We start from the raw sequence: 115,343 nt of genomic DNA on the forward strand, positions 1-115,343 counted from the left end.
ATTTTGCAAATAAATGTGGCATGCAAATAATAGGCCCAAACTCACCCGGCATTATAAGTGCAGATGAATGCAAACTTGGAATTATGCCTGGAAATATTTTCAAAAAATCAAATTTAAATATAGGTTTAATCTCAAAGTCAGGAACATTAACCTACGAGGGTGCAAAGCAAATTTTAGACGAGGGATATGGCATCTCAACAGCTATTGGCATAGGTGGAGATAGGGTTATAGGACTTGGATTTAGTGAACTTTTAGAGATGTTTGAGAAAGATGATGATACAAAAGCAATTGTTTTAATAGGTGAAATTGGAGGTATTTTAGAAATAGAAGCTGCAAAAACTATAAAGGATAAAATTTCAAAACCAGTTGTTGCCTTTATAGCTGGTGCTACAGCTCCAAAAGGTAAAAGAATGGGTCATGCAGGTGCTATAGTAAGTGATTATAACTCAACTGCAAAAGGAAAAATGCAGTCTTTAGAAAAAGTTGGTGTTCATGTAGTGCAAAGCCCTGCTCATATTGGCAGAAAATTAAAAGAAGTATTAGGCTAAAAAGGAAAAAATATGGAAAATTTAAAAGCTGTTTGGGTTGATGAGAGTAGATGCAAAGCTTGCAATATCTGTGTAAGCTATTGTCCAAGTGGGACTTTGGCTATGAGGTATGAACCAAAGGCTATTCAAGGTATGATGATAGAAGTGTTAAATGACAAAACCTGTATTGGTTGCAGGGATTGTGAAACACATTGTCCTGATTTTGCTATTTTTGTGGCTGATAAAGGTTTTAAATTTGCAAAACTTACACCAGAAGCAAAGGCACTTTCACAAGCTATTAAAGAAAATAATTTTATGAAAATAAAGGATGAATTATGAGTGTGGAAGTTATCTCAACTGGTAATGCTCTAGTGGCAAAAGCTGCAATTGATTGTGGCTGTAAATTCTTTGGTGGATATCCAATAACTCCATCTAGTGAGATAGCTCATGAAATGAGTGTAAGACTTCCAGAAGTTGGTGGAACTTTTATTCAAATGGAAGATGAAATTTCTGGTATTTCAGTTGCGCTTGGAGCTTCTATGAGTGGAGCAAAAGCAATGACAGCAAGCAGCGGTCCTGGGATTTCTTTAAAATCAGAACAAATTGGTCTTGCATTTATAGCTGAAATTCCACTAGTTATTGTAAATGTTATGAGAGGAGGTCCATCAACTGGTCTTCCGACTCGAGTTTCTCAAGGTGATATTTTACAAGCTAAAAGTCCAACACATGGAGATTATCAAAGTATAACTTTAATACCAGGAAGCTTAGAAGAAGTCTATACTTTTACAATAAAAGCTTTTAATTTAGCTTCTAAATTTATGACACCTGTTTTTTTACTTCTTGATGAAACACTTGGTCACATGCAAGCAAAGGCTATTTTGCCAGATATTAAAGATATAAAAATATATAAAAGGGATGAGTTTAAAGGTGAAAAAAACAACTATTTGCCATATAAAGCAGATATTGATAGACCTGCCGTTTTAAATCCTTTCTTTAAAGGTTATCGTTATCACATCACAGGACTTCATCACGGAAATACAGGATTTCCAACTGAAAATGGCGAGATAGTTGATTATAACATTAAAAGACTTTTTAATAAGATAAATTTACATAAAGATGAAATTTGCGAATTTGAAGAGTTTAACTTAGAAAATGCTGAAATTTGTATAATAGCCTATGGAAGTGTAAATTTAGCAGTTAAAAGTGCCATTGAAATTTTAAATAAAGAATGTATTAAGGTTGGGTTGTTTAGACCTTTAACCTTATGGCCAAGTAGTAAGAAAAAAATAAAAGAAATTTGTGATAAATTTAAAAATATCTTAGTAGTTGAGTTAAATTTAGGACAATATTTTGGAGAAATTCAAAAATGTGGTTTAAGAGATGATTTACATACACTTTTTAAAGCAAATGGAAGACCAATAAGTCCAAATGAAATTATTAAAAAAGTAAAAGAAATCAAAGGAGTGAAATAATGGCATTTAATTATGATAAATACTTACGAATCGATAAACTTCCAACTCTTTGGTGTTGGGGATGTGGTGATGGTGTGATTTTAAAGGCTATTATCAGAGCTATTGATGCTATGGGTTGGGATTTAGATGATGTTTGTGTAGTAAGTGGCATAGGATGCAGTGGGAGAATGAGTTCATATATAAATTGTAACACTGTTCATACAACGCATGGTAGAGCATTAGCTTATGCAACAGGTATAAAACTAGCTAATCCAACTAAAAATGTTATTGTTGTAACAGGAGATGGAGATGGTCTTGCAATTGGTGGAAACCATACAATTCACGCCGCAAGAAGAAATATAGGTATTAAACATATTTTAATAAATAATTTCATTTATGGTCTTACAAATTCTCAAACATCCCCAACAACACCAAAGGGCTTTTGGACGGTTACTGCACAAAGAGGAAATATAGATCCAAGTTTTAATGCAACTGATTTATTAATCGGAGCAGGGGCGACATTTGTAGCAAGACAGACGATAATAAACGCAGATGCGTTAGTAAAACTTTTAGTAAAAGGCTTTAGTCATGACGGATATGCTTTTTTTGATATTTTTTCAAATTGTCATATAAATTTAGGTAGAAAAAATAAAATGGCACAAGCTACTGATATGATAAAGTGGATTGAAAACATAACAGTAAATAAAATAAAATATGATAAATTAAGCGATGAAGAAAAAGCAGGACTTTTTCCACTTGGAGTTTTGCACGAAGATAACTCTCATCTTGAATACACAAAAGCCTATGCTAAGGTTATAGAGGCAGCGCAAAATAAAACTAAAATCGACTTTAAGGAGATAGTATGACAACAAAACTTAGATTCGTGGGAGTTGGTGGACAAGGAGTTATACTAGCAGGTGAGATTTTAGCAGCTGCAAAGATAAAAGCAGGTGGTTTTGGCGTAAAGGCATCAACCTATACTTCTCAAGTTAGGGGTGGTCCTACAAAGGTTGATATTATATTAAGTGATGATGAGATTTTATATCCATATGCTGATGATATAGATTTTATGATAGCAACAGCACAAGTTAGTTTTAATAGTTTTAAAAATGATGTAAAAGAAGGTGGAGTTATTGTAGTTGAGCCAAATTTGGTAAGTCCAAGCAGTGAAGATAGAAAAAAATGGCAAATTTATGAAATTCCTATTATTTCAATTGCAAAAGATGATGTTGGAAATGTAATAACTCAAAGTGTTGTAGCTCTTGGGATTGCGGTTGGTTTTACAAAAGTTATGGATAAAGAACTCGTTAGAAATGAAATGTTAAGAAGCGTGCCTGAAAAAGTAAAAGAAGCAAACATAAAAGCTTATGATTTGGGACTAAAAGCGGCCAATGAGCTATTAAAAATTAAATAATATTTGATTTAAGTGCTTTAAATTTTAACACTATAGCTCAAAACTTCAATATAAAATGTTGTTTATGTAGGAGAGTTTAGAGATAAATACAACAACCAAACATTTAATTTAGGACTAAATTAAATGTTTTAAAATATTTTAATGGAAGATTTATCTTCCCTTAAAAACAATATTCATAACTTCTTTAACCAATATCTTTAAAAGTTTCTAATTTATCACTTAATATATTTTTCTTATAAATAATACTAAATATATATAGTTAAATTTATGAAATTTTATACAAATTCATATATAATATGCAAAATTTAAAGATTTTATTTAAGAAAGATATAAGTTTTTTCTTATAATAAAGATGAATTTATGTTTAAAAATAAAATTTAATTTTATTATTTAAGGTAAAATCTTTTAAATTATTGTAAAATTGTAAAGATTTAAAAACCGAACATATTTTAAGAAAAAGGAGATGTGATGGTAAAGGATAAGTTATTAGAAAAAATAACTTTAAGGCTTAATGAAGTTGAAAAATTGCCTAAAATAAAGGAAGGCTCTATCATACAGACTCTTGAAGAAAATGGTCTTTCAAGAAGAGATTTTATGAAATGGGCTGGAGCTATGACAGCAACTCTTGGTCTTAGTAGTGCTTTTATACCTGCAGTTTCTAAGGCAGCTGAGTTAGCAGATAGACTTCCTGTTATTTGGTTACACATGGCTGAATGTACAGGTTGTAGTGAAAGTTTATTAAGAACAGCAACACCAAGTATTGATAGTTTAATATTTGATTATATTTCACTTGAATATCATGAGACTATAATGTCAGCAAGTGGTTGGCAAGCTGAAGAAAATTTGGAGCAAGCCATAGAAAAGTACAAGGGTCAATATATTTTAATGGTTGAGGGTGGAATTCCTGCTGGAACAAGTGAGTATTTTTTAACAGTTGGACCACACGGAACAACTGGTGCAGAACATTGTAGGATAGCTTCTAAAAATGCTGCAGCTATTTTTGCGATTGGAACCTGTTCAAGCTTTGGTGGTATTCAAGCAGCTTATCCTAATCCAACAAACTCTCAAGCTCTTAGTAAGATAGTCAATCAGCCAGTTATAAATATACCTGGATGTCCTCCAAGTGAAAAAAATATAGTTGGAAATGTATTGAATTATATACTATTTGGAACACTTCCTGCACTTGATTCATATAATAGACCAAAATGGGCATATAGACTTAGAATTCATGATCTTTGCGAAAGAAGGGGAAGATTTGATGCTGGTGAGTTTGTAGAGCACTTTGGTGATCAAGGCGCAAAAGATGGATACTGCCTATACAAAGTAGGTTGTAAAGGACCATACACATTTAACAACTGTTCACAAGAGAGATTTAACTCTCATACTTCTTGGCCAATACAGGCAGGACACGGTTGTATAGGTTGTTCAGAACCTGATTTTTGGGATACAATGGGACCACTTGAAGAGCCTTTAGCAGATAGATTATATAAAAGTGTTTTTGGTGGACTTGGAGCAGATGCAACAGCTGATAAAATAGGAATAGGTGTTTTAGCAGTTGCAGGAATCGCTATTGCAGCTCACGCAGCAGTTGGTTCATTTAAGAAAAATAAAGGAGAGTAATAATGAGCGAAAGAATAGTAGTAGATCCAATTACTAGAATAGAAGGACATTTAAGAGTCGAAGTTGTTGTTGATGAAAATAATGTGGTAACTGACGCATATTCAGGCTCAACTCTTTGGAGGGGTCTTGAAACTATAGTAAAAGGAAGAGATCCAAGAGATGCAGGACTTTTTATGCAACGAATTTGTGGAGTTTGTACTTACTCTCATTATAAGGCAGGAATTATAGCAGTTGAAGATGCACTTGGCATAAAACCACCACTAAATGCGGTTTTAACAAGAAGTCTAATGACTAACGCTTTGTTTTTTCATGATCATTGTGTGCATTTTTATCAACTACATGCACTTGATTGGGTTGATGTAGTAAGTGCATTAAGTGCTGATGTGTTTAAAGCTAGCGAAGAAGCTTTTAAATACTGTGAAACTCCTTATGCTTGTGGAGCAGATCATTTAAAAAGTGTTCAAGATAGAGTTAAGAAATTTGTAGATAAAGGAAATTTAGGACCATTTGCAAATGCATATTATGGACATCCTACTTACAAATTTACACCTGAGCAAAATTTAATTGCATTAAGCCACTATTTAGAATGTTTAAGAATTCAAAGAACTGCAGCTGAATTAATGGCAATATTTGGTGCTAAAAATCCACATCCACAAAGTTTAGTAGTAGGCGGAATCACTTCTGTTATGGATATTTTAAGTCCTTCAAGATTAGGTGAATATTTAACCAAATTTAATGAAGTTGCTGATTTTGTAAATAGAGCATATTATTCAGATATTGTTATGGCTGCAAGAGCTTATGGTAATGAACCAAGCGTTATAAATGATGTTGGAACACCAAATTTATGGTCTCATGAAGAGCTTCCTTATAGTAAAAATGAATTTTTATTTGATAGTGGAATTATTTTAAATGGTGATTTATCAAAAGTTTATGAGCTTGATGAAAGCAAAATAACAGAAGAAGCAACTCATGCTTGGTATAAAAACGATGCCCCTCTTCATCCTTATGAAGGTGCTCAAGATCCAAATTATACAGGATTTAAAACTGAAAAAACAATGAATGCTCAAGGTGAGATGGTTGATACAAAAGTATTTGATATAAAAGGTAAATATAGCTGGATTAAAGCTCCAAGATACGATGGAAAACCTATTCAAGTAGGACCTATAGCAAGTATTTGTGTTAGTTATGCAAAAGGGAATAAATTTGTAGTTCCTATCGTTGATCAATTCTTAAAAGATGCAGGACTTCCATTGGAAGCAGTTTTATCAACTCTTGGAAGAACAGCTTGTCGTATGCTTGAAGCTAAAGTCATTGCAACTCATGGACTTAAAGCATTTAATAATTTAGTTGAAAATATTAAATCAGGCGACACAGAAACTTGTGCTAAATACAAAATTGACAATAAAAAAGAATATAAAGGTCGCTATATAGGAAATGCTCCAAGAGGAGCGTTAAGCCATTGGTGTAGAATTGAAAAAGGTGTTATTAAAAACTGGCAAGCGGTTGTTCCATCAACTTGGAATGCATCTCCAAAAGATAAAGATGGTAAAATGGGATCTTATGAAGCTTGCTTAATTGGTCTTAAAATAGCTGATCTAAAACAACCTCTTGAAATTATAAGAAAAATACACTCATACGATCCATGTATTGCGTGTGCAGTTCATGTGATGGATACTAAGGGAAATGAGCTTGGTGCTTATAAGGTAAATCCTAATATTTAAAGGAGAAATAGTATGAAAAAAGAAAATAAAAGAGTGGCTGAGTATGAATTTAGCATAGGATATCGTTTAAGTCACTGGGTTAGATTTTTTGCTATTATGCTTTTAATAATTAGCGGATATTATATATCTTTTGTGTTTCAAAGCCCAATGGTTAGTGATGAACCTGTGCTATTTTTGCAGGCAAAATGGAGATTTGTTCATATAGTTGCTGGATTTGTAATGATAGCTGCTGTTATTTATAAATCTTATATTTTTATATTTGATAAGATGAGCCACATAGAAAGAGTAAGTATAAAAGACTTTTTAAGCCCTAAGGTTTGGTTTGAGCAGATTAAATATTATCTTTATTTAACAGATGAGCATCCACACTTAAAAGGAGTTTATAATCCTTTGCAATTTATTGCTTATATTATGTTTTATGCGGTAGCTTTTATCCTAATACTTACAGGACTTATTTTATATATGCATGTTTATCATCATGGTTTTGGTGGAGCAATTTTCGATATTTTAAGACCTGTTGAAGTATGGATGGGTGGACTTGCAAATGTAAGAGCAATTCATCACATATGCATGAATGTCTTGATAATCTTTATAGTTGCTCATATTTATATGGCTGTATTTAACGCTGTTAAGGGTAGAAATGGCGGAATGGACGCTGTAATAAGCGGCTATAAATTTCCAGAAGAAAATCACTAAAATGAAAATTTTAGTTTTAGGAATAGGAAATGTATTGTACTCCGATGAAGGTATCGGAGTACATTTTGTAAAATTACTTGAAAAAAACTATCAATTTATCTCAAATGAACATGAGATAAATTTTATGGATGGTGGAACATTAGCAAATTTTTTGATGTTTATAATGGCAAAATATGACCATATTTTTTTAGTTGATTGTATTGAGGCTGATGATGGCAAAGTAGGCGATGTCTATTTTTTTAGCTATGATGATATGCCAAAAATGATAAAGTGGAGTGGCTCAGCTCATGAAGTTGAAATGCTTCAAACTTTGCAAATGATGGAATTAGCAGGCGATTTACCATCAACTAAAATCTTAGGTGTTATTCCAAAAAGAGTTGAACCTTTAGCTTTTACTATAAGTGATGAACTTAAAAACTCAGTTAAAGTTATGGAAAAAACTTCTTTAAATTACTTTAAAAGTTTAGGTTTTGAAGTAAAAAAAATCAATGATTTAACCATTCAAGATATAGCAAATGAGTTTGATGAGATAGGAAAAAATAAAATATGATAATAGCTTTTAAATTTAACTATACAAATAAAAATAATTTTTTAGCTTATTTTTTAGAATTTTATGCTAAAAAAAGTTCTTTAAGTTATTCAATCACAAAAGAGGGCGATATTTTAACCCTATTTGTAAAAGGAGAAGAAAAAGATCTTTTAAAATTTAGCGATGAAAGTATGATTTTAATACCAAATTCTATTTTTTTACAAAAAAGCGAAGTTGAAGTAGTAGATGAATTGCCAAATACAAACATTGAGATTCCAAATTTAAGCTTTTCAAATTTAACTCCAAGTATTGTAAAAAACTATGTAAATCACACCGAAAATTTAAAAAATGAATATAATATCTTTAGTGAAATTTCTATTTTAAAAGATAATGAATTTATCAAAATAGACGAAAAAAACTATAAAGAACTTTTAGAATTTTGTTTTTTAAACTTGCTACATAATAAAACACTACTGTTAAAAGATGGAAATAACAATGAATTATATTTTGAAAGCGGTGTAAATTTTAAAGCAAATTATCTAATGCCAACAAGCTTTAAAAGTATAAGTTCACTTTTTATAGCAGATGAAAAAAGCTTAATCGCATTATCAAGCTATGAAAAACCACTTATAAATTTAAAGATAAATGCAGTTTTTAGAAAAAATCACGAAAATGCTCCTGCTTTCTTTGATATAAAAGCCGCAAGTGATTTTTTTATATTTGCTCTTTTAGATAGACTATATGAAGAAAATATTAATTTTGTAAGCGTTAAAAGTCAAATTTTAATTAAAGCATCTGTTTTAGATAATGAAATTTTAGTTACTAATAATAATCTTTTTTTAAGTAGCAATGAAAAACTAATCTTGGAAAAAAACAGATACTCTAATTTATCAAAATTTGGACTTATTTGTGATGAATACAACTCTTTTAATGATAAAAATTTAAATATCTATTTAACTAAATTTGGGATGGATGATACAACCCTTTACCAAAACAATAATTCGATAAATTTTTTAAAATTTAGTGAATTTAAAAGCTATGATGAGATAAAAGAGGCTATAACAAAAGATGAAATAGGAAAAAAACTTTTTGAAAATTTCACTAAAAAATATAATTTTCCAAATGGTGAAATCAACAACTCACAAAGTTTTTATGCTATTTTTGACATCTCTTCAAAAATTTTATTTGGTAAAGATGCATCATATCTAATAACAAATGCAAAAGATTTTATTGGAAAAAAAGGTCCGAGTATTGACTACCTTATATCAAATTCTAAATTTGATACTATAAAACTTATAAAAAGTGCAATGAGTTTTAAACTTGCTGGAGTAAGTGATAAAATTCTATCTTTTGGTATAGTTCAAAGTTTGGCTTATTTTCTAAGTGATTTTAGTGATGATTTAGAATTTGACAATGCTTTTTTAACTGGTGATTTATTTGAAGAAAGATTGATTTCAAATTTAATTTTAAATGTTTTTAGTAAAAATAAAAGTGTAAAATTTAGTAAATATTTTGGAGTTTAAATGTGCTATAAATTTAGCATTTTTGGCTTAGTTCAAGGTGTTGGTTTTAGACCTTTTGTTTATTCTTTAGCTTTAAAGCATAAGCTTTTTGGCGAAGTTTATAACGATAGCCAAGGTGTTAAAATTTTTTTATCAGGCAATGAAAATAGCATTTTAGATTTTGAACATGAGTTAAAAACAAATCTTCCACCACTTGCTAGGATAGACAAGATAATAAAAACTAAAATTTCAGGAATTTTTTACAATGATTTTAAGATAACATCTTCAAAAAATACTTCTAAATTTAGTCCAATTTTGCCTGATTTTGCAATTTGCAATGACTGTAAAAGTGAATTTTATGATAAAAATAGCAGATTTTTTCATTATCCTTTTATAAACTGCACAAATTGTGGACCAAGACAATCTATCATAAAAAAACTTCCTTATGATAGAGCAAATACAACAATGAGCAAATTTAAAATGTGTCAAACTTGCCAAAACGAGTATGAAAATCCACTAAATCGTCGTTTTCACGCTCAACCAATTGGCTGCGAGAAATGCGGTATAAGCTTAATCTTAAAAGATAATCAAGCCAAAATTTTAGATAAAAATGATTTTGAAAACTTAGCTAAAAAAGTAGCAAATTTGCTAGAAAATGGAGCTATTTTTGCTATAAAAGGTCTTGGCGGATTTCACTTAGTTTGTGACGCATTTAACAAAAACTCCATACAAAAACTAAGAGAGTTAAAACATCGTCCTAAAAAACCGTTTGCTATAATGTGCAAAGATTTAAAAATGGCTTTAGAAATAGCTGAAATTTCGCAAAAAGAAGCAGAAATTTTAGAAAGTGAAATAAAACCAATTGTTATTTTAAAACTTAAAAACTCATCAAAAATTCCATCAAATTTAGCTCCAAATTTGGATAAAATCGGTATTTTTTTAGCCCCAACTGGACTAAATTTACTTATTTTTGAATATTTTAAAAACCCAATTATCGCAACTAGTGCAAATTTAAGTGGCGAACCTATAATTTCAAATGAAAATAACCTTTATAAAAAACTTGGAAATGTTTTTGATTACGCACTTGATAATGATAGAGAAATTTTAAATCCAAGCGATGATAGTATAGTACAAATTATAGATGAAAAAGCTTTTTATCTTCGCACAAGTAGGGGTATAAATCCAAAGATTTTTCTAACAAATTTCAAAGTCAAAGGCACATTTTTAGCCATCGGAAGCGAACTAAAAAACCAATTTGTTATATATAAAAACTCTCAAATTTTTATATCTGCATATATTGGAGATCTTAAAAATGTTGCAACATTTGAACGTTTTAAAAAAATGCTTGATCTTTTTATAAAAAGTTATGATTTAAAATTTGATGCAGTTATAGCTGATAAACATCCAAGCTTTTTACACACAAAATATTTTAAAGAAAAAGGTTATAAAATTTATAATATCCAGCATCATTATGCGCATTTGATTTCTAATTTATATGAAAATTTCAGTGATGATTTAACAAAATCAAATAAAAATTCAGATAAACAATATTTGGGATTTTGTTTTGATGGCACAGGATATGGGGATAACGCTAAAATTTGGGGTGGTGAAGTTTTTATTTTTAATGGATATAAATATAGTAGAAAATACCATTTTGATGAGTTTTTACTCCTTGGTGGTGATAAAAGCATAAAAGAAATTTATCGCTTAGCTTATGCAATTTTTAAAAAATATGATATTGATACAAAATTATTAAATATTGAGCCAAAATTAGAAAAAAAGTTAAATTTAATTTACACAAAAGAGATAAACTCATATTATACTTCATCACTTGGCAGAGTTTTTGATGCATTTTATTCGCTTATTTTTGGAGTAAGCAAGATAAGCTATGATGCACAAGCTGGCATGATAATGGAGAAATTTTATGATAAGAGTTGTAAAGAAAGTTATAAATTTGAAATTGAAAATGAAAAAATAATATTTAAAGATGCTTTTTTAAATGCTTTAAAAGAAAGCGATAAAAAAGTTTCTATAAGTAAGTTTATAAATGGCTTAGTGGATTTGATTATTAAAATTTCAATAAAAGAAAAACTTGATGTAATATTAAGTGGTGGAGTTTTTCAAAATAAAATTTTAGTTGAAATTTTAATAGCCAAATTTAAAGAAAATGGGATAAAATACTATTTTAATCAAACTTATCCTACAAATGATAGTGGAATTGCCTTAGGGCAGATGATTTGGTTTTTACTAAATAAAGGAGAAAACTATGTGTAAAGATTGCGGTTGTGAAAGTCACAAACATAACGAAGATACAAAATCAACTGTTGAAGTTGTATCTAAAATTTTATCTAAGAATGACAAAGAAGCAGACCATAACAGAGCTCACCTTGATGAAAAAGGGATATTTTGCATAAATTTAATGAGTAGTCCAGGAGCTGGAAAAACAACACTTTTAGAAAATACAATTAAAAAAAGCAAATTTAAAATAGGTGTTGTTGAAGGAGATTTAGAAACTAACCGTGATGCCGATAGAATCATAAAAGCAGGTGCATCAGCATATCAAATCACAACAGGGCAGGGTTGTCACCTAGATGCAGTTATGGTACATGAAGGACTTCATCACTTGCCACTTGAAAATTTAAATCTAGTTTTTGTAGAAAATGTAGGAAATTTAGTTTGTCCTGCAAGCTATGATGTTGGATCTCACATAAATGTAGTACTTTTAAGCTCACCAGAGGGAAGTGATAAAGTTGAAAAATATCCTGTTATGTTTAGAGCTGCAGATTTAGTTATCATAACAAAATCAAGTGTTAAAAAATATTTTAACTTTGATACAAAAGAGGTCATCAACTCAGTTAGAAAGCTTAATCCAAAAGCTGATATTATTGAACTTGACAGTGTTACTGGTGAGGGCTTTGAAAAATGGCTTGATTATCTGAAATTTAAAATGGAGTTTAGATAATGTGTCTTAGCATACCATCAAAAGTTTTAGAAGTAGATGAAAACAACTTTGCTACAGTTGAAACTTTAGGCGTTAAAAGAGGTGTTAGTTTAGATCTTATTGGCGAGCCTGTAAAACCAGGCGAATATGTTTTAATCCATGTTGGCTTTGCAATGGAAAAAATAGATACAAAAGCAGCTCTTGAAAGTTTGGAGTTTTATAAAAAAATTGCAAAAGAGATGGAAGATGGGACAATTGATCAAAGTGATGGTGATATGGGACTATCAAATATGAAAATAGAGTAAAAAATGGATTTAATAAACGACTTTAGAGATAAAACTCATATTTTAAATTTATCAAAACTAATAATTGAAAATTCAAAAAAACCACTTAATATAATGGAAATTTGTGGTGGGCACACACACTCTATAATGAAATTTGGTATTGATAAATTAGTCGGAGAAAATATAAAATTTATCCACGGCCCTGGATGTCCAGTTTGTGTTATGCCTCGTCATAGTATTGATGAGGCCATAAAGCTTGCCTCTATGAAAGATACCATTTTTACAACATTGGCTGATATGTTAAGAGTGCCAGGAAGTTATACAACTCTTGCCAAACAAAGGGCCAAAGGTCATGATATAAGAGCTTTATATTCTCCACTTGATGTGATAAATATAGCATTAAAAAATCCAGATAAAAATGTGATATTTTTTGCTATTGGTTTTGAAACAACTACACCAATGAGTGCAGTTGTCATAGAAAAAGCAATAAATTTAAATCTTAAAAATCTTTTTTTTCATATAAATCATGTTACCGTTCCAGCACCAGTTAAAGCTCTTTTAGATGATAAAAATGTAAAAATTGATGCATTTTTAGGACCAAGTCATGTAAGTGTTATAATTGGTTCAAAACCATACGAAGATATTGCAAAAACTTATAAAAAACCAATTGCCATAAGTGGATTTGAGCCACTTGATATAATGGATTCTATTTTAAATTTAGTTAAACAATTTAATGAAAATAAATTTGAAGTTTATAACGAATACAACCGAGTTGTTAAGCCAAACGGGAATGAAAAAGCTATAAATTTAATAAATAAATATTTCAAAAAAGTGGATTTTGAGTGGAGAGGACTTGGAGTTATACCAAAAAGTGGACTCGATCTAAAAGATGAGTTTGATTTTTTAAATGCAAGGAAAATTTTTGATTGCAGTGTTGAGAGCAAGTCTGAAAACAGAGCCTGTATTTGTGGTGAAATTTTAAGGGGGTTGAAAAATCCACCTGATTGTAAAGTATTTGGAAAGGTTTGCAATCCACAAAACCCACTTGGTTCTTGTATGGTTTCAAGCGAGGGAGCATGTGCGGCTTATTATAAATATAAAAGAGGGTAAAAAGTGGAAGAGCTAGAAAGAAAACAAATACTAAAAAAAGCCATTTTAAATTATAGGCTTTTTTTTGTTTTAGTTCCAGCTTTTTTATTTTTATTTTTTTTGATATTTGAAATTTTTAGTGAGTATTTTCCTGATATTAAAGAGAAATACCCAGAAGCAAATTTGCTTTTTTTAGCCTATTTTCCTTTGTTTTTTATAGCGTTGTTTTTTTTAAATAGGTATTTAAATTATTTAAAAAAACAAAATATAAAATTTGAAAATTATATAAAAGAAAAACTAGTTTCAAAATTTTTAAAAAACTATACTTATAACCCAGCAGATGGTTTCGGAAGTAATTTTATAAATAGTGTAGAAATTTATGCTCATTATGACTTTGCAACTCATGATTTAGTAAAAGGTTTTCATAAAGATACAAAATTTGAGTTTTGTATAGCAGAAACTTGTGAAAATTATACTAGCGTGGGTGGTGATTTTGGAAAGTTAATAAATGGCTTAAAAAAAATGAAGTATGAATTATCAAAATTTACAGGTGTTATTTTGGGTTTTGTGATAGATAAAAATTTTAAATCAAAAACAATAATTGTTGATAAATCCTACAACACAAAAATAAATGGAAAAAAAGAAATTTTTGATAATAGCACTTTTAATGACGAGTTTAGAATATTTAGCGACGATGCTGTAGAAGCTAGGTATTTGCTTAGTTTTTTGGATATGGAAAAAATAGTAAATTTTCAAAACACAATAGGAGCAGGGCAGGCAAGCTATGCTTTTATAAATGGGAAATTTTATATTTTTTTAAATAATTATCATTTTAGTTATAACCCATCTTTATTTTTTGAAGTAAATGAAAAAGATGCGATAAATTTCGCACAAAATATAAAAAAAGTGATAAGTTTTATAGATTATTTTAAATAGGAGTAAATTTTGAAAGAACAAATTCTTTTAAGTCACGGTGGTGGCGGTGAAGAGATGAATGCTTTGATAAATGATATAATTTTCAAAGCCTTTGATAATGAAATTTTAAAAAGTGCAAACGATGCGGCAATTTTAAAATTTAACTCTTTAAATTTAGCTTTTACAACTGATAGTTTTGTTGTAACACCACTATTTTTTAGTGGTGGAGATATCGGTAAAATAGCTATTTGTGGCACTGTAAATGATCTTGCTATGGTTGGAGCAAAACCACTTTATCTAAGTTGTAGCTTTATAATAGAAGAGGGTTTTAGCATAAAATACTTTAAGCAAATTTTAAACTCAATGAGCACAACCGCAAAAGAAGCAGGAGTTTTTATAGTTTGTGGTGATACAAAAGTAGTTCCAAAGGGTAAATGCGATGGTATTTTTATAAATACAAGTGGTGTTGGAGAGATTATAAAACCAATTAATACTGCAAATTTAAAAGCACCAGCTAAAATTTTAGTAAGCTCTGATATCGCTAGACACGGAAGTGTGATAATGCAAGCAAGAGATGAGCTTGGTTTTGAAAGTCAGCTTAAAAGTGATTGCAAACCGCTAAATTTAATAGTTGAAAAAATTCTAAACTCTGGAATTACACCACTTGCAATGAGAGATGCCACAAGAGGTGGAATAAGTGCAGTTTTAAACGAGTGGGCGAAATTTTGTAAAATTGGCATTAAGATAAAAGAATCGGCAATAAATATAAGCGATGAAGTTAAAGGAGTTTGTGAAATTTTAGGTTTTGAACCGTATGATTTAGCAAATGAGGGAACTTTTGTTTTGGCAGTTTGCGAAAAAGAGGCTCCAAAATGTTTAGAAATTTTACGCGAATTTGATAAAAATGCAAATATCATAGGAGAGGTTATAGAAAATGAAGAAAATAGGGTGATTTTAGAAACACTTTATGGAGTTGAGAGATTTTTAGAACCACCAAAAGGTGAGTTACTTCCTAGAATTTGTTAAATTTGAAATTTTTATTTATAAATTTGTAAAATATATAAGACTTTAAAAGGAAAAATATGCATGAGCTTTCAATAGTAATTGATTTAGTTGCACTTTGCGAAGAAAATTTAAGAAAAAATAATAAGAACAAAATAGAAGAAGTTCATCTTAAAATAGGGCGTTTAAGTGGTGTTGAACCACATCTTTTAAAAAGCGCTTATGAGGTTTATCAAAAAGACACAGTTTGCAAAGATGCAAAACTCATTATAAATTTACAAGATGTCGTTGTTAAGTGTAATAAATGCGGAAAAGAAAGCGTGCTTAATAAAAATGAGTTTTTATGCCCAAAATGTGGCTCAAATGACCTTGAAGTGCTTGATGGCGAAGATATGTATTTAATGCAGCTAGTTATGTCATAAATAGGACTTAATAGCTTTTTTACTTCTAGGATATTTTTTTAATACAATAATGATCTTATTTCCATCCTTATAATTTTTTTTTATTTATAAAATTTTACAACCATTAAATTTATTAATATGGCAGAGCCCTTATTATATTTTTCTTATATATTAGATTTCATATTAATATTCTTGCATTTTTCATCATTTTCTTATTTTAAAAACACTTTATCATGCTTTTGCATAAAAATCAATCTAAAAACCAAAATACACATTTTATTGCATTATTACTTATGGATAAGTTTTAAATTTTCAAAAAGTAAAGTAAGGAAATGACTATATATTGTTGTTTAGCAAGGTTTTATTTTGCCAGGGGATTTTAATTTATAAAAGTTTGAAAATTACAGTTTTCAATACAAAATATTAAAATTACTTTGTATTTATCTTTTTATCATAGTTTTTTTAGCTTTATATTTAGTATGTTTTTATGTATTTTTTAATTTTGTTTTTAATCCGTTTTAAAAACAAATTTATTTGCATAAGATTGTATTGTTTATTGTGTTTTTGGTTTTTAGAGCCTGCTGTAATTATAAAATTAAGTATGTAGAAAAAAAAATTAAATATTGGTAGCTAATTTTAAGTAAATTAATTCTACCAATATTTTTATTACTAAATTAAGCTAAAGAAGTTTTTTTAGAAATTAAATCAGTTATTTGATCTTTTATGGATTGGTAATTATAGCCGTCTTTAAATCCAGCATAAAATCCACCGCTTGCATTTATATGCCCTCCTCCACCGACTAAATCTTTAGCCATTTGACTTACATCCGCATTTCCATTTGCACGAAAGCTCAATGTTTTTTTAGAAGTAACATCTATAAAAAAGTCAATATCAGGATTTTGCACTAAAAAATCATTTCCTATGATTGAAGTATTGCCTATATTATATGTCAAGATGCCTTTTTTATCCAAATATGATATTTCAAATTTTTCTCTATCAGCACTAAGCTTTTCTACTATAAATTTAGATATCAAATTACTAAGTGTGTCATCATTTTGTTTTTTAAAATACTCTTTTTTTATTTTATGCAAAGCCTCATCAAGCGCAATATGACCGTTATCTTGATCGAAAAAAGTCTGTGATTTATCTAAAAGATAAAATATATACTCTCTACTATTTTCATCAAACATTATCTTATTTATCTCTTTTGCTCCACTTACTACACCCATGCAAACCTTACCCATTTCAAACCAATGATTGTCTTTTAGCCAGATATCAACAGCATTGACAACATTTACAAACTTAAAAAGCCTATCATCTTTACCATATAATTTACTAAAAAAATCATAAGTTATAAGAGTTGCACATCTTGAACTATCCATTAAATACCAAGGAAATTTTTTAGAGCACTCAAGTCCAGTTTGATGATGATCAAGTAAAAAAATAGTTGAATTTTTATCTTTTAATGCATTTTCAAATTTTTCGCACTGTTGTAGACTTAAATTTAAATCTGTAATTAAAACAATTGATTTTTCATAAATTTTTTCATTATTTTCATTAACTTTGGCACTGTTTTCTATTAAATTTAAAATCTCTTCAAATTTAGCCTCTATTTCTCTTCCATAGTTGGAATTAAAAAATAAAATATCCTTAAAATAATGTTTTGTAACTAACTGTGCTCCATATCCGTCTAAATCTGTGTGTGATAAATGGTAAATTTTCATATTTTCTCTTTTATTATGTCTTTTAAAAAAATTGTTTCTAAGAAGTCATCTACTTGGTTTTGAAGAGTATTAAAAGTATTCCAAATTTGGCAATTATCACTTTTTTCACACTCATCTTTCGATTTCGAACACTCAAAAACGCTTCCTGCATGCTTCTCGGTTTTGGAAATTATCTCTTTTAGATTAAAATCTTCCTTTGCTAGCATAAAACCACCGTTTGCACCTTTATATGAAACTAAAATTCCAGCTTTTGCTAAATTTTGCAGTATTTTAGCTAAAAAGCTTTTTGAAATATCAAGCTCCTTTGATATAGTATCTACATCTTGTGGGCTATCTTTTTTAGCTATAAATATAAGTGAAAGCAGTGCATACTCGCTGGCTTTTGTAAAAAGCATCCAAACTCCTTAAAAAAATATATTGCTATTTTAGTAAGTTTTAGCTATTAATAAGTTTAAATAAGCAAATTTTAATTATTTTTTATAAAATAAGCTTGATTTTATTTTTTTTAGGTATCATTAAAACTCATTTTAATTTAACCAGTCAGGAGGTCATTATGGCTTTGGATTCGGCAAAGAAATCAGAAATAGTTGCGAAATTCGCTAAAAAAGAGAACGATACAGGTTCAACAGAAGTTCAAATAGCACTTTTAACAGCTAGAATACAAGAACTTACTTCTCACTTACAAGATAATCCTAAGGATTTCTCATCAAGACTTGGTCTTTTGAAAATTGTAAGCAGAAGAAAAAAACTTATGAAATATCTAAAAGATAAAGATTACGATAGATATACAAAAATTGTATCTGAACTTGGTTTAAGAGATAGATAAATTTTATAGCCCTATTTTGGGCTATTTTTTAAATTTAGTATTTTTATAAAATCACTTTTTTATGAAATTCTTCAATAGGTAAAATTTTTAAAACAATTCTATATAATAGATAAAACAAAACAAACGTTAAAATTAAAATATAATCACTGTCTTTGTCTGTCTTTAACGCAGAAATTAAAATAAAATTTATTAGAAATATATAAAAAATCCAAAGATATTTTACATTAAACATAAAAATCTTTTCAAATTTATTTTTTATTTTATATTCTGTATGGCAACATTCGCACATGCTTTTATAAACCCCCAAAAATATCAGCAATTAAAGAACCACTAATATCAAACTTTCTTCCATCAACACCATTTTCTAAGTATGTTTTAAAAAGTTCATAGTTATCAAAATTATAGGCAATCTTTAGGAGATTAAACATATTTTCATTTTCTAAAAGTCTTAAATCAGCACCTTCTAAGATTAATTTTTTTGTTAATTCTATAGATAAATTTTCATCCTGATGTGATTTAAAGGCAATAACATAAGCTAATATTTCTTTTAATCCTTTTGTAGATAAATCTGCTTCTTTTCTTATCAATAAATTTATAATTTCCAAATTTAACCTATCTTTTTCCGTGGATAAAAGATATGGAATTGCCGCGATACCATTGCTATTTCCTAAATTTACAAGCTTTGGATTTTTATCAAGCATGGCTTTAACTTTATCGTAATCATCAGCCATTATAGCTTTGCATAATTCATCAACTTGTTTAGTTAAATTTTGGTCTTGTAAGGTAGTTTTATCATCTTTTATAGTATCTGCAAAGTTAAAACTTAATATTAAAGATATAAAAAATATTGCTTTAAAAATTTTTATTCCTTTTGTTTAAATTTTATTCTCATCTTTTTTATATATATTACAAGGCAAAAATCCAATAAACAATCTATAACCTATATAAAAAATTAAAATAGCAATTAACCAAATTTCTCCACCAAAACTAATTGGCGATATATAATCTATTACCGTAACAATCAAAAATATATGTATAGGCAATAAATATAATACACACAAACTCAAAAATATTGCAATAAAATAATTTATGCCATAGTTTGTATTGCATTTATTGCAAACAAACCCCCAGCTTCCAAAAATATACTCTTTTATAGAATTACATTTTTTATTTTATTTCCACAAACTTCACATTTTTTGTAAAGAAATCCCATTTGTTTTTTCCTTAGGCTGCAAATTTATAATTTTGTTTTTTAATTCTTAATCGCCATAAATGATGCAAAATTTCCCCATTTAAATATAGTTTCTATTACTTTAAATCCAGTATCTTTTAATAATTTTTTATTTTCATCTTCACTAAATGGTATAAGAACATTTTCTAAAGCTTGTCGTTTTTGAGCAATCTCATATTTTGAATAGCCATTTTTTTCTTTATATTCTTCATAAATTTCTATCATATTTTTAGATAGCTTTTTATCTTCATAAAGAAGCTTTTCACTAAGTATTAAAATTCCACCCTCTTCTAGTCCATCATATATTTTTTTTATAAAATTTACTCTTTTTAAAGGGCGAATAAATTGTAAAGTATAGTTTAAAATAACAGCATTGACACTATTAAACTCAAAAGTTAATGCATCTGCTTCTATAAATTCAACCTTACTTCCATACGCTTTTGCTTTATTTTTTGCAATTTCTTGCATAGCTTTTGAATTATCAACTCCACAAAGTCTAAATTTTGGATTTTTTTCAAATAGTTTAAAAAGCAAAGCACCAGTTGAGCAACCAAGATCAATTATAAAAGCTTGACTGTCTAAATATTTTACTAAAATTTGAGTTATTAAATTTGATGAAACATCATAAAATGGTACCGATCTACTTATCATATCATCAAACACACTTGCAACATTTTCATCAAATTCAAATTGTTTTAAAATTGGCTGTTTAAAAATTTCATCTTTCACAATTCATCCTTTTTTAAAATATCTTGTGCTTTTAATATATCTTTTGAAATTTGAAATTTTAACTCATTTAGGTTTTCAAATTTTTTGTTATCTCTTATAAAATCTTTAAATTTTATTGTGATTTTACAATTTATTCTATCTTCATTAAATGGCTCTATTATATGTGTTTCAACACTAAATTTATCATCTGTTGAAAGCCTATTTCCTATAAAAGTAACACTTTTAAAGTCTTTGTTATTTAGATTTGTAAAAGTTGCATAAACACCATTTTTTGGTAAAAAATAGTTGCTTGTATCTAAATTTAGAGTTGAAAAAAGCTCTTTTTTACCTAAACCTTGACCTTTTATCAAATCTCCTTTTATTTCATAAACTCTATCTAGTAGCAAATTTGCCATTTTTATATTAGCTTTTTTTAAAAATTCCCTTATTCTTTCACTATGAACTGAAATATTATTAATCTTTTTTTCATTAACTATAACAACTTCACCATCAAAAATATTTTTTAAAAAAATAGCATCCGCACTTCTGTTTTTTCCAAATTTAAAGTCATATCCAACAACTATTTTTTTTAAATTTACAAACTCATTTTTTAAAAGCTTTATAAACTCTTCTGGACTCAGATTTTTAATATCATTAATGTTTTTATAAAAAATAGGTAAATTTATAAAAGACTCTCTTTTTGGAGTTAGTTTTAATCCATCATTTTCAATGACTAAAATTCCACCATCATAGCAATGTGAAAAAAGAGTTTTGTGACCTAAGTGAATGCCATCAAAATGTCCAATAGCAAGAGATTTTATTTTTGATTTATCCATTTAATATCTTCAACATTATAGCCATCTTTTTTGGCATTTTCTAAATAAATTGCTTCAATTAATGCTGGAATTTGCTTAGTTCTTGATAATATATAAAGCTTTTTATGATCTTTTCCATAAATTAAAGCATATTTATAAGCATCTATTTTTACTATATAAAGTGGCTCATAAACAAGCCCAAATTTTGAAATTTCAATCATACTTTTATTATCATCTAAACCAAATCTTGCCTTATATTCATCTTTTACAACTTTGTCATCTTTTGCAGTAGAACTTTTTATAACCTTTATCTCATTATTATATACGCTGAAATTTATAGTTGAATTTGTTAAATTTGCATCATTCATAGAAGCTATTTCATACCAAGTTCCACTAAATTTATAGATATCAAAGTCCCCTTTTATAACTCTTTTTGGTGTAGTTAAATTTGTATTATTACAGCCACTTAGTAAAATTAAAGCTGTAAAGCATACTAATAAACCCCTATTTTTTAAAAAGGTAAAAATACTCTTCATTTCCATTTTTTCCTTTTAGTTTTGATTTTTCTTTTTTAAGCATTATAAGTCCTTGTTTTGCAGCATTTAGTTCAAATTTGTTCATAGCTTTTAAAATAGCTTTTTCATCTAAAACCCTGCCCTTTTTATCTCTTTTTGCCTCCACGCCAACTTCAAATTGTGGTTTAAATAAAATTATAGCAAACTCTGTAAAAAGCTTTGATAGTTTTTCAATTACTAAATTTAATGAAATAAAACTTATATCACAAGTTAAAATATCAAAAATTTCTTTATTTTCAAAGTTTTTTATATCTAAATTTTCATAAACAAAAACTCTTTCATCTTTTTTTAATTTTTCATCTAATTGGTTTGTTCCAACATCAACACCAACAACTTTTTTGACATCATTTTTAAGTAAAATCTGTATAAAACCTCCAGTAGAGCTGCCAACATCAATAACTGTTTTATTCTTTAAATCTAAATCAGTATCTTTTAGAAATTCTTTAAGCTTAAAAGCTGCACGAGAGACATAAATTTCACTCATTATTTCAACTTTTGCATTATCAATATCTAAGCTATTTTTTTCTAAAAGCTCACCATTTATTAAAATTTTTTTATCTTTTATAAATTCACTTGCTTTGTTTCTGCTTATATTTAAAGCATTTGCTACATACAAATCAGCTCTCATTTTTACTCTTTAAAACTCACTTTCTAAAAGCTTTAAAAACTCACTCTCATCTATAACTTTAACACCAAGTTTTAATGCGTTTTCTAATTTGCTTCCAGCTTCACTTCCGCAAAGCAAAAAATCAGTTTTTTTAGAAACAGAGTTTGTAACTTTTGCACCATTTTCTAAAAGTAAATCTTTAAAATAATCCCTGCTTTTACTTAAAGTTCCAGTTATGACAACAGTTTTATTGTTAAATACACTATTTTTAGTTTCAAAAACTGATGGTTTAGGGTTTATGATATTGGTTAAATTTATAATTTTTTCTATATTTGTTTCTATAAACTCAACCAAACTCTCAGCCATTGCTTCCCCAAAGCCATCAAGATTTAAAAAATCATCTTTTTTAGCATCAATCCACTTTAATCCAAAACTTTCATCCAGTTTTTTTGCTGCAACTTCGCCTATATGTTCAATCCCCAAAGAAGTTATAAAACGGTAAAGCGGAGAGTTTTTAGAACTATTAATAGCATTTAGTAAATTTGCAATTTTTTTATCTTTAAAGCCTTCTAGATTTTCTAAATCTTCTTTTTTTAGATTATAAATATCTGGAATTTTTGCTATTTTTCCCTCTTCAAAAAGTGTTTTTACGATAGCTTCACCAAGTCCGTCTATATTCATGCACTTTTTAGAAGCAAAATAAATAAGTGAGTTTATAACCCTTGCTTTACAATCAAGATTTTGACACTTTACAAACACACCCTCATCAAGTAGATGCGAACCACAAACTGGACAAGTTGTAGGGCGTGAAATTTCTGTCTGGCTTCCATCTCGCCTGTCTTTATAAACACTTGTTATTTTTGGTATTACATCGCCACTTCTTATAATATTTACAAAATCATTTTTCATAAGTCCTAGGCGTTTTATCTCGTCAAAATTATGAAGAGTTGCATTTTTTACAATAGCACCATCTATTTCAACTGGCTCTAAAACTCCAACTGGAGTTACCACCCCACTTCTTCCAACCTGCAAAGCAATATCTTTTAGTCTTGTTACTTTTTCAACTGCTTTAAATTTATAAGCCACCATAAATTTTGGAAATTTAACAGTATATCCAAGTTCTTGACATTTTGAAAGCAGATTTATTCTTATGACCATTCCATCCATTAAGATCTCTTTATCATCTCTTTTTGCGACTAAATCATCATAAGCTTTTGTAATTTCATTTTTAGTTTTACAAACTCTTATAAAACTATCTTGTAAAAAACCAAGTTTTCTAATGAAACTCATAATCTCAAAATGAGTTTTTAAACCTAGTTCATTATAGCCTGCATCCCAAGGGATAAATTTAAGTTTTCTTTTAGCAACAATACTGCTATCAAGTTGTCTTAGGCTTCCAGCTGCTGCATTTCTAGGATTTGCCAATGGAAGTTCACCGTTTTTTGAACGCTCTAAATTTAACTCGTCAAAATCACTTTTTGATATTACAACTTCACCTCTTATCTCTATTTTTCCTGTGTAGTCAATCTTTAATGGAATACTTTTTATAACTTTTGCATTTTGTGTTACATCTTCGCCAATTACTCCATCGCCTCTTGTTGCAGCACTTTTTAAAATGCCATTTTCATAGAGTAAATTTAGACTTGCTCCATCAAATTTTGGCTCACAATAAAACTCAAATCCGGATTTTTCACCTCTTTTTAGCCAAGATATTAGTTCATCATCGTTAAAAATATCTTCCATAGACCACATTTGATTAATGTGAGCTAGTTTTTCAAACCCATCGCTTATAGCTCCGCCTATTTTTTGTGTTGGAGAGTACTCTAAAATTTCACTTTTGTTTTGTGATTCATACTCTAAGACTTTATTATAAAGACTATCATACTCTTCATCACTTGCCAAAGGGGCATCTTCTGTGTAATATGCCCTAGCCCATAAATTAAGTAAATCAATTGCTTTTATATACTCATCTATTGTCATGTTATCACCAAAATATATTTTTTACCAAATAGATATTTTATTCATCGCTTCATGTAATTTAAACATTTGAGAATGTTCAAAAACATCATGTGTTCTTATTATGGTTGCACCATTTTCATAAGCCTTTAGGTGCAGATATAAACTTCCTGCAAGTCGCTCATCAACTTCGCTTTTAGAATAATAATTTATTACGCTTTTTCTACTTGCCCCTACAAAAAGTGGCAAATTAAAATGTAAAAAATGCTCTAAATGTTTGATTAAAAAAAGATTATCACTTGCACTTTTGCCAAAACCAATACCTGGATCAAGCACAATATCTTTAACACCATAACTATAAATTTCATCTAATTTAACTTTAAAAAATTCATCAATTTCATCTATCAAATCATCGTATTTAGGATCTTTTTGCATATTTGTAGGATCACCTTTCATGTGCATTAAAGAGTAAGTTGCGTTGTATTTTTTTGCCAATTTACAAAGACTTAAATCAGCACTTATATCATTTATAAAAGTAAAACCCTGATTTAGAGCATATTCAAGGCAGTATTCATCAAAACTATCAAGGCTAAATTTTGCTTTTTCATATAAATTCAGTTTATAAATTTCACTAATAATATCTTTTATTCTTCTAAATTCTTCATCTCTTCCACAATATTTACTTCCTGGTCTACTAGAAACTCCTCCTAAATCAATATAGCTTGCACCATCATTAATTTGTTTTTCGATTCTTTGTATTCCAGTTTTTGTATTTACTCTACTTGCTTTATTAAAACTATCTTCATTTATATTTACAACACCCATTATTTCGGGTTTTTTCGGTTTTATAAAATCTTTTCTTATAAATTTAGATAGATTTTTTAAACCAAAATCTTGCAAAGCTTCTTTTTTAGCCAAATTAGCAAGTTGCTTATCATTAGCTATTAAAAGTGCGTTCCCAGCGCCTTGCCCTAAAATCGCACTTCTTTGACAAACAAGCTCCGCGCCAATACTTAAAGCATCTTGCTTCAATATATTTGCAGCTGGTGCTTTTAAATCTTTTATATAAAAAAAGTTTAAATTTGCCTTTTTTTGCATTAACTTTTTACCAACTTTTTCAGGTTTTATACTCTTGCAAATTTCACTAAAATTTGTTTTATTGTTTATTTTAAATATTTTCAATTTCAACTCCTAAAAATTTATAATGTTTTCATATCTTTTTAGCATCACTTATCATAAGTAAAAGTGGTGTTAAAACAGCCCTTGCTTTGGTATTTAAATTTATCAAAATCATAAGTTTATTGATATGATTTAACTCATTTTGATTAAATTTAATGCCTTGCTCAAAACACTCTTTTACTATGGCATGAAGTAAATTTTTTAAACCAACTCTATCAAGAACGCCCTCTTTTTCAAGTTTAATTTGCTTGTTTAAAAAGTTATTTATATCATTTAAGCTTAAATTTCTCAAATTTAACCCAGTTTTTGGTAAAATTTCTTTAATAAAATGATTTTCTATAATAAGCCTTGATCTAATAGTCGGTAAAAATACATTTTTACTATTACTAATTAAAATAAACTCAATATTCTTAGGAGTATTTTCTAAAATTAAAAGAAGTGAATTTTGTGCTTCAGTTCTAAATTTATGTCCTATTAAAACTATAATTTTTTGCTCTTTTTCTGATATATAGGCTTCATCTTTTGCAGCGTTAGTATCCTCTAGTAAAATTTCACTTTTTTCAAATATTCTTAAATTATTTCTTCCAAATTTATTAATTAAATTTGATTTAATAAGCTCAAAATCTCTACAAATTATGATTTTATTCAAAGTACTATCTCATCAAATAAAGCTGCACTAATACTTGAGTTAAAAAGCTTAAAAAGTTGAATTAATTTAATGTCTAAATTTTCATCTTTACCATCAAGATAAAAAGCATTTTCACTATGCTCATCAATCAACCACATATAGCTATTTTCATTACTTTTTGCAATTTGCGAAAAAGATGTTCCGCCACGACCTATATAAAAAAATAGATATCCTTTTGGAAAAGCGAGACTAAGCATATCATCAAGTAGTTCAACACCCTCCTTTGTGTTTATTTCATCCAAATTTGCAAACATTGAACGAAGTGAAAAAAATGGCAAAATTGGTCTTTCATTATCGCTTTTATTAATATTTGTTAAAAAATATCTCTCAAACCAACTTCTTTGCTCGTCACAAAAAACTAAAAAAGCAACCCCATCAAGTAAAAATCTTATCCTTGATGCGGTTAATGGAGACCACTCTTCTCTTCTATCTTCCATCCACGCCGACATCAAGGCGTCTTTTCTAATTTTTGTTAAACTCCACTTATAAAGATCTTGCATTATTTATACAGCTCATAAGCTTCGTGAAGTATCCTAACGGCAAGTTCGCCATATTTTGCTTCAACAATTATTGAAATTCTTATCTCACTTGTTGAAATCATCTGTATATTTATACCATTTTTTGCTAAAGTCTCAAAAGCTAGAGCAGCAATTCCACTATGTGATTTCATACCAATTCCAACAACTGAAACTTTTACTATATTGCTATCACTTTCTACACTAAAACTATCATCTAGATTTGATAAAGCTTTTAATGTTTGATTAAGTTCATTTTCAGGAACAGTAAAACCTATGTTTGCAACACCATCTGTTCCTATATTTTGGATTATCATATCAACATTTGTCTCTTGAGTTGAAAGAATTTTAAAAATTTTTGCTGCAACGCCAGGTTTATCATCAACATTTCTAATTGTAACTCTTGCTTGGTTTCTATCAAGTGCAATTCCGCTTATTATAGCACCTTCCATCTTTTTTTCTCCTGTTATAAGTGTTCCATTGTTTTCATTAAAGCTACTTCTTGTAACTAAATTTATATTTAATTTTTTTGCTAACTCAACTGATCTATTTTGTAAAACTTTAGCACCTAAGCTTGCAAGCTCTAGCATCTCATCATATGTTATTTTATCTAGCTTTCTAGCTCTTGACTCAATTCTTGGATCTGTAGTATAAACACCGTCTACATCTGTATAAATTTCACATAAATCAGCTTTTATAGCTCCAGCTATTGCAACAGCTGAAAGATCGCTTCCCCCGCGACCAAGAGTTGTTACATCTCCGTTTTTATCAACTCCTTGAAAACCAGCTATAACAACTATTTTATCCTCTTTTAAAGCTTCATTTATAGAAGTTGGGTCAATTAGTTCAATTTTAGCTTTTGTATGAAAACTATCTGTTTTTAAACCCGCTTGTCTTCCACTAAAAGCTACCGCTTTATAGCCTAGCTCTTTAAGTGCAATAGCTAAAAGTGAACTCGTAACTCTTTCTCCAGCACTTAAAAGCATGTCAAGCTCTCTACTACTTGGATTTTTACTAAAATATTCAGCATAATCAATTAATTTATTTGTAACACCACTCATAGCTGAAACAACAACAACAAGGCTATTTCCCTCATCTTTTCTCTTAGCTATTCTCTTAGCTACTAAATCTATTCTTTCAAGTGTTCCAACGCTTGTACCACCATATTTTTGGACTATTAGCATTATATATAACCTTTATCTTTAAAATAGTTTAAAACCTCTAAATAAGACTCTCTTTTAAAAGATCTTACATTCTTATCGATTTCATCAAAACTCACAAAATTATAATCGTTAAATTCTGGAATTTCGGTGTTTAGTTTGATTTTAGCATTTTTTTTAAGTCTTACTAAGAAATATTTTTGAATTTGACCGCTATATGGTTTCATTTTTTCCAAAACATCTTCTGGAAAATCATAACTAAGCCATTTTGGATATTCTGCAATAATTTCCACTTTATCAGTTCCTATTTCTTCTTTTAACTCTCTAAAAAGTGCCATTTTAGGAGTTTCACCTTTGTCAATTCCACCTTGTGGAAACTGCCAAGCATCTTTTATATCAACTCTTTTTGCTAGAAAAAATTTCATTTCAAAAGGATATAAAGATGACATTATAATAGCTGCGACATTAGGTCTATAGTTTTTTTCCATTTACAATCCTAAAATTTTTTATAGATTTTAGCTAGTGTTTGTTTAGATTTATGTTAAATTTACTAAATTTACTAAATTTTTATATAATTTTTTTTAAAAAAAATTTAAAAAAGAGTAAATTTTGCACATTTATATACATATTCCATTTTGTGCTAAAAAGTGTCCTTATTGTGCTTTTGGTTCAAGTGATAAAGAATTTGATCTAGTAGATGAATATTTTAATGCTTTAAGTTTTGAGATAAAAAATACACCTTTAAGTAAAATTTCAACAATTTTTGTAGGTGGTGGAACACCAAGTGTTATAAAATCAAGCTATTATGCCAAAATTTTTAAGTTATTTGAGAAGTTCTTGGATGATGATAGTGAAATAACATTTGAAGCAAATCCAAACTCGGCCAATTTTAAATGGCTTAAAGACTTAAAAGACATTGGGGTAAATAGAATAAGCTTTGGAACGCAAAGCTTTAATGAAAAGAAGTTAATTTTTTTAGGAAGAAATCATACAAAATTTGATACTATAAAAGCTGTTGAAAACGCTAAACTAGCTGGATTTAAGAATATAAATGTAGATTTAATTTATGCAACTAAATTTGACTCTAAAAAACTACTTGAAGATGAAATTTTAAATTTAAAACAACTAGAACTTTCTCATATTAGCGCATATTCTCTTATTTTAGAAAAAAATACTAAATTTGAAGATAAAAAAAGCTATCAAAAAGATAGTGTAAACTTAGCAAAATTTTTATTTAAAAAACTTGAAGAGATTGGTTTTAATCAGTATGAAATTTCAAATTTTGGTATAGTTTGTAAACATAATCTTGTTTATTGGCAAGGAAAAAATTATATAGGTTTTGGTGCCTATAGTGTTGGGTTTAAAGACAATAAGAGATTTTATGCTTTAAAAGATACAAAATCATATATAAAAAATCCAAATTTTAGGGATATTGAGAGCTTAAACAATAATGATTTAAAACTTGAAAGACTGTTTTTAGGATTTAGATCAATTGTTGGGGTAAATGAAAATTTACTAAACAAAACTGAACTTAAAAAAGCTCAAATTTTAGTTGATGAAAATAAACTTTTCTTAAAAAATGGAATTTTTTACAATAAAAATTATTTATTAGCTGATGAAATAGCCCTTTTCATAAATGATAGTTTTACACTAAATTAAAGAAAAACTGATAAAATAACAAATTATTTTTTAAAAGGACTAAATTATGTTTGGAATGAGTTTTCCTGAAATTTTAGTCATTGCCATAATCGCTGTTTTAGCACTTGGTCCGCAAAAACTGCCAAAAGCAATGGTTGAAATCGCCAAATATCTAAAAATTATAAGAAAAACAATAAATGATGCAAAACAAAGTTTTGACCAAGAAGTAAGAATTGCAGAACTTAAAGAAGATGCAAAAAAATATAAAGAAAGTATCGCAAAAACAAAAGATGATATCAAAAAAAAGCTTACTTTTGAAGAGCTTGAAGAGCTTAAAAGTGGTATAAATGAAGTAAAAACAGGGGTTACAACAAGCTTATCTGATATTAAAAATGAAATAGACGAAGTTAAAAAAATGCCAGAAAATATATTTGAAAATAAAACTGAAAACTCAAATGATAATAACAGTGAAAATTTGACAAAAAACAATATAGAAGAAAAAAATAGCGATTTAAAAAAGGATGAAAATGTTTGAAGATTTAATCCCGCATTTAGTTGAACTTAGAAAAAGACTATTTATAGCAGCTATGAGCGTTGTAGTGGGCTTTGTAGTATGCTTTTTATTTTGGGAAAATATACTTGATTTTTTACTTGCTCCACTTGAGGGAGTTTTACCTCCTAGTAGCAATGTTATCTTTACTCATCCAGCAGAAGCTTTTTTTACAGCTATGAAAGTATCATTTTTTGCAGGGTTTTTACTCTCTTTGCCAGTTATTTTTTGGCAACTTTGGCTTTTTATAGCTCCAGGTCTTTATGATAATGAAAAAAAATATATACTTCCATTTGTTGCAAGTGCTACTATTATGTTTTTAATCGGTTCATCATTTTGTTATTTTATAGTACTTCCTACAGCATTTGATTTCTTAATAAACTTCGGTGGAGATACTTTTACTGCACTTCCAAGAGTTGGTGAGTATATAGGATTTTTTATAAAACTTATTTTAGCTTTTGGAATTAGTTTTGAACTTCCAATTATTACATTTTTTCTAGCTTTAATAGGGCTTATTACAGATAAAGATTTAGCAGGATTTTTTAGATATGCAATAGTTATAATATTTATTTTTGCTGCAGTTATGACACCACCTGATATATTTAGTCAATTTATGCTTGCAGTGCCTTTAATTTTACTTTATGGCGTTTCTATTTTTATAGCAAAAACAGTAAATCCACAAAAACCACTTTTTGAAGATGAAGAAAATGAATAAGCTTGATAATTTAAACTCATATGATTACTATTTACCAAATGAGCTGATAGCAACGGCTCCAATAATGCCAAAAGAAGAAGCAAAGCTTTTAGTATATGATAGAAAAAATAACTCTATATCGCATCATAAATTTGGTGATTTACCTGAAATTTTACCACAATGTGACATTATTTTTAATGATACAAAAGTTATAAAAGCAAGAATTTACGGTACAAAACAAAGTGGTGGAAAAATAGAGCTTTTAATTAATCGTCCTTTAAGTGATGGAAAATTTAATGTTTATATAAAAGGCAAGGTTAAACCTTTTGATAAGCTTTATTTTAATGAAAATTTAATTGCAAAAGTGCTTGAAATATTTGATGATGGAAGTAGAATAGTTGAGTTTTATAGTGGTGACAAGATTTTGAATTTGAGTGAAGTTTTTGAAATTTTAAATAAAATTGGTCATATCCCACTTCCGCCATATATAAAAAGAGATGATACCAAAGATGACGAAATTTGGTATCAAAGTGTTTTTGCAAAACACTCAGGAGCTGTTGCAGCCCCTACTGCATCGCTTCATTTTAGTGATGAAATGTTAGAAATTTTAAGAAAACAGCACGAAATTTACTATCTGACTTTACATGTTGGAGCTGGAACTTTTAAAGGTGTCGAATTTGAGGATATAAATAAACATATTATGCATTCAGAATATTTTAATATTCCAAATGATACAGCTGAAATTTTAAAAAGCAATCGCCCTATTTTAGGTGTCGGAACAACAGTAACAAGAGTTGTTGAAGATTACGCTAGAAATAATGTTTTAAATGGAGAATGTAAATTATTTTTAAATTATAAAAATCGCCCAATTAGACAAAACTATCTTTTGACAAATTTTCATTTACCAAAATCCACTTTAATTATGCTTGTAACTGCATTTATAGGATATGAAAAGACTATGGAAATTTATAAAGTTGCAGTAGATGAGAAATATAGATTTTACTCGTATGGTGATGCGATGTTGGTGATTTAAAATTTTATTAACAGTAAAAAAAGATAAAAAATCGACATTTATGTTTAACAAAGAAGACTTTTAAAAGCTAATTTTATACAAATATGAATTATTTACTAATAAAAATTGATAGATTTATTATAAAATATTAGCTTTTTAAAAATTTATTGAAATTTTTAATGCTTTTGTTAACTAATTATTACTTTTTTGTTTTTAAAAAATATTAACTTTCATAAGCTTATCTTATATTGTTTTAAAATCACTACAAAAATAGTTTAAATATAAAATAAACTTTAAGAAAATACTATATTAAATGTTGACTTTTAATATAGTTTTTGATACACTAACTCATCAAATAGGATATAAAATTTGTTTAGTAAATAAATATAAATCGTTACTTTGTTTTTGCAGTTAAGTGTAAAAAACTGTTAAAAGATAAGATTGCGACAACATTTATAAAGTGGCTAAAAAAATTTACTACGCAAAATTATTAAAATAGAATTTATTTATTGCATCAAGCAAAAAAGATATTACTAGAGTTTAAAAATTTTTAAAATGGTTATATGATAAAGCGTTATAATCAAATGGTTGTTTGTATATAAATAGTATAGGATATCTAATAAAATTACTAAAAAATATATACAAAATCAATAGCAACCTATCTCATAATTTAAGTAGTGAGGTTTCTTGTTAGTGATTTGTGAAAAAATCTATATAAAAAGGAGAAGAAAATGATAAAAAAATCTTTTCTAACAAGTTCTATTTTAGTTGCTCTACTTAGCACATCAGCTTTGGCTTGCACTACAATATTAGTAGGCGAAAAAGCCTCAAAAGATGGTTCAACTTTAGTTGCTAGAAGTGCAGATAGCAAAGCTATAAAAGCTCAAGTATTTCTAATACATCCAGAGACAAAAAATCAAACAGGATTTCATAGCTCAAAAGCACATGATGGAGCAAATGATTTTAAATATCCACTACCAGAAAATGGAATGAGATATACTACAATAGCTAACTCTCACACTAAATTACATGGTGCTGTTGGATATAATGATGCTGGTGTTGGATTGAGTGGAACAGAGACTATTTATGCAAAAGATGAGTTATTAAAAATAGACCCATATAATGAAGAAACAGGTATCACAGAAGATGATATTCCTGATGTAATCCTTCCTAGAATGAAAAGTGCAAAAGAAGGTGTTTTGCTTTTAGGAGAAATTGTTGAAACAATAGGAGCTGGAGAAGGCTTTGGCGTTGTATTTATTGATGAAAATGAAACTTGGTATTTTGAAACAGGTACAGGACATCATTGGATAGCAAATAAACTTCCAAAAGATAAATATTTTGCCACAGCAAATCAAGGTAGATTACAAGCTTATGAAGAGAACAATCCTAATTATCTAGCCTCAAAAGGATTAATTGATTTTGCTATAAAACATGGCACTTATGATCCTAAAAAAGATGGAAAATTCAACTTTACAAAAGCCTATACAAGAGATGATGAAAGAGATACAACATACAACTATCCTCGTGTTTGGTGGGTACAAAAAATGTTTAATCCTAGTATGAAGCAAAAAGTTGAAGACGGATCAAATTATAAAGTATTTTTAGAGCCAGAGAAAAAGCTTAGCGTTGAAGATTTAAAAGCTGCTATGAGATCTCACTATGATGGAACTAAATACGATCCTTATGTAAATCAAAACACTCAAGATGATATATATAGAACAGTAAGTGTATTTAGAACATACGAATCTCATATTATGCAAGTAAGACCTTGGTTGCCAACAGAGATTGGTAGAGTAACTTATGTTGCATTGGGTATGGCTGATTTGAGCGTTTATTTACCTTATTATTATGGGCTAGATGGCTTTATTGATGGATATGATAAAGGTTCATATGAAAGTGATGATGAAAGTATATATTGGGTATATAGAAAACTTCAAACACTAGTTATGACTGATTATAACAAGTACTCTCCTGTTGTAAAAGAAGCTTACAAAAAATTTGAAGCTGATTTAAATAAAAAACAAGCTAAATTTGAAAAAGAGTATGTAGAGCTTTATAAAAAAGATAAAGCAAAAGCAAACGAATTGTTAAACGAATTTAGCAAAAACACAATGACAGAAGCAAAAGAGCTTACACAAAAACTTACAAATGAAATTTTCACAATGCTAACAAAAGATACAGATGCTAAGTGGAAACAACTAAATAAAAATAAAAAAGATTAATCATTTTTAGGAGCTTTTATAGCTCCTAATTTTAATTGAGTTTATATACTATCTATAAAACCTACGGATTGCTATTGTTTTATCGCGGTTAAGTATATAAATTTTAATATATTTATCTAGAACAAATAATAATCTACTGATAGATTTCATCATAATTTATGATTTTTATGACTTTAGTTTATTTAATAAAAAGATTAAAAATTTTATATGGCTTATAGTTTTTTTCTCAAATTTAAAATATTATTAATACTTATTTTTAGTTCTTTTAAAGTATTTATTACCTATTTTTTAATAAAGTTTTTTTTGCAATATTTTTTTGTTGCTTATTTTTCCTTAAAATCATCTTCTAAAAGCCATTTTTTATTTTTAAATAACATTTTACTTGCTAAGAAAAAATATACAAAGAAAAAAGCTGACGGAAAAAAGAATACTACACCTATTATCATAGCTCCCATAATACTTTCAAACAAAAGAGCAATGAAGAAAAAACCACTTATAAAACAAACAATAAAAAGTAAAGAAGTAAATAAAATATGAAGAATACTAATTCTAGTTATATTGTTATCTAATGCTGTAAAGTTATTAAAGGCAAATATATCTAAGTATGAATTTTTCCCTTTACCTTTTTTAAGTCCTATTACTTTAACCTTATCGCCAATATTCAATGGATTTTCATTATATTTAAGAATAAGCTTTTTATCATTTATTTTAAATTTTACTTTATCATAATTACTTGTTGATATGTTTTTATTATTGCCATTAATTTCAGTGATATTGTATGTTTCTAAATCTGTTATAACCCCACTATATAAGTCAAATTTAAACATTTTTTATCCTTTACATAATTATTTTGTTGTATAGAATTATACAACACTTAAACTTAAAAATCATATTAACTTAAATTTGTATTAAATTTGCAACTATCAATTATCTTAAACTATCAAAATATCTTTGTAAAATCACCATTGCTGAAAGACTATCAAGCTTACCATCTTTTTTCTTATGATTTGCCACACCAAACTCCTCTGCTTCAACGCTTGAAAAGCTCTCATCAAAAAACACAATTTCACCATTAAAATCAAGCAAATTTACAAAATGATTAATTCGTCTTCTCATCTCATCTTCGCTACTTCCACCAAGCGGGATACCAACAACGAGCTTTTTTACACTCCATTCATCAAGTATATGTTTTACATCTTTTGCTGCTTGGTTTCTGTTTTTTCTTAAAATTGCATTTATGGGGACTATAACACCATTTTTATATCCAAGAGCAATGCCAATTCTTTTAAGTCCGACATCTATACAAGCAATCATTTTTAGCCCTTTTAAATACAATTGTTATTTTACAAGCACTTTTGTGCCTAAAATTTCAATCTTTCCATCAAACTCATATTCGTAAATTTTATCGCCAAATTTAGCGTAAATTTCATCAAAATTTGAGTTTGACTTTACAAAATTTATAAGCTCATCATCGCTATTTTTTGAAATCTCACCGCCAAATTTTGCAACAAATTTATCAATATCATCTATTAAATTTGCTTTATTTTTTGCTAAAAGTTCATTTGTTCCTCTACTTTCATTTATGCGGTGTGGAAAAACAAACACGGGAATTCCCATCTCATTTGCAAGTCTTGCACTTTGAAGTGAACCACTTCTTAAATCAGCTTGAGCAACTATCAAAGCCTCGCTAAGTCCCACAACTATGCGGTTTCTTTCTAAAAATTGATATCCTTTTGCTGGTGTATTTGGCTCATACTCGCTCAATGCAAGTGAGGAGTTATAAATTTGGTTTATTAAAGCTTCATTTGTTTTTGGATAAATTTGATTTAGACCGTTTCCAAAAACAGCTATTGTGTTTGGAAAAGCTCCTTTGTGAGCGGCCGCGTCGCATCCCAAGGCACATCCACTTACTACACAAAAATCAATATTTTTAAGTTTTGAAGAGAGGTTTAAAATTAAATTTTTAGTGTAAATTGTCATTTTTCTAGATCCAACAATTGCAATTTTTCGTTTTTTTAAAAGCGATAAATCTCCTTTATAAAAAAGCTTATTAGGTGGATTTTTTACTTTTTTTAGGCATTTTAGTTCATCCAATGAACCAATTAACAACTCATTAATACCTTTCATAAATATCCTTTAAATAGACAACTTCAACACCTTTTAAAATATCACCACTATTTTTTAAAACCTTTAAAGTCTGTTTTTTGGGATGACCTATGGCTATTGCAAAGCCTCTTTTTTTAGCTATTTGGACAGCTTTTTTAAGCTCATTTTCAATATCTTTTAAATTTTGAGTATTGTCTAAAAACACATCTCTAAAAATATATTTTTGATTTTTTGATTTTAGCACCTCTTCTACTTTTGAGTTAGATATAGTTTTTGAATCAATAAAAATAAAACCATATTTATCAAGCGCATTTAATAGCTTTATAACGGCCTTTTTATTTGAAGTAAATTTGCTTCCTGTGTGGTTGTTTATAAATTTTGCATTTGGAAAATCTTTTCTAATTTTATAAATTTCTTTTGAAATTTCTTCAAAACTATCATTTGTCTTTAAGGTTTTAATAGAATTTGAGTTGTAATTTAGTGCTTCAAGCGGCAAGTGAATCATATAAAATTCTAAATTTTTAGCTATTTTTGGCGTATTTGGAAAATCACTACTTGCCGGCATTAAAGATGGAGTTAATTTTAAATTAATCTTTTTTATCTCATTAATATGCTCGTATGATGCAACATCATCAATTATAATAACTAATTTTGGAGTTTTATCTCTAAATTCTCCAATTTGTGTATAATTATGCGTAAAATATTGTGTATTTTGGCTATTTTCTTTACTTGTTTTAATATTTTTAAAGCTTTCATCTGAGTTAATTTTTGAAATTTTAGTTAAACTATAGTCTAATTTTAAATCAGAGTTTATAGATATGTCTTCTTTATTTTTATTAATTGATGCAACTACCTCTTGGTAATTGTTTTTTTCTTTTAAATTTTCGCTTTTATTTTCTAAATTAGATCTGTTTTTTTGCAAATTTAATTTTTTTGCGTTATCGCTTTCTTTGATTTCCAAGTTTGCTAAATTTGTAAGTTCGCTTTTTTTATTAACGCTATCTTTAAAAACAAAATCAAGCCCTTTATATGTGAAAAAACCAGCACAAAAACACATTATTAAGAGTATAAAAAGTCCTAAGAAAGGGCGATTTGAATTATTTTTCGTTTTGGAAGATTTTTTATTACTTCCAAAACGTTTTTTACTACCTTGCCCTATTTTTTTATTGCTATTTTTTTTCAAATTTTAAACTATTTTTTAGTTTTTATCTTTATCGATAATTTTATTTTGAGATATCCAAGGCATCATATCTCTTAGCTCTTTACCTGTTTTTTCTATTAAAGAGTTTTTCATATTAAGCCTTTGAGCATTCATTTTAGTATATCCAGACTTTCTTTCTAAAATAAAGTCTTTTGCAAATGAGCCATCTTGGATATTTTTAAGTATTTCTTTCATAGCCTTTCTAGTATCATCGGTTACTACTTTTGGACCACTTACATAATCTCCATATTCAGCAGTATTTGATATAGAATATCTCATATCTGCAATCCCGCCTTGGTAAATTAAATCTATTATAAGTTTCATCTCATGCAAGCATTCAAAATACGCCATTTCAGGCTCATATCCAGCTTCAACTAATGTTTCAAAACCAGCTTGGATAAGTGATGTTACACCACCACATAAAACTGCTTGTTCGCCAAATAAATCAGTTTCGGTTTCATCTTTAAAAGTTGTCTCAATAATCGCAGTTCTACCTCCGCCTATTGCGCATGCATAACTAAGAGCTAGCTCTTTTGCTTGACCACTATCATCTTGAGAAACTGCTATCAAATCAGGAATTCCACCACCTTTTACAAACTCACTTCTTACAGTGTGACCAGGTGCTTTTGGAGCTATCATAACGCAATCAACGCCTTTTGGAGGAACTATTTGACCAAAATGTATATTAAAACCATGACCAAAAGCAATTGTATCGCCTTCATTTAAATTTGGTCTGATTTCTGAGTAAAAGATATCTGATTGAAGCTCATCAGGAGTTAAAATCATTATGAAATCAGCTTCTTTTGTAGCATCTGCAACACTCATAACCTTAAAGCCTTTTGCTTCTGCTTTTTTCCAGCTTCCGCCACCCTCTCTAAGACCAACGATAACTTGAACACCGCTATCTCTTAAGTTTTCTGCATGAGCGTGACCTTGACTTCCAAAGCCAATCATCGCAACTCTTTTGCTTCTAATCAAATTTAAATCACAATCTTTATCATAATAAACATTTATTGCCATATAACATTCCTTTAAAAAAATTTAGGGTATTATACTAAAAATGAACCTAAAAAGTTCTGAAGAGATAAAAATTTATTAAAAAGGCGTGATTTTGAAACTATTTTTAGAACAACTTTTAAAAGGAATTCCAAAAAATGAGTTAAACTCAAAGCAAACTGAGTTAATTAGAAATTTTAAAATGCTAAATGCTGTAAATTTATACAAAGATCACTACTTTTTAAATGATGGATTTATTTGTGGAAAGCTTGATATTTCGCTAAAAGGAACTGGTTTTATAAAAGTTTTTGATAAGAAATTTATAAAAGATATTTTAGTTGAAAATAAAGATATTCAAGGTGCAAAGCAAGGAGATATAGTTTTAGCAAAACTTAAAAAATCTAAAAAATCAAGACAAAAAGCTAAAATTTTAATGATGATAGAACCAGCCTTTGCAACAAGCGTGGTCTATACTAAAAAAATCGGCAAAGAAATTTTAGGTGTAAATATAAAAAGCGGGCTTACTTCAAAGCTAAAAGCAACTCAAAAATCCCTTAAAACTTTGCCTCTTGGAACACTTTTAAAGATAGATAATAAAACCGATGAAATTGTAGAGGTTTTGGGAAGTATAGATGATGTTTGGGTTGATGAAAAAATCTCACTTGCCCTATATGATAAAAACGATACTTTTTCAAGTACTTGCGAAAATGAAGCAAAAAGTTATGGTGATTTAGTGGATAAATCGATGTATCCAAATAGAGTTGATTTGACAAATTTAAACTTTTGTACGATTGATCCAATTGATGCAAAAGACTTTGATGATGCTGTTTATTTTGATAGTAAAAATAGAACTTTATATGTAGCAATAGCTGATGTAAGCGAGTATGTAGCATCCTACTCAGCCATTGATAAAGAGGCTAAATTTAGAGGATTTTCTATCTATTTTCCACATAAAAGTGTGCCAATGTTGCCAAGAAATTTAAGTGAAAATATCTGCTCTTTAAAACCAAATTTAGATCGTCTTTCATTTTGCTTTAAAATAACTTTGGATGAAAATTTTAGTGCTATAAAAGAAGAACTTTTTAAGGCTATAATTAACTCAAAAGTAAGATTTAACTACGATGAAGTTGATGAAATTTTAAAAACAAAAAAATATGAAAATAAAGATATCTTAAATATGCTTTTAAATTTGCATAAAACAACTTTAAATTTAAGAAAAATAAGGCTAAAAAAAGGGTTTGATTTTAACACAAAAGAACTTAGAATAACACTTGATGAAGATGGAAATTTAAAATCAACTAGATTTGAAACATCAACTCCAAGCCATGATTTAATAGAAGATTGCATGTTATTAGCAAATCAAGCTGCTGCCAAAAGAATAGAAAAAGGAATTTTTAGAAATCACGCAGCAATAGATAATAAAAAAATAGAATTTTTACTAATGGATTTAGCAAGCATTGGAATTGATGCAAAATTTGATAAAAACATAGTAAAGATGGTTTCAAATATACAAAATATAGCTGATGAGATGAAAATACGAGAAGAAGTTGATAAACTTATCATTAAAGCTCAAAAAAAAGCCGAATACGCCCCACTTCCAGAAGGGCATTTTGGTCTTGGTTTTGATGATTATACCCATTTTACAAGTCCAATTAGGCGTTATAGTGATCTTATTTTACACAGACTTTTAAAAGCTGATTTAGAAAATGATGAAAAATTAATTAATTATTTGCTTTTAAATATTGATGAAACCTGCATTAGCTTGAATAAACTTGAAAGAGAAGCCGATAAAGTTGCGTATGATTTTATAGATCGCAAATTTGCGAGATGGGCAGTAGAAAATATCGGGCAAAATTTTATTTGCTATGTAGATGAAAACACAAACATAACAACCGCAAGACTTGATGATAAGCTAAAAGGAGCTAGGATTTTTATCACAAATTATACTTGTGATGTCCTTACAAAAGTACTTGTTAAAATCACCGATGCTGATATAATATCTGCTAAAATTTATGGAAGAGTGGTAAAAAAACTAGATGTATAAAAGAGAATTTGATAGTTTAATAGCTTCAAAAAAAGCTCCAAATTTCTTTTTAATCAGAGGAAATGACGAGTTTTTAAATGCATTTTGCGCCAAACAGCTAATAAATTTATGGAATAGTGAAAATGTTTTAGAGCAGTACTTTGAAGAGTATAATTTTAACGAGGCCATGAGTTTTTTAGAGCCATCACTGTTTAGTGATAAAAATATTATATACATTAAAAATGACAAAACCACATCAACAAAAGAGATAAAAGAAATTATTGAAAAATGTAAAAAAGATGAAAATAACTATGTTTTATATGAGATTTACGAATGCGGTAACAGATTAAATAATGATTTTTTAAAAGCTTTTGGAACAAATTTTTTAAGAGTTTTTAAACCAAATTCCCAAAACGAAGCTTTACAAATTTTAACTCAAATTTCTCAAATTTTAAAACTTTTCCCAAACAGCATAGCGTTACTTGAAATTTACAAAATACACAATGAAAATTTAAGCCTTTGTGTAGCTGAACTTAAAAAATTTAAAAGTTTAAATTTAGAGCTAAATTTAGAAAACGTAAAAGAAAATGTTTTTGGTCTAAGTGAAGTTAGTTTTGAAGATCTTTTTGAAAAAATTATAAATTTAAAAGATTTTAGAGATGATTTTTTTATCTACACGCAAAGTGGATCTTACAATGAAAGTGAACTTATAGGCTATTTTTACTCATCAATTTTTAGGATTTTTAGCATACATACTTTTATAAAAATAAATGGAAAAATTGATTTTAAAGAAGTTTTAGGATATTTGCCACCAATGCAAATTCAAAACAACCTAAAAACCTTAGCACTTCAATTTAGCACTGAAAAATTTAAAGAAATGTTTATTTCCCTAAATAAGACAGAATATAGCCTAAAAACAAAGACAAATATTAATAAAACTTATCTTCTTTTATCTGGACTTTTGGAATTTCAAAGAATATTGTCTAAAAAATAATGAAACTTTAAGCAAATAATTAGTAAAATCGTAAGTTGCTTAGTGCAATCCTTGCTTGTAGCCTTTAAAAGTGTCTATAAGCTATAAAACCATAAGGAGAATTTATGAAACATTACGAGGTTTTATTCATCTTAAAGCCAACGCTTACAGAAGATGAGATAAAAGAAAGAGTTGATTTTGTTAAAGAAATCATTACAAAAAATGGTGGCGAAGTTGCTTCTGTTATCGAAATGGGTGCTAGAAAACTAGCTTATACAATCGATAAATACGAAAGAGGAGTTTATTTTGTTATATACTTCACAGCTCCAACATCACTAATCGAAGAACTTGTTAGAAATTTAAGATACAATGAAGATGTTATTAGATTTTTAACTGTTAAATATGAGAATAAAAAAGAAATTGCTGCATGGGAAAAATTAAGCAAAGGTATTAAATTTTCACCTGCAAAAACTCAAAGAAAACCAAGAAAACCAAGAGTTGAAGAAAATATAGAAGCCTCACAAAAAGAAGAGGAAGAAGTACAAGAGTAAAAGGATAGATTATGTTTAATAAAGTAATATTAGTAGGCAACCTTACAAGAGATATCGAATTAAGATATATAAACACAGGTTCAGCATTAGGTAGAACAGGCATAGCCGTAAATAGAAAATATACTGTAAATGGTGAAAAAAAAGAAGAAGTTTGCTTTATAGATATTACTTTTTGGGGGAAACTTGCTGAGATAGCAAACCAATATCTTAGGAAAGGTAGTCAAGTTTTAGTCGAGGGAAGACTTATGTTTGAAACTTGGCAAGATCAAAATGGTCAAAACAGAAGCAGACATAGCATAACGGTTGAAAATATGCAAATGCTTGGTGGAGGATCAAACCAAAATAGTTCTCACCAACAAAATAGTGGATATGGTCAAAATAACTATCAACAAAATAGTGGTGGTTATGGACAAAACAACTATCAGCAAAATTTCAAACCAAACAATAATCCTTACCAAAAACAACAATCACCTCAAAACAAAAATTTTCAACAAGATCAAAATAATTTTAATGATGATGGTTATGAAAATATACCAGATGTTAATATTGATGATATGGGGATGGATGGCGACGATGAGTTGCCGTTTTAAAATATAATTAATAAAGGAAAAAAATATGGCAGAAAAAAGAAAATATGCAAGAAAATATTGCAGATATACAGAAGCAAAAATTGAGTTTGTAGACTATAAAGATACACAACTTTTAAAATATTGTCTATCAGAAAGATTTAAAATTATGCCAAGAAGGCTAACAGGAACATCAAAAAGATATCAAGAAATGGTTGAAAAAGCTATAAAAAGAGCAAGACATGCAGCACTTATCCCTTATATAGTTGATAGAGAAAATGTTGCTGTAAATCCATTCGAAATTTTATAATTTCACTTAAATTTTCCGGTTTTGAGCCGGAAAATTTTATCTTTTATTCTATCTCATATTTATGTTTTTTTATTCTCTGTATTCTAAATTTAAATACTGGTGGATAAATAACTATATCTATCTTATATTTTATTATAGACCTATGTTTGGCAAATCAAGTATTTTTAAAATTTTATTGTATTTCACTACCACAATGATTACAATTCTTTCAATTTCTTTTATAGTTGTTTCTATGGAAGCAATTTTAATGTATAACCCAAAACCAATTGAAAAACTAAATAAAAAAACTGGAATAATACAAGATTATCATTTTAATCTAAAAAATAGTAGAGGCTATTTGTATCTTAAAACTTTTGATAATAATCTAATAAAATTTACTATTAGAACTGATGATAAAAAAATATATGAAAAACTTAAATCTAAAAAAATAATAGTTTATAGTAGCAATAACGTTTTTATCAATTATATTCAACAAATTGAAGATGAAAATAAAACTATTTATAAAAAATATGATTATGAAGCTGAACTAAATTCCATCGATGTAGATATAAAAATTATAAAAACAGCTATTTTTTTCATAATTATTTCAGTGATTTTAATATTTATCACAAATTTAAAAGGTCCAAAGCCAAAAAATTTTAAAAAATATTTGCATTAATAAAATAGCAAAATTAAGTATCTAAATTTCGCTATTTTAAATTTCTAAAATCACTCAGATATTTTAAACTCGGTTTCACTAATTGGACTTGTACTTGCGTCAATAAATCTTGTATAATTTTGTTGAAAAGCAACTTCCACAGTTCCTAAAGCACCGTTTCTATTTTTTCCTACTATTATCTCAGCTTTTTCCTCATTCACATTTTTTACAAATTTTGGCTCATAGTCTTCTATAGCTTTTCCACTATTTAACCAGTTTTCTTTTCTTTCATCTTCTTCTATTTGCGCATAGTGATCGCCCCTATAAACAAACAAAATAATATCGGCATCTTGCTCTATGGATCCACTTTCTCTCAAATCACTTAGCATTGGTCGTTTATTTGCCCTACTTTCTAAACCTCTATTAAGTTGTGAAAGTGCAATAACTGGTAGTTTAAGTTCCCTTGCAAGAAGTTTTAATCCTCTTGAAATTTCTGCAATTTGTAAATGTCTTTCAGTAAAACTACTACTACTCATCATTAAGCCGATATAGTCAATAACACACAAACTTATCTCTTCATGTTTTGATTTTAATTTTCTAAGTTGGGTTCGTATTTGGTGGATATTTACATATGAGTTATCGTAAACAAAAAGCTTTTTACTCATCATATAATCACACGCATCACCAAAACGACTAAGCTCATCATCATCCATTTTTCCAGTTAATATGTTTGATAAAGGAACTGAAGTTTTTGCACTTATCATTCTCATCATCAAATGACTTGCTGGCATTTCTAAAGAGAAAAATACAACTCCTTTATCAATATCAAGAGTATGCTGTATAACATTTAGTGCAAAAGCTGTTTTTCCCATACCAGGACGAGCAGCAATAATGATAAGCTCTCCTTCTTTAAAGCCTTTTGTATATTCATTTAGATACCTAAAGCCGGTATCAAGTCCGACAATTTCTTTGCCTTCGTTTTCTTTTTGCTTTTTTATTTCTTCTAAGAGCTCATTAACTATTTGTGTAGATTCTTTTATTTCAGCACCACTTGTATTTTCAACTAAAGCGTATAATTTAGAGCTTATCTCATCAACCATATCTTTTGAGTTGCTATCTTCGTTTACTTTTTGGGGTATTTTGTGAGCAATTTTAACCAATGCTCTTTTTATGCTTTTTTCTTTTAATTCTTTTGCATATTTTACTATATCAATAATGGAATTTGTTGCTAAAATTTCATTATAAATTTGTTCATTATATTTATTTTCAAGCCTTTTTTTAATAAACGCACTATCTATTGGCTCGTCATTATTAATACAATCTAAAATAGCTTTAAAAACATCCCCATGTTGTTTTTGATAAAAATCACCCTCATTTATTATTCCATAAATTTCACTAAGACCATCTTCGTTGTATAAAATAGAACTTAAAATCGCTCTTTCCATATCCAAATCATACAAATTTGAAGGTATTAAAGCTTCAATATTTTTATTCGCCACGTTTTTTTACCTCGTCTTCAACTTCTTCTAAAAATTTCTCAACTAGCCTATCCTCTTTTAGTTTTGCTACAACTTCACCTCTTCTCATAACTAAGCCCTGCCCTTTACCAAAAGCTATTGCCACATCAGCACCTTTTGCTTCACCAATAGCATTTACAACACATCCCATAACTGATATATTTAAAGGTGTTTTTATATGCTTTGTTTTTTCTTCTACTATTTTTACAGCTTTTACTAAATCACTTTGAAGCCTGCCACAAGTTGGGCAACTTATGATATTTACTCCACTTCTTTGAACACCTGAGTCTTGAAGTATGGCTTTTGCAACCTTAATCTCTTCTTCAAGCTCTCCTGTAATACTAACTCTTAAAGTATCGCCAATACCCTCAAGCAAAAGCCCTCCAAGTGCAATAGCGCTTTTTATAGTTGCATGAAAAGTAGTTCCTGCTTCTGTAACACCTAGATGAAACGGATAATCGCACTTATTTCTAAGCTTTCTATAAGCTTGCATTGTATTAAAAACATCACTACTTTTTAAAGAAATCGCAATATCTCTAAAATCAAAATCTTCTAAAAGCTTAAAGTTATGCTCAGCCGAAGCTATCATCCCCTCAACTGTTCTTCCATATTTTTTTTCAAACTCTTCTTCTAGGCTTCCTGAATTTACACCTATTCTAATTGGCAAATTCCTTTGTTTACACGCATCAACTACGGCTTTTATGCGTTCCTTACCTCCGATATTTCCAGGATTTATCCTTATAGCATCAACAAATGGCGCAACTCTTAAAGCGTGTTTATAGTTAAAGTGAATATCAGCAATGACTGGAAGCGGACTTTTTTCTTTAATTTCTTGTAAAGCAGTTGCATCTTCAACACTTAAAACAGCACATCTTACGATATCACATCCAGCAAAATAAAGTCTATTAATTTGCTCGAGTGTAGCTTTTACATTATGTGTTTTTGAAAATGTCATAGACTGAACGCTAATCTTAGCATCGCCTCCAACTGCTACATTTCCAACATATAATTTTTTAGTTTTATATCTTTTATAAAATTCACTATTTTCTAACATAAATTTCCTTATGAGTTTAAAAATGTATTTTACTATAAAAGTGTTTAAAGGTTTATTTATTAAAAATTTTTGAATTATTTTTTATGATAAAAAACTAAATTTACAAAAAATTATATAAAATTTTATATAATAATATAATTAAAAATTTTAAAGGTTAAGCGTGATAAAAAAAATTATAATTATGTTTTTTTGCTGTTTTTTAACCCAAATTTTTGCCAATGAAAAATGTGACAAAACAGATGATATTGTAAATTTAAATGAACTCTTTGGAAAAACTTGCTCTATAGAAAATTCAAACAAAAAAAGTATGGAAATAAGTAATAAAAAAGATGCAAATATCGCTAAAAAGAGCGAAAAACTCGCTCAAAATGAAGGAAATTTTAGTAAAACTGATAAAAGTGATTTATTGGATTAAAACCTTTTCCTATTTTAAATGATTTTTCTATCGCATCAAATACATAATTTTTAGCACAAATTACTGAATTTTTAAGATCTTTGCCGTTGGCTAAATTTGAAGCAATAGCACTTGATAGAGAACAACCTGAACCGTGAGTATCATCAGTTTTAATTCTTTTTGTATTAAGTGGCAAAATCTCTTTTCCATCATAAAAAACATCAAGTGATTTACCATCATAATCACCAAATTTTAAATAAACACTTTTGCTTCCAAAATCAAGCAATTTTTTAGCTGAATTTAGTGCATCTTCATAAGTTTTAATTTCGTTTTTAAGTATAACTTGTGCTTCAAATTTATTAGGTGTTATGATAGTTGCAAGTGGAAAAAGCTCTTTTACAATGTACTCTTTTGCCTCTCCTTCGAGCCAAATATCACCATTTTTACACGCCATAACAGGATCAAGCACAACAGGAGGTAGATTTTTTATCTCACGCAAAGTTTTAGCAACCTCTTTTATAATTTCCACACTTGGTACAACGCCTATTTTTATAGCACTAACTTCTATATCATCAAAAATTGCTTTTATGCCATCACTTATCATTTTTGGACTTATTAACTCCATTCCAAAAATACCTTTTGTGTTTTGTGCCGTTGTAGAAGTAGCAACTCCCATGGCATAAACTTCGTGAGCTATAAATACTTTTAAATCAGCTATTAATCCAGCTCCACCGCTTGGATCAATCCCTGCTATACTTAAAACATTTTTCATAAAATTTTCCTTTTTTATATAAAATTAGGCATAATTATATCAAGTTATTTAAAATTACTGACAATGTTTTATAGAATAAATTTTAAAAAATCATAAACTATAAAGAATGTTTATTATAGAATAATTATAGAATAAATTTATTATAAATTCATTTTTTAGCTTTTGATTAGCTTAATTGTAGTAGAATATAAGAAATCAAATAAAGGATTAAAAATTTTGAATAAATTTAAAAATTTAAATTTAATGCTTGCAACAAAAGATAAAGAACTCATTTTAAAAGCTAAAAACTCAATTAAACTATTTAAAAATCTATATATACAAGATTGTGAAAGTTTTATAAGTGCGTATTTAAACTCAAATGTAGCAATTGATTTAATAGTACTTGATTTAGATGATTGTGGTGATATTGACCTAAGTTCTATTATGTATATTCATCCAAATCAACAATTTATATTTTTAGCTTCAAAAAGACAAATTTATCTTAAATTTTTAGAAAATTTTAAAGGTGGAAAGTCAGCTGTTTTGTTTAAGCCAATTAAATTTAGTGCAATTTTAGATAACTTGCTTTTAATGTTAAAAAATAAAGACCAAAAAGAAGAAAATTTACTAAATTTAACTAATGAAATAAGCATAAATTTAAAAAAAGAAAAAATTTATCAAAACGGTGAAGAGATTTTTTTAACTCCGATGATGCATAAACTCATACTTTTACTTTGTGCAAATTTAAATAACTTAGTAACTTTTGAAATGATAGAAAGTTCAGTTTATGAAAGTGTGCCAAACTCTCGCATAGTTGTGCAAAATTTAGTTGGAAATTTAAAAAGAAAATTTAATCTTGATATAAAAAGCATATATGCAAAAGGGTATGTTTTAAAAAGTCTTGAGGAGCAATCATAGATAAAAGTTATTTTTTATCTATGATAAATTTTTGTTTTAGCTCATTTCCAAGCTCTATATTGCTATCTTTAACATCAACTTTTTCTATATTTTTATCTGTAAATTCTAAACTCACATTTCCAGCGCCAAAACTTTTTGCTAAAGTTTTTATCGTGTCAGTCGCAGAGCTATGAATTTTAACACCAAGATCATTAATTATTTGAACGGACATATTTTTAATCTCATCTTTTGCTTCGCCTATTAATTTGTTTTTTTCACTCTCATCAAAGCTTGGTCCAAATAAAGAATTTAGTGAATCAGGAAGTAAAAAAGGCATAAATTTAGAGTTTTTTTCATCATAAATTTTCATATCAGTTATTGAAAATTTATATTTGCAAGGTGGCATAATTACTTTAAAATCATTATTGCCTAAATTTTCTATCTTAAAATCTTTGCTTTTTAAATCATATATAAAATCTATCTCAAACTCAAAAATAACTGCAATTTGCTTTTTTGTCATTGTCCAGCCCAATACGCTATCCCAAAGCCCACTAAATGGGCTATTTTTCTTAGTAACTATCTCTTTTGAGTAAATTTTAAAAACATTAAGTTCGCCAACACTTTTAAGCTTTACAATCTCAGTAGAAATATCGACAGATGGCTTTTCATTAACTTTTTTTAGTTTTTTGTTTTGTTTAAAAAGTATAAAAATAACTATGCCTAAAACTAAAATTATTATCAAAGTTAAAAAATCCATCTTAAAATCCTTTTAAAAAATCTTTTTAAAAATATACCCATTTGAGTTTAATACTTCGCAAACTTCATCTTGATGAGCCTTGCCTTTTGTCTCAAGCGTGATAGTAATAACCGCATCACCATAATCAATCTGAGTTGAGAATCTATCATAATCAATCTTAACAATATTTGCATTTGCACTTTTTAAAGCTAAAGTAAGCCCCATCAAAGCACCAGGCTTATCAACAAGTGTAACACTGACTGCCATCTTTCTATGAGATTTTATAAGACCTTTTTCAATAATTATATTAAGCATTTGAACATCGATATTTCCACCACTTAAAATAATGCCAATTTTTGAATTTTTAGGATATTTGAATTTTGAACTCATTAACGCTGCAACTCCAACTGCTCCAGCGCCCTCAACAACTATTTTTTGGCTTTCAAGTAAAAATAAAATCGCATTTGCTATCTCTTCATCATCGACTTGAACAAACTCATCAACATTTTCTAAAATATGTTTTAAAGTAATAGGACTCGCATCTCTAACGCTTATGCCATCGGCAATTGTTTTTACGCTTTTTGAATTTACTACCTTTTTAGCTTTAAAGCTATTATACATAGCAGGAGCGCCCTTTGCACCAACTGCAATTATTTTAATATTTGGGTTAATTTGTTTTGCACAACTTGCAACTCCACTTATTAGCCCACCTCCACCAACAGGAGCTACTATATAGTCTAAATCAGGCACTGCATCAAGCATCTCAAGAGCAGTTGTACCTTGCCCTGCTTGAACAAAAATATTATCAAAAGGGTGCACAAAAGTTAAAGAGTGCTCTTTTGCATATTCATTTGCATATTCATACGCTTCATCAAAATTATCACCTTTTAAAATAACTTCCGCACCTAAAGCCCTTGTGCCACTTACTTTTAAAAGTGGTGTTGCTTCTGGCATAACGATAACTGCACGAATCCCAAACTCTCTTGCGCTAATTGCAACGCCTTGGGCGTGATTTCCAGCACTTGCAGCAATTACACCTTTTGCTTTTTCTTCTTGGCTTAAATTTGAAATCATATTATAAGCACCGCGAATTTTATAAGCACCTGTTTTTTGTAAATTTTCTTCTTTTAAAAAAACATTAGTGTTATAATTTTTGCTAAGCTTGTTAGAAACAGCAAATGGGGTTTCATCTACAAATCCCGATATTGTTCGTTTTGCTTGGATTATTTTATTTAAATCAACCATAAAATTCCTTGTTTTAGACTTTAAAAGTTTTATTATATCAAAATTTGCGTTTTGCAGTGTTAAAATATTTAGATATTACAATTATAAGATATAATTGTAAAAAAGGATAAACATTGATAAAAAAAATAAATATTCTAAACTGTGGTTCTTATAAAAATTACTATTGGCAAAATAACTTATGTGAATTTAAAAATATAAACATACTTTATGGATACAATGGCTCTGGCAAAACAACTCTTTCAAGGATTATGAGAAGTTTTGAGCTAAAAGAAATACATTACGACTATCAAGATATGAAATTTGAATTAGACTTAGACGAGAACAAACTTAATCAAAATGATATTAAAAATGAAAATTTAAATATACGAGTTTTTAACAAAGATTTTATAAATGACAATCTAAATTTTTTAATAAATGGGAAAAGCAATGGAAATATCAGATCTTTTTCTAGTACAATTTTAGGACAGGAAAATCAAAAAATTATCAAAGATATAGAAATATTTCAAAGCAAACTAAACGATATAGAAAATATAATCAAACAAGAAAAAGAGAATAAATCTAAAAGTGAGCAAGATTTAAATAAAATAGAAAAAGAAGTCAGTGATAAATTAACAAGCAAAGCAAAAGATATAAAAACAAAATTAAGGATATCGAATAGCTATAACAAAACAAATATTTCAAATGATATAAAGCAAATTAAAGAAAATTTTACATCTTACAGACTTTCAGACGAAGATATCAATAAATATAAAAATATCTTGAAAGATGAGGAAAAAGAGAATTTGGATTATAATTTAAAATTTGATAAAAACGAATTTGCTAATTTATACAAGTCTTCAAAAGAAATAATAGAAACTAACTTAATTCAAAAAATAGAAATAGAGAATAATCTTAGAAAATGGCTAGAAGAAGGGCTTAATCATCACAGCCATGAAAAAGAGGTTCAAAAATGTAAATTTTGCGACAATGAGCTTTCAAAAGATCGTATAAAATGGCTTTTAGAAAATTTGAAAGATGATAAAAAAGAAAATTTATCGAAAAATTTATCATACCATATTGAATTAATCTATAATTTCCAAGAAAAAATAAAACATATTAAATCTTATTTGGAAATAGATTTATTCAAGCTCTATTCTGATCTAAGAGATGATTTTAAAAATTGCACAACTACAATAACAAAAGAAATAGATGATTTGCTATCCGCAACAGACAAAATAAGCTCAAATTTAAAAGATAAATCGGAAAATTTATACAAAAATATAGAAATTTATAAATTTGTTGATAACTCAGAAGAAATAAATACTTTATTGCAAAATATAAAAGAATTATTTGATAAAAACAATAAAAAAACACAAAATTTAAAAAACGATAAAGAAGAAGCTAATAATCAACTAAAATTTAATATTATTGCTAATTTTTTAGAAGAAAGTGATTTTTTAAATAAAGAAAAAGAAAAAACCAATCTACAAGAAAACATATCACAAAAAGAAGAAGAAATAAAAGAAAAAGAAGTGCAAAAAGAAAAAATTAATGATGAAATAGATAAATTAAAATCATCAATTAGTAGCGAGGAAGCAGGAGCTGAAAAAATAAATGAGTATTTAAAATCATATTTTGGTTATGATATACTAAAATTTAAACCTGTAAAAAACAATAAATCAGAATTTCAAATTTATAGGAATGAAATTCCAGCAAGTAATCTTAGCGAAGGAGAATGCAGTCTTTTAGCATTTTGCTATTTCATAGCAAAACTAAATGACAATGACATTACTAACGAAAATACAATTATTTGGATAGATGATCCAATTTCTAGCTTGGACTCAAATCACATATTTTTTATATTTTCACTAATAAAAAATGAATTGTTTGATGATAAAAAATTAAAATACAATCAGCTTTTTATCTCAACTCATAATTTAGATTTTTTAAAATATTTAAAAACATTTGAAAAAGATAAAAAAGGAAATAAGCAATATTATTGTATAGAAAAATTAGAAAATAAAAGCACTATAAAAGAAATGCCAAAATTTATTAAATATTACACAACAGAATTTAACTATCTTTTTGAACAAATTTATAATTTTAAAAACATAGACGACATAACCGATGAAGAATTAAAAACATCTATAATTTATAATTTTGGAAATAATTTAAGAAAATTTTTAGAAGTTTTTTTATTTTTTAAATTTCCAACAAAAGAAGATTTAAACACAAAATTAGATAAATATTTTAATAAAATAGAAGCTACTTTAATCAATAGATATATGAATGAATATTCTCATTTGAAAGAAATTATAGAAAGATGTGTAAGACCAATAGATATACCAGAAGCTAAAAAAATTGCAGAATTTATTTTAAAAACAATGGAAAGTAAAGATAAAGAGCAATATGATGCCCTTTGTGAAAGTATAAATTAAAATATGAATTAATAATAAAAATATTATGAAAAAAGATATATATTATGCTCTTAACATTTTTGTTGCTATTTCTATCATCTCAATGGCGCTTTCTTTATAATCAATCATCATATTATAAATTTCATCTTCGCTTAAAACTGCCCTTTTTAGATCTGTTGGGATCTCCCCTTTTCTATCGGCTTCCAAGTCATCATTTCTTTGCTTACCGTAGTAATAGTCCATAAGCTTTTGATACTCTTTTAAAGACTTTTTTAATGTTTTTAAAAGCTTGTTTAATTTATCTAAAGTATCTATTTGAAACTCTAAATTTTTCTCAAAAACAGTTATGTGAGCGAATTTTTCTTCGTTTAAATTTTTCATTTTTTATCCTTTATATTTTAAATTTAACGCCCTGCTTACTTCATAGATGAAAAATTGCAAACTTCCTCCAAGTTTTGAAGTCATATCAAAACCAAGATTTGTTAATATTTCTCCTATCAATTCATTGAGCCATTTCATACCTAGAATTTGATCTTGAATAAAACTCCACATATCTAACCTCTATAAGATTCTTTATTTTCTAAAAACCAGCGTTTTGTATTATTAGCAATTTTTACTAAAAATAACATAACCGGTACTTCAGTAAGAACACCTACAGTGCAAGCTAATGCAACTGGTGAATGTATCCCAAATATTGCTATTGCAACAGCTACAGATAATTCAAAGAAATTTGAAGCTCCAATCATGCCTGCTGGTGCAGCTATTTTAAAAGGTAAATCTACTTTTTTGCTCAACGCATACGCTATAGTAAAAATTAGGAATGTTTGAAGGGTAAGTGGAATAGCTATCAATAAAATATGAAATGGGTTTTCTAAAATTATATTTGCTTGTGAGCTAAATATAATTATTAGGGTTAATAATAGTCCAACTGTTGTAGTTCCGTCAAATTTACTTGAAAATTGTTTTTCAAAATAATCCTTTCCTCTTTTATCAATTACTTTTTTCCTTGTGATGGCACCTCCTAATAATGGAATAGTCACAAATAAAAACACACTAATAAATAATGTGCTATATGGTACTACAACATTAGACACACCTAATAAAAACTTCACTATAGGTACAAAAGCAAGTAAAATAATTAAATCATTTGTGGCTACTTGAACCACAGTGTAAGCAGGGTCACCCTTTGTAAGAGTCGACCACACAAAAACCATAGCAGTACATGGCGCAGCCCCGAGCAAAACAGCTCCAGCTAAATAATCATTAGCCAAATCATTAGGAATGATATTTTTAAATATAATAAAGAAAAACAAATAAGCTATTCCAAACATAGTAAATGGTTTTATTAGCCAATTAACAGCCCATGTTACAAATAGACCTTTTGGATTTTCTCTAACTTTTTTAATACTTTGAAAATCTACTTTTATCATCATTGGATAAATCATAATCCAAATTAATATTGCTATCGGCACAGATATACCTGCAATTTGCATTTTACTTAAAGCAGATGGGATTATAGGTATATATTTTCCTATAAGTACACCCACAATCATGCAAAATAATACCCATAAGCTCAGGCATTTTTGAAATACATTAATTCCATTATTCTTATTTTTTACCATAGTTTTTCTATCTCTTTCTTTTAGTATAGATATATTTAAATATTTCTATGTATAATGCAGAAAAATTTACTTTTTCCAAGTGTGGCAAATACATTCATCTCCGCTATCAAATATTTCCTTTAAGCCAGATTGTATCTTCTTTAAAATCTTTTTATTGGCAATATAATATATGTTTTTTCCTTCTCTTCGACTAATAACTAGATTAGCATCTTCTAATCTTTTCATATCATTAGATAGTGTTGGTTGTGTTATATCAAATTTCTCTAATATCTCACAAGCACAAAGCTCATCGCAAGATAACATATCTATAATTTCTAATCGTTTTGGATCACTCAAAACTTTTAATTTTTTTGATATCTCTATATATTTATTTTTCATGTAAACCTCATTGATATTTTCACGTATAATTATACCAATCATATAGAAGATTGTCAATATGTTTTTTAATCTCTTAAAGTAATTTTTTTTACATACAGATACAGACAATTTATATCTATAAACTGGTTTTTATATATCAAAATTTGCCAATCTTAATCGTATATAACTTTACTTGCTAAATTTGAAATTATTTTATAGATAATTTCAAATTTATTTTGTATTCATATCAAATTTATTTTGTAAATTTAAAACTTTATTGTAGCAAAATTTAAACTTCAAAGCATATCTTGCTTTTATTTTAGGCTCTTAACATTTTTGTTGCTATTTCTATCATCTCAATGGCGCTCTCTCTATAGTCAATCATCATATTATAAATTTCATCTTCGCTTAAAACTGCTCTTTTTAGATCGGTTGGGATCTCGCCTTTTCTATCGGCCTCTAAGTCATCGTTTCTTTGCTTGCCGTAGTAATAGTCCATAAGCTTTTGATACTCTTTTAAAGACTTTTTTAATGTTTTTAAAAGCTTGTTTAATTTCTCTAAAGTATCTATTTGAAACTCTAAATTTTTCTCAAACACAGTTATGTGAGCGAATTTTTCTTCGTTTGAAATTTTCATTTTTTATCCTTTATATTTTAAATTTAACGCCCTGCTTACTTCGTTTCGCAGGGCGTTTTAATACATTTTTTAGTTAAACTTATCTTTTCATCTGCAAAATCCACAACATCTTTTATAACCAATTTCTCAATGGCTTTTATAAAATTTTGCATAAATTTATAATTTATTTCGCCGTTTTGGACTGGAAGTTGGATTTTTTCATTTTTTACCCTATTCCAAGTAGCCTTAAATTCATAACAATATTTTAACTTGATAGATTTTTCAATTGCACAAGCAAAATAAAATAATGTTTGTCTTGTATCTTTTCTTTTTGTTGCTTTTATTAAATATGCATCCCATAAAATTCCAGTTTTTTGTGGTTGTGGATAAACATCACCAGTAGCAACAGCACCATTTTGAACAATATCAATCGTCATTTCAACAAAAGGAAAAATGCTTTCTTTTCCATAAAACATAATCCCATTATTTCCGTGTTTTGCATTTACCAAAGGAAGTGAATATATTTCATCTTGAATTTGTGATGTATCACTGCTTTTATCAAATTTTGCTTTTTTAAGCCCAGCTTTTTTATATAAATCACCAATTTTAAACTCACCCAACTCTAAATTTTCAAAATCTTTTAGTGCCTGTTTTTCATCGGTTGTAAGATTATAGTCTTTTAAATTTGTTGTTATTAGATAAGCCTCAAGCTCGGCGATACGCTGAGCCTCAAGCTCGGCGATACGCTGAGCCTCAAGCTCGGCGATAAAGTCCTCCATAAATTTAAAATCAATATTTTCTAAATCGTCTCCTAAATTTTCATCTTTTATTGGGAGTTTGATTTTGTCGTCTTTAACCCTATTCCAACCAGATTTATTATTCCAATTGTATTTTCCAATTATTTTATTTATAGCACCAACTATAAACAAATAATGATTATTTGATATTTTATTTGGTTTGCATATAAAATCTATGGCATAGGCGTCTTGTAAAATTGTAAATTCTCCACTTTGAAAAAATGCAATTCCATCTCCATTTGCAGAAAGTGATATCACATTTTTTAAAATTGTAGCCTCACTCTTGGGAACATAACAATTTAAGCCTTGGTTTTGACTACCAGCAGTCAAAGCAGGTATGAAGCCTTTTTGAGGATTTTTTAGCAATTCTGAGGCTTTATAGTTTAATTTTTTAGTATTTAATTTTTCAAACAAATCCCCAACTCTGAATTCTCCCCACTTAACGGCGTTTAATTTATCATTAAGTGGGGAAGCTATTTTCCCAAGCAGTCCTTGTTTTTAAGCAAATTTGAAACTTCAAAAGCAAGATAGTCAGCCACTGTTTTTTTAAAGTCATCTAAACTTGGTCTTGTATCGATAGGCGCACTTTGATTCCAGTCATCGCCTTTGTTTGGATCGATATGTCCTTCGTAATACTCTTTTTCAGTGAAAATTTCAAGCTTTGTTTTGCCAAATCTTACCAAATTTACAAGCTCGGCGTAGCGACCTTTTGCGTTGTTGCTATCAACTAAATTTGTGCTTGATTTTTTGCGATTCGTCCTTGTGTAGCCGTCATCTGAAAAATCTATAAATTTAACAACTTCATCTTTGTGATGAGCTTCGCCAACTTTAAAAACATAAATGTAAGTTTGCACGCTTGATTTGCCGACAAAAAGATCTATTGGCATTTTGATACTTGCAAGAAGTGTGTTGTTTTTTAAAATTTCTTTGTTTTCATCTACTGCTTTTCCACTACCTGCTGAGCTTTGTATGATAATAGCTGCGTAGCCGCTTTTCATCATCGAAAGGGCTTTTTGCACAAAAATCATACCACAACCCTTAGCAGAATATGGCGGATTTAGCACAAAAGCAGTAGCAGGAAATTTTTCGTTTGTATTGCCAAAACCATAATCTCCACTGAAATTTAAAAGTGAGTCTTTATTTAAGATATTTGATGAGCCATCACCCATCATTATCATATTTAAAATCGCAAGCATATAGATACTTGAAAGCACTTCAAGACCTAAAAGTTGATTTGCTTTGATGCTAGCTTCTTTTTGTCTAAACTCATCTGGGCTTTTTAAGTGTTTTTTTGCGTCATTTATCATCTCATTCATAGCCGCTACCAAAAGCCCTGCACTTCCTGTGGCAAAGTCCCAAACATAAGAGTTGCGATCAACTCTTGCAAGTTTTACTAGAAGTTTTGCGATATATGAAGGCGTAAGAACTACATCGTTTAGCTTATCTTGTGTAAATCCAAGCCAAGAATACATTTCATTAAAAAGCTTTCCTGTAAAATCCGTAGTAAGTCCGATTTTGTAATAAATCCCTAAATCATCGACTATTTTTGTAAAAACTCTTTTAAGTTGGCTTTCGCCGTTGTGAGGTTTGTTTATATTTTCGGTAGTAAGCGTATTTGCAAGAGTTCGAATGATTAGATCTTTTTTATCTTTTGGGAGGTTTTTTGTGCTTAAAAAAGCATTGATTTTTCTAAGAATTATATCACCATCGGTATTACCTTGCTCAGTTGATGACTCTAGATCTTCTTTTTCAAGCGGACTAACTTTTCCTGCAACACCCAAAGTCGACATAATCGAAGCGGCAACTAGATAAACTCTATCATTTTCGCCTAAACCTTTTTCGTTTTGATAAATGTCATTATTTAGCTTTATAAGACTTGTGTTAATTTCAGCTTCTCTTTGACTTTTAAGCTTTTCAAGTTCGCTTTGGCTTAATGTAAGCTCTTTTATCTTTTCTATGAAGTTGTCAAAATTTTCTTTTTTGAGAAATGAAAAGTCACTAAACTCACCTACCTTTTGCCCTATTCCGAAATTTTCCTTTGAGACATAATAAACAGCTATTTCGTGCTTTAACTCATCAAATTCATCTTTGTAGCCAGTCATCCCGATAGCAATAATCTCACTATAACTTGTATAGTGCAAAATAGCATTTGCATAATGCACAGCTCCATTTAAAGCATAAGAGTTGATGTTTTTAAAATTTGGCTTATTTTTGGCAGTTTTATTTTCGACATTGCCGTAATTATCAAGCTTTATTAACTTATCTTTGTAGCCTTTATACTCTATCAAAATGGGATAAAATTTCATCTCCTTATCTTGTAAAAGAAGCTTTGCATCGGGTATATTTCCACCATCGCCACCATTTTTAGAGTAATACTCGTTTAAGGCTTTATCGATTTCATTATTTAGACTTTCTTGCTTGAGTTTATAATCAAGCTTATAACTTTTAAGCCAGCCATTTCCAAGATTTTCGATATTTGGCTCAACGGATTGATTTTTTCTTTTTACCATTTTTATCCTTTATAAAATTTTTAATTCTTTCAAATTCTTTTAAAAATTCTTGCATTATGCATTTATCTTCTATGAAATTTATGCCGTGATTTTGAGCTATGAATTTAGCTTTTTTATTTTTTATGCCAAGTTGAAGCCAAAGAGTTTTTATATTTTTATTAATTACTTCACTTATCAAAACTTCGGCGTATTCGCTTTTTCTAAACATTAGAACGATGTCTATTTTATCCCTAATTTCGCCTAAATTTCTGTAAACTTTCTCATCTAAAATTTCATCAAATTTTGGATAAATTGGATAAATTTTATAGCCATTTTCCTTCATAAATTTACTAACATAATGACTTGGTTTGCTTTCATCAGGGCTTAGTCCAACAACTGCAATGGTTTTAGAGTTAATTAAGATTTCTTTTATACTCATTATAAATTTACAACACTTATTTTATTTCCGTGATTTTTTATGATTTTTACTAAATCATCAGTTTTTAGCCAAATTGTCGCGGTGTTATCGTTTGGATGGACGCCGATGATGTGATTTTCAAGCATAAATTCGCTATCTAAAAAGCACTCAACTTTATTGTTTTTATCATTTAAAATTCCAAAAGGAGTAACTGAGCCAGGGGTCAAATTTAAAATTTCAAAAAGCTCGTCTGGTGTGGCAAAAGATAGCCTTTTAGTTTTAAATTTATCGCTAAATTCTTTTAAATTAACTCTTTTATCTCCTAAAACTGTTATTAAATAGTAATTTTGCTTTTTCCTGTCTTTTAAAAACAGATTTTTAGATTGTCTATTTGGATATTTTAAACTCTCATCGTCAAGTTCGCCCATACTAAAAACTGCTTTGTGATTATCGAGTTTAAATTTAACGCCGATATTTTTTAAAAATTTATAAATTTCATCCTTTTTCACTACTTTACCTTTTTAAGCATAACTCCGCATTCAATGTGCTTTGTGTGTGGAAACTGGTCAAATATAGCAAAATTTACAACTTTGTGAGTTTTGCAAAGCTCGTTTAAATTTTGTCTTAAAGTTAGAGGATTGCACGAAATATAAATGATATTTTCATAATTTTTTATAAAATTTATAACCTTCCCACTAAGTCCAGCTCGTGGTGGATCAACTAAAATATGACTAATCTCAAAAGCTTTTAAATCCACATCTTTAAGGCGGTTAAATTTAACGCCCTTAAATGCACTCATCAAATCATCGCTATCCATTCGCAAAAACTCAATGTTTAAAGCGCCGTTTAACTCGCAGTTTTTAAGGGCATTTTTTATAGCGTTTTTATTTATTTCATTTGCTAAAACTTGGCGAAAATTAAAGCTTAAAGGAATTGTAAAATTTCCATAACCACAATACATTTCTAATAAATCTTTAGGATTTTCAATCACATCTAAAGCCCAAGTTATCATCTTTTCATTGACATTTTTATTTGGCTGGATAAATGCAGAACTTTCAAAAGTATATTTAAACTCACGCCCATTTATAAACAAACTTTCGCTTAAATTTTCACTTCCAAAAACAAGCTTTTTGCCCCTACTTCTTGCTATCAAATTTACGCCTAAATTTTGACTTAAATTTGATAACTCATTTTGAATTTCTAAAATATTTCTATGATATAATAAAATCACTAAAATATCATTTTTAGTGGCGATAAATTCCACTCCAAAAACTTTAAATTTAAGCTTTTCACTATTTTTTAACTCATTTAAAAGTAAAGGCATCAAATTTGAAATTTTACCGTCAACTTTTTTGCACTCATTTATCTTTAAATGACGCTCATTTAAGCCATTCATCGTATAAAAAAGCTCATTTCCTTCGTGGTAAAGTCCAAACTCAGCTCTTATTCTATAACCAGTTTTAGGCGATGAAAAAAATTTAAATTCGCCACTATAAACATCCTTAAAAAGCTCAGTAATAAACTCTTTTTTATATGAAATCTGCTCATCATAAGGCAAGTTTAAGGTACAACTTCCACACTCACCTAAATGCTTGCAAAACCCCACTAATTAACTCTTTCGTGGAAAAATCCAGCCCAAGTTTGATTTGTCGTCATAACTTCAAGGCTATTTATATTCACATTTTTTGGTAAAATCGCACAACTATAAATAATCTCGGCGATATTATCAGCTGTTATAAACTGGGTATTTTCATATACTTTATCAGCTTTTTGTTTATCTCCTTTAAATCTAACAAGGCTAAATTCAGTTTTGCAAAGACCTGGCTCTATATTTGTAACTCTTATGCCACTTCCTCTTATATCATTTCTTAAATTCAAACTAAACTGCTTTATAAAAGCTTTTGTTCCGCCATAAACATTTGAGCCTTGATAGCTCCAATTTCCAGCAACTGAACCGATATTAAAAATATATCCACCTTTATTGATTAACGGTAAAACCGCCTTTGTGATGTATAGAACGCCCTTTATATTTGTATCAACCATAGTTTCTAAATCGTCCATTTTTGCATCACCAAATTTATCCTGCCCCAAAGCAAGTCCAGCGTTATTTACTAAAATTTCAATATTTCTAAACTCATCTGGCAAGTTATCAATAGCCTTAAAAATAGCTTCTTTATCTCTAACATCAGCACAAATTGTGTGGGCTTTAACGCCCATTTTTAAAATATCATCTTTTAGTTTTTTTAGTCTTTCTTCTCTTCTTCCAAGTAGTATTACATCATAGCCATTTTTTGCAAATTTCAAAGCCGTAGCCTTTCCAAAACCTGATGTTGCACCTGTGATAAATATAACTTTATTCATAATATCCTCCTAAAAAATCAGTTTGTTTAATCCCCAAACTCTCAAAATATCTTAAAACTTCTATGTCTTTATTTTGAGCTGCCCAATCAGCCACGTTGTAGCCTAAATCATCGATTTCATCAATGCTTGCACCACTTTGAACTAAAAATTTAACGATATTTAAATTTGAATATTTTGCAGCGTGCATTAAAACGCTTTTTGAAGTGTGATTTAAAGCACAAAGGCTAAATGGTAAAGTTCCACTTGAACTAAGTGCTGTTTTTTCATAGTTTGAGATGATTTTTGAATTTATGTTTGCTCCACTTTTAACTAAAAACTTAACTAAATTTTCATCATTTAACTCACAAGCATAAAAAAGTAAAGTTTTTCCAAAGCTGTTTTTATAGCCTATTTTAGCACCATTTTTAACCAAAATTTTAAAAATTTCCATATTTTTAAGAGCGTAAAAAAGGCTGTTTTCATGTCCAGTGTTTAAATTTGCGCCCCATTTTATTAAAGTTTGTATAAATTGTGTATCTTTATCCAATAAAATAGCAGTTTTTAAAGCATTAGTTAGTTCATTCCCCGATGGTTTGTAAGTATAAAGATAATTTATTAATAAATTTATATCAAATTTGCTATTTAATAAAGCTTTGTTTAATGCATCAATTTGGTAATTTTTATGACTTCCAACAGCTGCTTTTAGATACTCATTTGCCACGCGTGAGGCATAAAATATCGCACTTCCTTCATCGTAATTTTTTTTATAATAATCCACAAGCATCGGAACTGCAACTTGATAAAGCGAGTTAAAAAGATCAAATTTTTCTTTATTATCAAAACTTTGCAAAGCCCAAATTTGAAAATATTGTCTATTTTGATTTACTTCTAAATCGCTTGAGTTTGCATCTTTTAAAGTTGTTTTATAAATTTCAGGTGCGATTAAAGCTTTGTAGATATCAAACTGAAAATCTTGCCAAAAGCTAATAGCTTCTCTTCCATCACAATCTATATCAAGCCCTCTAATTTTGGCACTTACTTCTCTTAATGGTTCTAAAGATTTAGCCATATAAAAGCAATCTTCATCTTTTAAAAATTTATCTTTATTTGAAGAATTTAAAAAAAACTCACTAGGATTTTTTTCGATCTCTTCGCAAATGTTTGCACTCAAAAAAGCACAAAAAAAAGCTAAAACTAAAAATTTTTTCATAAAAACTCCAAATTTAAGATAAGTTATTTTACCTAAATTTAAATGAAATTTAGGTAAAAAGTCACTTTAAAGTTTAAAATTTTCTATTTCATTAAAATTTAGATATTTATAAATTTCATCTTTTTTATATTTGATTTTTTCAACTTTTTGTAAATACTCATCTTTTGTTGGAAGTCTTCCTAAAATAGCACAAACCGCGGCTAACTCAGCACTTCCAAGATAGACTTTTGCTCCCATTCCCATTCTGTTGTCAAAATTTCTTGTTGATGTTGAAAAGACAATCGCACCATCTTTTACCCTTGCTTGATTCCCCATGCAAAGGCTACATCCTGGAATTTCAGTCCTTGCCCCAGCTGCTGCGTAAAGTGAGTAGTAACCCTCTTCTTTTAGAGTTTTTTCATCCATTTTTGTTGGTGGCACAACCCAAAGTCTAGTTGGAATTTGCCCCTCACCTTTTAAAACCTCGCCCAAAGCTCTGTAATGACCGATATTTGTCATACAACTTCCTACAAAAACTTCATCTATATTGTGAGGTCTATTTTCATCACTTAAAATTTCACTTAGCGTTGCCACATCATCAGGGTCATTTGGACAAGCCAAAATCGGCTCATTTATCTCATCTAAATCAATTTCAATAATTTCAGAGTATTTTGCGTCCGCGTCCGCCCTTAAAAGAGTTGGATTTTCAAGCCATTTAAGCATTTTTTCTTTGCGTCTTAAAAGCGTAGATTTACTCTCATAATCAGCTTCAACCATCGCATCAATTAAGCTAATATTTGATTTTACGTATTCTACAACTGGTTTAACATTTAAATTTACAACGCAAGCTGCCGCACTTCTTTCAGCACTTGCATCACTTAATTCAAAAGCTTGTTCGACTTTTAAGTTTTCAAGTCCTTCTATTTCTATGATTTTACCAGCAAAAACATTTATCTTATTTTTCTTTGGAACGGTTAGTTTTCCTTTTTTAATGGCTGCATAAGGTATGGAATTTACTAAATCTCTTAAAGTAATTCCTGGCTTTAATTTTCCTTTAAATTTAACCAAAACTGACTCAGGGACATTTAAAGGCATTTTTCCAGTAACTGCTGCAAACGCAACAAGCCCACTTCCAGCTGGAAAGCTAATTCCAATTGGAAATCTCGTGTGTGAGTCAGCTCCTGTGCCAACACTATCTGGTAAAACCATTCTATTAAGCCATGAATGAATTACCCCATCACCTGGTTTTAGTGCTACTCCACCTCGACTACTCATAAATTTAGGCAAAGTTTTATGAGTTAGTGCATCACTTGGCTTTGGATAAGCAGCTGTATGACAAAAACTTTGAAGAACAAAATCAGCCCCAAAACCCAAACTCGCAAGTTCTTTTATCTCATCTTTTGTCATAGGTCCTGTAGTGTCTTGACTTCCAATTGTTAGAGTGGTTGGTTCTATATACATTCCAGGAACAACACTTTCTAAATTACAGGCTTTTGCTAATATTTTTTGAGCCAAAGTTTGACCAAATTTATTTGATTTTGGTTGAATGTGTTTTATAAAAATATCTTCTTTTGGCATATTTAAAAACTCACGTGATTTTTCACAAAGTCCTTTATAAATAATCAGTGGTATTCTTCCACCTGCTCTGACCTCATCAAAAATAGTATTTGGACTTAAGCTAAATTTAGCGACAACTTTTCCATCTTTTTTTATCTCTCCATCGTATGGATAAATTTCTATCTCATCACCTGTTTCTAAGCTAGTTACATCAGTCACTATTGGCATTGCACCACTGTCTTGGGCGGTATTATAAAAAATTGGAGCTATTGTTGAACCGATAATAATCCCACCTGTTTTTTTATTAGGCACGGCATTAATATCTTTTCCAATATGCCATTGAAGAGAGTTTATACCACTTTTTCTGCTACTTCCAGTTCCTACAACATCTCCAACATAGGCGATATCTTTACCAATTTTTTTTAATTCATTTATTTTTTCAATACTTCCAGGAAGTCTTCTTACAAGCATTGTATTTGCATGAAGCGGGATATCACTTCTTGTAAAAGCTTCACTTGCTGGACTTAAATCATCTGTATTTGTCTCACCAGGAACTTTAAAAACAATAGCTTCAATTTTTTTAGGAATTTCAGATTTTTTTAAAAACCATTTAGCATTTGCATAAGACTCAATTACGCTTTTAGCAAATACATTGCCATGCTTTGCTAAATCCACAATATCATTAAAATAATCATGTAAAAATATGATATTTTCTAATGCTTTAGCTGCGGCTTTTGCTATATTTTCATCACTAGATTTCAAGCATTTTATTAAAACAACAACATTATATCCACCAAGCATGGTCTCAAGTATATTAATTGCATCAAATTTGGTAATTCCATCAATTTTTAAATCATGATTTATAATTTCATTTAAAAATTCAGCTTTTATCTTAGCCGCTTCATCAACACCAGGATTTACTCTATTTTTTAAAATTTGTATTAATTTATCTTGATTTTTATCACCATTTTTTAAAGAATTAATTAAATCTTTTATCTCTTCTACATTTAAAGCAAGTGGCGGAACACCAAGAGCACTTCTTTCATCGGTATGTTTTTTATATTTGGTTAAAAAATCCATATTTATCCTTTTTAAAAATTAATTTTCCATATTTTTTTGTAATTGTAGCAAATTTAATGTAATATAGTCATAAATAAATTTTTGAGGATAAAAGTGCAAAAAGTATATTTTAAGGCCGGTTTTATAAATTTAGAAATTTATGGTGATGAAAATGGGATAAGTGAAATAAAATTTGTTGATTTTTATAAAAATTTGCCAACAAATAATGAGAATTTAAAACTTTGTATAGATGAGTTAAGCAGATATTTTAAAGGAGATCTTAAAAGTTTTAGCGTTAAGTTAAATATAACTGGAACCAAGTTTGAAAAAAATGTATATAACGCACTTTTAAAAATCCCTTATGGAGAGGTTAAAACATATAAAGAAATCGCTGAGTCTATAAATCATCCAAAAGCTTATCGCGCAGTTGGAAATGCAAACTCTAAAAATAAAATTCCTATCATAGTTCCTTGCCATAGAGTTGTATCAAATAGTGGAATTGGCGGATATACAGGCGGAATTAATATAAAAGAAAATCTTTTAAAAATAGAGAAATATTTATAAATTTTATATATTATAAGCATTTAAACAATTTTATTAAATTTACTTAATATTTACTATTTATGTTATATACTTCGTTTTAGATTTTTTTAAGAAAGGGTGTGTTATGAAAAAGATATTTTTTATTATTTTGTTTGGATTTTGTGCTTTGCTTGCTAGAAACTTAGATGAGATTAAAAAATCCAACGAAATTATAATAGGTGTTAGGACTGAATTACCACCATTTAGTCAAATAAAAGATGGTGAATTTACAGGTTTTGAGGTTGAGCTTGCAAAAGCTATAGGAAATAAAATTTTAAACAACAGTAAAGGTATAGTTAAAATAGTTGGGGTAGAAACAACAGATAGAATTCCAATGCTTAAGAATGATAAAATTGATATAATGGTCGCAAACTTTACAATGACAGATGAGAGAAAAAAAGCAGTTGATTTTTCACTGCCTTATTTACTTGATTTTATGGGAATTTTAGCTCCAAAAAATTCATCACTTAATAAACTTTCAAGCTTTGATGGTAAAAAACTATTAGTTATACCAGGTACTACTTCAGATGAATATCTAAAATATAATAAATCAAAAATTAAAGATGTTAAAATTGTAAAATGTGAGAATTTATATGATTGCTTGACAAAACTTAAAAATAATGAAGCTGATGGATACTTTCACACCGTCTTTGCCTTAGCAAACATAACCGTTATTGATAATGGTTTTGTTATTACAAATAAAGCCGTTGGTAAACCTGATTATATAGCTTGTGGCATAAAAAAAGGCAACTCATCTCTTTTAAATGCAGTAAATGACGCTATCGTAAAATTAAGTAAAGAGAATTTCTTTACAAAAGCTTATGATGAGACTTTTAAAATTCACTACAAAGGAACAATCGATAAAAAGTATTTCTTAGTAGATGATATTTATAAAGTTTTTGGCTAAATAAAAAAGCTTTGGTTTTTACCAAAGCTTTAATCTAAGAGAATTTAATACAACACTAACTGAGCTAAAACTCATAGCAAGTGCTGCGTAAGCTGGACTTAGCAAAAGTCCAAAACTAGCAAAAACTCCAGCTGCTAGTGGGATACATAATGCATTGTAAAAAAATGCCCAAAAAAGATTTTGTTTTATAATATTCATAGTTTTATCTGAAGTCTTAATAAGTTTTAAAATTCCATTTAAATCATTATTTATAATTAAAATATCACCAGAACTTTTAGCTATATCGCTTCCACTATTCATAGCAACACCACAATTTGCTTCTTTTAAAGAAAGTGCGTCATTTACACCATCTCCTATGAAAACAGTAACACCATTTTCTTTTTGTTTTTTAACGATTTCAAACTTTTGTTCTGGTAAAATTTGGCTAAATACTTCTTTTATTTTTAAATTTGAAGCTACAAAATCTGCTACTTTTTGGTTATCACCTGTTAGCATTATTGTATTAATTGATGCGTTATTTAGCTTATCTATTATCTCTTTTGAGTGAGATTTAACCCTATCATTTAAAGCAATGTAGCCTTTATATTTACCATCAACTGCAACTAATACTACCCCAAAACCTTTATCTAAGAAATATTCAAATTCTTTTTTTTCAAATTTAATGTCATTTTCTAAAAGCAAATTTTCATTTCCAATAATTAAATTATCAGTTTTTAAACCATTTCCAACTAAATTTTCAAATTTACCATTAAATTTATCAAATTTAATATCATTTTCTTTTGCGTATTTAATTATTGCTTTTGCTATTAAATGCTCGTTTAAAACCTCTAATGAAGCTACTTTGCTAAAAATTTCATCGCTTAAATTTGTTTTATAGACTTCTATTTTTCCAGAGGTTAAAGTTCCTGTTTTATCAAAAATAACATTTTTTGTATCTTTTAAAATTTCTAAAACTTCTGGATTTTTAACCAAAACACCTTTTTTTGCTAAATTTGAAATAGAACAAACTATAGCTATTGGAGTAGCAAGCCCTAAAGCACATGGACATGAGATAACTAAAACAGAAATTGCACAAACTACTGCATATCCTAAATTTCCAAGTAAAAACCAAACTAAAAAAGTAACTAATGATATTAAAATAACAATAGGAACAAAAATATTTGCTATTCTATCAGCAAACCTTGAAATAGGCATTTTCTTTGCACTTGCTTCACTTAATAGTTTTGTCATTCGAAAAAGCAAGGTTTCGTGATTTTGTGTAGTTATTTTAATGCTTATTACACCATTTGTATTTAAAGACCCAGCATTTACGCTATCACCTACTTTTTTATAAATTGGCAAACTCTCCCCTGTTAAAATAGATGTATCAATCTCTGCACCGCCATCTACTATAACCCCATCTCTTGGAATTGTCATTCCATTTTTTACTAGTACCACATCGCCTATATTTAAAGTTGTAGCTAAGACTTCATCAGTTGTGCCATCTTCTTTTAGTAAAACTGCCATTTTTGGTGTTAAATTTAAAAGTGATTTTATATAATCATCTGCTTTTGCTTTTGAGTTTTCTTCTAAAAATTTACCTAAACTAATAAAGGTTATTATCATTGCGGCTGATTCAAAATAGACATAATTAAGCTTGCTTGGGATTAAACTTGGAAATAAAAACGCAAAAGTTGAGTAAAAATATGCCGAAAAAACACCCAAAGAAACCAAAACATTCATATCAAAATTTCTATTTTTTAAAGCTTTAAAAGCATGTATAAAAAAATGTCTTCCGCAGTAAAATACAACTACTGTTGTTAAAATAAATTGCATTAATGAGTTTAAAAAGCTATGTTTTAATCCCATGTGTAAAATCATAATAATAATAGTTAAAAAAATTGATAATAAAAGAGTATTTTTCATACGCTTTAATGCATTTTGTTTTTTTAGTGCAAGTTCTTCATAATTTGTTGCTATTTCATATCCTAATTTTTCTATCTTTTGTATTATTTTGTCTTTAATATCGTCATTTTCTATCTCAAATTCGCCTGAGTTTGCTGTAAAGCTTACATTAGCATTTTTAACACCAGGTATTTTTTTAGTAACTTTTTCAACTGCGTTTGAGCAGTTTACACAAGTCATTCCTATAATATTTAGTTTAAAAATTTGAGACATTACTTTATCTCCTTGAGCACCTCAAAACCTAAATCATTCATCTCATCGCAAAAATATTTTATTTTATCATCATCTAAATTTAATGAAACAATGCCTTTTTCAACATCTACATCAACCTTGCCAAACTCATCTTCAAAGTAGTTTTTAATAGTATTTGCACAGTTTTGGCACTTTATGTTTTTTACCTCAAATTTTTTCATAGAAATATCCTTTTTAAATAAGATTTTAATTAAGCAATTATAATACTTGTTATTAAATTGTTTTTTAACATTTTTATATGTTAAAATCAACGAAATTTTAAGTTTTTGTATGGTATAATTACAGCTTTAAATTTTAAAAAGGATTTATTTATGGGAAGAGCGTTTGAGTACAGAAGAGCCGCAAAAGAAGCAAGATGGGGTAAAATGAGTAGAATTTTTCCAAAACTTGGAAGATCTATAACAATAGCCGCAAAAGAAGGCGGACCAGATCCTGATATGAATCCAAAGCTAAGAACTGCAATCGCTGCTGCAAAAGCACAAAATATGCCTAAAAACAATATCGATGCAGCCATAAAAAGAGCTAGTGAAAAAGATAGTCCTAATATCCAAACTATCCATTATGATGGCAAAGGACCACATGGATGTCTTATAATAGTAGAGTGTGCTACTGAAAACACAACAAGAACAGTTGCAAACATAAAATCAATCTTTGGAAAAAATGGTGGAGAATTTTTACCAAATGGTAGCTTATCATACATGTTTTCAAGAAAATCAGTTTTTGAAGTAAAAATGCCAAAAAGAGATTTAGAAAGCGTTGAGCTTGATTTGATTGATTATGGAATGACTGAGATGATTGTAAATGAAGATGAAGAAGATGGTGGCGAGACAACTTTAATAATTTATGGTGAATATGAAAGCTTTGGAGAGCTAAACAATGGTATAGAAAAACTTGGTCTTGAAATAATAAACGGAAGCTTAAAATATATTGCAAACAATAAACAAGAATTTAGCGACGATGAACTTGAAGAGATAGAAGTTTTGATAGACAAACTCGAAGAAGATGACGATGTACAAGAGGTTTATACAAATATAGCGTAATAAAATAAAGGATAAAAATGGAAAAATTAAAAGTTTTTGATATAGATAAAGATGAGTTAGCAAAATATAAATTTGCTCTGATTAAAACTGAAAAAGGCGATATTAAATGTGAACTTTATCCAGATGAAACACCACAAACTGTAATGAATTTTGCAAGCTTAGCAAAAAGTGGCTTTTATGATGGGCTAAATTTTCACAGAGTTATACCAAATTTTGTTATTCAGGGTGGTTGTCCTTTTGGCACCGGAACTGGAGGTCCAGGATATAGGATCAAGTGCGAATGCGATAACCAAACTCACAAACACGAAAGAGGAAGTCTTTCTATGGCTCATGCTGGACGCGATACTGGCGGAAGTCAGTTTTTTGTCTGTCACTCGGCTCAACCTCATCTTGATGGTGTGCATACAGTTTTTGGAAAAGCCATTGATGAAGAGAGTTTAAAAGTAGTTGATAGCATAAGAGTTGGTGATAAGATAAAAACTATCGAGATAAAAGAGAGTTTATAAACTCCAACTTTAAAATAATTAAAAAAGAGTTACTTTAATTGTGGCTCTTTTTACCACATTAAGCTTTTAAAAAAATGTTTAAAATTTTTAATAAATACCAATTTTGCAAATATAAATTTTAAAAAGCATAGTTTTAGCTCTTTAAAAAATATATCATAAATTAAATTTAATAGTTAGCGATTTTATGGTATTATTACCACATCTTAATGTTAGGTTTATAATATGAAAAAAGCTGTTACTATTTTACTTATTATTGGTTTTATCATTATTGGATATTTCTTTTTTCAAAAACAAAATTTGCTTAAAAACAATGAGCTTGTCTTTTATGGAAATATTGACTCGCAAACCTCAACACTTTCATTTAGATTTTTAGGTGAAATTTCAGAAATTTATAAAGATGAAGGGAATTTAGTTAAGGCTGGAGATAAGCTTGCAGAACTTGATAAAAGCTATCTTTTAAATAAATTAGATGAACTAAAATCTCAAATTTCATTAAATGAAATAAAACTTTCTAAGCTTGAAAAAGGTTTTAGACAAGAAGATATAGCTAAAGCAAAGGCAAATTTAGATATCTCAAAAGCAAGTTTAAATGAAGCAAGGATAAGTTTTAATAGACAAGCAAAACTCATAAAACTAAAAGCAACATCACAAGATGCCTATACAAAAGCTAAATCAAACCTAGAAAGTCTTGAAGCAAATTTTGATCTTGCAAAAGCAGAATATGAAAAGCTAAAAAATGGTTATGAAAAAGAAGATATTGCATCACAAATCGAACTTATAAACTCACTTAAAATAAATGCCGAAAAAATTAAATTAGATATACAAAACTATTCATTGACTTCACCAATTGATGGCATTATACAGACTAAATTTAAAGAAATTGGTGAAATTGCAAACCCGGGCGAACCCGTTTTTGAAATATCGAAAAAAGATAATTTTTTTGTTAGAGCCTATATAGATGAGCCATACATGGGAAAAATTAAAATTGGAGATAAAGTTTTAGTGTATTCAGATATTAAAGATGAGCCATATAAAGGCCATATTAGCTTTATTTCAAATGTTGCTGAATTTACACCAAAAAATGTTCAAACTATAAAACTAAGAGCCGATTTGGTCTATAGATTTAAAGTAGATATTGATAAAAGTGATGATAAGCTAAAACAGGGAATGCCAGTACACATAAAACTAAAATGATAAAAGCTGTTAATTTAGAAAAGAAATTTAAAAATACAATTGCAATTAACAATATAAGCTTTGAAGCAAAAAGTGGTCTCATAACAGGCTTGGTAGGACCTGATGGAGCTGGAAAAACAACACTTTTAAGACTTCTTGTTGGTCTTATGAAACCAACTTCTGGAAACCTTGAAGTACTTGGCTTTAAAATGCCAAACTCAAGTCAAGAATTTTTATCAAGCATTGGATATATGCCTCAAAATTTTGGACTATACGAAGAGCTAAGCTGCTATGAAAACCTAAAGCTTTATGCTACTTTGCAAGATATTCAAAACCAAAATGATAGAATAAATGAACTTTTAGAATTTACAAAACTAGCTCCATTTAAAAATAGATTTGCTAAAAATTTAAGTGGTGGAATGAAACAAAAGCTTGCACTTTCTTGTGCTCTAATAAGAAAGCCAAAACTTCTTTTATTAGATGAGCCCGGAGTTGGGGTTGATCCGATAGCTAGAAAAGAGCTTTGGAATATGACAAAAGAACTCCAAAAAGATGGTATTACTGTAATTTGGGCAACATCATACCAAGATGAGGCAAATTTATGCGATGAAGTCATAATGCTAAACGAAGGTGAAATTTTACTTCATGAAAATCCACAAAACGCTAAAAAAATACTTAAAAATAGAGTATTTTTAATAAATATTGATGACAAAAAAACATATCTTGATACTCTAAAATCAAACCCAAATATATTGGATGCTTCTATTTTAGGGGATGATATAAAATTTAGTATTAGAAAAAATGCTAAATTTGAAATTCCAAAAAATGCTAAAACTATAGAACCAAGTTTTGAAGATCTTTTTTTAGATCTATTAAACCCAAAAAATATAAAAATTTCATCTTTAAAAACAGATATTTTTAAAAGCGATAAGCCAGTTATACAAGCCATAAATCTAACTAAGAAATTTGGTGATTTTACAGCTACAAATAATATAAATTTTAGTGTAAATAGTGGAGAAATTTTTGGGCTTTTGGGGCCAAATGGAGCTGGTAAATCAACTACTTTTAAAATGCTTTGTGGGCTTTTAAAACCAACTAGTGGAAAAGCATTAGTTTTAGGTCAAGATTTATATGAAAAAGCTCAAGAAACTAAACAAAAAATAGGCTACATGGCACAAAAATTTTCTCTTTATCAAAATTTAAATCTAACTGATAATTTAGATTTTTTTGCGGGAATTTATGGTTTAAAAGGAAAGCAAAAAAAAGAAAAAATTGAGAAAATGATAGAAACTTTTGAATTTAAAAAATATCTTAAATCAACTGTTTTAGAACTTCCACTTGGTATAAAACAACGCCTTAGTTTAGCTTGTGCGATAATGCATGAACCATCAGTATTATTCTTAGATGAGCCTACTAGTGGAGTTGATAGTGTAACAAGGCGTGAGTTTTGGACTCATATAAATACTCTTTCAAAAAATGGAGTAAGTGTTATGGTAACAACTCATTTAATGGATGAAGCCGAGCTTTGCGATAAAATAATGATAATTTATAAAGGCAAAGATATAAAAACTGGATCACCTAGTAAAATAAAAAGTGATATTAAAAACAATGCAACAATGGAGGAAGCTTTTATAAAGCTTGTAAAAGATTATGAAGATTAAAAATATTAAAGCAATTGCCTATAAAGAAACTTTACAAGTTTTTAGAGATCCAAGTTCTATTTTAATTGCTTTTATCTTACCATTAATTTTGCTTTTTTTAATGGGGTATGCTGTTTCGCTTGATTCAAAAAATATTAAATTTGGTATAGTTTCTCATTCAAATCTCACAAAGGATTTAATATCAAATTTTATGGCCTCAAAATTTTTTAATACCGAAATTGGAAGTAATAAAGAAGAATTCATACAAAGAATTAAAAAAAATGATATAAAAGCACTTTTAATAATAGAAGATGATTTTTATAAAACACACAAAATTCAACTTTTATTAGATGGCAGTGAGCCAAATACAGCAGGACTTATAGCAAAATACTCAAGCCAAATCATAAAAAATTGGGAAATTCAAAACAAAATAACAAATAAATTAGAAAAAACAAGCCCTATAAACTTGCAAACTCAAATGAGATTCAACTCAGAAATTTCAAGTAGATATTTTATAATACCAGGTTCAATTGCAGTTATAATGACACTAATAAGCACACTTTTAACCGCTTTAGTAATAACAAGAGAGTGGGAAAGAGGCACGATGGAGGCTCTTTTAGCAACGCCAATTAGTATGAATGAAATAATAATTGCAAAACTTATTCCATATCTATTTTTAGCTTTAGGCTCCATGTTAATGTGCTTTTTAGTTGCATTTTTTTGGTATAACGTTCCTTTTAGAGGTAGTATTTTAATACTTATAATAATGAGTATCGTATATCTTTTTCCATCTTTGACTATGGGTCTTTTTATTTCATCTTTAACCAAAAGTCAATTTGTATCCGCTCAAGCTGCTATAATAGCTGGTTTTTTACCTGCTTTTTTAATTTCAGGAGCTATTTTTGAAATAAATAATATGCCTGAATTGCTTCAGTATTTTTCATATTTAATTCATGCAAGATATTTTGTTAGCTCACTTCAAACAATATTTTTAGTAGGAGATGTATATAAGATATTTATATTTGATATTATTGGGATGACTAGTGTTGGAATATTATTTTTTATACTTGTGAAATTTAAACTAAAAAGGAGCTTAGATTGAGACTTCTTGCACTTATTAAAAAAGAGTTTTTATCCATAATTAAAGATAAGCAAAACTCAATTATTGTTTTTTTAGCTCCACTAATTCAGCTTTTAATTTTTTCTTTTTCAATAAATTTAGACATTAAAAATATAGACTTAGCTATTTTTAATCAAAGCAATAGCAAACAAACAAAAGAAATCTTATATAAATTTGAAGGCTCAAAATATATTAGAAATATCTATATGGTTAAAAGTTATGAAGAAGCAAATAAACTATTAGAGTTAAAGAAGGCTATTTCTATAGTTGTTTTTCCACCAAATTTTGGCATTAAAGATAATAATATACAGGTAATATCTGATGGACGCCGCTCAAATTCAGCTCAAATAGCAGAAAGCTATATCCTATCAATGACAAATAAAAACAATAATCTTGAAATTAGAAATTTATATAATCCAAATTTAAATAATTATTGGTGGATTTTGCCAAGTGTCTTTGGCTCAGTTAGCCTAATATCAGCTTTTGCACTAACTGCTATGTCAATAGCCAGAGAAAGAGAACTTGGTACTTTTGATCAAATTTTAGTATCTCCTCTTTCGCCATTTCAAATAATGCTTGGAAAACTTATTCCTGCGATAATTATAAGTATTTTTAATGCTACTATTATACTTTTAATTGCATTTTTTGGTTTTCATATACCATTGGTTGGAGATTTATGGCTTTTGTATCTTGGTGTAATAGTATTTTTATTTAGCGTTTGTGGTATTGGTCTTTTTGTCTCATCAATATCAAAAACACAACAACAAGCAATACTTTATACTTTTGTATTTTTACTACCTTCATTTTTATTATCAGGTTTTGCAACTCCTGTTGAAAATATGCCAAATTGGCTTGAGCCTTTTACAAATTTAGTAACTTTAAAATATTACTTGCTATTTTTGAGAAGTATATTTTTAAAAGATATAAGTTTTATTGATAGTTTGAAGTACTTAATACCTATGTTTTTAATAGGCATAGCCTCTTTTATATTTGCAATGCAATTTTTTAAAAGAAAAAGTAGCTAAAATTTAACTGCTAATTTTACTTTAAATTTATACCTTGATAAAAAATCATTTCATCAAGCTTTGAAGCTGATATATGCATATTAAATTCGTGATTTATATATTAATTCAAAATTTCTTTATTTAGCCACACAAAATCATTGAAAATCAATTTTCATCCTTTTAAAAATATTAATTAAAAGCTGAAATTTTATATAAAAATTCCTAAAAAATTTAATAAATATAAGTTATAATAATGATATTGATTTTTATAAAAAGGAGAAAATATGGAAAAGATAAAATTTAGCGATGGAGTTAGTGAGACTTTACTTATAAATTTATATTTTAGAAGTCTTGAAAATTTAGTTAAAAAACCTATTTTAAAAGATGAGTTTTCAGGTGAAATTGTTAAACACCTAGACTATGATTTTTCTAAATTCGATAAAAGTAAATTGAGCCGTGTTGGAACAGTAATTAGAGCTAAATTTTTTGATGATGAAATTTTAAAAATAGCAAATGAAGATAAAAGCGAGAATAATGATTTAGTCATCATTCAAGTTGGAGCTGGGCTTGATACGCGCCCTTTAAGACTTGAAAGTAAAATTTCAAACGCTATTTTTTACGACCTTGACTTGTGTGATGTTATAAATTTACGTGAAAAACTGGTAAAAAAAGCTAAAAATAACTTTTATATAACATCATCAATGTTTGAAACTACTTGGATGGATGAGCTTGTTAGTAAGCATAAAAATGCTAAATTTATCTTTGTATTAGAAGGCGTTACAATGTATTTTGAAAAACCTAAATTAAAAGAGTTTTTTAAAAATTTACTTGATAGATTTCATGGTGTTTTAATGGCTGATTTTTTAAATAAATTTGCTGCAAATTTCCCTCAAAGCCGCCATGATGCCATGAAATTTATAAAAAATGCAAAGTTTAAATTTGGAATTGATAGCGAAGATGAAATTTTAGAATTTGATGACAGGCTTAAATTTATTAAAAAAGGTGTAATGTTTGATATGTATAAAAATAGATGGGGAATTTTAGGTTTTATTTTAAGAAATTTCGTTCCAAAAGTTAAAAACTCATGCAATATGTATATTTTTAAACTAAATTAAAAATATTTAAATCATTAAAAGTAAGCAAAGAGAGTGAACTTTTAACTCTCTTTTTTAAAAAATCGGTGGATTTTAGCATTTATTTTTAGCCACTCTTTTAACTCATATATTGGATGGCCAGCATATTGTTTAAAGCCTTCTAAATTTTTACTAACCCCACCTCTTGCTGCTATTTGAGCAAAATCTCCAACTTTTACATGTCCAGCAGAGCCACTTTGTCCACCCATTACAACATTTCTGCCAAGTATCGTTGAACCAGATATTCCTGTTTGTGAAACTATTAAGCAGTTATTTCCAAGCTCGCAATTATGTCCTACTTGAACAAGGTTATCTATTTTTGTACCAGATTTTATAATAGTTGGCTTAAAAACACCTCTATCTATTGTAGTTCCAGCCCCTATTTCAACATCATCTTCTATTATCACATTTCCATTGTGATGAATTTTTACATGCTTTCCATCTTTTGTATGAGCATATCCAAAACCATCACTTCCAACAACGCTATTTGCATGAATTATGCAATTATTTCCTATAATTGTGTCATTATAAATAACAACATTTGGATAAATAATGCAATTTTTACCTATCTTTACATTATCACCAATATAAGCTCCAGGCATTATTAAAGTATTTTCATATATTGATGAGTCAAACCCAACATAAGCATTTTTCATTATTGTAGCTGTTTTATCGATATTTGCTACATTACCATGCCTAATTAATTCTTTTTTAAAATATTTACTTAAAATAGCAAAACTAAGATGTGGGTTTTGGCAAACTAAAACTCTAATATGCTCTGGAACATGATTTAACATTTTTTCACTTACTAAAACAGCTCCTGCTTTAGTGTGTTCTAGAAATTTGATATTTTTTACTCCATCACAATAACTAAGCTCATTTTCTAAAGCCAAATCAAGTGAATTTATAGCCTTTATGTCAAAATCATCACCACTAAACTCAATATTTAATATTTCACAAATTCTACTAAGTAACATTTTACATCTCCATTATAACTGAACCACTTCTTACTATATCAATCGGGTTATATTTTTTCATAGTTTTTACAAAACTATCTATCCTAAGTGAGTCATCACACGCCATAACTATTAAAATTTCATCATCACTATTTGCAACGCTTCCATTATATGATTTTAAAACTGCATCAAGTCCTGAAAGATTTTCTAAAAGCGAAATTTTAACTAATGCCATTTCCTTTTCTACAAATTCCCCTTCTTCTATAACTTTGTAAATAGGAATTAATTTATAAAGTTGTTTAACTATTTGCTCAAACGCTTTACCATCACCACTTGTTACGATACTAACTCTTGAAAATTCCGTATTTGGAACAGGAGCAACAGTTAAGCTGTCTATGTTATATCCACGACCAGAAAAAAGACCTACTATCCTTGATAAAACACCGTGCTCGTTTAATACTATAACTGAAATTAATCTTCTTTTTTCATTCATTTTAAAACCTTATTTAAGTATCATATTATATAACGCACCACCAGCTGGAACCATAGGAACAACATTTTCAAATCTATCTATTCTTGCATCAATCAAAGCTGTCTTTTTGCTTTTAATAGCTTCTTTAAGAGCGTTTCTAAACTCATCTTTTGTATTTGCAACAAAACCTTTTCCGCCAAAACTTTCAATTAATTTCACAAAATCAGGCTGATTGCTAATGTCAGTTGAAGCAAACCTTTCTTTGTAAAAAAGACTTTGCCACTGTCTTACCATTCCTAAAAATTTATTATTTAACACTATATTTATGATAGGAAGTTTGTTTTCACAAATAGTTTGAAATTCTTGTAAATTCATCAATACTCCACCATCTCCATTAAAATTTACTACAACACCATTTTTATTTGCCATCGCTGCTCCAAGAGCTGCTGGAAGACCATATCCCATGGTTCCTAAACCTCCACTTGTTAAAAGCGTTCTTGGGTTTTTAAAAGGATAGTATTGAGCCACCCACATTTGATGCTGCCCAACATCAGTTACTATAATAGCTTTTTCATCATCTATAATTTTAGCAGTTTCTTCTATCACCCATTGAGGTTTTAAAACTTCATCGCTATCATTAAATTTAAGAGGGTGAATCTTATCATAAGTTTTTAAGATGTTTCTCCACTCTTTAAAAGAGTCAGAATCGACCTCATTTTTTAATAATGGTATTAAATCCTCAAGCACATTTTTTATATCACCAACTATTGGATAATCAGCATTTATAATCTTAGAAATTGAACTTGGATCTATGTCGATATGAATAATTTTTGCATTTTTTGCAAACTCGCTTAATTTTCCAGTTACTCTATCATCAAATCTTGCGCCAATGCAAAATATCAAATCAGCTTCACTCATAGCCATATTTGCAGCATATTTGCCATGCATTCCGACCATTCCAAGATTTAATTCATCATCACTTCTTAAAACTCCAAGTGCCATTAGTGTTTCAACTGCAGGAATTTTTGAAATTTCTGATAGTTTTCTAATCTCATTTGTTGCATTTGAACTAATTACTCCACCACCTAAGTATAAAAGAGGTTTTTTTGATTTTGATATTAAATTTACAGCTTTTTTAATCTGTCTTTGATTTCCTTTATAGGTTGGTTTATATGTTTTCATTGAAATTTCTTCTGGATAGCAAAACTCACCAAGAGCAGCACTTATATCTTTTGGGATGTCAATGTGAACTGGACCAGGTCTGCCACTTCTTGCAATATAAAAAGCCTCTTTTAATACTCTTGGAAGCTCTTCAATGGTTTTTACTAAATAATTATGTTTAACACATGGTCTTGAAATTCCAACAGCATCAATTTCTTGAAAAGCATCTGTTCCAATGAGTGAATTAGCTACTTGGCCACTTATTAATACAAGTGGTATTGAATCCATATATGCAGTTGCAAGTCCTGTTATTGTATTTGTAAATCCAGGACCACTTGTTACTATGCAAACTCCAACTTTTCCAGTTACTCTTGCATATCCATCGGCTGCGTGGGCTGCAGCTTGCTCATGTCTAGTTAAAATAAGCTCAAAATCTTTCTCATCATAAGTTGCATCAAATATATTTAATGCTGCCCCTCCTGGATATCCAAAAACTACTTTTACGCCTTCGTTTTTTAGTGCTTGCATTATCATTTGTGAACCAGTAAGCTTTGACATTTTGTTTTTACCTTTAAAATAAAATGCAATATTGTATCAAAACAATATTAATTTAAAATGATAAACTTAGTTAAATTTTATAAGTTTTTAGACTAAATTTAGCTAAATTTATATGCTTTTTATAAAATTATAACTACAATATACAGAAATAACAATCAAAAGGAGTTTTTATGAAAAATGGACTATTTATTTTAAGTAGTGATAATGTAAACAAAAGTGAGTTTAAAACCCTATCATTTATAAAAGAAATTTTTAGTACTAAATTTAAAAAAATAGCTATTTTTTCTCCGCTTTATAATGAGCATATATCTTCAATAAGCTGTTTTTGCAAAGATGATTTTCAAAGTTATTTTTCAAATCAAAAAGAACTAAGATTAAAAACAATAAAAAAATATGAGGAGATTTTAGAAAAAAATGACTTTGTTATCATAATAGGCGATAAGAATAAATTTAATGCTAATCTAGCAAAAGATCTTAATTTGCCTATTTTAACAGAATATTTAGATGCTGATGAAGCAAAATTTGATGAGCTTAAAAGCACTTTGGATTTTTCTTATAGTGTAGCTGATAAAATTTATTTTAATGGAAGTAATAAATTTGTTTCAACTAGTATTTTAGAGGTAAAGCCACAAATTTTCTTTGATGAGTTAGAAAATACAAAAACAAATTTTAAGACTCCAATTAAATTTGAATACGAACTTTATAAAAAAGCGAAATCAAATTTAAAAACCGTAGTTTTACCCGAAAGCGAAGATGAGAGAATTTTAAAAGCATCTGATATTTTGCTTAAAAAAGAGGCTGTAAATGTCATTTTACTAGGTGAGCCTGATGAGATAAATAAAAAAGCAAAAAATTTAAAGTTAAACCTCTCAAAAGCAACGATTATCAATCCTTTAAAAAGTGAACTTTTAGATGAGTTTGTAAATGAATTTTATGAGATTAGAAAACATAAAGGCATAAATTTAGAAGATGCAAAAAAAATTATGCTTGATAAAAACTACTTTGCAACAATGCTTGTTTTAGTCGGAAAAGCTGATGCTATGATAAGTGGTGCTGTTGGAACTACGGCTGATACTATCCGCCCTGCTTTACAACTTATTAAGACAAAAGAGGGAATTTCAACAGTTAGTGGGGCCTTTTTAATGTGTTTAGAAGATGAGGTTTTAGTTTTTGGGGATTGCGCTGTGGTGCCTGAGCCAACTGCTAAAGAGCTTTGTGATATTGCCATATCTTTATCATCTACAGCAAAATCTTTTGGTATTGAGCCTAAAATCGCACTTCTTAGCTACTCAACTGGTGAAAGTGGCAAGGGAAAAAGTGTTGATAAAGTAAAAGAGGCTTTAAATTTAGCAAAAGAGAGTTTGGGCGAAAATGTTGATGGACCACTTCAATTTGATGCTGCAATTGATGAAAAAGTAGCGAAGAAAAAAATGCCAAATTCAAAAGTAGCAGGCAAAACAAATACCTTTGTCTTTCCAGATCTAAACTCAGGAAATATCACCTATAAAGCAGTTCAAAGACTAACAGGAAGCATTGCAATGGGACCGATTTTGCAAGGACTAAAAAAACCAGTAAATGACTTAAGTAGAGGTGCGAGCGTAGAAGATATCGTAAATACAGTGCTAATTAGTGCAATTCAAGCAGGAAATTGATATGAAAATTTTAGTATTAAACTCAGGAAGTAGTTCAATTAAATTTAAACTTTTTGATATGAATGGGCGAAATGTCATTTTAGATGGCTTTATTGAAGAAATTGGAAGTGATCATTCTAGAGTTAATATCAACTATGGTAATGAGCCTTTTGTAAAAGATGTCGCCATAAAAGACCACTTAGAGGGTATGGACTACCTAAATAATTTTTTTAAAAAAAGCAAAATTTTAAAAGATTTTAGTGAACTTGATGGCATAGGTCATAGAGTTGTTCATGGGGGAAATAAATTTCAAGACTCAGTCATTATAGATGATGAAGTTATAAAAACTATCGATGAACTTTCAGAGCTTGCCCCACTTCACAACCCTGGACATTTAGCAGGAATTAGAAGTGCTATGGCTGAAGCACCAAATGTCCCGAATGTCGCGGTATTTGACACAGTTTTTCACCAAACAATGCCGCAATATGCTTATATGTATGCAATTCCGTATGAATATTACGAAAAATATGATGTTAGAAAATATGGCTTTCACGGAACTTCACACAAATATGTTACAGAGCAAGCCGCAAACTACATGGGAATAAGACTAGATGCCTTTAATGCCATTTCACTTCATATTGGAAATGGTGCAAGTGTAACTGCCATAAAAGGTGGAAAAAGCATAGATACATCAATGGGTATATCACCACTTGAAGGACTTATGATGGGAACAAGAAGCGGAGATATTGATCCTGCAGCACTTTATCACATCGCCAAAGTAACAAATAAAAATCAAGCAGAAATTGACTATATGCTGAATAAGGAAAGCGGTCTTTTGGGAATTTGCGGTATGAGTGACATTAGAAAAGTAAAGAGAATGATTTTGGATCAAGATGACGAAAGAGCAAAGTTAGCTTACAATATGTACATGTATAGGATCACAAAATATATTGGTTCATACTTTGCTATTATGGGGAGAGTTGATGCTATAATCTTTACAGCTGGAGTTGGCGAAAACTACGCTCACTTAAGAGCTGATATTTGTAAAACAATAAATCACTTTGGCGTTAATATTGATGATGATTTAAATGAGTTAAAAAGCAACTCAATTAGATTTATAACCAAAAGAGACTCAGTTATAAGGGCTTTGGTAGTACCAACAAATGAAGAGCTTGCCATCGCACTAGAGGTTAGAAAACTTATCAAAAATAAAAATTTCATCTAAATTTAAAGGATAAATTATGCTAAAAGATATGCTTTATATAACAGCCGGTGGGTTTTTGACCATCAAAGATAAAGTCCAAAAAGAACTAAATGCTCTTGAAAATCGTGGTAAAATCACAAAAGAAGATAGTCAAGCTTTTGTAGATAGACTTTATGAAAGAGCTAGAGCTGAGCATAATGAAAATATGGAGTATTTTAAAGAAGTTGTTAATGAGCTAAATTTGGCAAGCAAAGATGACATTGCAAGAGTTGAAAAAAAACTTGATGAGATTTTAAAAAAGATGAAAAGCTAGGTAAAAATGACAAAAAATCTCTATAGTCCGCTAAGAATCTATAAGATTTTTCATCTTTTACTAACATTTTATCTACTCATTAAAAGACGTGAGAGCTTTTTGTTTATAAAAAGCATAAAAGCCAATAAAATCACATCTTACATCAACTATCTTGGTCCAAGTTTTATAAAAATGGCACAGGTTTTAGCCACAAGAAGTGATTTTTTCCCACCTAATTATCTAAATGAGCTTAAAAAAATACATGATAATTTGCCACCAATGAGCCAAAACGAGCTAGAGAAAGTCTATGAAGACAAAGGTTTTATAAATTTTAACCAAACTCCAATAGCAAGTGCATCTATTGGGCAAGTACATGAGGCTTTTTTAAAAGATGGTAGTAAAGTTGCCATAAAAATAAGGCGATACAATATCGATAAAATCGTAAAAACTGATATAAAAATCATCTCTTTTTTAAACAAAATTTTTAAGCCACTTTTTTCGCACTATACAAAAAACTCAATAGAAGCGGTAATTAACGAGTTTGCAAGCACTATTATAAAAGAAACTAGTATGAGAATAGAGCTTTCAAATTTAAAGAAATTTTCTAAAATATATTGCAATTCAAACATTATTTTTCCAAAATATTACGAAGAGCTTAGCAACGATAATATGCTTGTAATGAGCTTTGAGGAGGGATTTAGGTTTGATGATAGAAAAAATATTGAAAAATTTAAAATTGATATTAAAAAAGCGATAAATGACCTAGTTTTGTTTTATGTAGAGCAAATGCTTATAAAGGGCTATTTTCATGCCGATCCTCATCCTGGAAATGTCTTTATAAATAAAAACTCGCAGATAATTTTACTTGATTTTGGCATGGTAAAATCAGTCTCAAATGAAACTAGACTTAACATAATCTCGCTTTTAAGAGCTGCAAATGAGCAAAACTATGAAGAGTATATCACCGCTTGCAAAAACCTTGGAATTAGCGCTTATGAAACACCAACTACGATGCTTGCTGAGTTTGTGGAACAAATTTTCGATATATTTTCAAATGACTCACTTAGCAAAACAACAATGCAAAATTTAGCCTTTGAAGTTATGGCAAATACCGCTAAATTTCCCTTCAAGCTCCCAGCTGAAGCTATCTATATCCTAAGAGTAAGTGCCATTATAGAGGGTCTTGGAACTAGTTATTTAGAAAATTTTAACGGCATAAAAGATATACTTCCAATCTTAGTTAAAAATATCCCGCGAGCAGTTGGTGCAAAAGAGACTTTAGTTGATACTATATTTGATGAATTACAAGAGCTTCCACAAAACCTGCACTATATAAAGACAAGCTTTCATAAAATAAGCTTAGGGCAGATAGAGACAAATATCTCCAAATCACAGCTTGAATACTTTAAAAAGGTCATTGATGAAAAGGTTGCAGAGCTTATTTTTGGACTCATTCTAATCCTAACTTCATTTTTTATCCTGCTTGTAGATAAAGATTTTAAATTTATAGCCACTGCTTTTTTTATAGCTGGAGTTTTAAGGCTAATTTATAAAAGATAAATGTTATGTATATTAAAATATTTATAACTTTTTAAATGGATTAAATAATACTGTTTAGTAAAAAAGTTAACTTAAAAACTATTTTATAATTATTTAAATAAAAAATTTGTTAACTAAATTTTTTTTAAAAAAACTATATTAACGATTAAATGATAACCCTCATTATCTTTTTATTGCAACAATGACACATTATATTCCAAAAATTTTTCTTTTTATATTTTCATAAGCTTTTTTTGCCCTAGTTTTTGGATTATCTATTAAAAACTTGGTAGAATTTTTATCATAATTTTCATTTATTATATCCTTTGCTAGAAAAACTTTTATAGTTTTTTTGCCATTTTCAAAAACTGGATTTATCCATAAAGGATTATAAAAAATATCAACTATTTTAGTAGAATTCTCATCTTTTGATATTAAAATTTCATAAGCAACGCTTTGCTCACTTTCTATATTGTTAATTGTTTCAACTCTTTGATTTGATATAAAATTTCCACAAGAATACGCTATAAAGCCATTTTGATTATACCATGCAATATCTTGTGAAATATGAGGATGATTTCCAATGATAGCATTTGCGCCAAAACTAATAATTTTTTTAGCTAAATTTTGCTGATTTTTGTTTGAATAACTTTGATACTCTATACCCCAATGTGGAAAAACAACAATAAAATCAGCCCCATAGCTCAAAAGTTTATCAATATCACTTTTAATTTTTTCTTCATCTAAGAAATTTAATAAATTTTTTTCTTCATAATTTAGTGAATTTTCAAGCCCATTATAGCCATATGAATAACTTAAAAGTCCTATTTTAACACCTTTTACTTCTAAAAGTTTAAATTTATTTCCTTTTCCTGTGCCAAAACTAAAAAGTCCGGCATTTTCTATAGCCTTATTTGTTGTTAAAATACCATCTATTCCACCATCAAGAGCGTGATTATTGGCTGTTGATAGAGCATGAAAACCAGCATCTTTTAATGCTTTAAAAATTTCAGCTGGAGTATTAAAAAGTGGATATCCTTTATAAATTAAATTTGGATTTGATGAACTTTCAAAATTTCCAATAACCAAATCGCCACTTTTTAAAAAATCTTTAATATTGCTAAATTGCGGCGAAAAATCAAATCCACTACTATTTTTATCATGAAATCTAGCATAATCAAGCTGTGGCTTATGTGTCATAATATCACCAGTAACGATGATTTTAATAACACCTGCAAAAGTAAAATTTATAAATAAAATTAAACTTAAAAAAATTTTCAAATTTCAACCTTAAAAAAAATTGATAAATTATAACTACTATTCATTAAAACTAAGTTATTTTAAATTAAATATTTATTTTATTGTAAGTTTAGCGTTGTTTTTTAAAAAATAAATTTCTACTAAAATCCTTATAAGCTTTTACAACTTTTACAAAATTACATCTTTTTTATCTCTATCTATTTTGATGCATATAGTTTTGTTTGCCAAATAATACTCATACATCTTACAAGTAGGTAGCAAAATAACATCAATAATATTTAAATTTTTATAGCCTGGCAAATTTAGCGAAACATTTCCAACCAAATTTGCACTACTTTTGCAAGTTGGCATCAAAAAAGCATTATGTTTTATAGAAATGTTGTTTTTCCTAGCAAAATCTTCATATGTCATTTTATAAAAATATTGTTTTGTTATATCGCCAATTCCTGGCGTATTTTTTGCTTCTTTTTTATTAAGTATTGTTGTGTAGTATTTGGCATCATATATTGAAAGTTCATCATTGTTGATAGTTACAATATCTGGAATTAGCGTTTTTGTGGCCTCATGAATACTACTGGTTTTAACATCTCTCCACTTTGGTTTTGGAATAATATCTTTTAAAAATTCATTACCATCATTACCACGGAGCCCTAACTTTTTTAAGCTTTTTTCTAAGCTATTGTCAAGGACTTTTGAACATACATCTTCCCAGACTAAATTAAAACTAGAAGTTCCTACAAAAGAGATATCGCTAGAAGTTTTTTTAATGCTATCTTGTTCAATATATCTTTTCAAAAGCTTTAAGATATTTTGCCTATATGTTATAAACTGAGTTGAAAGCTCTTGATTTAGACGATTTATTATAAACTCTATACTTCCAAAGTTATCTAGTTTTGCTAAGCTTAAATTTATAGGTGAAATATTTAAAATATTTAAAATATTTAAGATATCTTTTAGCTTTTTACAACCCTCGCTTAACACAAAAGCATGAAGCAGTGTAAAAAAATCCTCTTTATTGCTCTTTTGATTAAAAGTAAATGTATCTAAATAAAATGGAATATTGTTAGAAAAGTATGCTGTAGTTTCGTTGATGGTCTTTTCCCAGCAAATCTCTCCTTCACCATTTTGTTCGATTATATCATTTTCATTTATGTAAAGCCCATGCTCATAGTAGCTATAAATAAGCTCTAAAACAATCGATAAAAGGTTAAAATTTTCAAGCTCTAGCTCTTCATCAAAGCCTATATTTTGCTGTTTTGACTGATATTTTCTAATAACTGAGATTAGTTGTTTAAGAATTTCATAGTTTTTATCTGCTTTTTCATCTTCTATATATTTTGGATAAATGACAAGACAGATATTACCAACAACTATGATCCCAACATACTTAAATACATAATCATCAAATTTATCATTTAACTTGAAATCTTCATCAAGCAGCTCATCTAATTCAAATTTAGAGCAACTTTTTAAATATTTTACGATATTCATCAAAGATAAGTTTTTTAACAGATCCCTAAGCTCTTCATCATCTTTTTCAAAAATGTTTTTTAACTCATCAAAAGAATATCTCTTTAACTCTTTTAGTAGCTTTATATCCATAAATTATTCTTTAGTTTCTTCTATTTTCTCTGTTTTTAGTTCCAACTTATATTTAAATAAATTAAGTGCATCTTTTTGAAATTCTTTACACAAATTTGAGTAAGTAGAGTAGCTGTTTTCAGCAAACAGTAGTGACCTGTAAGCTCTAGCTGCATCTTCGTAAAGATACATTAAAAATTTATCTTTAACAACTTCTGTAAGTTTGCTTGGCTTATAGTTTTGTAAAATTGACTTTGATATAAAATAAGGACCTATAAGCTTATCTTCAGGTATGTTAAGCTTGGACAATCTTTTATTTACCTCTTTTCTAAAATCATCCCATTTGACCACTTCTGAGCTGTTTATTTGAAATTTGTATTTTTCAAAACTTTTATCTACTGCATCATCAATCCCGATATATCTAAACTCCCATCTTCTTTTAAATGCTGTATCTATAGGCATAACACCTTGATCTGCACTATTCATAGTAGCCCAAATATACAAGTTACTTGGCAAAAATACTCTACTAAAATCATCGCCCATTTTTTCTCTTATATTCGAAGTAAGCTTGCTATTGGTTAAATTTTTCTTTAAAAACTCTTGCAGCTCTATGGAAGCAGCGATTGAATACTCACTATCACCGCTCTCATCTCTATCTAAAAGTTGAAAAATATCTCCAAAAACAGCCGCAACATTTGCTCTGTTTATCTCTTCGATAATTAAAAGATAATTTTTATCTTGATTTTGCAAAGCTTTTGTAAGTTGTCTTAGTAAAACTCCTGGGATATACTCATATGTTATACTCTCTTGTTTGCCTATTTTTTTAGGAAATGGCTTAAACGCTCCTACAAAATTTCCATACATATAATTTGGATGAAAAGTTACACGCTCACAACACTCTTTTTTAAAGCATTCTTTAGCCTCCTCATTAAGCAAATAGCTCTTCCCAGTGCCGGGCGCTCCGAAAAATATCCTTTGATGTGGCTTATCTATATGCTTTCTATGGGTATCGTTTTTATTTGATTTATCTGAGTTTTGTGTAGATGATTGACTTTCTCTTTCTTTTAAAAATTTTTCATACCAATTTAGTGAAGCGTTCATAGCTTTTTTACTTTTTTTGGTAATATCTTTATATTTACTAGAGCTAGTTATCTTATCTTTTATCTTTTTGTAATCTTCAGGATCTGATATCTCGTATAAATTTATATTTTTAAACTCATCTGATATCTCCCCTAGATTATACGGTTTTATCTGTCTAAGATAGTTAACGTATGATGTAATTCCATTTTTTTTAAGAAATTTTCTATACTCACTTTCTAAATCAACTTCACTATTTTTAATATCCATGACAACACCCTTTTTAATAAAATATAATTTCTTCTTATTATTATTATTATATATAAATACCTTAAAACATAGCTAAAAACTTAAGATCTCATATAAAACTTGGTGCGTCGTTTGAAAACAGTATTAAATCCCCAGCTTTTGTTTTTTCGCTTAATGTTTTTATAAGATCATTTTTATCTTTTAAAATAATCAATTTATTTTTATCGCAAATTTCACTAAAAATCTTTGCATTTAATTCGCCAGTTATGATAATTAAATCAAAAATTTCATTTATAATTTTTGCTAAGTTTTCATTCATCTGTTTTGTGGCTTCTACTATTCCTGGAGTTACGATAACTTTATTTCCATCATATTCTCTAACAAGCTCATAGCTTGCACTCATACCTTCAAAATTGCCATTAAAGCCATCATCTATTATAAATTTAGGTGTTTTTGATACGATTTGAAGGCGGTGCTCTACACTTTTTAAATTTGAAATTTTTAATTTTATTTCATCTATTTTTAAACCTAAAAATTTCGCTACACATATACAAACTGCTAAATTTGAAGCATTAAAACTACCTAGAATTGGTGCATAAAATTTATAACTTTCATCAAATTTCATCTCAAAAATAACACCATCTAAATTCGCTTTGATATTTTGCAAACAATCATCATAAATAACTATTTTATCATCATCTTTTTTTAAGGTCGAGCTATGTAAAAAAGCCTTTTTAAGTCTTGCTGAGTTTAAAGCTTCAAGTTTTGTTTTTCTTATATTATCAACACTTTTAAAATATTCAATATGCTGACTTCCTATCTCACCTACAACAACAATTTGTGGTTTTAAAAATTTTGTTATCTCATCAATATCACCATTTTTCCTAGCGCCAGCCTCTGCTATGTAAATTTGCACATCGCTATTTAAATTTTCATTTATGTCTTTTACTAAGCCCATTAATGTATTTACACTTCTTGGGGTCTTATAACAATTAAATTTTTCATTTAAAATTTGATATAAAAAATTTTTAATACTTGTTTTTCCATAGCTTGCAGTAATTTGTATGATTGTTAAATTTGGCATACTTTCTAATTTTTTTTGTGCTTTTTGCATATAAATTTTCGCATTTAGCTTTTCAAAGAAAAAACTTATAAAAAATGATAGAAACAAAGGTGCAAAGATTGGAAGAACAAATGCTTTTTTAAATAAAATAATATCTAAAAATAGAGTTGTTAAAATTAAAATTAAAAAAAATCTTTTAACTCTTGAGGTGAAAACTAATTTTTTATCAAGTTTTTTATGCCAAAAAATAAGACTTGGTAATAAAATAATATAAAAATATATAAAAAATAAATTTTCATTTATAAGCCTTAGACCAAAATAACAACATATTGGAATAAATAAAAAAATCAAATGCCAAAGAGGTTTAGTAAAATGAAAAAATACCCTTTCAAATTTATAAGAAAACCATTGAAGAGTTGTTATAAGGTAAAAACCTAGAGATAATATTAATAAAAAATGTGTAAAAAATTTTAAAAAAATCATTTTTTATCCTCTTCTTTTTTAATTTCTTTTAAAACTTTTTGAACTTTATATTTATAAATATCGCTAAATCTAATCGCTCTTTTTTTACTTTTTTTTAGCTCATCTTGAGTTAAATCAATATTTTTTGTGTCATTTTCCACACTTTTTTCAGATTTATTTTCTAAATTTTGCGTATCTTTATCTGTTTTATTTATGCTTTGTTTTTCACTTTTAAAGTTATTATTTTCAACCTCTTTATAGTTTTCATCTTTTGGTATTTTTTCATCTAAATTAGGCTTATTATCTATTTTTTTTCTTTTTACAACATCACTTACTAAAACTAAATCTTGCACAACTTCATTATTAGATAAATCTTTTTCATCTTTTTTTAAATCATTTTCATCTATAACTATTTCATCTATTTTTTTATCATCATCGCTATTGTTAGCTTTTTTTTCTTTGCTATCTTCTTTAAATTCATTTTCTTGGTTAAAATCTTTATTTTTCTCTAAACTTGTAGAAGTCTCTTTTTTTTCTATATCTTCATCTAATTTGCTATCTTTTTTTTGCCCTTGAGCAACATCTTCATTTTTTTTATCATCTTGATATTCTCTTTCATAGACTTCTAGGACCTCATAATCATCATCTAATTTATCATAAATAAATTTATTTCCAATAATTGGACCTTGTATGGTTTGGTTATTTTTATTTTTTATTTTAATTTCATTTTTTGTATTTATTTCATCATATTTTTTTGTTTTATTAAAATCATTTGCTAAGATTAAATCTTCTTCATCTTTTTTTTGATTTAGCTCATTTGATTCTTTATTTTCATTGTCGTTTTTTACTGTAACTTCTTTACAGTCTTCATCTTTTTCTTGATTGTCAGTTATTTCTTTATTGTTTGTATTTTCACTGTTTTTTTTAGAATCATTCGTTTCGTATTCTCGCTCATGAACTTCCAAAACCTCATAATCATCATCAAATTCATCATAAATAAATTTTTTATCATCACTTGATTTATCTATTTTTAATTCACTGTTTTCATTTTTTTCACTAATATTTTTAAAATTATTTTCTATAGTATCTGAAATAAATTTAGAATGTATTAAAAAGAAAAAGTGATCTCCTGCAAGTGGAAAAAAATCACTATTTTTAATTAACCTATTTATCGTTTTGCCACTTTCAAGACTTACAGCCTTATCGCCCTCACCCCAAAAAATAAGCGTTTTAGCTTTAGTTTTTGAAAAAACCTCTCTAAAGTCTTCATCAACTACATTTTTTAAAGTATCATACATAACTCTACTCATTCCTGCGACATCTTTTGTAGCAAAGAGTTTATAAAGTCCCGCAAAACCAAATATTTTTAAAAATTTATAAAGTTTTATTTTAAATTTTACGATAAAAGGCTTTTCTTCAACGATTCCAGCAGTGCTTAAAAGAACTAAATTTTCCGGTCTTAAAAGAGTTGCTATCTTACCGCCAAAGCTATGACCCATAATAATATCTGGCTTTAGTTTTAATGAGCTTAAAAAAACTTGAATAATTTTTGCATATTTTATAGAATCAAGCTCATAAAAAATATCACTTCTCCCAAAACCTGGTAAATCTATATAAATTTGTTTAAATTCATTAAGGCAAGAGCCAAAAGCCTTTATCATTATCTCTTTATTTGCACCCCAACCATGAATTATTAAAATAGATCTTTCTTTATCTGGATTTTTAATTTCATAGCTGATTTTATAAGTTTTTGCCAAGTATGAAATTTCCCTAATCGCCATCTTTGTGCCTTTTTTGTGAATATACTATATCCAAAAGCTCAACAGCACGCTCTAGTCTTTCATACTCTTTTAAGCTAAGCATAACAGCTTCAAATTTATTATTTTTTACAATAACAGCTTTTTTAAGCTCACCATCACTCACTTTTGATAAAACCGCACTGAAATTCCTTACAACTTCAGTTGCGGTATAAATTTCATCTTGTTTAAAACTAGGCATTTACAACCTTTACATAAAATTATATGTAAAATTTATCATATTCTTAGTTAAATTTTACTTATAAACAGAAATTGATTTTACATAATTATAGTCTATCTCTATTTTTTTATAACTTGGCAAATTTCTAGCTAAATCATAAAGTCTATCTTCAAAGTTATCAAATAAATAATGAGCCAAACTTCCTGGATTTGTATTTATCTCATTTAGATAAATTTCATCATCAATTATAAAAAAATCACATCTTATAAGGCTTCCATCAAATCCGTATGAGTAAATTTTAGAAAAAGCTTTTCTTAATTTTTCTTTTAATTTTTCATCTAAATTGGCTTCTTTTATGGTCTTGCTATCACTAAATCTCAAGTATTTTTGATCAAAATCTAAAAATTCATCTTTATTTGGCTCTTCTATCATGGAAAATTCCATCTTTGAGTCTGCTTTATAGCCAGCTAAATTGCACTCTCTAACACCTTCAAAAAAAGGCTCAACTAAAAGCGTATCATCAAACTCAAAGCTCTTATCAAGCGCGTAAGTAATCTCACTCTCATCTTTAACGATGCTTATGCCAATACTACTTCCAAGAGTTGCTGGCTTTAAAATAAAAGGAGGTTTTATAGTTATTTCTTCATTTCTTTTTAAAATTTGATAATTAAGAGTTTTTACTCCTGTTATATTTGCTAAAAATTTAGTTAAAACTTTATCATAGCTTAAAATTGCTGGTTTTAGCCTTGTGCCTATAAATTTAACATCAAAAAACTCAAAAAGAGATGCTAATTTTCCATCTTCTCCATCACATCCATGGACTAAATTTACATAAACTTGAACATCTATTTTTTTGCTGCTAAAAGCACCTTCGCTAAAAAAACCACCATTTTTAAGTATAAGTTTTTTTGATTTTTTATACTCTAAACTACTAAAATATGTAGCTTTCATATTTTTTGGATCTATTAAATAAAAATCTCTATCTTTATCACAAAAAATAAATTTAACCTCTTTTTTTAATACATCTTTTAAAGTTATAGCTGATACTATACTTATCTCATGCTCATAACTTTGTCCACCAAATACAAATCCTAAATTCACTATTTTTCTCCTTATTTATGCTAATTTTTTTAATGCTTCTTTTATAAGATCTGCTGTATTTTGAGCTTTGCAAGATGGTAAAATTTTAAGAATTTTATCTCTCTTAAAACCTAGGCTTTCTAAAGCCATTATGCTTTCACTTTTATAACTTTCTAAGCTTTGGCTACTTATTAATTTTGCATCACTTAATTCTGCTATTATTTTTCTAGCAGTTTTAAGACCAATCCCAGGAACTGTTGTAAGAACCTTTGTATCGCCATTTATAACAGCACTTGCAAAATCACAATATTTTAAAGTAGAACAAACTGCCATTGCAGTACTTGCACCAACACCACTTACTTTTAAAAGAACTTCAAACATCATCTTTTCATCATTGTCTTTAAAGCCATATAATAAATTTGCATCTTCTCTAACGATTTGTTTTATTAATAAAGCTGTTTTTTCGTCCTTTACAAGGGTTGCTGAGCAATTTAATGAAATGATAATTCCATAGCTTATCCCGTTATTTAGTTTTATTACCGCCATACTAGGCTCTAATTTAGTTAAAACACCTTCGATCTCAACTATCATTTTTTTCCTTTAAATTTCTATTTTATCTCTTTAATAAGCTTATTTAAGGCCTCATTTACTGAAATATCCATATATTTTAAAATCGTATCAGTTGAAGGATCTGGCACAAAAGTGTGGTTTTTAATAACGCCTGATTTTAAAATTTCTGAGTTTTTAACAAGCTCGTATCCCAAAATAACTTCAGCTTGATCAAAATTTACTTGCAAAGACAAAAGTGAAGTATTTAAAATTAACGCATCTTTTGTAGGCCTAAAAATTTGTTCAAATTCACACTCTGATGAAACCGCACTAACAATTCCTTTATAAACCATCTCACTTGGTGTTGTGATATATTTTGCATCATCAACATAAATTATATTATTTTTACCATCTACAATTAAAATATTTCTACTATCGGCTAAATTTAGAGCTTGTATATTTGCAACATAAATTCTTTTTGAATTTTGTAGTTTATTATTGCAAACCTCACCTTTATAGGTCATTTCATAGTATCTTACAGGATTTGCTTTTTTACCTAAACAGCCACCTAGTAAAACAGACACGCAAATTATTAATAATATCTTTTTATACATTTTCTTCCTTTTATTTTAATCTAATGTTTGAGATCTTTTTTGCTTTTGAGTATCTCTAAAAAAGAAATCATATGGATCATCTTCTAACCTAAACAAAGCATTTTGAAACTCTCGAAGCATTTTTTTAAATTCCATTAAAGTCAAAGATGTTTCATGTAAAGTAGGAGATAATATTTCTTTTATATCATAATTTCCATTTTCTAAATCAGAGTTTATCAAATTTAAGGTTTTATTTAAATTAAGAGCTGTTTTATTTGCATTTTTTGCAAAATTATCTGCATTTTTAACTAATTCATTAAAATTTTTTAAACTTTCATCGATGTCTGATTTATCAATCTTTGCTAAAATTTCATCAAGACTTTTTAAAATGGAATTTAACTTAGCAAAATTTTCAGCATTGCTTAAATTTGAAGCTGTTAAATTTATAGAGCTTAAGGTTTGTTTTAAATTTTGTAGATTTTCATCATCTAAAACTGAGTTTATTTTTTTAATTGCCTCACTAACTCCAGTTGTTATGGCTTTTGCCTCGGAGTTAAACTTACTTAAAAAACTTTTATCTAGGTATAAAATTGGCTTTTCATTTTTAGAAAAACTCTCGCCATCTCCTTTTGATAAATTTAATGTAGTAAGTCCGCTAATGCCTTGAATTTCAGTGGTTGCAATACTATTTTTCTTTATAGGAAAATCATTTTGAACATCAATAGCTATCTCAATTACTCCATAATCACTACCTTGTGCAAAATGTATATCTTTTACATATCCAGCTGGAACTCCTATATATTTTACTGATGAGCCTTCTTTTAGTCCATTTGGAAGCTCTTTTGTGTGTATATAGTAAGTCTTATAATGAACATTTGAATCAGATCTTGTAGTCATCCACCAAATAAAACAAATAGTTAAAATTCCTACTAAAGTAGTAAAAATTCCAACAATTGTAAAAGAGTTTTTATTTTCCATTAATTTTCCTTATTTTTGCTATCAAAAAGCTCTTTTAAAGGATTATTTTCAAAATTTTTAACTTCTTCTACATTTCCTTCAAAAGCTACTTTTTTATTATCAATTATTAAAAACCTATCAAGTATATTGAAAATAGAGTCACTATCATGAGTTACCATGCCAACTGTTATTCCTAAACTATCTCTTAAATTAACTATTAACTCATCCATTCTTCTAGCACTTACTGGATCAAGTCCTGAGTTTGGTTCATCTAAAAAAAGCACTCTTGGGCTTAAAACTAAAGCTCTTGCAAGAGCAACTCTTTTTTTCATACCGCCACTTAACTCACTTGGAAAAAGATTTGCCGCATCTTCTTTTAGGCCTGTTTTTTTTAGCCAAAACATAGAAATATCCTTAATATCATCTTTACTTAAAGAGCTATATTCTCTAAGTAAAACTCCAATATTATCAAGCACATTCATAGATGAATAAAGTGCACCAAACTGAAACATAACACCTGTTTTAAGCTTTATCTCTTCTCTTTGTTTTATATTAAGAGACCACAAGTCTTTATCAAACATGTAGACTTTTCCTTGGCTTGGCTCTTTTAAATAAATCAAAGTTTTCATCAAGGTTGTTTTGCCACTACCGCTTCCACCTAAAAAGCCATAAATTTCACCCTCTTTTATATGAAAGCTAGCATCTTTGTGAATCAACCTATCACCATATTTTATAGTTAAATTTTTGGCTTCTATAAACATTATAAATCAACTTTAAGAAAAAATATAGCAAATAAACAATCAATTAAAATAACCCAGAATATCGCATTTACGACACTTTTTGTAGTAAGTTTTCCAATGCTTGATGTGCTTCCAGTTACCTCAAAACCTCTTAAACATCCTATTAAAGCTATTGCCATTCCAAAAAATGGTGCTTTTACAAGTCCAATATAAAAATGTCTTATTTCAACTAAATTTTTAAGCCTATCAAAATAGATTGAAAAATCAATTTCTAAATAGTAATATGATACTAGCATTTGACCAAAAATACTTGCCATATCTGCTAAAAAAACAATGAATGGCATAATAATAATCATCGCTAAAATACGTGGAATAACTAAATTTATAAATGGATCAAAACTCATTGTTTTCATCGCATCAATTTCTTCTGTTATTTTCATAACACCAATTTGAGCAGTAAAAGAAGATGCACTTCTTCCAGCAACTACGATAGCGGCTATTAATGGGCTTAGCTCCCTAAAAGTAAGCATTCCCATAATTTCAACTATAAAAAGCGTCACACCAAAATCAGCAAGCATTTCTGAGCCTATATAAATAAGCACAACCCCTATTAAAAATGAAGTTAAGCAAACTATAAAAACTGCATTAATTCCCGCATCTTTACAGACATTTGAAATAGCCTTGAGCCTAAGTTTTTTTAAATTTAGAAGATTGTAAAAAAATTTTAAGCTAAGCTCACCAAAAAAACTTAAAAAACTTAAAAAACTTAAGTATGCCCCATAAACTGAAATTCCCACTTCTTCAAAAAAATTTTTTTTCTTAAATTTATATGTTTTTTTAGGGATGTCATCTTTTATTAGTGAAAATATAGAATCAAATTTTTCATTTGAGTTTGCAAAATCAATTTTTAAATTATTTTTTAGTGCAAATTTGTAGATAATTATAGCAATAGCATAGTCTATACTCTTTAAATTTGAAAAATCAAAAGTAACTTTATCTTTAAGATTTTTCATATCTTTTTTTATAAGAGAGATAGTTTTTTTGCTAACTTTATAATCCCAAATTCCATTTAAAAAAATAACTGAATTCTCAACATTAAAAGAGTTTTCTTGCAAATTTAACCTTAAATAAAAAAATAAGGTTAATTATACTATAATCTTTCTTTACTTTAAATTAATAAATAGGTAGTTAAATTTGGCTAAAAAAAGGGTTTTTGCAGGGTTTTTTACTAATAGCATAGGAATACTTGTTTCTAGAATTTTAGGGCTTTTTAGAGACCTTTTAACAGCTAGTGTTTTGGGTGCTGGAGTTTGGAGTGATATTTTTTTTATAGCATTTAAATTACCAAATTTATTTAGAAGGTTATTTGGCGAGGGAGCTTTTACGCAAGCTTTTTTACCAGGTTTTACTCAAGCTAAAAAAAAGGCTATTTTTGCAACAACTGTTTTAATAAAATTTACTATTTTTATACTATTTTTAACTCTTTTAGTTAATGTTTTTGCTCCACTTTTTACAAAATTTTTAGCCCTTGGATTCGATAAGCAAACTATAAATTTAGCAGTTCCTTATGTAAGAATAAATTTTTGGTATTTAACTTTTATATTTTTAGTTACATTATTTGCCTCGCTTTTGCAATATAAAGATCATTTTGCAACAACAGCTTTTTCAACAGCACTGCTAAATATCTCAATGATAATATCTTTAGTTTTAGCAAAAGGAAAAGATGATGAAACTATAGTGTTATATCTTAGTGTAGGCGTTGTAATTGGTGGGATAATGCAACTTCTTGTGCATTTATTTGCTTTAAAAAAACTAAAATTATTAAGATATTTTGGTGTTGGAATCACTGCATTAAAAAAAGGGAAAAAAGCTGATACAAAAGGCTTTTATAAAAATTTTTTTCACGGAGTAATTGGCTCAAGTGCAGCACAAATTGGGGCTTTTATAGATACTTGGTTTGCAAGTTTTTTAGCTTTTGGAAGTATAAGCTATCTATACTATGCAAATAGAATTTTCCAGCTTCCTCTTGCTCTTTTTGCTATTGCACTATCAACAGCACTTTTTCCAAAAATTGCAAAGACAATAAGTAAAAATGATGATAAAACTGCTTTGATTCTTCTTTCTAAAGCATTTCATCTACTTTTTGCCTTGCTTTTATTTTCTACAATTGGTGGTGTTATTTTAAGTAAAGAAATAATTTGGCTTTTGTTTGAAAGAGGTGCTTTTACAAGAAGTGACACTATAAATTCAATGCTTGTTTTAAGTATGTTTATGATTGGACTGCTTCCTTTTGGACTAGCTAAAATTTTTTCACTCTGGCTTTATGCAAAAAATAAACAAAATATAGCTGCAAAAATTGCAATTAAAAGCCTTATTTTAAATGTAATAAGCTGTTTTTTACTCATAAAACCACTTGGCGCAGCAGGTCTAGCACTAGCTAGCTCAATTGGGGGATTTTACCTATTTATTATGAATTTAAAAGAGTTTGGCTTTAGAAATTTTTTAGATATAATAAGCCCTAAAAAAATCTTTATAATACTTGCTTTATGCTTAGTAGAGGTTTTATTGCTTTTAGTTTTTAAGGAAATAATTAATGATTATATTTGATAGTGTTATGAAAAAAAAGGTAAATTTTGAACCTATTGATAAAAATATTGTAAGAATTTATCTATGTGGTCCAACAGTTTATGATGATGCTCACTTAGGACATGCAAAAAGTGCAGTTAGTTTTGATCTATTAAGAAGAGTTTTTATAAATTTAGGTTACGAGGTTAAATTTGTAAGAAATTTTACCGATATTGATGATAAAATTTTAAATAAAATGAAAACTAGCGGCAAAAGTTTAGAGGAAATTACAAATTTTTACATCAAAAGATATTTAGATGATATGGAAAGTTTAAATGTTTTAAAGCCAAATTTGGCCCCAAAAGCAACTGAAAATTTACAAAACATAATAAACTATATCTCAAATTTACTTGATAATGGCATGGCTTATAAGATCGAAAATGACGGCATTTACTTTGATACACAAAAAGATGAAAATTATCTTAGTTTAAGTGGAAAAAGTTTTGATGATGAAAGCTTAGCAAGGGTTAAAAGTAATGAGTTAAAGCACGACTCAAAAGACTTTGTTTTATGGAAATTTGATGAGTTATGGTATGAAAGTCCTTTTGGAAAAGGAAGACCAGGTTGGCATACAGAGTGCGTTGCTATGATAAAAGCTCATCTTGATTCAAACAATAAATTCTACTCAATTGACATTCATGCAGGAGGAATGGATCTACTTTTTCCACATCATGAAAATGAAGCTGCACAGTGTAGATGTGGTGAGTATAAAAATCTTTCAAAATACTGGATGCATAATGGCTTTGTTCAAATAGACAATCAAAAAATGAGTAAAAGTTTAAATAATAGTTTTTTTATAAAAGATGCTTTAAAATTAGTTCCTGGCGAAGCTTTAAGATTCTATCTTCTAAGTTCGCACTATAGGGCAAATTTTAACTATAACTTAGAAGATTTAAAAGCCTCTAAAAAAAGGCTTGATAAAATTTATAGACTTTTACAAAGAGTTAATAACTCCAAGATAGGAGAGTTAAATTTAGAGTTTAAAGATGAGATAATAAAAGCTTTAAGTGATGATTTAAATACATCAAAAGCTTTTGCCGCAATTGATGATTTTGTAAATTTAAGTAACGATTTTTTAGATAAATTCCCAAAAGACAGATCTAAAAAAGGCGAAATTTTAGCAAATTTATGGTTCATTAAAAATATTTTTGGAATTCTAGAAGATAAAAATTACTTTAAATTTGGCGTAAGCAATGAACAAAAAGAGGAAATTGAAAATTTAATAAATCAAAGATATGAAGCTAAAAAAGAAAAAAATTTTATAAAAGCTGATGAAATAAGAGATAAATTATTAAAAAATGGAATTTCTATAATGGACACGCCAAATGGCACAACTTGGGAGAAGATTTAAATGAAAAAAAGCGAATTAAATAAAGGCTTAAAAGAAGTTTTTAAAAGATTTTTGCCCTACATAAAAAATTATATACCACAATTTTGTTTTGCAATAATAGGTATGATTATGGCAGCAGCTGGAACATCGCTAACTGCATGGCTTATAGAACCTGTTTTAAATAAAATTTTTATAGAAAAAAATGAAAATTTACTATATATTTTACCTTATGCAGTTATTTTTGTATATTTTATAAAAGGAGCTGGTGGATATATGCAAAGATATTTTACCGTTTATATAGGTCAAGATATTATACGAGAATTTAGAGAAAAAATGGTAAAAAATCTAACTAATTTGGATATGAAATTTTTTAACGAAATACGCACAGGTGAACTAATAAGTAGAACTATAAATGACATCGATAGAATTAGAAATATAGTATCAAATATGATACCTGAGTTTTTTACAAATTTACTTACCATTATTGGTCTTTTAGGTGTTGTAATTTACCAAAGTCCAAAACTTGCTTTTTTTGCTTTAATCATACTTCCGGCAGCTATTTACCCACTAAGTTTATTAGCAAAAAAAATGAAAAAAATATCAAGAGAGTCCCAAGAAAAAACATCTGATATAAGCTCAGTTTTAAGCGAAATTTACACAAATATAGAGATAATTAAAGCAAATAACACAGAAGAAAAAGAGCTAAATAGATTTAAAAAAGAAAATAATAAGTTTTTTAAACTAAACTTAAAATCAGTTAAAATAAACGAACTCGTAAGCCCATTAATGGAGACTTTGGGTTCAGTTGGAGTTGCAGTTGTTATAATCGTTGGTGGAAAAAGCGTTATTGATGGCACAATGAGCGTAGGAAGTTTCTTTTCGTTTTTAACAGCACTTTTTTTACTTTATACCCCAATTAAAAAAATATCAAGTCTTTACAATAACATGCAAGATGCAGTAGCTGCAAGTGAAAGAACATTTGAGCTAATTGATAAAACACCTTCAATTATTGGAGGGACTAAAAATTTTCCAAACGATGCAAAAAGCATAACATATCAAGATGTTTATTTAAAATATGGTGATAAAGATGTTTTAAAAGGCATTAGCTTTAACGCTTATAAAGGCGAAATTATAGCCTTAGTTGGTGGAAGCGGAGGCGGAAAAACATCTATTATAAACACGCTTTTAAGATTCTACGACATTAATAGCGGAAATATTTTGGTAAATAATAGCGATTTATATGAATTTAGCCTAAAAAGCTTAAGACAAAATATAGGACTTGTTAGTCAAAGAGTTTATATTTTCAACGACACGATTGCAAATAATGTAGCATATAGTGGTGAATTTGATGAAAAAAAAGTAATTAAAGCTTTGAAAATGGCAAATGCGTATGATTTTGTAATGAATTTAGAAAATGGTATAAATACCGTTTTAAATGAGTTTGGATCAAATTTAAGTGGTGGTCAAAGACAGCGTATTGCAATTGCTAGAATGCTTTATAAAGACCCACAAATCATAATCTTAGATGAAGCAACATCGGCACTTGATAACACAAGTGAAAATGCAATTACAGAAGTCATAGAAAATATCAAACAAGATAAAATTATATTTGTAGTTGCCCATAGACTTACAACCATAAAAAATGCAAATAATATCCTAGTTTTAAATGAAGGAAAAATTGTAGGTTTTGGAAGTGAAGAAAAATTAAGCCTTGAATGTGATGATTATAAAAAACTTAAAGGCACTTTTAATTAAGAGAATTTAAAAGTAAGATTTGTTAGAATACCGTTTATTTAAAAAAGGAATAAATTTTGAAATATGAAACACTAAAAAAAATATTTTTTCAATTTGACCCTGAAAATGCGCATTCCTTAGCTATGAAAGGGCTTAGATTTGCCAACAATAATCCATGGATTTTAAATGTAGTTGGTAGAAATTATTTACAAAATGATGAAATTTTAAAACAAAATTTATGGGGGATTAACTTTGATAACCCCATCGGTTTAGCTGGAGGGTTTGATAAGGATGGTGTTGCACTAAAAGCTTTGCAAAGTCTTGGTTTTGGACATATTGAGTTTGGAACAGTTACGCCAAAACCACAACCTGGAAATGAAAAACCACGTCTTTTTAGACTTGTAAAAAATGAAAGTATTCAAAATGCTATGGGCTTTAACAATGCAGGAATGGAAGTTGTTAAAAAAAATGTTTCAAAATTTTACCCACTAAATTCTGTTATAGTTGCAAATATAGGCAAAAATAAAATAACACCAAATGATGAAGCTTTAAATGATTATGAAATACTTGTAAAAGAATTTGATGAAGTTTGTGATATGTTTGTTGTAAATTTAAGCTCACCAAATACTCCAAATTTAAGAGATTTACAAGAAAGTGAATATATAAAAAAATTTTTTGAAACTTTAAAGCCATTAACTAAAAAACCAATTTTACTTAAAATTTCACCTGATTTTGCATACGATCAAGCTATTGAAATCTGCACCACAGCAGTAGAAAACAGAGCTGATGGGATAATAATAAACAATACAAGCATTGATTACTCTCTTTCACCAAATATAAAAGAACATAAAGGTGGTATTAGTGGAAAACTTATAACACATAAATCAAGAGAGCTTTTAAAAGCTATTTCTAAAGAATTATTTGGAAAAACAACTCTAATAAGCTGTGGAGGTATAGATAGTGCCGAGGAAGCTTATGAAAGAATTAAATATGGTGCAAGTTTAATTCAAATTTACACTTCTTTTATTTTTAAAGGTCCAACTATTGCAAAAGATATAAACGAAGGGCTTATAAAACTTCTTAAAAAAGATGGTTTTTCAAATATAAAAGAAGCTATCGGTATAGAAATAAAAAAATAAGAAGGGATAAATTTGTTACCAAAATATAATAAATTTATATTAAAAAACGGACTTGAAATTTATCATGTCCCTATGAATTTAGGAAGTGATGTTATTAGTGTAAATGTTATTTATAGAGTTGGTTCAAGAAATGAAACTATGGGTAAAAGTGGCATAGCTCACATGCTTGAACATCTAAATTTTAAATCAACTAAAAATAGAAAAGCTGGAGAATTTGATGCAATAGTTAAAGGTTTTGGTGGTATTAATAACGCATCTACAGGCTTTGACTATACGCACTATTTTATAAAATGCTCAAATAAAAACTTAGAAAAATCACTTGAATTATATGCCGATATAATGGAAAATTTAAACTTAAATGATGAAGAATTTCAGCCTGAGAGAAATGTAGTTTTAGAAGAAAGGCTTTGGAGAACAGATAATAATCCTTTTGGATATCTATTTTTTAGACTTTTTAATAATGCATTTATATATCATCCTTATCATTGGACTCCAATTGGGTTTAAAGATGATATTAAAAATTGGAGTATTGATGACATAAAAAGATTTCACTCAATATATTATCAACCTAAAAATGCAACTTTATTAATAGTTGGTGATATAGATGAAAAAACTGTCTTTAACCTATCAAAAAAATACTTTGAAAATATAAAAAATAGATGTGAAATACCAAATTTGCACACTTATGAACCAGTTCAAGATGGAGAAAAATCATTTGTTATTCATAAACAAAGTGAAGTTGAAATTTTAGGACTTGCATATAAAATTCCACCATTTAAACACAAAGATAGAATCAAATTTGAAGCGATAAGTCAATATTTAAGTGGTGGTAAAAGCTCACTTTTAAATAGAGTTTTAGTTGATGAAAAAAACTTAGCAAACCAAATAGATACTTACAATCTTTCAAGTATTGATGAAAATTTATTTATAATTTTTGCAGTTTGCAATCCAGGAATTAGTGCAGATGAATTAAAAAATGAAATTTTAAAACTCATAGAGGAACAAAAAGAAAATTTAATTAAAGATGATGAGATAGAAAAATTAAAAAATAGTGTAAAATCTGATTTTGTTTACTCATTTGACAACACTAGTAAGGTTTCTTCAATATATGCAAACTATATAATGTGTGGTGATATAGATATGCTTTTTAACTATCAAGACGATATAAACTCACTTAAAAAAGATGATATAAAAGAAGCTTTTAAAAAGTATTTTAATAAATCAAATTTGACAATTGGTGTTTTAAAAAACGGACAAAAGGAGTAAAAGATGGAAAAAGCTATATTAAGTGGTGCCATGACAGCACTTATTACACCACTTAAAAATGGTGCTTTGGATGAAAATGGTTATGCAAGACTTATAAAAAGACAAATTGAAAATGGCATAAACGCAGTAGTTCCAGTTGGTACAACTGGGGAAAGTGCAACACTAACTCATGATGAACATAGAAGATGTATTGAAATAGCAGTTGATGTATGCAAAAATACAGGCGTTAAAGTTATAGCTGGTGCCGGAAGTAATGCAACCCATGAGGCGGTTGGACTTGCAAAATTTGCCAAAGAACATGGCGCGGATGCAATTTTATCAGTAGCGCCTTATTATAACAAACCAACCCAGGAAGGGCTTTATTTACATTACAAAGAGTTAGCAGCTTCAGTTGATTTGCCTGTTCTTTTATATAATGTCCCGGGCCGTTGTGGAGTTGAAATTTCTACAGATACTATTATTAGACTTTTTAATGATTGTCAAAACATAATTGGTGTAAAAGAAGCAAGTGGAAATATAGATAAATGTGTTGATTTATCGGCTCATGAACCAAGGCTTTGTGTAATAAGCGGTGAAGATGCTATAAATTATCCAATTTTAAGCAATGGCGGAAAAGGAGTTATATCAGTTACTTCTAACCTACTTCCTGATTACACTGCGAAATTAACTAAATTTGCACTAGATAATGAGTTTTTAAAAGCAAAAGCAATAAATGATGATTTGTATAATATAAATAAAGTTATGTTTTGCGAAAGCAACCCAATCCCTATAAAAGCAGCAATGTTTATAGCAGGATTAATTGATAGTTTAGAATACAGACTTCCTCTTTGCAAACCAAGTAAAGAGAATTTATTAAAAATAGAAAAAATAATGAAACAATATGATATAAAAGGATTTTAATGGATAATTTTTTTAAAAATAAAACGCTGGTTATAAGTGGTGGAACAAGAGGTATTGGAAGAGCAATAGTTGAAGAGTTTGCAAAAAATGGTGTAAATATAGCTTTTACATACAATTCAAATGAAGAACTTGCAAAAGAAATAGAAAAAGAATTAGCCGATAAATACGGTATAAAAGCTAAATCTTATCCTCTTAATATACTTGAACCTGAAACATATAAAGAACTATTTTTAGAAATAGACAAAGACTTTGATAGAGTTGATTTTTTCATATCAAATGCTATTATATCAGGTAGAGCCGTAGTTGGTGGATATACTAAATTTATGAGATTAAAACCTCGTGGAATTAATAATATATTTACAGCAACAGTAAATGCCTTTGTAGTTGGCGCTCAAGAAGCAGCAAAAAGAATGCAAAAAAATGGCGGAGGCTCAATTATCTCAATAAGTTCAACTGGAAATAGAGTATATATAGACAATTATTCAGGTCATGGAACATGTAAAGCAGCAGTTGAAGCTATGGTAAGATATGCAGCAACTGAACTTGGTGAATTTAATATAAGAGTAAATGCAGTAAGTGGTGGACCAATAGAAACTGATGCCTTAAGAGCTTTTGTAAACTATGAAGAAGTTAGAGATAAAACAGCTGAGCTTAGTCCTCTTGGCAGAATGGGTCAGCCAACTGATTTAGCAGGAGCATGTTTATTTATTTGTTCAGATAAGGCTAGCTGGGTTACAGGACATACTTTTATAGTTGATGGCGGAACAACATTTAAATAATGATAAATTTACCAAATGCTTTAGCTATTATTAGGATATTCTTATCATTTTTATTTTTCTTTTTACTTGTAAATTTAGGTGAAATTTGCCCAAATTTACATACTAGTTGGATAAATTATTTTGCAGTCGTTGTTTTTTTACTAGCATCAATTACTGATTTTTTTGATGGATATATAGCAAGAAGCTGGAATCAAATAACCAAATTTGGTGAAATAATAGATCCGTTAGCTGATAAAATGCTAACTCTTGCTGGATTTATAGGACTAATGTATTTAGGACGAGCAAACCCATGGGCAATTTATCTAATACTTATAAGAGAGTTTTTTATAACTGGATTTAGAGTTATAATGGCAAGCGATGGGATAAAAGTAAGTGCTGGAATGGCTGGAAAAGTTAAAACTGTTTTTCAAATGATAACAATTATATTTTTAACAATGCAATGGTTTGGTGGCACAATTTTACTTTGGATAAGTGTATTTTTAACGCTTTATTCAGGATTTTTATATATTTTTGGATATACAAAAGAAATAAAGCAAAGGAAAAAAAATAATGGATAAAAAAAACTTAAATTTAGCCATTGTTTTAGTAGTTTTAGCTATAGCATTATGGCATTGGGGACCACTTTTTTTTGTAACTATTTTAGTAATTTCATTTTTGATTTTCTTTCATGAACTTGGACATTTTTTGGCAGCAAAGCAAGTTGGGGTTTGCGTAAATGTTTTTAGCATCGGTTTTGGAGAAAAAATTTATACTAAAAAATTTGGCTCTACAACTTATGCGTTAAGTGCAATTCCACTTGGCGGATATGTCCAGCTAAAAGGACAAGATGACGCCAACCCAGCACTTAAAAACTATGATAAAGATAGTTATAACACTCTAAGCCCTTGGGGACGAATTTATATACTTCTTGCGGGACCATTTTTTAACCTTATTTTGGCATTTTTTATCTACATTGCGCTTGGATTTATCGGTGTTGAAAAACTAGCCCCTGTAGTTGGAAAGGTTATGGAAAACTCAGCTGCCAAAAGTGCAAATATAATGCCAAATGATAAAATTTTAAGCATTGATGGCAAGCCTATCAAAGAGTGGGATGATATCTCAAAACTAGTTACATTACAAACTATGAATATAGAGATTTTAAGAGATAAAAAAACTTTAAATTTAACTCTTACGCCAAAAACAGGAGATGCCAAAACTTTGTTTGGAGAAGATATTAAAAAGCCACTAATTGGAATAACTCCAAAAGGCGATTTTGTAAGAGTTTATCACAAAGGATTTAGCGCTATTCCATACGCTTTTAATGAAAGTCTTGAAGCCTCAAAACTCATCATAGTAAGCCTTCAAAAGCTAGTAAGTGGTGTTGTTTCAGTAAAAGAGATGGGCGGAATAGTCGCAATTACCGATATCACAACAAAAGCAGCAAGCATAAGTTTATCGGCGCTTTTGGTATTGACAGCGCTTATTTCAGTAAATTTAGGCATTTTAAACCTCTTTCCAATCCCTGTTCTTGATGGTGGGCATATAGTTTTTAACATTTATGAGATCATCTTTAAAAAGCCAGTTAGTGATAGAATTTTTGTAGGACTTAGCTATGTTGGAATGGCACTACTTTTCACGCTTATGGCATTTACTATCATAAATGATTTTTTAAGAATGTTTGGAGCATATAACTGATGAATTTAAACAAACTTTTAGATGAGATAAATGAGCTTTCAAATGGCAGAAAAGTTGAGCTTGTAGCAGTTAGCAAGTATGTTGGCCCAAAAGAGATTAAAGAGCTTTTTAACAAAGGTCAAATGAGCTTTGGAGAAAACAGAGTTCAAGATCTTGTTAAAAAAAGTGATGAGTTAAAAGAGCTAAATTTAAACTGGCATTTTATAGGCACTTTGCAGACAAATAAAATAAATGCCCTTTTAAAAATCCGCCCTACTTTGTGGCAAAGTTGCAACTCCCTAAAACTTGCACAGGCTGTAGATAAAAGGCTTGATTATAAGCTCGATACTTTGCTTGAGATAAATACAGCAGATGAAGATAGTAAAACTGGACTTGATCTAGCTCTAGCAATTGAGAGCTATTGCGCAATAAAAGAGAGTTGCAAGAACTTAAATTTAAAAGGCATAATGTGCATTGGTGCCCATAGCGATGATGAGTTAGAAGTTGCAAAAAGTTTTGAAAAGGCTTATGTAATTTACGAAAGCTTGCAAAATCAAGGCGCTAAAATTTGCTCTATGGGAATGAGCTCTGACTATAAAATGGCTATAAAATGTGGTTCAAATATGTTAAGAATTGGAAGCTTGTTGTTTAAGTAAATTTTATTTTATATAAAATAAACTCCAAATTTATTTTAAAAATGCTTAGCTTGACTAATTTTATATCTTTTATTATTTTATACCTTACCGTTAAAATTTAAAAAATAACCATTTTAAAAAGCTTGGTTATATATAACTTATTTAAGACTTTGAATTTGTAAATTTATTAATAAAGCGTATTGATGTATAGTATTTTATACTTATACGCCTTTTAAATTTTCTATACTTTTACTATATGGTCTTGTTGTTTTAAATTTTAATTTTCCTCATTTGTTGCTTTTAAATCTTTTCTGAAATATTTGTATTCACTTATTAAATTTAAAGGCACGGATAGCCAAATTGATAATGGTAAAAATATGGCGACAACAATGCCTAGCAATGCTATAAAAAACCCAAGTTCTTTTCCTTTAATAGCATAATTATCATACAACAAGCCAATGTATAAAACAGCCATAAAAATCGTTGAAAAATTTATATATAAAAATGACTTAAATAGCGGAATTTCATTTATTAACTTGTAAAATTTATCAACTGCTGAGATAGAACATAGATAAATAAATATACATGTTAAATAAATACTTAAAGATATATATAAATTATTTAATGTGTATAAATTTACAAGACAAATATAAATTGGTAATAAATTTAGCAACATACCAAATAAATACTTTTTTGACAACTTATAATCATAAAAATAAAATGCTTTTAAAACTAAAATTATAGAAAAAAATAAAATATATATTTTATAAAAAATAGCTTTCGTTAAAGCTTCAAATATGGCTGCTAATAAAATATCTACAATATCTATTTTATTAAAACTTTTAAGGGCTTCCGAACCACCAAAATACATAGCAAAAGTCATACCAACCAAAAAAATAATAACTTGAACTTTAACTAAAAAAATTCTTTTTTTAGTTAGCGATATTTGAGATTTTTCATTTAGCATCTTTTTCCTTTTTACACCACAAATTTATAACTTATAAAATTATAAATATTGTTTTTTTATAGTAGTTTTTTAGCAAACCCTGTTTTTTCTATAAAATTATCCATAAATCTAAATCTTCTATACATCAAACCAGCTATAAGACTTAGCACTTTTTTCACTCATTTCTCATCTTTTTTATATATATTACAAGGCAAAAATCCAATAAACAATCTATAACCTATATAAAAAATTAAAATAGCAATTAACCAAATTTCTCCACCAAAACTAATTGGCGATATATAATCTATTACCGTAACAATCAAAAATATATGTATAGGCAATAAATATAATACACACAAACTCAAAAATATTGCAATAAAATAATTTATGCCATAGTTTGTATTGCATTTATTGCAAACAAACCCCCAGCTTCCAAAAATATACTCTTTTATAGAATTACATTTTTTTATTTTATTTCCACAAACTTCACATTTTTTGTAAAGAAATCCCATTTGTTTTTTCCTAGCGACACAAATTTATAATTTTTTAAAATTATAAATCTTTTCATTTATTTATCTTTATTTTTAAATTTAAAATTTAAATGTAATGAAGAAATTATATAACTTTATTTCTTAAATTTGAATGTTTTTATTTTGACTTGTATCGTAAATTTCATTTATCAATACTATTTTAATTTAATAATTTATTTTTAAGAATTTGTGTATTAGTTTTAAATAGAAATTTAAAAACAAAATGGCAGCCAAAACTGCCATTTTTACTATTTTACATTTATTTTTATATTGTTCTCATCAGCATCTATTACTATCTCATCGCCACTTTTTATCTCATCTTTGAGTATCATCTCAGCTATCTCATCTTCAACCAACTCATACATTGCTCTTCTTAGAGGTCTTGCACCAAACTCAGCGTCATACCCAACACTTGCGATAAGTTTTTTGGCATTTTGAGTTAAGTTAGCTTTTATCTCTCTTTCTAATAGCTTGCTTTGTAGCGACTTAAACATAATATCTACAATTTTTACTAGATTTTCCTCTTTTAAAGGATTAAATACAATAATATCATCAAGTCTATTTAAAAACTCTGGCTTAAAATAGCTTTTCAAAGCAGCCTTAACAAGTTCATCTCTTTTTTCTTTATCGCCACTAAACTCCATAATTTCATTTGAGGCGATATTTGAAGTTAAGATTATAATTGTATTTTTAAAATCAACTGTAACGCCCTTATTATCAGTCGCTCTACCATCATCTAAGATTCCAAGCAAGATATTAAAAACATCTTTATGAGCCTTTTCTATTTCATCAAAAAGCAAAACCGAATAAGGCTTTCTTCTAACAGCCTCGCTAAGTTGTCCACCCTCATCATATCCAACATATCCAGGAGGTGCTCCAAGAAGTCTTGAGACACTATGACGCTCCATATATTCACTCATATCAAAGCGTATCATCGCCTTTTCATCATCAAACAAAAACTTAGCCAAAGCTTTTGCCGACTCAGTTTTTCCAACTCCAGTAGGTCCTAAAAACAAAAAGCTTCCAATCGGCCTATTGGCACTTGAAAGACCTGCTTTATTTCGCTTTATTGCTCTTGCTAATGCATGAAGTGCCTCATCTTGCCCTACAACACTCTCTTTTAAATGCTCTTCAATATTTAGGTATTTTTCTTTTTCACTAGTTAGCATTTTAGCAACACTAATACCTGTCCATTTACTTAAAATTCCAGCTACTAAATTCTCATCAACCTCATTCTTTAAAAGTGTCCCGTTTTCTTGCATTTTTACCCATTTTTCTTCAAGAGCTTTTATTTCATTTTCTTTAGCGGGAATTTTTCCATACTCTATCTCAGCAGCTTTGTTTAGATCTCCATTTCGCCTAGCCATCTCAGCTTCATTTTTTAAACTATCAACGCTTTTTTTAGCCTCACTTATAGAGCTAAATACCTTTTTTTCGTTTTCAAATTGTGAATTTAGCGCATTTTTCTTTTCATTTAAATTTGCTAGTTCTTTTTCTATTTCACCAAGCCTTGTTTCATTCTTTTCTTTATCTTCCATTTTTAAGGCTTCTTTTTCAACTTGCAAAGTTACAATTTCTCGCTTTATTTTTGCTAACTCAAAAGGCTCACTTTCTATTTGCATTTTAAGCTCAGCTGCTGCCTCATCAATCAAATCTATAGCTTTATCTGGCAAAAATCTACCTGAGATATAGCGATCACTTAACTTTGCAGCCGCAACTAATGCACTATCAGTTATGCTAACATTGTGATGAACTTCAAGACGCTCTTTGATGCCTCTTAAAATTTGCAAAGCTTCATTAACACTTGGCTCACCGACATTTACAGGCTGAAAACGGCGCTGCAATGCTGCATCTTTTTCAAAATATTTTCTATACTCTTTTAGTGTTGTTGCACCGATTGTGTGAAGCTCACCTCTTGCAAGAGCTGGTTTTAGTATATTTGCCGCATCCATACTTCCTTCACTTGCACCCGCTCCTACAATTGTGTGGATTTCATCTATAAATAAAATAACATTTTTTGCTTTTATAACTTCATCAATAACCGCTTTTAGTCTATCTTCAAACTCTCCACGATACTTTGCACCTGCAATTAATGCACTCATGTCAAGAGCAATTAATTTTTTGTTTGCAAGGCTTGTTGGAACATCATTTTTTACTATTTTTTGAGCTAGACTTTCAACAATTGCAGTTTTTCCAACACCTGGTTCACCAAGTAAAATAGGATTATTTTTAGTTTTTCTTATTAAAATTTGCATAACCCTTTGAAGTTCTTCATCTCGCCCAATAACAGGATCTAACTTGCCCTCTCTTGCCTTAGTTGTTAAATCGATACCGTATTTTGCCAAACTATCCATTGTCTCATCAGCAGTTTTTGAGTCGATCTTTTGCCCTGCTCTTAACTTTTCAAGCTCTTTTTTAAATTCATTTAAATCTACAAATTTACTTAAAATTTGTTTAATAGGATCATTTTCTAAATTTGCCAAAATCCAAGTATCAATAGCTATAAAACTATCTCCAAGTTTTGTCATTAGCCCTTTTGCGTTATCCAATGAATTTATCAAATCCAAACTAATTTTAATATTATCTCTATTTACATTTGAACTTGTAGGTAAAGTTGAAATACGAGACTTTATCTCTAAATTTAATGCTTCATTCGAAACGCCAAATTTATTTAAAATTTGATTTAATATCGAGCTTGTATCTGTACTCATAGCCCAAAGTATATGTAATGGCTTTACCTCGCTATTTTTTGAATGAAGTGCCAAAGAAAGTGAACTCTCAACTGTTTGCGTAAGTTGATCAGTTAAAATTTCAAATATATTATTCATCTTTTTTCCTTTTTATTTTTATAATAGTAGTATTATATAACTTTAGTCTTTAATTGTCAAGTTTCCTAAATGAAATTTTTAAATTTATACTTTTTTACAAAAATGTGAATTATTTATCTAAATTTTATTGATTTATGCTAAAATTCCCACATAAAATTATATTTGGAGAATGGATTGAAACAAAAAAATAAAATTTTAAGTTTTGGCATATTTTCTGCCATAGTCGCATCGTTTGTTATATCAACAAATTTAAATGCACAAACACCAAAAAAACCTGAAAAAGAAGAGACAAAGCTTGAGAGTTTAGCTAAATTTACAAGAGTTATTACAACTGTTGAGAGCAGTTATGCTGATGAACTTACTTTTTCAGAGATTATTAACAAAGCAATTTCTGGGCTTATGACAAATTTAGATGCACACTCTGGCTTTTTAGATGAAAAAGCATTTGAAGATACAAAGGTTCAAACTCAAGGAGAGTTTGGAGGACTTGGCATAACAGTTGGCATGAAAGATGGAGCTTTAACTGTAATATCACCTATTGAAGGAACTCCTGCTGATAAAGCTGGTGTAAAATCAAATGACGTTATATTAAGAATAGATGGAAATGCAACTTTGGGAATAACCTTAGAAGAAGCAGTTAGTAAAATGCGTGGAAAACCAAAAACTCCAATAACAATAACAATAGTAAGAAAAGGAGAGCCTCGTCCATTTGATATAAACATAATAAGAGATATTATAAAAGTTGATTCTGTTTATGCAAAAAATATAGAAGATGAAGATATTTTATACTTAAGAGTTACAAATTTTGATCAAAAAGTTACAAAAGAGTCAGCTAAATTTATAAAAGAATTTGCTAAAAATAATAAAGATGCAAAGGGTATAATCCTAGATCTTAGAAATAATCCAGGTGGACTTTTAGATCAAGCAATTGGACTTACAAATTTATTTGTTGATAAAGGCGTGATAGTATCTCAAAAAGGAAGAGATGCAAAAGAAAATCTTGAATATAGCGCAAAAAAAAATGAAAAAATTACTGACTTACCTCTTGTTGTTTTGGTAAATAGCGGAAGTGCTAGCGCAAGTGAAATCGTAAGTGGAGCTTTGCAAGATTTAAAAAGAGCAGTTGTAATAGGAGAAGAGACTTTTGGCAAAGGAAGTGTTCAAGTTATACTTCCATTAAATGAAAAAGAAGCTCTAAAAATGACAATTGCAAGATACTACCTACCAAGTGGACGAACTATACAAAATAAAGGCGTTACACCAGATCTTGAAGTGTTTTATGGAAAAGTTCCTAATGATGATAAAGCATTTAGCATAAAAGAAACTGATCTAAAACAACATCTTGAAAACGAACTTCAAAAAATTGATGATAACAAAACAGAAAGTAATAAAACTATAAATTTAGACCATAACAAAACAGATACTAAAGAAAAAGACAAAGAAAAAATAATAACAAAAAAAGATCTTTATGATGATATGCAACTTAAAACTGCTGTTGACACTATAAAGGTTTTAAATCTTACAAAGGATGGAAAATGACAAAAGACAAGCTAATCTATGAAGGAAAAGCTAAAAAGATGTGGAGTGTAAAAGAAGATGATGATCTTTTAATAGCTGAGTTTAAGGACTCTTTAACTGCATTTAATGGTGTTAAAAAAGCCGAAGAAAGTGGAAAAGGTGCATTAAACAATAAAATAAGCACTGAGATTTTTAAACTTTTGGAAAAACATGGTATCAAGACAGATTTGGTAAAAAAAATCGATGATATAAATCAAGTAGTTAGAAAATGTAAAATTATCCCTCTTGAAGTTGTCGTTAGAAATATTGCAACAGGAAGTCTTACAAAAAGACTTGGCATAAAAGATGGCACAATTCTTCCTTTTACATTAGTTGAGTTTTGTTATAAAAACGATGAACTAAACGATCCTATTTTAAATGATGAACACTGCTTGCTTTTAGACGCCGTTAAAACAAAAGATGAACTTGAAATTTTAAAAACAGAAGCTAAGAAAATAAATAAAATTTTAAAAGATTTTTTTGATAAAAAAGATTTAAAATTGGTTGATTTTAAAATCGAGTTTGGAAAGACAAAAGATGGCGAAATTATTCTAGCTGATGAGATAAGTCCTGATAGCTGCAGATTTTGGGATAAAAATACAAACGAAAAACTTGATAAAGATAGATTTAGACAAGATCTTGGCAATGTCAAAGTTGCTTATGAAGAAGTTTTAAGAAGAATTTTAGGGTAAAAGTATGAAAGTAATTGTAAATATAAAATTAAAAGATTTAGTTTTAGATCCTGCCGGTAAAGCCACGCAGGATGCTCTTTGCTCACTAGGTTTTAATGTTAAAAATGTAAGAATTGGTAAGCAAATTGTTTTTGATCTTGATAAAAAAAATGAAGATGATGCAAAAAAAGAAGTTACTAAAATGTGTGAAGAGCTTCTTGCAAATACAGTTATTGAAGATTATGAGATAGTTTTATGAAAGTAGTAATTATAAAATTTCCAGGAACTAACTGTGATGAAGATACAAAATATGCTTTTGATAAACTCGGCTTTAAGTGTGAGATAATAAATCATAAGCAAGACAAATTTTGTGCTGATTTGGTTGTACTGCCTGGTGGATTTAGCTATGGGGATTACTTAAGAACAGCTGCTATTTCTAAATTTAGTCCAGCTATGAGTGAGGTTTTAAACCATGCAAAAAAAGGTGGCTATATTTTAGGAATTTGCAATGGCTTTCAAATGCTTTTAGAGTTAAAACTTCTAGAAGGTGCGATGCTAAAAAATAAAAATTTAAATTTTATTTCTAAATTTCAAAATTTAAAAGTTATTTCAAACAATAATAAATTTCTTTCAAAGTGCAGTAAAGATGAGGTTTTAAATATACCAATAGCTCATGGCGAGGGAAATTATTATGCTGATGAAAAAACTATTAAAAGCTTAGAAGAAAATGATCAAATTATTTTAAAATATTGTGATGAACTTGGAAACATAACAAATGAATCAAACCCAAATGGTTCAGTTTTAAATATAGCAGGAATTTGTGATAAAGATAAAAAAATATTTGGTCTTATGCCACATCCAGAGCGTGCTTGTGAGGAAATTTTAGGTGGTAGTGATGGTGTTAAAATGCTAAAAGGCTTTCTTTGTTAAGAGTAGTTTTTTTACTCATTTTTGCTAGTTTTGTTTTTGCACAAGACATTGATATAGAGTTTTTGAAAAGTATAAAGCCAGTTTCTTCAAGCGAGTTGCTAGAAAAAAATTCAAACCAATCAGCAA

General features: G+C 28.5%; 115 protein-coding genes and 1 pseudogene (2 of these 116 cut by a window edge). 60 read left to right on the plus strand and 56 right to left on the minus strand.

What is annotated here, in order from left to right; genetic code table 11:
• The 17 genes from sucD to hypA form a co-directional block, all read left to right on the plus strand.
• Positions 1-548 carry the 3' portion of a succinate--CoA ligase subunit alpha gene (gene sucD, locus CURT_RS04675; protein ID WP_018713085.1) on the plus strand. 328 nt of this gene lie to the left of the window's left edge, so 548 of the gene's 876 nt are visible here — the last part of the coding sequence; its start codon lies beyond the left edge, outside the window; its stop codon occupies positions 546-548.
• 12 nt (positions 549-560) lie between these two features.
• A complete protein-coding gene (locus CURT_RS04680; protein WP_018713086.1) occupies positions 561-866 on the plus strand; it encodes a 4Fe-4S dicluster domain-containing protein in 306 nt (101 codons plus the stop codon).
• Positions 863-1,999 carry a 2-oxoglutarate synthase subunit alpha gene (locus tag CURT_RS04685; protein ID WP_018713087.1) on the plus strand — a complete coding sequence of 379 codons (1,137 nt, stop codon included), beginning with the start codon at positions 863-865 and terminating at the stop codon, positions 1,997-1,999. Before CURT_RS04680 ends, CURT_RS04685 begins: the two co-directional genes overlap by 4 nt.
• On the plus strand, positions 1,999-2,844 hold the full coding sequence (locus CURT_RS04690) for a 2-oxoglutarate ferredoxin oxidoreductase subunit beta (protein ID WP_018713088.1): 846 nt from the start codon (positions 1,999-2,001) through the stop codon (positions 2,842-2,844). The genes CURT_RS04685 and CURT_RS04690 overlap by 1 nt, the downstream gene beginning before the upstream one ends.
• Positions 2,841-3,392 carry a 2-oxoacid:acceptor oxidoreductase family protein gene (locus tag CURT_RS04695; protein WP_018713089.1) on the plus strand — a complete coding sequence of 184 codons (552 nt, stop codon included), beginning with the start codon at positions 2,841-2,843 and terminating at the stop codon, positions 3,390-3,392. Before CURT_RS04690 ends, CURT_RS04695 begins: the two co-directional genes overlap by 4 nt.
• A 468-nt stretch (positions 3,393-3,860) precedes the next feature.
• Positions 3,861-5,012 (plus strand): hydrogenase small subunit, encoded by a 1,152-nt coding sequence (locus tag CURT_RS04700; protein ID WP_018713090.1) that lies wholly within the window; start codon positions 3,861-3,863, stop codon positions 5,010-5,012.
• Between the two features lie 2 nt (positions 5,013-5,014).
• Complete coding sequence (locus tag CURT_RS04705; protein WP_018713091.1) at positions 5,015-6,733, plus strand: nickel-dependent hydrogenase large subunit; 1,719 nt, start codon at positions 5,015-5,017, stop codon at positions 6,731-6,733.
• A 12-nt stretch (positions 6,734-6,745) separates the two neighbouring features.
• Positions 6,746-7,429: a Ni/Fe-hydrogenase, b-type cytochrome subunit gene (cybH, locus tag CURT_RS04710; RefSeq protein WP_018713092.1), complete on the plus strand. Its 684-nt coding sequence runs from the start codon at positions 6,746-6,748 to the stop codon at positions 7,427-7,429.
• Position 7,430: 1 nt separating this feature from the next.
• Positions 7,431-7,979: a HyaD/HybD family hydrogenase maturation endopeptidase gene (locus CURT_RS04715; protein ID WP_026320319.1), complete on the plus strand. Its 549-nt coding sequence runs from the start codon at positions 7,431-7,433 to the stop codon at positions 7,977-7,979.
• Positions 7,976-9,481, plus strand: a complete 1,506-nt coding sequence (locus CURT_RS04720) for a hypothetical protein (protein ID WP_018713094.1) — start codon at positions 7,976-7,978, stop codon at positions 9,479-9,481. The genes CURT_RS04715 and CURT_RS04720 overlap by 4 nt, the downstream gene beginning before the upstream one ends.
• Positions 9,482-11,734: a carbamoyltransferase HypF gene (hypF, locus tag CURT_RS04725; protein ID WP_018713095.1), complete on the plus strand. Its 2,253-nt coding sequence runs from the start codon at positions 9,482-9,484 to the stop codon at positions 11,732-11,734.
• Complete coding sequence (gene hypB / locus CURT_RS04730; RefSeq protein ID WP_016647008.1) at positions 11,727-12,422, plus strand: hydrogenase nickel incorporation protein HypB; 696 nt, start codon at positions 11,727-11,729, stop codon at positions 12,420-12,422. Before hypF ends, hypB begins: the two co-directional genes overlap by 8 nt.
• The gene (locus CURT_RS04735; protein WP_016647009.1) at positions 12,422-12,706 is read left to right on the plus strand and encodes a HypC/HybG/HupF family hydrogenase formation chaperone; all 285 of its coding nucleotides are present in this window, start codon (positions 12,422-12,424) and stop codon (positions 12,704-12,706) included. The genes hypB and CURT_RS04735 overlap by 1 nt, the downstream gene beginning before the upstream one ends.
• A 3-nt stretch (positions 12,707-12,709) precedes the next feature.
• Positions 12,710-13,795, plus strand: coding sequence for a hydrogenase formation protein HypD (gene hypD / locus CURT_RS04740; RefSeq protein WP_018713096.1), 1,086 nt, complete (start codon positions 12,710-12,712; stop codon positions 13,793-13,795).
• A gap of 3 nt (positions 13,796-13,798) precedes the next feature.
• The gene (locus CURT_RS04745) at positions 13,799-14,710 is read left to right on the plus strand and encodes a DUF3137 domain-containing protein (protein WP_018713097.1); all 912 of its coding nucleotides are present in this window, start codon (positions 13,799-13,801) and stop codon (positions 14,708-14,710) included.
• A gap of 9 nt (positions 14,711-14,719) precedes the next feature.
• Entirely contained in the window at positions 14,720-15,715 is a 996-nt protein-coding gene (hypE, locus tag CURT_RS04750; RefSeq protein WP_018713098.1) for a hydrogenase expression/formation protein HypE, read from the plus strand.
• Positions 15,716-15,771: 56 nt separating this feature from the next.
• The gene (gene hypA, locus CURT_RS04755) at positions 15,772-16,113 is read left to right on the plus strand and encodes a hydrogenase maturation nickel metallochaperone HypA (RefSeq protein ID WP_016647012.1); all 342 of its coding nucleotides are present in this window, start codon (positions 15,772-15,774) and stop codon (positions 16,111-16,113) included.
• 653 nt (positions 16,114-16,766) lie between these two features.
• On the opposite strand, the gene CURT_RS04760 is transcribed toward hypA, so the two are convergent.
• Both CURT_RS04760 and CURT_RS04765 read right to left on the minus strand, forming a co-directional pair.
• Complete coding sequence (locus tag CURT_RS04760) at positions 16,767-17,816, minus strand: DHH family phosphoesterase (RefSeq protein ID WP_018713099.1); 1,050 nt, start codon at positions 17,814-17,816, stop codon at positions 16,767-16,769.
• Positions 17,813-18,211: an Rrf2 family transcriptional regulator gene (locus tag CURT_RS04765; RefSeq protein WP_018713100.1), complete on the minus strand. Its 399-nt coding sequence runs from the start codon at positions 18,209-18,211 to the stop codon at positions 17,813-17,815. The genes CURT_RS04760 and CURT_RS04765 overlap by 4 nt, the downstream gene beginning before the upstream one ends.
• Before the next feature lie 158 nt (positions 18,212-18,369).
• On the opposite strand from CURT_RS04765, the gene rpsO reads away from it, so the two are divergent.
• The gene (gene rpsO, locus CURT_RS04770; protein WP_016647015.1) at positions 18,370-18,642 is read left to right on the plus strand and encodes a 30S ribosomal protein S15; all 273 of its coding nucleotides are present in this window, start codon (positions 18,370-18,372) and stop codon (positions 18,640-18,642) included.
• 293 nt (positions 18,643-18,935) lie between these two features.
• Here rpsO and CURT_RS04775 read toward each other — a convergent pair whose 3' ends face one another.
• The 11 genes from CURT_RS04775 to CURT_RS04825 all read right to left on the minus strand — a co-directional run bounded on the left by CURT_RS04775 (position 18,936) and on the right by CURT_RS04825 (position 28,564).
• Positions 18,936-19,373, minus strand: coding sequence for a hypothetical protein (locus tag CURT_RS04775; RefSeq protein ID WP_018713102.1), 438 nt, complete (start codon positions 19,371-19,373; stop codon positions 18,936-18,938).
• A 521-nt stretch (positions 19,374-19,894) separates the two neighbouring features.
• Positions 19,895-20,602: a carboxy-S-adenosyl-L-methionine synthase CmoA gene (gene cmoA, locus CURT_RS04780; protein ID WP_018713104.1), complete on the minus strand. Its 708-nt coding sequence runs from the start codon at positions 20,600-20,602 to the stop codon at positions 19,895-19,897.
• Positions 20,599-21,417 carry a bifunctional riboflavin kinase/FAD synthetase gene (locus CURT_RS04785; protein ID WP_018713105.1) on the minus strand — a complete coding sequence of 273 codons (819 nt, stop codon included), beginning with the start codon at positions 21,415-21,417 and terminating at the stop codon, positions 20,599-20,601. The genes cmoA and CURT_RS04785 overlap by 4 nt, the downstream gene beginning before the upstream one ends.
• The gene (locus tag CURT_RS04790; RefSeq protein ID WP_115651892.1) at positions 21,399-21,932 is read right to left on the minus strand and encodes a lipocalin family protein; all 534 of its coding nucleotides are present in this window, start codon (positions 21,930-21,932) and stop codon (positions 21,399-21,401) included. Before CURT_RS04790 ends, CURT_RS04785 begins: the two co-directional genes overlap by 19 nt.
• On the minus strand, positions 21,901-22,599 hold the full coding sequence (gene tlyA, locus CURT_RS04795) for a 23S rRNA (cytidine-2'-O)-methyltransferase TlyA (protein WP_018713107.1): 699 nt from the start codon (positions 22,597-22,599) through the stop codon (positions 21,901-21,903). Before tlyA ends, CURT_RS04790 begins: the two co-directional genes overlap by 32 nt.
• Positions 22,600-22,608: 9 nt before the next feature.
• Complete coding sequence (gene ligA / locus CURT_RS04800; protein WP_018713108.1) at positions 22,609-24,558, minus strand: NAD-dependent DNA ligase LigA; 1,950 nt, start codon at positions 24,556-24,558, stop codon at positions 22,609-22,611.
• A 21-nt stretch (positions 24,559-24,579) separates the two neighbouring features.
• Positions 24,580-25,716, minus strand: coding sequence for a dihydropteroate synthase (folP, locus tag CURT_RS04805; protein ID WP_018713109.1), 1,137 nt, complete (start codon positions 25,714-25,716; stop codon positions 24,580-24,582).
• Between the two features lie 28 nt (positions 25,717-25,744).
• A complete protein-coding gene (locus tag CURT_RS04810; RefSeq protein ID WP_018713110.1) occupies positions 25,745-26,362 on the minus strand; it encodes a DNA polymerase III subunit delta' in 618 nt (205 codons plus the stop codon).
• Positions 26,359-26,901 (minus strand): HobA family DNA replication regulator, encoded by a 543-nt coding sequence (locus CURT_RS04815; RefSeq protein ID WP_018713111.1) that lies wholly within the window; start codon positions 26,899-26,901, stop codon positions 26,359-26,361. Before CURT_RS04815 ends, CURT_RS04810 begins: the two co-directional genes overlap by 4 nt.
• A complete protein-coding gene (locus tag CURT_RS04820) occupies positions 26,901-28,100 on the minus strand; it encodes an aspartate kinase (RefSeq protein WP_018713112.1) in 1,200 nt (399 codons plus the stop codon). The genes CURT_RS04815 and CURT_RS04820 overlap by 1 nt, the downstream gene beginning before the upstream one ends.
• A complete protein-coding gene (locus CURT_RS04825) occupies positions 28,100-28,564 on the minus strand; it encodes an RNA pyrophosphohydrolase (RefSeq protein ID WP_018713113.1) in 465 nt (154 codons plus the stop codon). The genes CURT_RS04820 and CURT_RS04825 overlap by 1 nt, the downstream gene beginning before the upstream one ends.
• A gap of 121 nt (positions 28,565-28,685) precedes the next feature.
• Between CURT_RS04825 and hemW the strand changes: the two genes are divergently transcribed.
• The 5 genes from hemW (at position 28,686) to CURT_RS04850 (ending at position 34,195) form a co-directional block, all read left to right on the plus strand.
• Complete coding sequence (hemW, locus tag CURT_RS04830; protein WP_018713114.1) at positions 28,686-29,735, plus strand: radical SAM family heme chaperone HemW; 1,050 nt, start codon at positions 28,686-28,688, stop codon at positions 29,733-29,735.
• 46 nt (positions 29,736-29,781) lie between these two features.
• Positions 29,782-30,249, plus strand: coding sequence for a Sec-independent protein translocase protein TatB (gene tatB / locus CURT_RS04835; protein WP_018713115.1), 468 nt, complete (start codon positions 29,782-29,784; stop codon positions 30,247-30,249).
• Positions 30,242-30,979 (plus strand): twin-arginine translocase subunit TatC, encoded by a 738-nt coding sequence (gene tatC, locus CURT_RS04840; RefSeq protein ID WP_018713116.1) that lies wholly within the window; start codon positions 30,242-30,244, stop codon positions 30,977-30,979. The genes tatB and tatC overlap by 8 nt, the downstream gene beginning before the upstream one ends.
• Positions 30,972-31,991, plus strand: coding sequence for a tRNA preQ1(34) S-adenosylmethionine ribosyltransferase-isomerase QueA (queA, locus tag CURT_RS04845; protein ID WP_018713117.1), 1,020 nt, complete (start codon positions 30,972-30,974; stop codon positions 31,989-31,991). Before tatC ends, queA begins: the two co-directional genes overlap by 8 nt.
• Before the next feature lie 713 nt (positions 31,992-32,704).
• The gene (locus tag CURT_RS04850; RefSeq protein WP_026320320.1) at positions 32,705-34,195 is read left to right on the plus strand and encodes a C69 family dipeptidase; all 1,491 of its coding nucleotides are present in this window, start codon (positions 32,705-32,707) and stop codon (positions 34,193-34,195) included.
• A 323-nt stretch (positions 34,196-34,518) separates the two neighbouring features.
• On the opposite strand, the gene CURT_RS04855 is transcribed toward CURT_RS04850, so the two are convergent.
• The 5 genes from CURT_RS04855 to ilvC form a co-directional block, all read right to left on the minus strand.
• Entirely contained in the window at positions 34,519-35,022 is a 504-nt protein-coding gene (locus CURT_RS04855; protein WP_018713119.1) for a hypothetical protein, read from the minus strand.
• 100 nt (positions 35,023-35,122) lie between these two features.
• Positions 35,123-35,509, minus strand: a complete 387-nt coding sequence (gene ruvX / locus CURT_RS04860; protein ID WP_018713120.1) for a Holliday junction resolvase RuvX — start codon at positions 35,507-35,509, stop codon at positions 35,123-35,125.
• 24 nt (positions 35,510-35,533) lie between these two features.
• Positions 35,534-36,322 carry a DNA-processing protein DprA gene (dprA, locus tag CURT_RS04865; RefSeq protein WP_018713121.1) on the minus strand — a complete coding sequence of 263 codons (789 nt, stop codon included), beginning with the start codon at positions 36,320-36,322 and terminating at the stop codon, positions 35,534-35,536.
• Positions 36,309-37,484 carry a divergent polysaccharide deacetylase family protein gene (locus CURT_RS04870; protein ID WP_018713122.1) on the minus strand — a complete coding sequence of 392 codons (1,176 nt, stop codon included), beginning with the start codon at positions 37,482-37,484 and terminating at the stop codon, positions 36,309-36,311. Before CURT_RS04870 ends, dprA begins: the two co-directional genes overlap by 14 nt.
• 15 nt (positions 37,485-37,499) lie before the next feature.
• Positions 37,500-38,522, minus strand: a complete 1,023-nt coding sequence (gene ilvC / locus CURT_RS04875) for a ketol-acid reductoisomerase (RefSeq protein ID WP_018713123.1) — start codon at positions 38,520-38,522, stop codon at positions 37,500-37,502.
• Positions 38,523-38,613: 91 nt separating this feature from the next.
• On the opposite strand from ilvC, the gene CURT_RS04880 reads away from it, so the two are divergent.
• From CURT_RS04880 to CURT_RS04905, 6 genes are all read left to right on the plus strand, one after another.
• Entirely contained in the window at positions 38,614-40,542 is a 1,929-nt protein-coding gene (locus CURT_RS04880) for an RNB domain-containing ribonuclease (RefSeq protein WP_018713124.1), read from the plus strand.
• A complete protein-coding gene (locus tag CURT_RS04885; protein WP_018713125.1) occupies positions 40,535-41,515 on the plus strand; it encodes a hypothetical protein in 981 nt (326 codons plus the stop codon). The genes CURT_RS04880 and CURT_RS04885 overlap by 8 nt, the downstream gene beginning before the upstream one ends.
• A gap of 104 nt (positions 41,516-41,619) precedes the next feature.
• On the plus strand, positions 41,620-42,045 hold the full coding sequence (rpsF, locus tag CURT_RS04890) for a 30S ribosomal protein S6 (RefSeq protein ID WP_018713126.1): 426 nt from the start codon (positions 41,620-41,622) through the stop codon (positions 42,043-42,045).
• Between the two features lie 11 nt (positions 42,046-42,056).
• The gene (locus tag CURT_RS04895; protein ID WP_018713127.1) at positions 42,057-42,635 is read left to right on the plus strand and encodes a single-stranded DNA-binding protein; all 579 of its coding nucleotides are present in this window, start codon (positions 42,057-42,059) and stop codon (positions 42,633-42,635) included.
• A 25-nt stretch (positions 42,636-42,660) separates the two neighbouring features.
• On the plus strand, positions 42,661-42,921 hold the full coding sequence (rpsR, locus tag CURT_RS04900; protein WP_018713128.1) for a 30S ribosomal protein S18: 261 nt from the start codon (positions 42,661-42,663) through the stop codon (positions 42,919-42,921).
• Between the two features lie 61 nt (positions 42,922-42,982).
• Complete coding sequence (locus CURT_RS04905; RefSeq protein WP_154646919.1) at positions 42,983-43,579, plus strand: hypothetical protein; 597 nt, start codon at positions 42,983-42,985, stop codon at positions 43,577-43,579.
• Between the two features lie 50 nt (positions 43,580-43,629).
• Here CURT_RS04905 and CURT_RS04910 read toward each other — a convergent pair whose 3' ends face one another.
• Together CURT_RS04910 and ispG are read right to left on the minus strand one after the other, a co-directional pair.
• A complete protein-coding gene (locus tag CURT_RS04910; RefSeq protein ID WP_373567158.1) occupies positions 43,630-45,030 on the minus strand; it encodes a replicative DNA helicase in 1,401 nt (466 codons plus the stop codon).
• Positions 45,031-45,046: 16 nt separating this feature from the next.
• A complete protein-coding gene (gene ispG / locus CURT_RS04915) occupies positions 45,047-46,129 on the minus strand; it encodes a flavodoxin-dependent (E)-4-hydroxy-3-methylbut-2-enyl-diphosphate synthase (protein WP_018713131.1) in 1,083 nt (360 codons plus the stop codon).
• A gap of 160 nt (positions 46,130-46,289) precedes the next feature.
• On the opposite strand from ispG, the gene CURT_RS04920 reads away from it, so the two are divergent.
• The gene (locus tag CURT_RS04920) at positions 46,290-46,544 is read left to right on the plus strand and encodes a hypothetical protein (RefSeq protein WP_018713132.1); all 255 of its coding nucleotides are present in this window, start codon (positions 46,290-46,292) and stop codon (positions 46,542-46,544) included.
• Here CURT_RS04920 and thiD read toward each other — a convergent pair.
• Positions 46,510-47,295: a bifunctional hydroxymethylpyrimidine kinase/phosphomethylpyrimidine kinase gene (thiD, locus tag CURT_RS04925; RefSeq protein WP_018713133.1), complete on the minus strand. Its 786-nt coding sequence runs from the start codon at positions 47,293-47,295 to the stop codon at positions 46,510-46,512. The two genes, CURT_RS04920 and thiD, sit on opposite strands and share 35 nt — an antisense overlap.
• 216 nt (positions 47,296-47,511) lie before the next feature.
• Here thiD and CURT_RS04930 point away from each other — a divergent pair, with 216 nt between their 5' ends.
• A complete protein-coding gene (locus CURT_RS04930) occupies positions 47,512-48,192 on the plus strand; it encodes a helix-turn-helix domain-containing protein (RefSeq protein ID WP_018713134.1) in 681 nt (226 codons plus the stop codon).
• A 7-nt stretch (positions 48,193-48,199) separates the two neighbouring features.
• On the opposite strand, the gene CURT_RS04935 is transcribed toward CURT_RS04930, so the two are convergent.
• A complete protein-coding gene (locus CURT_RS04935; protein ID WP_018713135.1) occupies positions 48,200-48,928 on the minus strand; it encodes a DUF4230 domain-containing protein in 729 nt (242 codons plus the stop codon).
• Between the two features lie 12 nt (positions 48,929-48,940).
• Positions 48,941-50,152, minus strand: coding sequence for a threonine ammonia-lyase (gene ilvA, locus CURT_RS04940; protein ID WP_018713136.1), 1,212 nt, complete (start codon positions 50,150-50,152; stop codon positions 48,941-48,943).
• Between the two features lie 113 nt (positions 50,153-50,265).
• Here ilvA and CURT_RS04945 point away from each other — a divergent pair, with 113 nt between their 5' ends.
• A complete protein-coding gene (locus tag CURT_RS04945; RefSeq protein WP_018713137.1) occupies positions 50,266-52,569 on the plus strand; it encodes an AAA family ATPase in 2,304 nt (767 codons plus the stop codon).
• Between the two features lie 42 nt (positions 52,570-52,611).
• Here the strand turns inward: CURT_RS04945 and CURT_RS04950 are convergent, their stop codons facing one another.
• The 13 genes from CURT_RS04950 to CURT_RS05010 form a co-directional block, all read right to left on the minus strand.
• Entirely contained in the window at positions 52,612-52,929 is a 318-nt protein-coding gene (locus CURT_RS04950) for a DUF4298 domain-containing protein (RefSeq protein ID WP_018713138.1), read from the minus strand.
• A gap of 3 nt (positions 52,930-52,932) precedes the next feature.
• On the minus strand, positions 52,933-53,100 hold the full coding sequence (locus tag CURT_RS04955; protein WP_018713139.1) for a hypothetical protein: 168 nt from the start codon (positions 53,098-53,100) through the stop codon (positions 52,933-52,935).
• A 2-nt stretch (positions 53,101-53,102) separates the two neighbouring features.
• Complete coding sequence (gene arsB / locus CURT_RS04960) at positions 53,103-54,101, minus strand: ACR3 family arsenite efflux transporter (RefSeq protein WP_456298359.1); 999 nt, start codon at positions 54,099-54,101, stop codon at positions 53,103-53,105.
• A gap of 135 nt (positions 54,102-54,236) precedes the next feature.
• Positions 54,237-54,590: an ArsR/SmtB family transcription factor gene (locus CURT_RS04965; protein WP_309137736.1), complete on the minus strand. Its 354-nt coding sequence runs from the start codon at positions 54,588-54,590 to the stop codon at positions 54,237-54,239.
• A 256-nt stretch (positions 54,591-54,846) separates the two neighbouring features.
• Positions 54,847-55,164 carry a DUF4298 domain-containing protein gene (locus CURT_RS04970; RefSeq protein ID WP_012108217.1) on the minus strand — a complete coding sequence of 106 codons (318 nt, stop codon included), beginning with the start codon at positions 55,162-55,164 and terminating at the stop codon, positions 54,847-54,849.
• A gap of 35 nt (positions 55,165-55,199) precedes the next feature.
• Positions 55,200-56,354 (minus strand): restriction endonuclease subunit S, encoded by a 1,155-nt coding sequence (locus CURT_RS04975; RefSeq protein ID WP_018713142.1) that lies wholly within the window; start codon positions 56,352-56,354, stop codon positions 55,200-55,202.
• A gap of 59 nt (positions 56,355-56,413) precedes the next feature.
• Positions 56,414-58,450, minus strand: a complete 2,037-nt coding sequence (locus tag CURT_RS04980) for an HsdM family class I SAM-dependent methyltransferase (protein WP_018713143.1) — start codon at positions 58,448-58,450, stop codon at positions 56,414-56,416.
• The gene (locus CURT_RS04985; protein WP_018713144.1) at positions 58,422-58,868 is read right to left on the minus strand and encodes a CoA-binding protein; all 447 of its coding nucleotides are present in this window, start codon (positions 58,866-58,868) and stop codon (positions 58,422-58,424) included. Before CURT_RS04985 ends, CURT_RS04980 begins: the two co-directional genes overlap by 29 nt.
• The gene (locus tag CURT_RS04990) at positions 58,868-59,356 is read right to left on the minus strand and encodes a prolyl-tRNA synthetase associated domain-containing protein (protein WP_018713145.1); all 489 of its coding nucleotides are present in this window, start codon (positions 59,354-59,356) and stop codon (positions 58,868-58,870) included. Before CURT_RS04990 ends, CURT_RS04985 begins: the two co-directional genes overlap by 1 nt.
• On the minus strand, positions 59,356-60,453 hold the full coding sequence (gene trmA, locus CURT_RS04995; protein WP_018713146.1) for a tRNA (uridine(54)-C5)-methyltransferase TrmA: 1,098 nt from the start codon (positions 60,451-60,453) through the stop codon (positions 59,356-59,358). The genes CURT_RS04990 and trmA overlap by 1 nt, the downstream gene beginning before the upstream one ends.
• Entirely contained in the window at positions 60,453-61,208 is a 756-nt protein-coding gene (locus CURT_RS05000) for an SDR family NAD(P)-dependent oxidoreductase (protein ID WP_018713147.1), read from the minus strand. Before CURT_RS05000 ends, trmA begins: the two co-directional genes overlap by 1 nt.
• Positions 61,201-62,397, minus strand: a complete 1,197-nt coding sequence (locus tag CURT_RS05005) for an ankyrin repeat domain-containing protein (protein ID WP_018713148.1) — start codon at positions 62,395-62,397, stop codon at positions 61,201-61,203. The genes CURT_RS05000 and CURT_RS05005 overlap by 8 nt, the downstream gene beginning before the upstream one ends.
• A 66-nt stretch (positions 62,398-62,463) precedes the next feature.
• Entirely contained in the window at positions 62,464-65,013 is a 2,550-nt protein-coding gene (locus CURT_RS05010; protein WP_018713149.1) for a bifunctional aconitate hydratase 2/2-methylisocitrate dehydratase, read from the minus strand.
• A gap of 93 nt (positions 65,014-65,106) precedes the next feature.
• Here CURT_RS05010 and CURT_RS05015 point away from each other — a divergent pair, with 93 nt between their 5' ends.
• A complete protein-coding gene (locus tag CURT_RS05015; RefSeq protein ID WP_018713150.1) occupies positions 65,107-65,556 on the plus strand; it encodes a methylated-DNA--[protein]-cysteine S-methyltransferase in 450 nt (149 codons plus the stop codon).
• A gap of 103 nt (positions 65,557-65,659) precedes the next feature.
• Positions 65,660-66,481, plus strand: a complete 822-nt coding sequence (locus tag CURT_RS05020; RefSeq protein WP_018713151.1) for a transporter substrate-binding domain-containing protein — start codon at positions 65,660-65,662, stop codon at positions 66,479-66,481.
• Between the two features lie 18 nt (positions 66,482-66,499).
• Here CURT_RS05020 and CURT_RS05025 read toward each other — a convergent pair whose 3' ends face one another.
• Together CURT_RS05025 and CURT_RS05030 are read right to left on the minus strand one after the other, a co-directional pair.
• On the minus strand, positions 66,500-68,638 hold the full coding sequence (locus tag CURT_RS05025; protein WP_018713152.1) for a heavy metal translocating P-type ATPase: 2,139 nt from the start codon (positions 68,636-68,638) through the stop codon (positions 66,500-66,502).
• Positions 68,638-68,838 (minus strand): heavy-metal-associated domain-containing protein, encoded by a 201-nt coding sequence (locus tag CURT_RS05030; RefSeq protein ID WP_018713153.1) that lies wholly within the window; start codon positions 68,836-68,838, stop codon positions 68,638-68,640. The genes CURT_RS05025 and CURT_RS05030 overlap by 1 nt, the downstream gene beginning before the upstream one ends.
• A gap of 150 nt (positions 68,839-68,988) precedes the next feature.
• On the opposite strand from CURT_RS05030, the gene CURT_RS05035 reads away from it, so the two are divergent.
• From CURT_RS05035 to CURT_RS05065, 7 genes are all read left to right on the plus strand, one after another.
• The gene (locus CURT_RS05035) at positions 68,989-69,717 is read left to right on the plus strand and encodes a YebC/PmpR family DNA-binding transcriptional regulator (RefSeq protein WP_018713154.1); all 729 of its coding nucleotides are present in this window, start codon (positions 68,989-68,991) and stop codon (positions 69,715-69,717) included.
• Between the two features lie 17 nt (positions 69,718-69,734).
• Positions 69,735-70,223, plus strand: a complete 489-nt coding sequence (locus tag CURT_RS05040; protein WP_018713155.1) for a peptidylprolyl isomerase — start codon at positions 69,735-69,737, stop codon at positions 70,221-70,223.
• 222 nt (positions 70,224-70,445) lie between these two features.
• Positions 70,446-71,417: an HlyD family efflux transporter periplasmic adaptor subunit gene (locus CURT_RS05045; RefSeq protein WP_018713156.1), complete on the plus strand. Its 972-nt coding sequence runs from the start codon at positions 70,446-70,448 to the stop codon at positions 71,415-71,417.
• Complete coding sequence (locus CURT_RS05050; protein ID WP_018713157.1) at positions 71,414-73,057, plus strand: ATP-binding cassette domain-containing protein; 1,644 nt, start codon at positions 71,414-71,416, stop codon at positions 73,055-73,057. Before CURT_RS05045 ends, CURT_RS05050 begins: the two co-directional genes overlap by 4 nt.
• Positions 73,047-74,138 carry an ABC transporter permease gene (locus CURT_RS05055; RefSeq protein WP_018713158.1) on the plus strand — a complete coding sequence of 364 codons (1,092 nt, stop codon included), beginning with the start codon at positions 73,047-73,049 and terminating at the stop codon, positions 74,136-74,138. Before CURT_RS05050 ends, CURT_RS05055 begins: the two co-directional genes overlap by 11 nt.
• Entirely contained in the window at positions 74,135-75,181 is a 1,047-nt protein-coding gene (locus CURT_RS05060; RefSeq protein WP_018713159.1) for an ABC transporter permease, read from the plus strand. The genes CURT_RS05055 and CURT_RS05060 overlap by 4 nt, the downstream gene beginning before the upstream one ends.
• Positions 75,182-75,444: 263 nt before the next feature.
• A complete protein-coding gene (locus CURT_RS05065; protein ID WP_018713160.1) occupies positions 75,445-76,275 on the plus strand; it encodes a class I SAM-dependent methyltransferase in 831 nt (276 codons plus the stop codon).
• 41 nt (positions 76,276-76,316) lie between these two features.
• Here CURT_RS05065 and lpxD read toward each other — a convergent pair whose 3' ends face one another.
• The 3 genes from lpxD to CURT_RS05080 are packed head-to-tail and all read right to left on the minus strand — an operon-like array spanning position 76,317 to position 79,440.
• Complete coding sequence (lpxD, locus tag CURT_RS05070) at positions 76,317-77,270, minus strand: UDP-3-O-(3-hydroxymyristoyl)glucosamine N-acyltransferase (RefSeq protein ID WP_018713161.1); 954 nt, start codon at positions 77,268-77,270, stop codon at positions 76,317-76,319.
• Between the two features lies 1 nt (position 77,271).
• Positions 77,272-77,742, minus strand: a complete 471-nt coding sequence (gene ilvN, locus CURT_RS05075) for an acetolactate synthase small subunit (RefSeq protein WP_018713162.1) — start codon at positions 77,740-77,742, stop codon at positions 77,272-77,274.
• 9 nt (positions 77,743-77,751) lie between these two features.
• The gene (locus CURT_RS05080; RefSeq protein WP_018713163.1) at positions 77,752-79,440 is read right to left on the minus strand and encodes an acetolactate synthase large subunit; all 1,689 of its coding nucleotides are present in this window, start codon (positions 79,438-79,440) and stop codon (positions 77,752-77,754) included.
• Between the two features lie 170 nt (positions 79,441-79,610).
• On the opposite strand from CURT_RS05080, the gene pta reads away from it, so the two are divergent.
• From pta to CURT_RS05100, 4 genes are read left to right on the plus strand one after another with little or no spacing between them, the layout of a single operon-like run.
• Positions 79,611-81,092 (plus strand): phosphate acetyltransferase, encoded by a 1,482-nt coding sequence (gene pta / locus CURT_RS05085; RefSeq protein WP_018713164.1) that lies wholly within the window; start codon positions 79,611-79,613, stop codon positions 81,090-81,092.
• Position 81,093: 1 nt separating this feature from the next.
• The gene (locus CURT_RS05090; protein WP_018713165.1) at positions 81,094-82,296 is read left to right on the plus strand and encodes an acetate kinase; all 1,203 of its coding nucleotides are present in this window, start codon (positions 81,094-81,096) and stop codon (positions 82,294-82,296) included.
• Positions 82,297-82,312: 16 nt separating this feature from the next.
• Positions 82,313-82,588 carry a hypothetical protein gene (locus tag CURT_RS05095; protein WP_018713166.1) on the plus strand — a complete coding sequence of 92 codons (276 nt, stop codon included), beginning with the start codon at positions 82,313-82,315 and terminating at the stop codon, positions 82,586-82,588.
• 6 nt (positions 82,589-82,594) lie between these two features.
• A complete protein-coding gene (locus tag CURT_RS05100; protein WP_018713167.1) occupies positions 82,595-84,127 on the plus strand; it encodes an ABC1 kinase family protein in 1,533 nt (510 codons plus the stop codon).
• A gap of 189 nt (positions 84,128-84,316) precedes the next feature.
• Here the strand turns inward: CURT_RS05100 and CURT_RS05105 are convergent, their stop codons facing one another.
• The 12 genes and pseudogenes from CURT_RS05105 to CURT_RS05160 form a co-directional block, all read right to left on the minus strand.
• Positions 84,317-85,387 carry a CapA family protein gene (locus tag CURT_RS05105; RefSeq protein WP_018713168.1) on the minus strand — a complete coding sequence of 357 codons (1,071 nt, stop codon included), beginning with the start codon at positions 85,385-85,387 and terminating at the stop codon, positions 84,317-84,319.
• Between the two features lie 147 nt (positions 85,388-85,534).
• On the minus strand, positions 85,535-86,968 hold the full coding sequence (locus tag CURT_RS05110; RefSeq protein WP_018713169.1) for an LlaJI family restriction endonuclease: 1,434 nt from the start codon (positions 86,966-86,968) through the stop codon (positions 85,535-85,537).
• Positions 86,969-86,971: 3 nt separating this feature from the next.
• A complete protein-coding gene (locus tag CURT_RS05115) occupies positions 86,972-88,294 on the minus strand; it encodes an McrB family protein (RefSeq protein ID WP_018713170.1) in 1,323 nt (440 codons plus the stop codon).
• Positions 88,295-88,382: 88 nt separating this feature from the next.
• The gene (locus CURT_RS05120; RefSeq protein ID WP_018713171.1) at positions 88,383-89,819 is read right to left on the minus strand and encodes a Mur ligase family protein; all 1,437 of its coding nucleotides are present in this window, start codon (positions 89,817-89,819) and stop codon (positions 88,383-88,385) included.
• Between the two features lie 1,049 nt (positions 89,820-90,868).
• A pseudogene (locus CURT_RS09560) lies at positions 90,869-91,579 on the minus strand (alpha/beta fold hydrolase); the annotation flags it as partial.
• A complete protein-coding gene (locus CURT_RS05130; protein WP_016647094.1) occupies positions 91,569-91,796 on the minus strand; it encodes a type II toxin-antitoxin system prevent-host-death family antitoxin in 228 nt (75 codons plus the stop codon). The pseudogene CURT_RS09560 and the gene CURT_RS05130, both read right to left, overlap by 11 nt.
• A 54-nt stretch (positions 91,797-91,850) precedes the next feature.
• Complete coding sequence (locus tag CURT_RS05135; protein WP_018713173.1) at positions 91,851-92,876, minus strand: D-alanine--D-alanine ligase; 1,026 nt, start codon at positions 92,874-92,876, stop codon at positions 91,851-91,853.
• A gap of 15 nt (positions 92,877-92,891) precedes the next feature.
• Entirely contained in the window at positions 92,892-93,446 is a 555-nt protein-coding gene (gene ruvA, locus CURT_RS05140) for a Holliday junction branch migration protein RuvA (protein WP_018713174.1), read from the minus strand.
• A gap of 17 nt (positions 93,447-93,463) precedes the next feature.
• Positions 93,464-94,018: a hypothetical protein gene (locus CURT_RS05145; RefSeq protein ID WP_018713175.1), complete on the minus strand. Its 555-nt coding sequence runs from the start codon at positions 94,016-94,018 to the stop codon at positions 93,464-93,466.
• 15 nt (positions 94,019-94,033) lie between these two features.
• A complete protein-coding gene (locus tag CURT_RS05150; RefSeq protein ID WP_018713176.1) occupies positions 94,034-94,975 on the minus strand; it encodes an MlaD family protein in 942 nt (313 codons plus the stop codon).
• Positions 94,975-95,715 (minus strand): ABC transporter ATP-binding protein, encoded by a 741-nt coding sequence (locus CURT_RS05155; protein WP_018713177.1) that lies wholly within the window; start codon positions 95,713-95,715, stop codon positions 94,975-94,977. The genes CURT_RS05150 and CURT_RS05155 overlap by 1 nt, the downstream gene beginning before the upstream one ends.
• Positions 95,715-96,809 (minus strand): MlaE family ABC transporter permease, encoded by a 1,095-nt coding sequence (locus tag CURT_RS05160; RefSeq protein WP_018713178.1) that lies wholly within the window; start codon positions 96,807-96,809, stop codon positions 95,715-95,717. The genes CURT_RS05155 and CURT_RS05160 overlap by 1 nt, the downstream gene beginning before the upstream one ends.
• A 79-nt stretch (positions 96,810-96,888) precedes the next feature.
• Here CURT_RS05160 and murJ point away from each other — a divergent pair, with 79 nt between their 5' ends.
• The 10 genes from murJ (at position 96,889) to CURT_RS05210 (ending at position 107,776) form a co-directional block, all read left to right on the plus strand.
• Entirely contained in the window at positions 96,889-98,301 is a 1,413-nt protein-coding gene (gene murJ / locus CURT_RS05165; protein WP_018713179.1) for a murein biosynthesis integral membrane protein MurJ, read from the plus strand.
• A complete protein-coding gene (cysS, locus tag CURT_RS05170) occupies positions 98,288-99,670 on the plus strand; it encodes a cysteine--tRNA ligase (protein WP_018713180.1) in 1,383 nt (460 codons plus the stop codon). The genes murJ and cysS overlap by 14 nt, the downstream gene beginning before the upstream one ends.
• Positions 99,671-101,404, plus strand: coding sequence for an ABC transporter ATP-binding protein (locus CURT_RS05175; protein ID WP_018713181.1), 1,734 nt, complete (start codon positions 99,671-99,673; stop codon positions 101,402-101,404). It begins immediately after the preceding gene.
• Positions 101,405-101,460: 56 nt separating this feature from the next.
• The gene (locus CURT_RS05180) at positions 101,461-102,522 is read left to right on the plus strand and encodes a quinone-dependent dihydroorotate dehydrogenase (RefSeq protein WP_018713182.1); all 1,062 of its coding nucleotides are present in this window, start codon (positions 101,461-101,463) and stop codon (positions 102,520-102,522) included.
• Between the two features lie 72 nt (positions 102,523-102,594).
• Positions 102,595-103,788 (plus strand): M16 family metallopeptidase, encoded by a 1,194-nt coding sequence (locus tag CURT_RS05185; protein WP_051080274.1) that lies wholly within the window; start codon positions 102,595-102,597, stop codon positions 103,786-103,788.
• 3 nt (positions 103,789-103,791) lie between these two features.
• Positions 103,792-104,688, plus strand: a complete 897-nt coding sequence (gene dapA, locus CURT_RS05190) for a 4-hydroxy-tetrahydrodipicolinate synthase (RefSeq protein ID WP_018713184.1) — start codon at positions 103,792-103,794, stop codon at positions 104,686-104,688.
• Positions 104,688-105,467 (plus strand): enoyl-ACP reductase, encoded by a 780-nt coding sequence (locus tag CURT_RS05195; RefSeq protein WP_018713185.1) that lies wholly within the window; start codon positions 104,688-104,690, stop codon positions 105,465-105,467. The genes dapA and CURT_RS05195 overlap by 1 nt, the downstream gene beginning before the upstream one ends.
• On the plus strand, positions 105,467-106,024 hold the full coding sequence (gene pgsA, locus CURT_RS05200) for a CDP-diacylglycerol--glycerol-3-phosphate 3-phosphatidyltransferase (RefSeq protein ID WP_018713186.1): 558 nt from the start codon (positions 105,467-105,469) through the stop codon (positions 106,022-106,024). Before CURT_RS05195 ends, pgsA begins: the two co-directional genes overlap by 1 nt.
• Positions 106,017-107,141 (plus strand): RIP metalloprotease RseP, encoded by a 1,125-nt coding sequence (rseP, locus tag CURT_RS05205; RefSeq protein WP_018713187.1) that lies wholly within the window; start codon positions 106,017-106,019, stop codon positions 107,139-107,141. The genes pgsA and rseP overlap by 8 nt, the downstream gene beginning before the upstream one ends.
• Positions 107,141-107,776, plus strand: a complete 636-nt coding sequence (locus CURT_RS05210) for a YggS family pyridoxal phosphate-dependent enzyme (protein WP_018713188.1) — start codon at positions 107,141-107,143, stop codon at positions 107,774-107,776. The genes rseP and CURT_RS05210 overlap by 1 nt, the downstream gene beginning before the upstream one ends.
• A gap of 256 nt (positions 107,777-108,032) precedes the next feature.
• On the opposite strand, the gene CURT_RS05215 is transcribed toward CURT_RS05210, so the two are convergent.
• From CURT_RS05215 to CURT_RS05225, 3 genes are all read right to left on the minus strand, one after another.
• Positions 108,033-108,722 carry a hypothetical protein gene (locus CURT_RS05215; RefSeq protein WP_018713189.1) on the minus strand — a complete coding sequence of 230 codons (690 nt, stop codon included), beginning with the start codon at positions 108,720-108,722 and terminating at the stop codon, positions 108,033-108,035.
• Positions 108,723-108,880: 158 nt separating this feature from the next.
• Positions 108,881-109,213 (minus strand): hypothetical protein, encoded by a 333-nt coding sequence (locus CURT_RS05220; RefSeq protein ID WP_176324083.1) that lies wholly within the window; start codon positions 109,211-109,213, stop codon positions 108,881-108,883.
• Between the two features lie 266 nt (positions 109,214-109,479).
• Positions 109,480-112,059: an ATP-dependent Clp protease ATP-binding subunit gene (locus CURT_RS05225; protein ID WP_018713190.1), complete on the minus strand. Its 2,580-nt coding sequence runs from the start codon at positions 112,057-112,059 to the stop codon at positions 109,480-109,482.
• 174 nt (positions 112,060-112,233) lie between these two features.
• Between CURT_RS05225 and CURT_RS05230 the strand changes: the two genes are divergently transcribed.
• The 5 genes in view from CURT_RS05230 to CURT_RS05250 are tightly spaced (at most 4 nt apart) and all read left to right on the plus strand, a layout consistent with a single transcriptional unit that may run on beyond the window.
• Positions 112,234-113,598, plus strand: a complete 1,365-nt coding sequence (locus CURT_RS05230) for a S41 family peptidase (protein ID WP_018713191.1) — start codon at positions 112,234-112,236, stop codon at positions 113,596-113,598.
• The gene (gene purC / locus CURT_RS05235) at positions 113,595-114,308 is read left to right on the plus strand and encodes a phosphoribosylaminoimidazolesuccinocarboxamide synthase (protein ID WP_018713192.1); all 714 of its coding nucleotides are present in this window, start codon (positions 113,595-113,597) and stop codon (positions 114,306-114,308) included. Before CURT_RS05230 ends, purC begins: the two co-directional genes overlap by 4 nt.
• Positions 114,309-114,312: 4 nt before the next feature.
• The gene (gene purS / locus CURT_RS05240; RefSeq protein ID WP_018713193.1) at positions 114,313-114,546 is read left to right on the plus strand and encodes a phosphoribosylformylglycinamidine synthase subunit PurS; all 234 of its coding nucleotides are present in this window, start codon (positions 114,313-114,315) and stop codon (positions 114,544-114,546) included.
• Positions 114,543-115,217 (plus strand): phosphoribosylformylglycinamidine synthase I, encoded by a 675-nt coding sequence (purQ, locus tag CURT_RS05245; protein ID WP_018713194.1) that lies wholly within the window; start codon positions 114,543-114,545, stop codon positions 115,215-115,217. The genes purS and purQ overlap by 4 nt, the downstream gene beginning before the upstream one ends.
• Positions 115,211-115,343: the 5' portion of an SH3 domain-containing protein gene (locus CURT_RS05250; protein WP_018713195.1), read on the plus strand. Its footprint extends 1,130 nt past the window's final position; 133 of the gene's 1,263 nt are visible here — the first part of the coding sequence; its start codon is at positions 115,211-115,213; its stop codon lies beyond the right edge, outside the window. Before purQ ends, CURT_RS05250 begins: the two co-directional genes overlap by 7 nt.

The sequence above is a fragment of the Campylobacter ureolyticus genome (assembly GCF_013372225.1).
Lineage (GTDB): Bacteria > Campylobacterota > Campylobacteria > Campylobacterales > Campylobacteraceae > Campylobacter_B > Campylobacter_B ureolyticus.

Coding starts and splice junctions, on each gene's coding strand:
- CURT_RS04680 (WP_018713086.1), top strand. CDS start 561: ATGGAAAATTTAAAAGCTGTTTGGGTTGATGAGAGTAGATGCAAAGCT.
- CURT_RS04685 (WP_018713087.1), top strand. CDS start 863: ATGAGTGTGGAAGTTATCTCAACTGGTAATGCTCTAGTGGCAAAAGCT.
- CURT_RS04690 (WP_018713088.1), top strand. CDS start 1,999: ATGGCATTTAATTATGATAAATACTTACGAATCGATAAACTTCCAACT.
- CURT_RS04695 (WP_018713089.1), top strand. CDS start 2,841: ATGACAACAAAACTTAGATTCGTGGGAGTTGGTGGACAAGGAGTTATA.
- CURT_RS04700 (WP_018713090.1), top strand. CDS start 3,861: ATGGTAAAGGATAAGTTATTAGAAAAAATAACTTTAAGGCTTAATGAA.
- CURT_RS04705 (WP_018713091.1), top strand. CDS start 5,015: ATGAGCGAAAGAATAGTAGTAGATCCAATTACTAGAATAGAAGGACAT.
- cybH (WP_018713092.1), top strand. CDS start 6,746: ATGAAAAAAGAAAATAAAAGAGTGGCTGAGTATGAATTTAGCATAGGA.
- CURT_RS04715 (WP_026320319.1), top strand. CDS start 7,431: ATGAAAATTTTAGTTTTAGGAATAGGAAATGTATTGTACTCCGATGAA.
- CURT_RS04720 (WP_018713094.1), top strand. CDS start 7,976: ATGATAATAGCTTTTAAATTTAACTATACAAATAAAAATAATTTTTTA.
- hypF (WP_018713095.1), top strand. CDS start 9,482: ATGTGCTATAAATTTAGCATTTTTGGCTTAGTTCAAGGTGTTGGTTTT.
- hypB (WP_016647008.1), top strand. CDS start 11,727: ATGTGTAAAGATTGCGGTTGTGAAAGTCACAAACATAACGAAGATACA.
- CURT_RS04735 (WP_016647009.1), top strand. CDS start 12,422: ATGTGTCTTAGCATACCATCAAAAGTTTTAGAAGTAGATGAAAACAAC.
- hypD (WP_018713096.1), top strand. CDS start 12,710: ATGGATTTAATAAACGACTTTAGAGATAAAACTCATATTTTAAATTTA.
- hypA (WP_016647012.1), top strand. CDS start 15,772: ATGCATGAGCTTTCAATAGTAATTGATTTAGTTGCACTTTGCGAAGAA.
- CURT_RS04760 (WP_018713099.1), bottom strand. CDS start 17,816: ATGAAAATTTACCATTTATCACACACAGATTTAGACGGATATGGAGCA.
- CURT_RS04765 (WP_018713100.1), bottom strand. CDS start 18,211: ATGCTTTTTACAAAAGCCAGCGAGTATGCACTGCTTTCACTTATATTT.
- rpsO (WP_016647015.1), top strand. CDS start 18,370: ATGGCTTTGGATTCGGCAAAGAAATCAGAAATAGTTGCGAAATTCGCT.
- CURT_RS04775 (WP_018713102.1), bottom strand. CDS start 19,373: ATGGCTGATGATTACGATAAAGTTAAAGCCATGCTTGATAAAAATCCA.
- CURT_RS04785 (WP_018713105.1), bottom strand. CDS start 21,417: ATGGATAAATCAAAAATAAAATCTCTTGCTATTGGACATTTTGATGGC.
- CURT_RS04790 (WP_115651892.1), bottom strand. CDS start 21,932: ATGAAGAGTATTTTTACCTTTTTAAAAAATAGGGGTTTATTAGTATGC.
- tlyA (WP_018713107.1), bottom strand. CDS start 22,599: ATGAGAGCTGATTTGTATGTAGCAAATGCTTTAAATATAAGCAGAAAC.
- ligA (WP_018713108.1), bottom strand. CDS start 24,558: ATGACAATAGATGAGTATATAAAAGCAATTGATTTACTTAATTTATGG.
- CURT_RS04815 (WP_018713111.1), bottom strand. CDS start 26,901: ATGCAAGATCTTTATAAGTGGAGTTTAACAAAAATTAGAAAAGACGCC.
- CURT_RS04820 (WP_018713112.1), bottom strand. CDS start 28,100: ATGCTAATAGTCCAAAAATATGGTGGTACAAGCGTTGGAACACTTGAA.
- CURT_RS04825 (WP_018713113.1), bottom strand. CDS start 28,564: ATGGAAAAAAACTATAGACCTAATGTCGCAGCTATTATAATGTCATCT.
- tatB (WP_018713115.1), top strand. CDS start 29,782: ATGTTTGGAATGAGTTTTCCTGAAATTTTAGTCATTGCCATAATCGCT.
- tatC (WP_018713116.1), top strand. CDS start 30,242: ATGTTTGAAGATTTAATCCCGCATTTAGTTGAACTTAGAAAAAGACTA.
- queA (WP_018713117.1), top strand. CDS start 30,972: ATGAATAAGCTTGATAATTTAAACTCATATGATTACTATTTACCAAAT.
- CURT_RS04855 (WP_018713119.1), bottom strand. CDS start 35,022: ATGTTTAAATTTGACTTATATAGTGGGGTTATAACAGATTTAGAAACA.
- ruvX (WP_018713120.1), bottom strand. CDS start 35,509: ATGATTGCTTGTATAGATGTCGGACTTAAAAGAATTGGCATTGCTCTT.
- dprA (WP_018713121.1), bottom strand. CDS start 36,322: ATGAAAGGTATTAATGAGTTGTTAATTGGTTCATTGGATGAACTAAAA.
- ilvC (WP_018713123.1), bottom strand. CDS start 38,522: ATGGCAATAAATGTTTATTATGATAAAGATTGTGATTTAAATTTGATT.
- CURT_RS04885 (WP_018713125.1), top strand. CDS start 40,535: ATGTATAAAAGAGAATTTGATAGTTTAATAGCTTCAAAAAAAGCTCCA.
- rpsF (WP_018713126.1), top strand. CDS start 41,620: ATGAAACATTACGAGGTTTTATTCATCTTAAAGCCAACGCTTACAGAA.
- CURT_RS04895 (WP_018713127.1), top strand. CDS start 42,057: ATGTTTAATAAAGTAATATTAGTAGGCAACCTTACAAGAGATATCGAA.
- rpsR (WP_018713128.1), top strand. CDS start 42,661: ATGGCAGAAAAAAGAAAATATGCAAGAAAATATTGCAGATATACAGAA.
- CURT_RS04905 (WP_154646919.1), top strand. CDS start 42,983: ATGTTTTTTTATTCTCTGTATTCTAAATTTAAATACTGGTGGATAAAT.
- ispG (WP_018713131.1), bottom strand. CDS start 46,129: ATGTTAGAAAATAGTGAATTTTATAAAAGATATAAAACTAAAAAATTA.
- thiD (WP_018713133.1), bottom strand. CDS start 47,295: ATGAAAAATGTTTTAAGTATAGCAGGGATTGATCCAAGCGGTGGAGCT.
- CURT_RS04935 (WP_018713135.1), bottom strand. CDS start 48,928: ATGGATTTTTTAACTTTGATAATAATTTTAGTTTTAGGCATAGTTATT.
- ilvA (WP_018713136.1), bottom strand. CDS start 50,152: ATGGTTGATTTAAATAAAATAATCCAAGCAAAACGAACAATATCGGGA.
- CURT_RS04950 (WP_018713138.1), bottom strand. CDS start 52,929: ATGAAAAATTTAAACGAAGAAAAATTCGCTCACATAACTGTTTTTGAG.
- CURT_RS04955 (WP_018713139.1), bottom strand. CDS start 53,100: ATGTGGAGTTTTATTCAAGATCAAATTCTAGGTATGAAATGGCTCAAT.
- arsB (WP_456298359.1), bottom strand. CDS start 54,101: ATGATTGTGGGTGTACTTATAGGAAAATATATACCTATAATCCCATCT.
- CURT_RS04965 (WP_309137736.1), bottom strand. CDS start 54,590: ATGATTGGTATAATTATACGTGAAAATATCAATGAGGTTTACATGAAA.
- CURT_RS04970 (WP_012108217.1), bottom strand. CDS start 55,164: ATGAAAATTTCAAACGAAGAAAAATTCGCTCACATAACTGTGTTTGAG.
- CURT_RS04980 (WP_018713143.1), bottom strand. CDS start 58,450: ATGGTAAAAAGAAAAAATCAATCCGTTGAGCCAAATATCGAAAATCTT.
- CURT_RS04985 (WP_018713144.1), bottom strand. CDS start 58,868: ATGAGTATAAAAGAAATCTTAATTAACTCTAAAACCATTGCAGTTGTT.
- CURT_RS05000 (WP_018713147.1), bottom strand. CDS start 61,208: ATGAATAAAGTTATATTTATCACAGGTGCAACATCAGGTTTTGGAAAG.
- CURT_RS05005 (WP_018713148.1), bottom strand. CDS start 62,397: ATGAAAAAATTTTTAGTTTTAGCTTTTTTTTGTGCTTTTTTGAGTGCA.
- CURT_RS05010 (WP_018713149.1), bottom strand. CDS start 65,013: ATGGATTTTTTAACCAAATATAAAAAACATACCGATGAAAGAAGTGCT.
- CURT_RS05020 (WP_018713151.1), top strand. CDS start 65,660: ATGAAAAAGATATTTTTTATTATTTTGTTTGGATTTTGTGCTTTGCTT.
- CURT_RS05025 (WP_018713152.1), bottom strand. CDS start 68,638: ATGTCTCAAATTTTTAAACTAAATATTATAGGAATGACTTGTGTAAAC.
- CURT_RS05030 (WP_018713153.1), bottom strand. CDS start 68,838: ATGAAAAAATTTGAGGTAAAAAACATAAAGTGCCAAAACTGTGCAAAT.
- CURT_RS05035 (WP_018713154.1), top strand. CDS start 68,989: ATGGGAAGAGCGTTTGAGTACAGAAGAGCCGCAAAAGAAGCAAGATGG.
- CURT_RS05040 (WP_018713155.1), top strand. CDS start 69,735: ATGGAAAAATTAAAAGTTTTTGATATAGATAAAGATGAGTTAGCAAAA.
- CURT_RS05045 (WP_018713156.1), top strand. CDS start 70,446: ATGAAAAAAGCTGTTACTATTTTACTTATTATTGGTTTTATCATTATT.
- CURT_RS05050 (WP_018713157.1), top strand. CDS start 71,414: ATGATAAAAGCTGTTAATTTAGAAAAGAAATTTAAAAATACAATTGCA.
- CURT_RS05055 (WP_018713158.1), top strand. CDS start 73,047: ATGAAGATTAAAAATATTAAAGCAATTGCCTATAAAGAAACTTTACAA.
- CURT_RS05065 (WP_018713160.1), top strand. CDS start 75,445: ATGGAAAAGATAAAATTTAGCGATGGAGTTAGTGAGACTTTACTTATA.
- lpxD (WP_018713161.1), bottom strand. CDS start 77,270: ATGTTACTTAGTAGAATTTGTGAAATATTAAATATTGAGTTTAGTGGT.
- ilvN (WP_018713162.1), bottom strand. CDS start 77,742: ATGAATGAAAAAAGAAGATTAATTTCAGTTATAGTATTAAACGAGCAC.
- CURT_RS05080 (WP_018713163.1), bottom strand. CDS start 79,440: ATGTCAAAGCTTACTGGTTCACAAATGATAATGCAAGCACTAAAAAAC.
- pta (WP_018713164.1), top strand. CDS start 79,611: ATGAAAAATGGACTATTTATTTTAAGTAGTGATAATGTAAACAAAAGT.
- CURT_RS05090 (WP_018713165.1), top strand. CDS start 81,094: ATGAAAATTTTAGTATTAAACTCAGGAAGTAGTTCAATTAAATTTAAA.
- CURT_RS05095 (WP_018713166.1), top strand. CDS start 82,313: ATGCTAAAAGATATGCTTTATATAACAGCCGGTGGGTTTTTGACCATC.
- CURT_RS05100 (WP_018713167.1), top strand. CDS start 82,595: ATGACAAAAAATCTCTATAGTCCGCTAAGAATCTATAAGATTTTTCAT.
- CURT_RS05110 (WP_018713169.1), bottom strand. CDS start 86,968: ATGGATATAAAGCTACTAAAAGAGTTAAAGAGATATTCTTTTGATGAG.
- CURT_RS05115 (WP_018713170.1), bottom strand. CDS start 88,294: ATGGATATTAAAAATAGTGAAGTTGATTTAGAAAGTGAGTATAGAAAA.
- CURT_RS05120 (WP_018713171.1), bottom strand. CDS start 89,819: ATGATTTTTTTAAAATTTTTTACACATTTTTTATTAATATTATCTCTA.
- CURT_RS05130 (WP_016647094.1), bottom strand. CDS start 91,796: ATGCCTAGTTTTAAACAAGATGAAATTTATACCGCAACTGAAGTTGTA.
- ruvA (WP_018713174.1), bottom strand. CDS start 93,446: ATGATAGTTGAGATCGAAGGTGTTTTAACTAAATTAGAGCCTAGTATG.
- CURT_RS05145 (WP_018713175.1), bottom strand. CDS start 94,018: ATGTATAAAAAGATATTATTAATAATTTGCGTGTCTGTTTTACTAGGT.
- CURT_RS05150 (WP_018713176.1), bottom strand. CDS start 94,975: ATGGAAAATAAAAACTCTTTTACAATTGTTGGAATTTTTACTACTTTA.
- CURT_RS05155 (WP_018713177.1), bottom strand. CDS start 95,715: ATGTTTATAGAAGCCAAAAATTTAACTATAAAATATGGTGATAGGTTG.
- cysS (WP_018713180.1), top strand. CDS start 98,288: ATGATTATATTTGATAGTGTTATGAAAAAAAAGGTAAATTTTGAACCT.
- CURT_RS05175 (WP_018713181.1), top strand. CDS start 99,671: ATGAAAAAAAGCGAATTAAATAAAGGCTTAAAAGAAGTTTTTAAAAGA.
- CURT_RS05185 (WP_051080274.1), top strand. CDS start 102,595: ATGAATTTAGGAAGTGATGTTATTAGTGTAAATGTTATTTATAGAGTT.
- dapA (WP_018713184.1), top strand. CDS start 103,792: ATGGAAAAAGCTATATTAAGTGGTGCCATGACAGCACTTATTACACCA.
- CURT_RS05195 (WP_018713185.1), top strand. CDS start 104,688: ATGGATAATTTTTTTAAAAATAAAACGCTGGTTATAAGTGGTGGAACA.
- pgsA (WP_018713186.1), top strand. CDS start 105,467: ATGATAAATTTACCAAATGCTTTAGCTATTATTAGGATATTCTTATCA.
- rseP (WP_018713187.1), top strand. CDS start 106,017: ATGGATAAAAAAAACTTAAATTTAGCCATTGTTTTAGTAGTTTTAGCT.
- CURT_RS05210 (WP_018713188.1), top strand. CDS start 107,141: ATGAATTTAAACAAACTTTTAGATGAGATAAATGAGCTTTCAAATGGC.
- CURT_RS05215 (WP_018713189.1), bottom strand. CDS start 108,722: ATGCTAAATGAAAAATCTCAAATATCGCTAACTAAAAAAAGAATTTTT.
- CURT_RS05220 (WP_176324083.1), bottom strand. CDS start 109,213: ATGGGATTTCTTTACAAAAAATGTGAAGTTTGTGGAAATAAAATAAAA.
- CURT_RS05225 (WP_018713190.1), bottom strand. CDS start 112,059: ATGAATAATATATTTGAAATTTTAACTGATCAACTTACGCAAACAGTT.
- purC (WP_018713192.1), top strand. CDS start 113,595: ATGACAAAAGACAAGCTAATCTATGAAGGAAAAGCTAAAAAGATGTGG.
- purS (WP_018713193.1), top strand. CDS start 114,313: ATGAAAGTAATTGTAAATATAAAATTAAAAGATTTAGTTTTAGATCCT.
- purQ (WP_018713194.1), top strand. CDS start 114,543: ATGAAAGTAGTAATTATAAAATTTCCAGGAACTAACTGTGATGAAGAT.